The organism is Kribbella sp. NPDC004875 (assembly GCF_042873375.1).
Taxonomy (GTDB): Bacteria; Actinomycetota; Actinomycetes; order Propionibacteriales; family Kribbellaceae; genus Kribbella.
The window spans coordinates 373,543-485,905 of the sequence record NZ_JBIALI010000005.1 but is presented as its reverse complement, the minus strand read 5'-3'; the positions used below and the strand labels follow the sequence as shown (position 1 = coordinate 485,905).

Sequence of the window (112,363 nt, the reverse complement as noted above, 5' to 3'; positions counted from 1 at the left end):
CCGTCGATCTGCCGGATCACGGCGGTGAAGGTCTCGGCGGGCTCCTTCAGCTTGTCGTCGAGGATCTTGACCGACAGGTCGCCGGTGGTCTTCCCGGGCTCCACGTAGCCGTCGATGGTGGGAGCCGCGGGGCCCTCGTTCGCGTCGGTGTAGTCCTTGCCGAAGACCGCCGTACCGTTCTCGAGGACTCCGCTGAACGACACGTACTTGTCGCTCGGCGCCGACAGCTTGACCGGGAAGTTGACCAGGCCGGTCTTCTCCACGATCTTCAGGTTGCCCAGCGTCAGCGTCGGCGTGGGGTCGTCGTCGATGACCAGACCGTGCCCGAAGGACTCGTCCAGCAGCCCGTCGTGCGGCACCGACAGCACCAGGCTGAACGGGATGTCATAGCTGTCCCGCGTGTTCCCCGTGATCGGCACAGTCACCTTCTGCCGCACCTGCCCCGGCTTGAACACCAACTGCCGCGCGACCTCGCCAACCGTCTCCGCGAGCTCGCCGTTCGTCTCGATGTACACGCTGACCGGCCGGATGCTCGGGCGGGACAGGCGGACCCAGAAGTCGACTGTCCGCGTTCCCTTGTCACCCTCCTGCACAGTGACGTTGGACGCCGACAACTTCGGCAGCAGCGCCGCAGGCGCCGAGAACCCGAGTCCGGGCGACGAGAACCCCAGATCGCTCACGTACGCCGACCCGCTGGCCACTCGGTCGGTCCGCAGCTCTACCGCACGCACATCCCGCAGGTCGACGCCCTTCAATGACGAGACCGGGATGCGCACCGTCCGCAGCAGGTTCTTCGGCAGGCCGCTGCCGTCGTTGCTCCCCGGCATCCGCACCAACGCGTCGCTCACCTCAGACACCGGTACGGCGACCGCGCGTCCGTGCCCGTCGACCACGCGGACGGTCAGGTCGGTCTTCGGCGCACCAACCGGGTCCGGCGCGGCACGGAACGTCAGAGCCGCAAAACGCCGTACGTCGCGCTTGCCGGCGGGCACGTCGACTCGCACGACCCCATTGGTACCCGTCCACTTCAGTTTGGTGACCGCAGTGGTCGGCGTCATCGCTGCGAACCACGCCGTACCCCAGTGTGGTGCGCTGGCCCAGTCATCGGTCGCCATACAAGCCGGCGTACCTGCTCGTTGTGCTGTGCTGGCCACTCCGGCGTTGGCCACTCCGGCGCAGACAGTCGCTGAGACCTTCCCGCTGACCGCACCGGTCGGCAGAGCCTTGTCGAAGTGGTTCAGGTCCCGCCGCGAACCAATAGGTGCCTGCGACACCACTCGTACGACGGCCTTCCCTGCCGACGCCGCTCGCGAGTCCGAGCCGTCGAACTGCGCCAGGAATTGCGTCTCGTGTCCCAGTTGCAGGCGGAAGAAGCCCGCGACGTACGCCGTACCAACCGCCTGCTGCTCCTTCGCGGTCAGACGGCCCGCGTACTTCGCCCCGCACGGCGCTGCCTTCTCGTCACCGAACCAGTCGTCGTTCGACGGAGCGACGGACTGCCCCGGCGTCCACTCGGTGTTGAAGAAGTTGTGATTGGCACCCAGCACCGTGACGGTGGACCGCGGCGCGGCGTCACCGTCCACCGAGTAGCGGGTGTCGTCGTAGAACTTCTGGCCCTGCAGATCGGACACATCGCCGTCGCAGTACGGCAGGACGACGCTCATCGCGACACCTGGCACGGTGGCCCGGGCAAAGTCCGTCGGGGCGAGCGGGAGGACCGCGCGGATCCCGTACTGGCCACCGCGGTCCGCGTTCAGTACTGCGGCTCGGGCGACGCCCTCACCGCCACGCGAGTGGCCCATCAGGCCGACGTTCTGCAGATCGATCCGGCCGACGAAGCGAGTGCCGAACGGACCGCCACCAATAGTCGACCACTTCCGCCACAGCGCGAGGTGGTCGAGGATCAGCTCGGCCCGTGCCTGCGCGCCGGCGTCGTACGCATCGCTGTCCCAGGCGTTGATGGCGTTGGCGCTGATCGAGACCACTTGGTAGCCGTTGCTGGCCAGTGCGGCCGCCGGAGCGTCGTACCCGCGGTAGCTCGGGATGGCTTTCATGCCGGGCGGGCACGGCCAGGGCTTGGCGTCGTCGGACGGGTGCGTCGGATCGCCGTAGCAGACCTCGTGGCGGCCGTGCAGGAAGATCACCAGCGGCCGCGGTCCGAGCGCGCCGCGCGGTGAGTACACCTTGCCGCGCAGCTCCGACTTGTGGCCGAGACCCGGCAGGTCGATCGCCTCGTCACCCAGGTTGTACTCCGCGGTGTCGACCTTGTACTTGCCCAGTGCACCGGGGTCGGAGGGCAGCAGCGGACCACGCCGCGCCTTCAGCCAGTCGGCGTCCGTCGGACCGCCGGCAGTGATGCCACGGCTCTTGCCGGACTGCTTCCCCAGGTCCCCGGACCAGACCAGGCTCACGTCGCGTGCCGTCAGCACGGACGGATCGGCACTGACCAGAGTCAGCGTCTTGCGGTCCGGCGACTGCCTTGCGACGCCCAGCGGTTTGCCGTCGACCGCCAGCAGTGGAAGCGATGCACGCATCGCGGCGGGTGCGTCCAGATGCAGCGTCAGTTGATAACCGCCGGCTACCGGACGCACCTCCCATTGGTTGCCTTTAGCAACTGTAGGAGGCGCCGGTGGCGCGGCTGTTGCGGTCAGTGTCCCCACACCGAGTAGTGCGACTATTCCCAACGACAGACTTCGGGCGGCTCTGCCGATACCTCGCACAGTGATCCTCTCGTTCGTCCCAACACGGTCACGTGTAGTACTTGTCAGGCGAGAGGAAAGTTGACCGGACGGCCTGCTCAGTCGTGTCTCAGTCGAGCCTCGGATTCGACTCGATCACGAGACCAGCTGGCGGAAGGCACGAGCCACCTCCTCGGTGTGCTCCATCTGTGCGACATGACCCGACTGCGGCAGGTAAAGCAGCCGAGCGTTCGGGAACGTGCGCTGAGCCTTGGTGCGGATCCGGGCGTCGACCAGCCGGTCCTTGCCGCCGTAGATCAACTGCACCGGGCACTCCACGGTGGCAGCGTCCGCCCACAGCGACCGGCGCGGTCTGGCCAGCGACGACCGCAGGATGCTCCGAGCGCCCTGCACCGTCGCCTGCCGGCCCCAGGGGTCGGTGTCGCGCCGATGCAGTTCCTCCTCGTACGCCGCCCGCACCTCTGGGGACAGCGTCCGCGGGTCCCCGAACACCATCGACAGCGAAGCCTGGAACCGCTGGTCGAACGGCAGCCGCTGCGTCCGCTCCAGGACGGCGAGACCGAGCCGCGGAGTCGCCAGCGCGGTGAACCACAGCGCACTCGCGGACACCCGCGGATGCGGCAATGCGGGCGAGACGAGCGTCAACGACGCCACGAGATCAGGACGCTGCGCGGCCAGCGCGACCGACGTGGCCCCACCCATCGAGTTGCCGAACACGTGCACCGGCCGGTCGAACTCCTTCTCCAGGAGCTCCACGAGTAGCGCTGCCTGTTCCGAGATCCCGATCACGCCGGAGAGCGGCGTACGCCCGAAGCCGGGCAGATCGGGCGCTATGCCCCGGATGGTGTCGTTCAGCATGGCGCCGAGGGCAGTCCAGTTCAGGGACGACCCGCCGAGGCCGTGGACGAACAGCGCAGGCGGCAGGTCCGCCGCAGCGCCTGGAACGTCCCTGACCAGCAGATCCACTCCCGCGACCGGCACCCGCCGCTCCGGCCACTCCTGCAACTCCAGGGGGCCGGCGTCCCCAGTTACTGGCCCGTAACTATCCACGGTTCCCATGGTAGGACGCTCTGCGGATGGAAACATGGCGGATGGAAACATGGAGGTATGGCGGGCACGCAGCAGCAGCTGACTACCGAGGTCGACGGGCAGACGATGAAGCTCACCAACCTCGGGAAGGTGCTGTATCCACGGACCGGGTTCACCAAGGCCGAAGTCATCGACTACTACCACCAGGTCGCCACGTTGCTGCTGCCTCATCTGGCCGACCGGCCGCTGACCCGCAAGCGCTGGCCCGACGGCACCGAAGCGGCGTACTTCTTCGAGAAGAACGCTCCCCGCGGTACGCCGGCCTGGGTACGGACCGTGACGCTGCCTACTCCCGGTAGTTCGACCGGGCGCGACGTAGCGGATTTCGTGGTCGCGGACGACGTACAGACCGTGGTGTGGCTGGCCAACCTCGCGGCGCTCGAGCTGCACATCCCGCAGTGGCGGATCGGGCTGTCCGACGACGGCAAGAACCCACAGGCCGACCTGATCGTGTTCGACCTCGACCCGGGGCCCGGGGCGACCATCGTGGAGTGCTGCGACGTCGCACTCGCGCTGCGGCAGCTGCTCGGCCACTACGGTCTGGAGGGCTGGCCGAAGACGTCTGGGAACAAGGGCATGCACCTGTACGTGCCGATCGAGCCCGCGTCCTCCAAGCTGACCAGTGCGTTCGCCAAGCAGCTCGCAGAGCAGCTGGCGGAGGCTCTTCCGGAGAGCGTGACCGCCAACATGACCAAAGCGCTCCGGCCCGGCAAGGTGTTCATCGACTGGAGCCAGAACGCCAGCGCGAAGACCACGCTGGCGCCGTACTCACTCCGCGGCTCCGACGAGCCGCGCGTGTCCACACCGATCGACTGGGACGAGGTGGCGTCCGCCACGTCACCAGAAGAGCTCAGATTCCTCCCGCACGAGGTCCTGGCCCGCATCGAGGAGTACGGGGACGTCCTGGAGGGCCTGTACGACGATCCGCAGCCGTTACCGTCGGTTGCGTAGCAGGGTGTAGGTGGTAGACACGTAGTTGTCATAGCTGTCGCAGTCCGAGAGGAGAGCGAGTCGCATGACCAGTGGAGCCGATTACGAGGGCGATGGAACGCTGCCTGACGAGACGCTGAGCAACGAGCTCCTGACAGACGAGTCACTGACTGACGAGTCACTGCCCGACGAGGCCTCGGAGGCCGACGTACTGGAGCAGCGTCTGGCCTCGACCGTGGTGGACGACCGGCCCGAGGAGACGGAGCTGCCGGACGAAGCCGATCCCGCCGACGTCGAGGAACAGCGCCGCTCGGTGGGCGAGGCCGGCGAGGACGACTACCGCTGAGTTCGGACCGCTGATCGGGGTTTCGGTGGAACGCTGTTCGGCAGGGAAGCTACTGGCGAGGAGGACTGCTGGGTAGGATTCGTTGAACGTCACACCCGAAGGAGCCACCACCGTGTCGACGACACCTGAGACCGCACCCAAGCGTGGCAGCCGCCTGCCCCGGCTGGCCCGCCGCGCGCAGCTGCTCGAGGCGGCCCAGGAGGTATTCGTCGCGAACGGCTACCACGCGGCCGCGATGGACGACATCGCGGACCGGGCCGGCGTCTCCAAGCCGGTCCTCTACCAGCACTTCCCCGGGAAGCTGGAGCTGTACCTGGCGCTGCTGGACACGTCCTGTGAGGCCATCGTCGCGTCCGTCCAGGACGCCCTGAAGTCGACCGAGGACAACAAGCTCCGGGTCGCTGCGACGATGCACGCCTTCTACGACTACGTGGCGAACGCGCAGGGCGCGTTCCGCCTGGTCTTCGAGTCGGACCTGACCAACGAGCCGGCCGTCCGCGAGCGGGTGGACCGGGTCACGCACGCGTGCGCCGAGGCCGTCTCCGAGGTGATCAGCGCCGACGCCGGCCTCAGCCGCGAGCAGTCGATGGTGCTGGCGGTCAGCTTGGTCGGCATGGCCCAGGTCAGTGCCCGCTACTGGCTCGGCGCCGGTGACCCGTCGATCCCCCAGGAGCACGCCGCCGACCTGGTCGCGTCCCTGGCCTGGCGGGGCATCCGCGGCTTCCCGCGCACCGACGGCTGAGGCCCGCGGCACCGCCCTGAGGTTCTGCTCTGGGCGGACGGGTGAGAGCCGGGGGACGTGAGCGGATAGGCTCGAAGGGTCACCGGCGAGAGCCGCCGGTCGGAGCGTGCCCGGAGGGTTTCGTGGAGGTCAAGATCGGCGTACAGCACGCCAATCGCGAGTTGGTTCTGGAATCCGAGCAGAGCCCGGAAGAGGTCCAGCAGTTGGTGGCGGACGCGCTCAGCGGTAAGACCGGCCTGCTGGAGCTGGCCGACGAGAAGGGCCGCAAGGTGCTGGTCCCGGCCGACCGGCTGGCGTACGTCGAGATCGGCGAGGTGTCCACCCGCAAGGTCGGGTTCGGCGCGATCTGATCGCGGTCCGGACACAGTCGAGCGTGTCCCGGTTCGCTGGGGCCGCTCGGAGGGCACGATGGCGGTAGACCTGCGTCACGATTGGTCTGGTTTGTCACGGGGCACCTGACCGGACGCAGGTCCTCCCCCTCACAAGGAGGCATCGTGGGTTACTGGATCTGGATGATCATCGTCAGTCTCATCGCGGGCATCATCTTCGGGCCGCTGGCCCGGCTGGTGCTCCCCGGCAAGCAGAACATCAGCCTCGGCTGGACCATCCTCGGCGGCGGTATCGGGGCGTTCATCGGTGGCCTGATCGCCAAACTGCTCGGCGTCAAGGACACGCCCGGCCCGGACTGGATCCAGTACCTGATCCAGATCATCTGCGCCGCGATCGTGGTCGCGATCATTTCGTCCCGCAACAGCAAGACCAAAGCCGCCTGAGACGCAGTCACCGCTCAACGGCCGCCGCCCGTCAGGGCAGGCGGCCGTTGCGCTTTCTCAGGCCTGCAGGCCGAGGGCGGTCATCCGGGCCGTGTGAGCCTCGGTCAAGCGAGTGAACATCCGGCCGATCGCGGCCAGGTCGAGACCGGGGCGGTCGACACTGCCGGCCAGCAGGGCGGTCAAGGAGTCGCGGTCGGCGGCGATCCGCTGCGCCTGACTGAGCGCCTCGCCGACCAGGCGGCGGCCCCACAGAGCCAATCGGCCGCCGAGCTTCGGGTCCTCGTCGATGGCCGCCCGGACCCGGTCGACGACGAACTCGGCCTGGCCGGAGTCCGCGAACACCTCGAGCACGAGCGCCCGGGTCTCGGCGTCGACGAACGAGGCGATCTCCCGGTAGAAGTCGTTGGCGAGACCGTCCCCGACGTACGCCTTGACCAGACCCTCCAGCCAGTCAGACGGGGCGGTGTGGTCGTGGAAGGCGTCCAGCGGCGTGACGAACGGGCGCATCGCGTCCATCGGGTCCACCCCGAGCTGGACGAGCCGGTCCCGGAGGCGCTGGAAGTGCCCGAACTCGGTGGTCGCCAGCGCCGCCAGCTCCGCCTTGTCGTCCAGCGTCGGCGCCAGTTTGGCGTCTTCCGCCATCCGCTCGAAGGCGGTCAGCTCGCCGTACGCGAGCACACCCAGCAGATCCACCGCCGCGGCCCGGTAGGCGGGATCATCAAAGGCCGTCTGCTCCATGCCCGGCACCCTATCTGCCCCCGAGCGCGCGTGGCGCGTGCCACACTTCGTCCCGTCGCCGATCCGCGGCACCGGCGCCACGAGTGGCGCACGCCACACGAAGCGGCGTTGACAGCTGCTGCGGTTACACTGGTGAGCGATTCGCCGGTGACGCGCCCAGACGGGCAAGCTGGTGCGGAGTGCTTGCACAGTGTCCCCGCGCCTCACGAACGGGGTCTCGAGACCCCAGGCGCCCGGCCACTGAGCATCTATCCGTACAAGCATGTGAGAGGCGATCAGCCTGACCACCTTCCGAGAGCTCGGGGTGCTTCCCGAGATCTGCGACGCGCTCGACCGCGTCGGTATCGTCGAACCCTTCCCGATCCAGGAGATGACGCTCCCGGTGGCCCTGATGGGCACCGATCTGATCGGCCAGGCCCGCACCGGTACCGGCAAGACCCTCGGCTTCGGTATTCCGCTGCTGCAGCGCACCATCTCCCCCGGCGAGCCCGACTACGACGAACTGGCCGCCCCCGGCAAGCCGCAGGCGCTGGTCGTCACCCCGACCCGTGAGCTGACCATTCAGGTCGCGAAGGATCTGACGACAGCCTCCACGGTGCGCACCGTGCGGGTTCTGACCATCTACGGCGGTGTCGCCTACGAGCCGCAGCTGGACGCCCTGAAGAGCGGCGTCGACGTCGTCGTCGGTACGCCGGGACGCCTGCTGGACCTGGCGAACCGCGGCGTACTCGACCTCGGGCACATCAAGGTGCTCGTCCTGGACGAGGCCGACGAGATGCTCGACCTGGGCTTCCTGCCCGACGTCGAGCGGATCCTCCGCAAGACGCCCGAGCTGCGCCAGACGATGTTGTTCTCGGCAACGATGCCGTCGGCCGTGATCGGCCTGGCGCGCACCCACATGCGGCACCCGCTGAACATCCGCGCGGAGTCGCACGAGGACACTCAGATGGTGCCGACCACGGCACAGTTCGTCTACCGCGCGCACGACCTGGACAAGCCCGAGGTGGTGGCCAGGATCCTGCAGGCCGACGACCGCGGCCGGGTGATGATCTTCTGCCGGACCAAGCGCGAGGCGTCCCGGCTGACCGACGACCTGATCGACCGCGGCTTCAAGGCCGCCGCGATCCACGGTGACCTGAACCAGCAGGCCCGGGAGCGGGCGCTGACCCGGTTCCGCGGCGACAAGATCGACGTACTGGTTTGTACCGATGTCGCCGCGCGGGGTATCGACGTCGGGGGCGTCACGCACGTCATCAACAACACCTGCCCCGAGGACGAGAAGACCTACATCCACCGGATCGGCCGGACCGGGCGCGCGGGAGCGAGCGGCATCGCCGTCACCTTCGTCGACTGGCCGGACCTCACCCGGTGGAAGGTGATCAACAAGGCGCTCGACCTGCCGTACGACGAGCCGCAGGAGATCTACTCCACCTCGCCGGAGCTGTACCACGACCTCGGCATCCCGACCGACGCGAAGGGGCGGATCCGTCCGCCGCGCGCGCCGAAGGAGGTCGCCGAGGCGCGCGACGAGCGTGGTGCTGGTCGTCGTGGTGGACGGCCCGAGCGCGAGAACGACCGGCCGGGACGGAAGCGGAACCGCAGCCGCAAACGGACCCGCGCCGGCCAGCCGGTCGAGGAACTCGCCGACGTCACGACGAAGACCGAGGTCCCAGCCGTCACGGACGGCCCGGGAGCCGAGGAAGCGCCGGCCCGCAAGCCGCGCAAACGCACCCGCAACCGCAGGCCCGCGGACCGCACGCCGGCTGACACGACGGTCGCGACCGAGACCGCCGCCACCGAGACCGTCGCGAGCGGGACTGCCGCACCCGAGGTCGTCGAGGCCCGCAGTGTCGAGGCCGAGAGCGTCGAGGCCCACAGCGTCGAGGCGCCGGCCGAGAAGCCGGCCAAGCGAACCCGGACCCGCAAGTCCGCGGCGAGCACGACGACGGAACCGGCCGCGACGGTCGAGTCCTCGGCGAGCACGACGGCTGCACCCGAGGCAGGTGCCGCCGAGTCGGCCGAGAAGCCGGCCAAGCGCACGCGGACGCGGAAGTCCGCGGCGAGCACGACGGCAGACGCCGCCGCGACGGTCGAGTCCTCGGCGAGCACGACGGCTGCACCCGAGGCAGGTGCCGCCGAGTCGGCCGAGAAGCCGGTCAAGCGCACGCGGACGCGGAAGGCTGCGGCGAGCACCACGGCTGAAGCCGGCGCGACGGCTGCCGAGGCTGCAGCAGACGCTGCCGAGCCGGCGGAGAAGCCTGCTCAGCGGACTCGGGCGCGGAAGACGGCGGCGGCTGAGGCTGCGGCGGCTGAGGCGGCGGCGCCTGCGGCTGAGGCGGCTGGTGACGCGGAGAAGCCGGTGAAGCGGGCGGCCAAGAAGGCGGCTGCGGCGAAGAAGACGGCGAAGAAGACGGCTAAGGCGGCGCCGAAGGCAGCAGTTGAGACTGCGCCTGAGACTGCACCTGAGGCAGCACCCGAGGCAGCGCCGAAGAAGGCGACCAAGAAGGCGACCAAGCAGGCTGCGAAGAAGACCGTGAAGAAGGCCGCGAAGAAGGCGCCGACGGCGCCGATCTTCAGTGCGCCGGAGTGACCGTTTCCCAATGGTGATCTGAGGCTGCAACACCCAGCCCCGCGTGGGCCGTCCTAGGGCGGAAACCACGAGAGAGGGGCTGGGTGATGGGGCGGATCAGAGCCATGACGGCCGTACTGGCTGCGGTGGGAGTCGTGTTACTCACCGGATGCGGAGCCGGTGGCGGCGAGAGCGCGAGCAGCGCACCGGCAGCCAAGCAGGACTCCGGTGAAGCGAGCGGCAAGGCGCAACCCGAGGCCGGGCAACCGCAAGCCGGCCGGCCACAGGCCGCCAAGACCCAGGCCTCGGGCACGTCCGGCAATCAGAACGATCCGGAGATCACCCGCGCGATCATCAAGACCGGTTCGCTGACGGTCGAGGGCGACGACGTCTCCGCGATGCGGCAGAAGGCCGTCACCGCGATCGCCGGTCTCGACGGTCAGGTGGCGTCGGAGGACACCGGCAGCGACCCGGACGGCAAGGTGACCCGGGCGAACCTCGTCCTGAAGGTCCCGACCAAGTCGTTCGAGACCGCGATCCAGCGCCTCTCCGACCTCGGCAAACGCCTGCAGATCCACCAGGAGTCGACCGACGTCACCGAGCAGGTCGTCGATGTCGCGAGCCGGATCGAGTCCCAGCGCGCCAGCCTGGACCGGATGCGTGCCCTGATGGCGAAGGCGAACACGATCGGCGAGATCGTCTCGGTCGAGAGCGAGCTGACCCGACGTGAGTCCGACCTCGAAGCCCTGCTGGCGAAGCAGAAGAACCTCGCCCTGCAGACCGATCTGGCCACGCTCACGCTGACCCTGACCGAGAAGGGCAAGCCGGTGATGGTCGAGAAGGCGCCGGACAAGGGTTTCCTGGCCGGCCTGAAGGGCGGTTGGCACGCCTTCTCCGCCACGTTCTCCGCGCTGGCGACGGCGGTCGGGGCGATGATCCCGTTCCTCGCGCTGATCGCGATCATCGCCGTACCGCTGTGGCGGTTCCGGCATCGGTTGCGGCGGCCGACCACGCCGGAGACCCCGACCAGCAGCCAGTAGCGGGTCAGCCGAGCAGCGCGCCGGCCAGCGCCCGGTAGGCCTCCGCACCGGGCGAGGCCGGCGCGGTGCTCAGGATCGTCTCGCCGATCGCCGGCGCCTCCGCGAACCGGATCGACTTCGGGATCGGCGGCTGCAGGACTTCCAGCGAGTACGTGTCCGCGATCGTCTCCAGGACGGCGCGGGCATGGGTGGTACGCCCGTCGTACAGGGTCGGGAGGACGCCGAGCACCTGCAGACCCGGGTTGGTCAGCCGCTGCACGTCGTAGACCGTGTCAAGTAGTTGCCCTACGCCACGATGTGCCAAGGTCTCGCACTGCAAGGGAATCAGTACGTCGGACGCCGCCGACAACCCGTTCACGGTGAGCAGGCCGAGCGTCGGCGGACAGTCCACGAGAATCCAGTCGTAGGACGACCGCAGCGGCCGCAACACGTTACGCAGTACCTGCTCCGGACCACTCTCGGCGGCGAGCCGTACCTCGGCGGTCGCCAGCGCGATCGTCGACGGCAGCAGATCGGGCGCGTCCTCGAACTCGATCAGCACATCGCGCGTGCGGACACCGCCGAGCAACACCTGGTGGATCGACTTGTCCAGGTCCTCGGGATCGATGCCGACCGAGAACGTCAGACAGGCCTGCGGGTCCAGGTCGACGAGCAGGACCCGTTGGCCGAGCTCGACCAGGGCTGCGCCGAGGGTGGCGACGGTGGTCGTCTTGGCCACGCCGCCTTTCTGGTTGGCGACGGCGAGAGTGCGAGGCACCCGGCCATTGTGCCGCACCGCGGAACGTCGTTGCGCCGAGGCGGCGGTACCCCGCGACCGGTTACCCTTTCTACTTGTGAGTACGCCGCGTACGTTGACGCTGCCCGACGGGGTGCACCCCCAGATCCTCGAGACCGACCGTGGCGCGTTCGCCACGCTCACCGCCGTACCCGACATCGGTACGCCGCTCGGTACGGTCCTGCTCGTCCCGGGGTGGACGGGGAGCAAGGAGGACTTCGCTCCGCTCGTGGACCACCTGTGCCGCTACGGGTGGCGGACCGTGGCAGTCGACCAGCGCGGTCAGTTCGAGACCGCCGGGCCGGCCGACAAGTCGGCGTACTCGCTCGCTGAGCTCGGTGCCGATGTGGTGGCGATGAGCACGGCGCTGGGCGGCTACAGCCAGCTGGTCGGGCATTCGTTCGGCGGGCTGGTCGCGCGCGAGGCTGTGCTGACCGACCCGTCGGTGTTCTCGACGATCAGCCTGCTCTGCTCGGGGCCGGCCGCGTTCACCGACGAGGCGACGCTGCAGAGCCTGCAGATGCTCGCGTACGGGCTGGAGAACCTGCCGATCGAGCAGGTGTACGACATGAAACTCGGCCACGACAGCCAGGCTTCCGGGTACGTCGCTCCGCCGGCCGACATCGCCGCGTTTCTGCGCAAACGTTTCACCAGCAACGCGCCGACCAGCCTGGCCGAGATCACCCGCCGGCTGACGGACGCGGAGGACAAGACCGAGCAGCTCGCCAAGACCGGCGTCCGCGTTCAGGTGCTGCACGGCGCCAAGGACGACGGCTGGCCGATCCCGGTGCAGCAGGCAATGGCCGCCGGGCTCGGGGTGGAGGCCGAGGTCATCCCGGACGCCGGCCACTCACCCGCCATCGACGAGCCCGCGAAGACCGCCCGCATGCTCGTCGACTTCTTCCACGACTACCCGAGTCTCACGACCAGCTGAGCGTTACTTCGCCGGCGTGACGACGGGAACGACCTGCAAGTCGTCAAGGCCGATCGGCGTGAGCGCCGTCTTCACCTGCTGTGTGTAGGCGATCATCGAGACCTTGGCGCGACCACCGTCCGGATCCGAGCCGCCGGTGCCCTGGATGCCGAGGCTCTTGTCCTGCATCAGCGGCGTCACGGCGCCGACGATCCGCTCGTTGTCGGAGCGGCTCAGCAGGACGGGTGCGACGCAGAGGTTCCCGCTGTACACCTTCTCCAAGGCCTGGCGGAGCGTGGTCAGGTCACCGTGCGCGACGCCGACCATGACAACGACCGGTGCGTTGCGGGACCGGCCGTTCGGGTAGTGGATGACCGGACCGAAGATCTGGTCCGCGTGTGCGGCCAGGAATGCGTTCACCGCGGGCGAGCTGACGTTGCTGGGCTTCGAGACCCAGCCGCCGGCCGGCGCGGCGCACGGGAGCGGCGGGAAGGTCCACGCCGCGGGGGTGGCCGGCGCGGCCTGCTGCTGGACGTCGATCGAGCGGTCGCCCCAGATCCCGACGAGCTTCGCCCGGCCGGAGCGTACGCCGTGCGTCGTCCGCTGCTCGGTGAGACGGTCGAGATCCACGCCCTTGAGCGTGACGGCGAACTCCGGCGCACACGAAGGCGCCGGCTCCTTCCCCGGCGGGTACCCGATGTCCGGACCGCCCTCGAACGGGCAGAAGACCGGCGCCTTTCCCGGCGCGGCGATCACCAGACCACTCGCCTGGACTTTGTCGCCCGGCTTCACCAGGAGCTGGTCGTTGCTCTGAGCAACCGCTTGCGGGGAGCTCTGCACGCCCTGCCCGCGGAAGCCTTCCGTCCCGCCCGCGGCCGGGGTGCTCGCGGGCTGGGTCGCGCTGTGTCCCGGCAGCACCGCGACGACGCCGGCCGCGATCACCGCCACGCTGGCCGCGGCCAGCGCCGGCACCCAGCGGCGGCGCTTGCGTCCACCGCTCAGCATGTACTCGAGATCGGGCTCGGGCGGCGGCGCCTGGTCCGCGCGCCAGCGATGACCCGCGCGGGTCAGCAGGTCGTCGACTTCGTCAACCGGGTTCATGCGGTGTCCTCCGGCCCGCCGTACGGGCTCATTCGGTGACCTCCAGCAGCGTGCGCAGGCGGGCGCGGGCGTCGGAGAGAGTGGATTTGACGGTGCCTTCGGAGCAGCCCATGACGGCCGCGGTCTCGGCGATCGACAGGTCGGCGAAGTAGTAGCAGTCCACCGCCAGGCGCTGCCGGGCCGCGAGCGACTGGATCGCCTGGTCGACGTCCATCCGCGCGTCGAGATCCGGGCGGGACACCGGTCCGGCGTCCTCGGACAGCTCGAGGTGCGGCCCGCGCGTACGGCGTACCGCCTTGCGGGCCTGGTCGGCGGTGATCGCGAGCAGCCAGGCCGACGGGGTACCGCGCTCGGCGTCGTACTGCGACCGCTTGGCCCACGCCCGCGCGAGCGCCTCCTGCACGATGTCGTCCCGGTCGGCACCGACCGCGAGCCGCCCCGCCAGCCGGGCCATCGCCGTGAGGTGAGGCCGCACCCAGGCCACGAACCCAGGCCCGTCCGTCGGAGGCCCGACCGCCACCACCGGCTCACCCGTCATCGTCGGCATACCGTCTCTACCCCCGATCCACCCCGTCCGGTTGGGTCCCTACCCGCATTTCAACGACCACCCCACCCCAAGGTCACCCCACCCACCCATTCCGTAACGCAAGTTATCCACAGATCCCCCGAACCACCCCACAGCCCAACGCCAATTCCCTACGGTCGAAAGAAACCGACCACAGGGGGATCAGATGCCATGCGCACCCAACGGCCCGCCCGACCCCACCGCCCTCCACCAAGCCTTCAACACCATCCACCCACTCGACTGGGACATCGGCTCACTCTCCGCATCCGGCCTGACCGACCGCCACGGTGCGCAAGCCGCCGCGAGGAGCCTCGAACTGCTCCAAGACGCAGTTGCTGTGGAGCCGCAGGTCACGGTCGACTTCCTCGCCGCGATTCCCACTGGCTGTTCGCCGTACCAACTGGATCGCCGGGTCAAGTCGCCGGACTCGCTCGCGCGGAAGCTGCGGAGCTGGATGGGTTCGGACAACCGCCGCCCGGTCGACGATCTGCTGCGCTACACCGTCCTGACCGAATCGCCCGACGAACTGGTCGCGGCAGCACATAGCACCGCGGAAGCGCTGACCGGCCATCGTTGGCAGGTCGTCTACGCGATGCACTCATACACCGATGGATCGCGGTACAAAGGCATCCATGCCCATCTCCGCACGCCGCACATCGGCCGAGTCGAGGTTCAGTGGCACTCGGTCGACTCGGCTCGGGTCAAGGAGCTGACGACCCGCTCGTACGAGATCGAGCGCGACGCCACCGTCCCGGACGACGAACGGGCCGCGGCTCGCGAGAGCTGCGTCGAGGCGTCGGCACAACTGCGGGCACCGGGTGGGATCGATGGCTTCGCGGAGTTGTGCGGACGACGTGTGGTCGTGAAGAACTACAGTGACTCCCAACAGCGCCCGTCCGGACAGCGGCCTGACGCGGCTGGGCAAGGCCGAAGGCTGACGACGGCCCGTGACCGGGGCAAGGGAGTCGCACGATGAAGCTTTATCTCGTGAAAGAGGACGAGCGCTTGGTGTGGGTGGCGGCGTTGGCGCACGAGCACATGTACTCGTACGTCGCCAACACCGGGAAGTTCCACGACAACAATGCCCTGCGCAACGACTACTACATGGAGCGCTGGTTCACCTATGAGCCGATCGGGCCGGCTGAGGCACGGCGACTGATCGCTCAAGGCGTCGGCACCCTCGACGAGGAAAGTCACTCCGACGCCCTCGTCGGGTGGCGTGCCGACCCCAACCCCCTGGACCCGGCCGACGTTCTGTCGATGGCTGCCGGGTTCGTCGAGTGAGGTTACGTGGTGGCGGGGGTGTAGAGCTGGGTGATGACGGATTCGATGGTGGGTTCGGTGATGGAGACGTCGGCGAGGGGGTAGTTGGCGGCTAGTTCGGCGAGTAGTGGGGCTGCGCTGGTGGTGGCGGGGAAGGTGAGGTGCTGGCGGGGGCCGTCGACCTTGGTGACGGTGGTGCCGGGGATTTCGATGGGTGGGAGGGACGTGGCCAGGTCGACGATCAGGGTGCGGGGTGCGGACTGGCTGGCTTTCAGCTGGGGCAGGGTGCCGTCGAAGATCTGGCGGCCGTGGTCGATGATCATCACCCGCGTGCAGAGCGCCTCGATGTCGTCGAGGTCGTGGGTGGTGAGGATGACCGTGGTACGGCGTTCCGCGTTGACCTCGGCGAGGAACTCGCGCAGCCGTGCCTTGCTGATCACGTCGAGCCCGATCGTCGGCTCGTCGAGGTAGACGATCTCGGGGTCGTGCAGCAACGCGGCCGCGATGTCGCCACGCATGCGTTGACCGAGCGACAGCTGCCGGACCGGAACGTCCAGCAGGTCGCCGAGGTCGAGGAGTTCGACGAACGTCGCCAGGTTCTCCCGGTGCCTCGCGAGCGGAACGTCGTACATCTTCTGCAGGACGGCGAACGAGTCCTTCAACGGCAGGTCCCACCACAGGGTCGTGCGCTGGCCGAAGACGACACCGATCCGTTTCGCCAGCTTCAACCGGTGCCGGGACGGATCGACGCCCGCCACCCGGATCGACCCGCCCGACGGCACCAGGATGCCCGTCAGCATCTTGATCGTGGTGGACTTCCCGGCACCGTTCGGCCCGATGTAGCCCACCACCTCCCCCGGTTCGACGGTGAACGACAGCCCGTCGACCGCGCGCACCTCCCGCCGAGTACGGCGTAATCCGCTCCGCGACGTCACCGTGAACGCGCGGGACACATCCGACAACTCGATGACTGGCATGACCTCAGCTCCCTGTACTGCGGTAACGACGAAGGCCGGCGCGCCACGCCAGCGACGCCAGCGCGACCATCGCGACGGCGACCAGCGGTGACAGCAGCCCGATCCAGGACGGCAGGCCCAGCGGGGCCGGTTTCCCCAGCACGAACAGCACCGGGTAGTAGTTGACGAAGGCAAGCGGTACGACGAAGGTCACGGCCCGCACGATCTCCTTGCCGAAGATCGTCAGCGGGAACTGCGTCAGCGCCTGCCCGCCGTACGTGACCGAATTGGCCAGCTCGGCGGAGTCGACCGAGACGAACTGGAACGCGGCCCCGAGCACGAACAGTGCCGCGAAGATCACCGAGCCGGCGATCAGCGAGACGCCCAGCATGGTGCCTCGGGCAACGGTCCAGTCGACGTCGAGACGGGTCAGCGCGAGCACCAGCACGGTCGCGGCCTGCAACGGCCGGCCGAGCCGGCGCAGCGCGAACCCGTCGGCCGCGGTCTGCAGGAAGGCGGGCACCGGCCGGATCAGGTACCCGTCGAACGAGCCGGTCCGGATCCGCTCGCCGACCCGCTCGATCGATCCGGTGAACAGATCGGCCACCCCGAGCGCCATCGAGGCCGTCGCGTAGAGCAACGCCATCTCCGGCAGCGAGAACCCGCCGAACGACGTGATGTGACTGAACATGAACAGCACCGCGATGAAGTCCGTCACCGTGACCAGCATCGAGCTCACCAGCATCAGCACGAACGACGCCGGGTACGCGAGCGCGGACCGGATCCACAACACGATCAGCATCCAGTACTGCGCGGGCGCGCGGAGGACACGGTCAGCCACCCTGGATCACTACCTTCCGGGTCGCCAGCGTGGTGGCGAACTGGCCGATCAGCAGCAGCACCAGGAGCCAGCCCACCTGGAACGCCAGCGCCGCCCCGGTGCCACCCGGGTTCCGGCCGAGCCAGATGTCGATCGGCACCTGCATGGTCGCGGCCCAGGGCGTCGCGCGCGCGACCGTACCGATCCAGCCGGGGAACGCGACCAGCGGCAGGATCGTCCCGGCGAAGAACAGCGACAGCACCAGCGCGAGGTGCTCCATGCCGCGCGAATCGGTGATCCAGAAGCCGGACAGCGCGACCAGGTACCGGATCGAGAAGCTGACCAGGATCCCGAGCACCAGCCCGAGCGCGATCACCGGCCACAGGCTCACGCCGGCCGGGAACCTGAGGTCGAACACCAGCGCCCCGACCAGCAACGGGGCACCGCCGCGGACCAGTAGCTGGAACATGGCGCGCCCGAGATCGACGGACATCCACCACAGCAACAGCTGCGTCGGCCGGTACAGGTCGACCGCGATCTCGCCGCTGCGGACCCGCTCCCCCAGCTCGTTCGTGGTGGTCGCGCCGAAGATCCCGACCGGCATCAGCAACCCCTGCTGCAACCACACGAACGTCAGCGCGTCAGGTACGTCGTACCCGCCGAGCCCGGGCCGTTCGCGCCACAGGGTCAGATAGACGCCGCACAGGATGAACCCGAAGATCGTGTTGGTGAAGATGCCGGACACGCTGGCGATCCGGTACGTCGAGAACCGCCGGAAGGACCGGACGGCGATCGCCCAGTAGACACCCACTACTACCTCCTCTCGCACTCCTAGCGGTGTCCGAGAAGCACAGCGGCACGCGGAACTGCCCCGAATCCATCAGGACCCGGGGGTTCGGACACCACTGTGACGGCGTGGTTCGACCACGCCGATTGTCAAGGGCAGAAGAGGGACAGTACGCCGGACCTCGCCGGACCGTCAACACGAATAACCGGGCCGTCGCCCGAATAACCGATCCGGGCGCGGGACCCCTCAGACCCGCGCCCGGACCGGTGCCTAAACGGTGTCGGTCCGGAGTAGATGCGCGAGGTGCGTCGCGAACGCCGCCGGGTGGCTGGAGTATCCGCCGTGCCCGCCGGGGAACATCACCACGGGCCAGCCGAGGTGGTCCGCGACGACCTCGATCGGGCGCCCGGGCAGATGTAGATACGACTCCAGGCCGGCCGCCGGCACCACGCGGTCGGCGACCTGCCGCAGGGCGTCGAGATCCGGCACGTAGCGGGTGAACGGGAGCAGTTTGTGCTCGTAGAAGTTCGCCGCGTTGGCCTGCATCCGTTCGGCGAGCTCGCGGTACTCCGGCAATAGGTCCTCGAGCGGCGGCATCGCGTCGTCGTCCATCCCGGTGCCCATCGTGAACACCACGTCGGCCGCGGTCAGCCCGTCGTCGCGGTAGGTCTGGTACACGTCGTCGAAGAACGCCCGCGCGTCGGCCGCGTCCGGCAGCACCTCGGTGCACGGCGGCTCGTGCGCGACCAGCATCCGGACCCGGTCGGGGTGCCGGGTGATCAGCTCGAGGCCGGTGATCGCACCGGAACCGGTGCCGAACACGTACGCCGGTTCCGCGCCGCCGACCGCGTCGATCAGCGCGAGCGCATCGGCGGCCGACTGCTCGACACTCTCATCGGTCGCGTCACCGTCGTACCTGCTGCGGGAGTTGCCTCGCGGGTCGTAGGTCACGACCGTGTACTCCGCCGCGAGCTGCCCGACGATCCCGGAGAACACCGCGGCATCGGTCCCGCCCCCGGCGATCAGCAGCAGCACCGGCCCCGACCCGGCCACCTCGTAGTGCAGCGCCACCCCCGGCACCACCAGCTTGTTCACAGTCTTCGCACCCATCAGGCGAACCCCTTTCGTTCACCTTCACACTCCCCCGACCCGCTGGCACCGGACGCACACGGCACTGGCACGGCGTCCACTCGACGCCCACGATGACGTCAGCGAGGCTCAGCTCACGTCGGCGGCCGGGACCTGGGCGGGTTCGTCGAGACCGGCCCAGGGGTCGCGGGGTGGGGACTCGCGGCGGCCTTGGGGGCAGATCTTGGCGAAGTCGCACCAGCCGCACAGCGGCGACGGTTCCGGGGGGAACGCCTCGTCGGCCTCCGCCGGGGTCAGGCCTTCGGCCCAGCGGGCCTCGGCGGCCGCGGCGTCGTCGGCCATCGACTCGGCGCGCTTCTGGTGCCGCGCGAGCGAGGCGTCGTCGTGGTCGGCGGCCGCGACGGTGTTCGTCGGGAGGTGATGGAGCTCGACCCGGGTGCACGGCTTGTGCAGCACCCGCCGCGCGCCGAGCACGTACAGTGCCATCGCCAGCGACGACCTCGCGTCCGTCGAGGTCAACGGCCGGCGCCCGGTCTTGTAGTCGACGATCGCCAGCTCGGTCCCGCCGCTGCCGTCGCGGGCCGGCCGTTCGTCGATCCGGTCGATCCGCCCACGCAGTGACGCGCGCTCGGTGGTGAACCCGACCGTGCGCTCCACGCCGCGCGGTTCGTAGTACGGATCGGAGTCGCGCAGGTAGCCGAGCACCATCTCGGTCGAGCGGTCCCGCCAGTCGAGCGACTGCTGGTCGTCGCGGAACCCCTCGCTGCGCCAGCTCGACCGCATCTTGGCGACCACCTCGTCCGGGGTACGCCGGGAGGCGGGCCAGCGGCCGAAGAAGTCGGCGAGCACCTCGTGCACCACCGCACCGACCGTGTTGTGCGCCCACGGCGGACCCTTCGGCGGCCGCGGTGACTCGAGATAGGTGTAGCGGTATTTGCGTTTGCAGTCCGCGAACGTCAGCAACTTCGTCGGCGTCGCGACGAACAACCGCGTCGGCATCCCGGGGAGCATGTCGCCGGTGTCGGTCATGGCGATCAGCCCGCCTTGATGAAGTCGGCGACCGCGTCCGCGACCAGCTGGACCGCGATCGCGCTCAGCAGCAGACCCGCGATCCGGGTGACGAGCAGGACGCCGTTCTCCCCCAGCAGCCGCATGATCAGCCCGGAGAACCGCAGCGTCAGCCACATCACCAGGTGGATCAGGATGATCCCGACCGAGATCGCGACCACGTCCGGGAGCGATCCGTTCGCGCGCTGCACGAACACCATCGTCGCGACGATCGCACCGGGCCCGGCGAGCAGCGGCGTACCGAGCGGGACGAAGGCGATGTTCACGTTCTTGGTCTGGACCGGGTCCTCGGCGGTGTCGGTCAGCAACTGCAGGGCGATCAGCAGGAGCAGCAGGCCGCCGGCGCACTGCAGCGCGGGCAGCGTGATGCCGAGGTGGTGCAGGATCTGCTGGCCGAAGGCCGCGAACACCACGATCACGCCGAACGCGACCAGCACCGCCTGCCACGCGGCCTTCTTCCGCACCGCGCGGGACTGCCCGGCGGTCAGCGAGATGAAGACCGGCACGGTCCCCGGCGGGTCCATGATCACGAAGAGCGTGACGACCACCTCGCTGAGCAGCCCGAAGTTGATGACACTGTTCACGGAAGAAAGGCCTCGGGAACCTGTGCGTCGGAGGCGGCGGCGTTGGTCTTGGCCACCTCGAGCAGTCGCTCGAACTGGTCCGGCTCGGTGCTGTTCACCCCGAGGTCGTGGTCGATCTTGCCGGCGCCGTGGTGGTCGCTGGAGCCGGTGTAGATGATGCCGAGGTTGTTCGCGATCGCGCGCAGCGCTTCCCGGGACTCCGGCGAGTGGTCCTGGTGGTCGACCTCGATCCCGGCCAGGCCGTGGTCCTGGACCAGGCGGGCGATGGTGTCCTCGGTCATCACCTTGTAGCTCGAACGGCCCCACGGGTGCGCGATCACCGGGACGCCACCGGCCTCGCGGACGAGGTCGATCGCGCGCCCCGGCTCGATGGCGTAGTGCGGGACGTGGCCGGCGCGGCCGTCGGCCAGGTACTTGTCGAAGGCCTCGCTGCGGTTGGCGACCGTGCCGTTCGCGACCAGGGCGTCCGCGACGTGCGGCCGGCCGACCGACGGCGTACCGGTCGCCTGGGCGAGCACCTCGTCGACGGTCAGCGGTACGCCGAGGCCGTTCAGGCGCTCGACGATCGTCGGGATCCGGTCGGTGCGGCCGTCACGGACCACCTGCAGGTCGGCGGCCAGCGGCGCGTACGCCGGGTCGGGCAGGTAGCCGAGCAGGTGGACGCTGATCCCGTTCAGCTTGCAGGAGATCTCCAGGCCGGGCACGAACCCGATCCCGAGCTCCTCGGCCGCGCGCCGGGCGTCCACCCAGCCGTCGGCGGTGTCGTGGTCGGTGAGCGCGATCACGTCGAGCCCCGCCTGCTGCGCGTGCGTCATCAGGACGTCCACCGGATCGGTGCCGTCCGAACGGTTCGAATGGGTGTGCAGGTCGATGCGCACGAGCGGTCCGAGTCCCTTCGCCTGGTCAGCTTGCACCGCTGATGCTATCCGCGTTCACCGACGAGCCCTGGCAGTTGTGCACAAGTCACCTATCCTTCGGGGGCATGGAGCGCGTCGACTGTGTGGGAGCCCTCGTGTACGACGAGGAGCGCCGGCTGCTCGTGGTACGGAGAGCCCACGAGCCGGGCCGCGGGCTGTGGTCGATCCCGGGCGGGCGGGTCGAGCCCGGTGAGGACGATCCCACCGCGGTCGCCCGCGAGGTGGCGGAGGAGACCGGATTGACGGTCGCGGTCGGGGAACTGGTCGGCGAGGTCGAGCGACCGGGGCCGCGCGGGCAGCTGTACGTGATCCGTGACTACGAGGCGACGGCCGTGGGCGGCACTCTCACGGCCGGTGACGACGCGTCCGACGCCCGGTTCGTGACGCGGTCGGAGTTCCTGGCGCTGTCGACGACGACGCTGCTCGTTTCCACACTGGACCAGTGGAACGCGCTCCCCGGCTAACACCTACTCAGCGGCACCTCACCTGTCGCAAACGCTGTCGGAGTGACACGCATCAACGCGCGGAAGTCGGCGATCAAGTGCGACTGGTCAGCGTACCCGACGTACGCCGCAGTGTCGGACCAGGAACGGCCGGACTGCTTGATCACGCTGCGTACGCGGCTGATCCGGGCGAAGTGCTTGGGCGACACGCCGACCGCCTGCCGGAAGACGCGGCGCAGGTACCGCTCGCTGACTCCTAACCGGGCAGCGGTCTCGTCCACTCTGCGCGTGCTGCGGCTCAGCTCGGCGACCGCAGGGCGAGCGCGCGGTGGGGGAGAGTGGGCTCGCGTGGACGATCCTGCGACCGGCCGGGTTCGCGTCGAACGCGCTGCGGTGGGCGCCGGAGGTCCGGGCGCGGCAGGCGATCCCCAACCAGACGGGCGACGGTGGGCATGCCTTCGTCGATCCCGTTGACGTCGCGGCGGTTGCTGTTGAGGCATTGACCTCGGGTGCTCACGACGGGCGGATCTACACGTTGACGGGGCCGCAGGTGTTGAGCGTTCCGCAGCAGGTGGACGTCGTGTCCGAGGTGCTTGGGTTGACGTTGCGCGTGGTCGACGTACCGCTGGAGGTGTATGCGGAGCAGTTGCGGGCGGCCGGGTTGGACGAAGCGGTGGTGTCCGTGGCGATGCGTGGTGCGGAGCTGATCCGGAGCGGTGGCGGGGAGATGATGACCGACGACGTCGAGCGGGTACTCGGCCGGCCGGCCGGATCGTTCCGCGGCTGGGTGGAAAGGTGTCGCGCCGGCTTCGCGTGATCGGCAGACTGGGCGGGTGGACGACGCTGAACTGGTACGGGCGATCGAGGACAACGCGGCCGAGTTGCTGATGGCAATGGGCGCCGCGGGTGGTGGCGTGCAGCGGTCGGACGACCGGGCGGAGTGGACGATCGGCGGATCGCCGCTCGACTATCACAACGCTGTCGTGCGGGCCGCCGCCGACGACGTGGTGGCGGAATCCCTGGTGGAGTTGAAGAAGTACGGCGTACCGGGATGCTGGCATGTCGGGCCGTCGATGCGGATCGATCGGTCGGCGCTAACGGCTGCGGGGTTCGTTCACGGGGGTGGCGAGCCTGGGATGGCGGTTCAGATCTCGGCATTGGCGGCGCCGCGCGTCGTACCTGGGCTGGAGCTTCAGCGGGTGACGGACGACGCGGGGCTGGCGGACTGGGAGACCACGCTCGGCCAGGGATTCGGGGAGGGCGAGAAGGAGGCGCGGTGGGTCGCGTCGGTCTACCGGACGCTCGGGTACGGCGATCCGTGGCGCCACTACGTCGGCCGGCTGGACGGCTCGCCGGTCGGGACGGCCACGGTGTTCCTGGGTGCCGGCGTCGCCGGGGTGTACTTCGTGATGACGGTCCCGGAGGCGCGGCGGCGCGGGATCGGGGCCGCCATCACGGACGGTGTACTGCGTGCGGCGGGTGACGTCGCGGAGTACGGCGTACTCGGGTCCTCGGCGGCCGGTCGGTCGGTGTACGAGCGGCTCGGGTTCCGGGAGTACTGCACGATCGACCTCTACGAGTGGGCCGGCTGAAGGGTCTCGTCGAGCGCGGGCGTGACAGCGCGCTCGCGGAGCAGCAGGAACGCGTCGACGAGCATGACCGCCGCGGTCAGGCCGTGGATGCCGAGCGCCGTCGCGGCCGTGCCGCCGTGGCTGAGCACCATGATCATGTCCGTGACCGGGACGATCGCCGAGATCGCCATCAGCACCCCGGTCGCGCGGCGCTGACCCATCGCGAACAGGGCGAGCAGGTTCAGTCCGAGGGCGATGTCGCGGATCCCCTTCACGCCGAAGTACCCGGCGGCGAGACCGGTGGGCCATTCGGCGATCCCGAAGTTCGGGGCGGCGGTGTGCCCGGCCAGCAGGAACTGGGTGCCGAACGTGAGCGGGAAGACGGCGAGCAGGACGGTCAGGACGGTGGTGAAGCGGCGCATCGGAATTCTCCTTGAACTAGCAGCGCTAACTTTCCTAGCGACGCTAACACTGTCGTTGCTAGATTGTCTAGCAGTGCTAAGATCTGGTCCATGCCGATCCCGTCACGCCGGGAGCGGGCCCGCGAGGAGCGCCGCGACCTGATCCTTCGCACCGCCCGCGACCTCGCCGAGTCCGAGGGCTGGGAAGCCGTCACCACCCGCCGCCTCGCCGACGCCGTCGACTACAGCCAGCCGGTGCTCTACGGCCACTTCAAGAACATGGACGCGATCGCGGACGCCATCGCACTCGAGGGCGCGGGCGAACTGGCCGAGGTACTCCGGGACGCGCGCTCATCCGGCGGGCTCAGCGGACTCGCCCACGCGTACCTCGACTACGCCGAGGCTCACCCCGCGGTCTACGAGGCGCTGTTCGTCCGCCCGACCGCACTGCAGTTCGGTGTGCCGGACAGCCCACGATCACTCATCGCCGCCTTCGAAGAGATCCAGGCAGGCGTCGCGCCGTACGCCGGCGACGACCTCGAAACCCTCACCGAGGTCTTCTGGAGCGCCCTGCACGGCCAAGCCACCCTGAACCACCGCTCCCGCCTCCGCCCCACCCACCGCAACGCACGCATCGACCTCCTCGTGGCACACCTTTCCGGAAAGAATTCGCCACCCACTGACGAATAACTTCCGAGAAGCCAGAGTTGTCCACAGGGGCCCTGCGGGGCGGGCGCGTGATCCTTCATTGTGGGCGGGTGGATTGGTGGTGGCGGGGGCAACTGCGCGACGTGGGCATCGACGCGCTGATCCACGCTCAGACACAGGTCGTGTCGCGTGTCCAACTGCTCGCGGCAGGCTGGACGGAGCCTCGCATCAGGCGACCGCTGCGGAGCAGACGCTGGCGTGCTGTTCACCCCGGCGTGTACATCACCCGCACCGGCCCGATCGGGTACGCCGAACGCTTGATCGCGGCACTGCTCTACGCGGGACCAGAAGCGGCATGGAGCCACTACACCGCCGCTGAACAGCTCGGTCTACTCACACCGGACCCGGCCCGTCCCGTGTTCGTGACCATCCCGGAGTACCGGCGGGTCCTGCCACGTCGTGATGTCGTCATTCTCCGGGACGCGCACTGGGCGGATCGGCTGGCCGCGCTCGCGCCACCCCGGCGTACGGCGGCGCACGCCGTACTCGACATCGTGGGCAGCGCGCGATCGCTCGACGAGGCCGCTGCGGTGATCGCGGCGTCGTGTCAGAGCGGACGGGTCGTTCCGGCCGACATCGTGGACGCGTTGCAGGATCGTCCACGGCTGCGTCATCGCCGAGCGTTGCGGCCGATCTTGACGGATGTTGCAGAGGGAGTGCACTCGTTGTTGGAGCTGCGGTATCTGCGGGATGTCGAGCGGCGGCACGGATTGCCGCGGGGCGTCCGGCAGCGGGCAGTCGAGGGTGAGTTCACCGATGTGTACTACGACGGGTTCGGGCTGGTCGTGGAGCTCGACGGCCGGCTGCATCTGGTACCGCGGCAGCGGTGGCGGGATCTCGATCGGGACAATCGCGCGACGCTGCGAGCCGAGGCGACCTTGCGCTACGGGTGGTTCGACGTGACGGAGCGGGCGTGCGCGGCCGCCGTACAGGTGCTCGAGGTGATGCGGCGTACCCACCCGTTCCTCGACGCCGCTCCGTGCTCGCCGAGGTGTCCGGTCGCGGGTTTGCGGAACATTTCTGCTGTCTAGCGCGAATTATGTTCCGCGAAGGTCAGCTGTTCCAGCGGAGGATGGCTGGGGAGCCTCGTTCCCAGCCCAGGACCGAGATGGTGGCGGTGTTCAGGACGAAGTGGCGGCCTTGGGTGACGTCGAGTTCCAGCCAGCGGGCGGTCAGGGCGCGGAGTGCGTGTGAGTGACCGAAGACGAGAACGTCGCCGGGGACCGCGGCCAGGCGGGCGGTGACGCGGTCCAGCCGGGTGGTGATCTCGGCGGGGGTTTCGCCGTGCGGTACCGGGTCGTCCCACACGGTCCAGCCGGGGACGGTCTCGCGGATCTCGGCGGTCGTCACGCCCTCGTAGTCGCCGTAGTTCCACTCGACCAGATCGTCGTCGACCTGCGCGTCGGGGAAGCCCGCGAGTTCCGCCGTACGCCGGGCGCGCCCGCGTGGTGACGTGAGCACCAGGTCGAAGGACTCGGCCGCCAAGCGCTCCCGCAGACTCGCCGCGACCCGCTCACCCTCAGGCGTCAGCGGGAGGTCGGTGACGGACGTGTGCCGGCCCGACCTGCTCCACTCGGTCTCCCCGTGACGGACCAGGAAGACCCGGTCCTCGCGCTCCTGTGTGGTCACGCCGCCATCCTCGCAGACCGGACGCGGATCGGGAGCCGGGGGACTCCGAACCCTTGACCGTTTGAACGATCCAGGGCAGGGTATCCAAAACTGTAAGCGCTTCCACTCGGCTTCCATTCTGCTTTCACTCGCCCCCCACTCGAACCGCGAGGAGTGACCACGTGGCATCCGGACCCACCGGCAGGCCGGCGACGATCTACGACGTCGCCGCCCGCGCGAAGCTGTCGATCGCGACGGTTTCGCGTGTCCTGCAAGGGACCGGGCCGGTGTCGGCGAAGGCGCGGGCGCGGGTCGACCAGGCGGCACAGGAGCTGAACTACGTACCGCTACGGGCCGCGCGGAGTCTCGCCGTACAACGCCACGAGGCGCACGGACTGGTGCTGCCCGATCTCGCCGGTCCCTTCTACGGCGACCTGCTGATGGGGTACGAGCGCTGGGCCGGCGAACACGGTCAGAGCGTCGTCATCACCGTCACGCACGGCAACCCGGACCCGCGCCGCAGCGTGATGGACCTGGCCGGGCGCGTCGACGGGATCGTTGTCCATGGCAACGCTCTGGACCTGCCGACGGTGCAGGGCCTGCGGAAGGCCGGCGTACCCGTGGTGCTGATCGCGCATCCGCCGGCCACCGGGTGCGACTCGGTGCGCAGCGAGAGCGCGGCCAGCGCCGAGCAGCTCACCACGAGACTGCTCGACCACGGCCGGACCAACCTGCATTTCGTCGGCGACCCCGGCAGCTCGTACGACGTCTCCGAGCGGTACGCCGGATTCGCGAAGGCGCACGAGCTTCGCGGGCTCGCGGTGCCGAAGCCGGAGCAAGTGCCGCTGACGGAGGAAGCCGGCCGGCAAGCGGCGGAGAACGTGCTCAAGGCAAGGAAACGCCCCGACGGCCTGGTCTGCGCGAACGACGAACTCGCGCTCGCCGCGTTGACCACGTTCACCGCGAACGGTGTCGGCGTACCGGGCGAGATCGTCGTGACGGGGTGGGACGACGTGATGGCGGCGCGGTACGTGTCGCCGGGGTTGACGACCGTGCGGCAGCCGATGGCCGAGTTGGGCCGGGTGGCCGCGGAACGGCTGCACGAACGCGTGACCGGGGCTCGCACCCGCGCCCGCAACGACGTACTGGCAACACAACTCGTGCTGCGGGACAGCTGCGGCACACGTGCGGGGGATGCACACCAGCAGTAACCGAGTGAGGAGACCATCAATGTTCACCCACAGCATCCGCCGCCGGCTGGTGATCGGCAGCGCTGCACTCACCGCGACAGCGCTCGCGTTGGCCGGGTGTGGACGGTCCGCGGACACGCCGAGCGGCGGGTCCCAGGCCACCACCACCGTCAGCGAAGGACCGGCCACCGGCAACCTGACCGTCTGGGCGATGGGCACCGAAGGCGAGAACCTGCCCAAGCTGATGGAGCAGTTCAAACAGGCCAACCCGGGCGTCAACGTGACCGTCACCCCGATCCCGTGGGACGCGGCGCACAACAAGTTCACCACCGCGATCACCGCCGACACGCTGCCCGACGCGGCGATGGTCGGCACCACCTGGATGGGTGAGTTCGCCGACCTCGGCGCGCTCGACCCGACGCCGCAGGGGTTCGACAACTCCGGCTTCTACGAAGGCGCGCTGGACACCACCAAGGCGGGCGGGACGCAGTACGGGGTGCCCTGGTACGTCGAGACGCGGCTGGTGTTCTACCGCAAGGACCTCGCCGCGAAGGCCGGCTTCAGCACTCCCCCGACCGACTGGGACGGCCTGAAGGCGATGGCCAAGGCGATGAAGGAGAAGGCCGGCGCGAAGTACGGGATCAACCTGCAGCCCGGTGGCGACGGCTCCTGGCAGACGGTGATGCCGTTCGCGTGGTCGGCCGGGGCGAACATCACCGGGGACGACCAGAAGGAGTTCACCTTCGACACCCCGCAGATGCAGGAGGGGCTGAAGTACTACCAGAGCTTCTTCACCGAGAAGCTGGCCGGGACCGACCTGCCGCCGAACCAGACCGAGGCGCAGTTCGTGAACGGGCAGGTGCCGATGTTCATCTCCGGGCCGTGGATGGCCGGGTCCGTCGCCAAGGCCGGCGGGGACGCGATCAAGCCGAACATCGGGGTGTTCCGGATGCCGAAGAACAAGACCTCGACGTCGTTCGTCGGTGGGTCGGACTTCGTGGTGTTCAAGTCGTCGAAGAACAAGGACAGCGCGTGGAAGCTGGTCAAGTTCCTGTCCGACCCGAAGACGCAGGCGTCGTGGTTCAAGCTGTCGTCGGACCTGCCGGCGGTGAAGAGCGCGTGGCAGGACCCGAGCATCGCGTCGGACCCGTTGCTGCCGGTCTTCGGTCAGCAGCTCGAGGACGCCAAGGCGCCGCCGGCGATCGTGAACTGGGAACAGGTCGCGAAGGCGTTCGACACCGAGATCGAGAAGATGGCGAAGTCCGGCCAGTCCCCCGCCGACACCTCCAAAGCCATTCAGACCAAGGCGTCGCAGATCGGTACGGGCGGTAGCTGATCACGATGAGCCAAAAGACTGCGCCCGACGATGCGCTGCGCGCATCGTCGGGCGGGAAGAGACGGGACGGGGGGCGATCGCCCTCGCTAGCGGTGGCCGGCCGAGCGACCGGCGCCGGGCCTCGCCGAGGTCGGCTCAATCGGCAGACCGCGGCGGCTTGGGTGCTTGTGTTGCCGTTTGTGGTTTTGTTCTTGGCGTTCACCGCCGGGCCGGTGCTCGGGTCGTTCGGGATGAGTTTCACCGATATCAAGCAGCGGGATCTGCGGACGCCGTTCGCGGTGAACGGGGTCGGGGTCGACAACTACCTGAAGGCGCTGGGCGACGAGACGTTCCGCAAGGCGGCGTTCAACACGGCCTACTTCGTCGTGATCGGGGTGCCGTTGACGCTGGTCGTGGCACTGGCCGCGGCGCTGCTGCTGGATCGTGGCGTGAAGCGGTTCCAGGCGTTGTTCAAGGTCGGCTACTACCTGCCGGTGGTGACGTCGATCGTGGCCATCGCGGTGATCTGGCGGTTCGTACTCTCGCCCGACAACGGCCTGCTGAACACCGTGCTCGGCTGGATCGGCATCGACGGGCCGAACTGGCTCGCCTCGAAGACCTGGGCGATGCCGTCGCTGATCGCGATGGCGGTCTGGCGGAACTTCGGCTCCGCGATGATCATCTTCCTGGCCGGGCTGCAAGGCATCCCGCAGTCCGTCGAGGAGGCCGGTCAGATCGACGGTGCGGGCTCGTGGCAACGGTTCCGGCACCTGATCCTGCCGCTGCTCCGGCCGACCGTGCTGTTCACCAGCGTGACCACCGGCATCGGGTACCTGCAGTTCTTCGAGGAGCCGTTCGTGATGACCCAGGGCGGTCCGCTGGACAGCACGATCTCGGTGTCGATGTACACCTACGACCAGTTCGGCTTCGGCAACTACGGTCTCGCGACGTCGATGGCGTACATCCTGTTCGTCGTCATCGCGGTGATCACGTTCATCCAGTTCCGGCTGCTGAGGGAGAAGTGATGCGCCGTACCTGGTGGATCTACCTGATCGGGGTGCTCGGTCTGGTCGCGGTCGCGGCGCCGTTCCTGTGGATGGTGCTCGGCAGCTTCAAGACCCAGGGCGAGCTGCTCCGGGTGCCGCCGACCTGGTGGCCGAACGAACCGACCGGCCAGAACTACTCCGACCTGTTCGGCAAGGCGAACTTCCCGCGGTACTTCGTCAACTCGACGCTCGTCGCGCTGGTCGTGACCGCCGGGAACCTGACGTTCTGCTCGATGATCGGCTATGCGCTCGCGAAGCTCCGGTTCAAAGGCCGCAACGCGCTCTTCGTGCTGGTGATGGCGACGCTGATGATCCCGGGGATGGTCACGTTCGTCCCGCTGTTCGTCCTGGTCACCAACGCCGGGCTGGCGAACAGCTACCCGGGCCTGATCCTGCCGTTCCTGGTCTCGCCGTTCGGGGTGTTCCTGATGCGGCAGTTCTTCCTCGGACTGCCCGACGACCTGATCGACGCCGGGCGCGTCGACGGCACCGGCGAGCTGGGCATCTTCGTCCGGATCATGCTGCCGCTGACCCGGCCCGCGCTGGCCACGCTCGGCATCCTGACCTTCCTGGGGTCCTGGAACAACTTCCTCTGGCCGCTGGTGATCGCCCAGACCGAGGACAAGTACACCCTGCCCGTCGCCCTCGCCCTGTACTCGACCGGCCAGAACGCGCAGAACTTCGGCCTGTTGATGGCCGGCGCGGTCGTGGTCGTGATCCCCGTTCTCGTCATGTTCCTCGTGTTCCAGAAACACGTCACCAAAGGCATTGCCATTACCGGCTTGAAGTGAAGGAGCCTTTCTGATGACCGCCAACATCAGTCGCCGTACCCTGCTCGCCGCCACCGGTGCCGCCACCCTGATCGGAACAGCCACTCCGGCCTTCGGTGGAACGCCTTCGCCCGCGGAGCTTCTGAAGGGCGGGTGGATGCCCAGCCGGGAGGACAAGGCGCTCGTCGGTCGATGGGCCCGCGACACCTGGCGCAGTCTGGTGGCGATGACCGACGAGAAGACCGGACTGCCCGCCGACAACATCGGCGAATCCGTGGCGAACCCGGTGCGCAGCAACTACACCTCCCCCACCAACATCGGCGGCTATCTGTGGAGCACGGTGGTCGCCAAGCACCTGGGCATCATCTCGCCACCGGAGTCGCTGCGCCGCGTCACGCAGACGCTGACGACGATGAAGAACGTCGTCCACCACGAGCCGAGCGGCATGTTCTTCAACTGGTACGACGAGGCGACCGGCGAGGTCCGTCGCGTCGACCCCGACGGCACCCGGCCGATCACGCCGTTCGTGTCGAGCGTCGACAACGCCTGGTTCGCCTGCGCGCTGATGGTGGTCCGGAACGCCGAGCCGCGCGCCCGTGCGCTCGCGGACGCCCTGCTGGACAAGATGAACTTCGCGTTCTACTACAACCCGGCGGCCCGTGCCGGTGGGCTGATGCGTGGCGGCTTCTTCGAGACCCCGCCGCCGGACGAGGAGACCGACAAGGGCAACCACGCCGGCGTCGGCCCGGACGTGTACTACCGCAAGTTCCACTACGACACCTGCAACACCGAGGCGCGGATCGCCGGGTACGTCGGTTTCGCGCTCGGTCAGGTCCCGCACACGCAGTACTTCGCGACGTACCGGACCTTCCCGGACAGCTGTGACTGGTCCTGGGTCGAGCAGAGGCCGAAGGGCGTGCACCGGACGTACCTCGGTCTGGACGTCTTCGAGGGCACCTACTCGTACCGCGGGATGCGGTTGGTCCCGTCGTGGGGCGGTGACATGTTCGAGTCGCTGATGCCCGACCTGTTCGTCCCCGAGGCGACCTGGGCGCCACGCAGCTGGGGCCTCAACCACCCGCTCACGGTCCGCGCGCACATCGAGCACGGCCTGGACGACGCCAAGTACGGCTACTGGGGATTCTCCCCCGCCTCGAACCCCAAGGGCGGGTACTCCGTCTACGGTGTCGAGGCGATCGGGATGGATCCGGGTGGCTACCCGTCCGACCTCGAGGGCACGAACTACGACGCCGGCTTCGAGGGTTGCCGCGAGGGCACCAACCCGAACCCGGCGTACGGCGACGGTGTGGTCACCCCGCATGCGGCGTTCCTGGCGATGTCCTACGCGCCGCGGCAGGCGATCGACAACCTGCGCACGATCGAGACCACGCTGCACGCGTACGGCGCCGGCGGTTTCTACGACTCGGTCGCGGTGAAGTCCGGGCTGATCGCCAAACGCTACCTGTCCCTCGACCAGGCCATGGTGATGGGTGCCATCGGCAATGTGTTCGGCAACGACCTGGTCCGGCGCAGCTTCGCGAGCCGCACGGTCGAGGAACGCATCCGGCCGCTGATCGCGATGGAGCAGTTCGGGTCCGGCCTCGAGTAAACGGAGACATCTACATGCGACAGGACGCCAAGACCGACTGGGACGCGCGGATCGCCCGGCGCAGCGACGAGGAGCGCGAGTTCTGCTTCCCCGACCTCGATCCGCCGAAGCAGGTCACGGCGGTGGGCGGCGCCGGTCAGGTCACGATCGACTGGTCACCGGTGGACGGCGCGGCCGGCTACCTGATCCTCCGCGGCGCCGGCGAGCACGGCCCACTGCAACCGGTCGATCATCACAGCGGGGACATCCTCTCGATCCCGGGACCGCCGTACGTCGACACGACATGCACGCCCGGTACGCCGTACCGCTATGCGGTGGTGAGCGTGCCGGAGGTGACGGTGCTGGACGGGCGGCCGAGCAGCACCGTCGGCGCCGTTCCGTTGGTTGCCGACGGCACGGTTCCGCGGGTCGACGTGAGCGTCGATGTGGTCGCCGAGGGTACCGAGCTGGCCACGCCGTGGGTCCCGATGGTGGGGAGCGAGCGGCTCAGCCAGCTGCTCTGTACGGATCGCACCGGCGGTCACGAGATCGGTGCCGAGCTCGAGGACGCCCTGCGTCGGATGCACGACGAGCTCGGCGTCCGGACGGTCCGCGCGCACGCGATCTTCCACGACGACACGCACGTGATCGCGGGTGACTCCTACGACTTCACGGTCGTGGACGCGATCTACGACAAGCTGCTCGGGATCGGGCTGCGTCCGGTCGTCGAGCTCGGCTTCATGCCCCGTGAGCTGGCGAGTGATCCGAGCAGGACGGTCTTCGAGTACGGCGCGATCATCTCACCGCCGGCGTCGTACGACGCCTGGTACGACCTGGTGCACGCCTTGGTCCAGCACCTCGTCGACCGCTACGGGCTCGACGAGGTACTCACCTGGGACTTCGAGGTCTGGAACGAGGCCAACCTCGAGGTCTTCTGGTCCGGCACCAAGGCCGAGTGGCTGCAGCTGTACGACGTCTCCGCGGCCGCCGTGAAGGCCGTCGACCAGCGACTCGCGGTCGGCGGCCCGTCCTCGGCGGCGGCCGGGTGGGTGGACGACCTGCTCACCCACGCCAAGCAGTTCGGCACGCCGGTGGACTTCGTGTCGACGCACACCTACGGCTCCCCGCCGCTGGACGTGCGCGCGTCGCTGGAGCGGCACGGGTACGGCGACGCGCGGATCCTGTGGACCGAATGGGGCGTGACACCGACGCACTTCAACCCGATCAACGACTCGGTGTTCGCCGGAGTGTTCCTGCTCCGCGGGATGCGGTCCGCGGCCGGGCGGATCGACGCACTGTCGTACTGGGTCGCGTCGGACCACTTCGAGGAGCTTGGCCGGCCACCGCGGTTCCTGCACGGTGGGTTCGGGCTGCAGACCGTCGGCGGGCTGCCGAAACCGCGGTATCACGCGCTGACGTTGCTGAGCCGGCTCGGTCCGGTGGAGCTGCCGGTGACGGTCGCCGGCGATGGTGGCGGCAGTTTGGTCGAGGCCTGGGCCTCACGGGACCGCGACCGGGTCGCCGTACTGCTGTGGAATCTGACACTCGATCAGACCAAGGCCGACGGGGCACCGGAGCTGACCAGAACTGTTCAGCTGCAGATTCCCGGGGTGGACCCGTCGTGGCAGGCCACCGCGACCGCCCTCGCCATCGGGGTGGGTGACATCGCGGACGCCGCGGCCGGTCTCGGCGACTGGCCGACCGACGAAGAACTGGCCGAGTTGCGCGAGCGCAGCGGGCTGGTCAGTACCCCACTCGAGTGGAACGGTTCAGCGGTCGAACTGACGCTGCCGATGCCGTCCGCGGTGCTGGTGGAGCTACTTCCCCGTCGAGGTTGACCGCCTCGTTGATCCAGCGTTCGACGCCCGCGATGTGCACGGTCGCCCAGGCCTGGGCGACCTCCGGCTCGCGGGCGGCGATCGCGTCCAGGATGGAGCGGTGCTCCGCCACTGAGCGGTGCACCGCGCCGGTCTGGGTCAGACCGCGCCAGATCCGGGCTCGGTAGGTCGGCTGCCGCAGGCTCTCGATGATCGAGGCCAGCGTCCGGTTACCGCTGCCGATCGCGAGCAACCGGTGGAACTCCACGTCGGTAGCGAGCTGTTCGTCGGCCGACGGATCCGGGCCGAGGTCGTCCAGCAGTGACCGCATCGCGGTGATCTCCGCCTCCGGCATCCGCAGCGCCGCCCGGGCCGCGGCGGCCGGCTCGAGAATCCGGCGTACCTCGAAGAACTCCAGGACCGACGCGTCCTGGTGCAGGTCCAGGACGAAGCCCATCGTCTCCATCAGCAGCGCCGGGTCCAGGCTGGTCACGTACGTACCGTCGCCCTGCCGGACCTCGAGCACCCGGATCAGCGCCAGCGCCTTGACCGCCTCGCGCAACGAGTTGCGGGACAACCCCAGCCGCGCGGCCAGGTCGGCCTCGCGCGGCAGCCGATCGCCGGGCCGCAGTTCCCCCGCCACGATCATCTGTTTGATCCGGTCGATCGCCTCGTCGGTGACCGCCATGCGACCCCTCCCTGCGAAACGCTCCCTGAAACCTCCGATGTCTTTGGACCATACATCGGAGGTCTAGGGGTTGCGCTAGGCTTTAGCGACTGATTTTCCCTCCTGAAATAAGGCCACGAGCTGTTGACTCTCGTCAAGATCCCGGCATATTGATCGGATGAATCACAGCTCTCCTTGGAGGTCAGGATGAGAGGAACACCAGCGCGGGCGCGCCGCTGGATCACCGCAACCTGCGCGGTGCTCGCCCTCACGGCCGTGGCCGCCTGTGGCGGCGGTAACGGTGGCAGCGCCGGCGGCGGGTCCGGTTCGGCCGACAAGGCGGATCTGACCTGGCAGTTCTGGATCGGTGGAACCGAGGACCAGGCGGCCTGGCAGAAGGTCGCCGACCAGGCACACACCGACCACTCCGGGATCACCGTCAAGCTCCAGGGCACCGACTGGAACAACTACTGGTCCAAGATCGGCACCCTGCTGGCCAGCGGCAAGGCCCCCTGCATCATCGGCATGCAGTCGCTGCGTCTCGCGTCGTACGCGAACGCGCTGCTGCCGCTGGACGACCTGATGAAGAAGTACGGGCTGAAGTCGGAGGACTTCGACAAGCCGATCATGGACGGCCTGAAGTCGGACGGGAAACAGATCGCGATCCCGTACGACTCCGGCCCGATGGTGATCTTTTACAACAAGGACATGTTCAAGGCCGCCGGCATCGCCGACCCGAAGCCGGGCTGGACGATGGACGAGTTCAAGGCGGCCGCGAAGAAGCTCACCGCGGCCGGCAAGACCGGGCTGGTGACCTCTCCTGGTGACCTCGGTGTGGCGTCCTGGGTGCGGACCCAGACCGGGGCGGAGCCGCTCGCCGACGGCAAGCTGAACCTGACCGACCCGAAGTTCGAGGAGGGGTTCAAGGGCTACACGGATTTCGTCCGCACCGACAAGATCGCGCCGCAGGTACCGGCCGGCAACGGTGACTTCGAGACCACCCAGTTCGTCTCCGGCAAGTCGGCGATGCAGCTGAACGGTCCGTGGTCGCTGATCGACACCATGGGCAAGGTCAAGTTCAACCTCGGCATCGCAACGATCCCGGCCGGTCCGGACGGCTCCAAGACCTACACCGCCGGTTCGGGCTTCGGGATCGCCCGGTCCTGCAAGACGCCGGACGCCGCGTTCCAGGCGATCCAGTCGATGACGAGCGAGAAGCCGCTGACCACGCTGGCCGCCGCGGGCCGTGCGTACCCCGCCCGGACCGCCGCGCACCCCGCCTGGTTCACCGCCGCGAAGATCCCGGAGGCCAAGGAGGTCATCGACTACGCGTCCCAGAACTCGGTCGCGCTGACCACCTCGAAGAACTGGGTCCAGGTCGCCGATCTGCTGAGCCGGTTCGGCACCCAGGCACTGAACGGTGAGATCCCACCGGATCAGGCCCTGAAGACCATCCAGGACCAGGCGGGCGCTGGCTCCTGATGGCCACCGACACCACCACCGTCGCCCCGTCCGGACCACCGAAACAGGTGGCCCGGGCGGGGCGCCGGCCCGCGCTGCGACGCGACGGCCGGTACGCCGGGATCTTCCTCGCCCCGAGCCTCGGCGGGCTGGCCCTGTTCACGCTGTTCCCGACCGCGATGGCGCTCGCGATCAGCCTGTTCGACTGGCCGGTGTTCGGCGCCCGCACGTTCCTCGGCCTGGACAACTACAGTCACCTGCTGCACGACCCGGTGTTCCGGCGGGTGGTGCTGAACACGGTGCTGTTCGTGGTGCTGTACGTGCCGCTGAACGTGATCGTGTCGCTCGGGCTCGCGACCTGGGTCGGCCCGAAGATCAAGGGCCGGCAGGCGTTCCGGGTGCTGTTCTTCATCCCGGTGATGACGCCGATGGTGGCCAACGTGATGGTCTGGCGGCTGATGTTCCAGCCCGGCGGCCTGATCGACAGCGGGCTGCAGAGCTGGTTCGGGATCAACGCGCCGAACTTCCTCGGCTCGTCCACCTGGGCGATGCCGGCGATCGTCGCGATGTCGGTCTGGCAGGGCTTCGGGTACAACTTCCTGGTCTTCTCGGCCGCCCTCGACCAGGTGCCGCAGTCGCAGCTGGAGTCCGCCCAGATCGACGGCGCGGGCCCGCTGGAGCGGTTCCGGTACGTGATCTGGCCGATGATCACGCCGTCGATCTTCTTCGCCACCACGATGACGCTGATCACCTCGTTCCAGGTGTTCGCGCAACCGTTCCTGCTGACCCAGGGCGGTCCGGGCGTGTCCACCCAGACGATCGTGATGTACGTCTACAACCAGGGCTGGCAGTTCCTCACCATGGGCCTGGCGTCGGCGGCCGGCTGGGTGCTGTTCGTGATCATCATGGCCATCACCGCGATCCAGTTCGTGGGTCAGCGCAAGTGGGTGAACTATGACGTCTGAGACCGTGAACGTCGTCGGCCGCCGGGTCCGCAGCGGCGTGTCCCATACCCTGCTGGTGATCGTCGCGCTGATCTTCCTGGTGCCGCTGGTGTGGGCGGTGTCGACCTCGCTGAAACCCGCGGACGAGGTGTTCACCGCGACGCCGCACCTGTTCGGCTCGAAGATCCAGTGGTCGAACTACAAGGACGCCTTCTCGTACGCGCCGTTCGGCCGGTACTTCCTGAACAGCGCCTTCGTCGCGGTGGCCGGAACCCTGGTGGTGGTCAGTGCCTCGAGTCTGTCGGCGTACGCCTTCGCGCGGCTGAAGTTCCGTGGCCGGGAGTCGCTGTTCGTGCTGTTCCTGGGCACGCTGATGGTGCCGCAGGAAGTGCTGATCGTCCCGATGTACTGGCTGATGCAGTCCCTCGGCTGGGTCGACAGCTACTGGGCGCTGATCCTGCCGTGGGCGTTCACCGCGTTCGGCACCTTCCTGCTCCGGCAGTTCTTCCTGACCGTCCCGAGCGAACTCGAGGAGGCGGCCCGTGTGGACGGCTGCGGACCGTTCGGTTCGTTCTTCCGGATCATGCTGCCGTTGGCCCGGCCGGCGATCGCCGTGCTCACCGTCTTCACCTTCATCAGCTTCTGGGGCAGCTTCCTGTGGCCGTTGATCATCGTGAACAGCGTCGAGTCCAAGGGCACCGTCCCGCTCGGCCTGGCACAGTTCAGTGGGCAGGCCGGCACCCAGTGGAACCTGATGATGGCGGCGTCGGTGCTGGCGATGATCCCGACCGTGCTGCTCGTCGTCCTGTTGCAGAAACATCTCGTCCGCGGCCTGCTCGTCACCGGGCTCGGCGGGCGCTGAAACCGTTCCTTCCGTCAAAGGAGTTTTGATGACTGATACGCCTCCCGCGGCTTCCGTGGAGAAGTTCCGCGACTGGCGGTTCGGCCTGTTCGTCCATTGGGGCCTGTACTCGCTGCCGGCCCGCCACGAGTGGGTGAAGAACCGCGAGCGGCTCACCGACGAGGACTACCAGCCGTACTTCGACCACTTCGAGCCCGACCTGTACGACCCGCGCGAGTGGGCCAAGGCAGCGCGTGGAGCCGGCATGAAGTACGCCGTACTCACGACCAAGCACCACGAAGGCTTCTGCCTGTGGGACTCCGAGGTGTCGGACTACACGGTCGCGCACACCGCGTGGGGCAAGGCCACCGAGGACAACGACCTCGTCAAGCGGTTCGTCGAGGCCTGCCGGGCCGAGGGCCTCGGGGTCGGGTTCTACCACTCGCTGATCGACTGGCACCACCCGGAGTTCCCGATCGACCTGGTGCACCCGCAGCGTGACGACGAGGAGGCGATCGCCAAGGCGGCCGGCCGCGACGTCCAGGTGTACGCCGACTACCTGCACGCGCAGACGCGGGAACTGCTCACCAACTACGGCCCGATCGACATCATGTGGTTCGACTTCTCCTACCCGGGCCGCACGTACGACGACGGTCGCGACGGGCACGGCAAGGGCAAGGACGACTGGCGTTCCGAGGAACTGATGGCGATGGTCCGGGAGCTGCAGCCGGGCATCCTGATCAACGACCGGCTGGACATCCCGGGTGACTTCGTGACGCCGGAGCAGTACCAGCCGGACGGTCCGATGCAGCGTGACGGCGTACCCGTGCTGTGGGAGGCGTGCCAGACGCTGAACGGCAGCTGGGGCTACGACCGGGACAACCTGGACTGGAAGTCACCGGAGACACTGGTCAAGATGCTGGTCGACTCGGTGTCCAAGGACGGCAACCTGCTGCTGAACGTGGGACCGACCGGGCGGGGCGAGTTCGACCCGCGGGCGCTGGCGACGCTGGCCTCGATCGGTGAGTGGATGCGGTTGCACGAGCGCTCGATCCGCGGCGCGCGACCGGCCTCGGCGTACTCCGCTCCCGTCGACTGCCGCTTCACCCAGAAGGGCAACCGGCTGTACCTGCACCTGTTCTCGTGGCCGATGGGTCACATCCACCTGCAGGGGCTGGCCGGCAAGGTCAAGTACGCGCAGCTGCTGAACGACGCGTCCGAGATCAAGCGCATCGTCAACGACCCGCACCAGCAGGCCCAGAACACCACGATGGGCGGGGTCTCGACGGAGACCCTCACCCTGAAGCTCCCGATCCAGCGCCCGAACGTCCTCGTCCCGGTGATCGAGCTCTTCCTGACCTGATCCCTCCCCCCATCACCGTTTGAGGGGCCGGCCCCAGAGCCGGTGGGATGCGGACCCGAAATTTGCCTCCGCACCCCACCGCTCGAGGGGTCGGCCCCTCAAACGTCGGCGGGGGTGGGGCGGCCTGGTTGTTCGCCGCCGCGGCTGTCCAGGTAGTTGTTCTTCGGGACCATCACCTTGCGGCGGAACAGGCAGACGACCGTGCCGTCCTGCTTGTAGCCCTTGGTCTCCACGTAGACGACGCCGCGGTCGTCCTTCGACTTCGACTCCCACTTGTCCAGGACCACGGTCTCCCCGTAGATCGTGTCGCCGTGGAAGGTCGGCGCGACGTGCCGCAGGGACTCGATCTCCAGGTTCGCGATCGCCTTGCCGCTGACGTCCGGCACCGACATCCCGAGCAGGATCGAGTAGATGTAATTGCCCACCACAACGTTCTTTCCGAACTGGGTGGACTCCTCCGCGTAGTGCGTGTCCAGGTGCAGCGGATGGTGGTTCATCGTGAGCAGGCAGAACAGGTGGTCGTCGTACTCCGTCACCGTCTTGCCCGGCCAGTGCTTGTAGACCGCACCGACCTCGAACTCCTCGTAGCTGCGCCCGAACTGCATCGCGGTTCCTCCTCCGGTCCTGGATTCCCCATGCTGCCGGTCCGGGCGCATCCGGACCGTGGTCTGGCTCTCACCGGCAGGAGAGATAGGTCACCTCTCTCGCCGGCCCAGGCCGAACCCTGTGGTCCTGTCTAGTCCTGCGGCCGTTGCAGCGGCGCCTGCCCGGACTGCGGGGCCGGCTGCTCGGGCAGCCGCGGGTGCACCTCGCCCTTCAGGGCCAGCTTGGCCAGATGGTTGCGCGCCTCTTCGGCGAACTTGAAGTCGCACAGGACGTCGTACGTCGTCGCGACCACCGCGGTCCGGGAGGTGAAGTCCCGGCGGCCCGCCGACTGCGCGTAGCTGAGGCCACCGAACACCAGTCCGAAGAACGCGCCGAGCACCACACCGGTCAGCACCGCCGCGATCCAGCTGCCACTGGTGAACCAGCCGAGCAGCAGACCGACGAACAGACCGAACCAGGCACCGCTGGCCAGGCCGGCGGTGAGCGCACGGCCCCACGTCAACCGCCCGGTGATCTTCTCGACCTGGCGGAGGTTGTTGCCGACGATGGTCGTGTGCTCGACCGGGAACTTCTCGTCCGAGAGGTAATCGACGGCGCGCTGTGCCTCCCGGTAGGTGTCGTACGTCCCGATCGTCAGGCCGGTCGGCCGCGGGTCCATCGAGGGCATGCCCTGGGTGGTCATGGTCGTTCCTCTCCACGTGCTTCCACCCCCATCATTGCCGACACCTGGTTACGCGTCTTGATAGCCTCGCCGATGATGGCCGGGCGACGGTGGGACAGACGCTGGGAAGTAGGCGCGACACGCCGGATGGGCAAGGTCTTCGCCCGGCGCGCCGCCGCTGACGGACACCCTCTCGACGAGGCCGTCACCGGAAAGCTCGAGGGCGCCCTGGTCGACTGGGGTCTGTACCGCGACGGTGAGCGCGACCACCGGGTCAGCTCGTACACCGAGGCTCTGGCCCGCGCGCGGCACGGGCAGGGTTTCGTCTGGATCGGTCTGTTCCAGCCGACGGCCCATCAGCTCGCGATCATCGGCGAGGAGTTCGGTCTGCACCCGCTGGCCCTGGAGGACGCCTCCGAGGCCCACCAGCGCCCAAAACTCGAGCGGTACGGCGACACTCTGTTCGCCGTGTTCAAAACGGTCACGTACGTCCCGCACCGGGACCTGACCGCCACCAGCGAGGTCGTGGCGACCGGCGAAGTCATGGTGTTCTGCGGACCGGGGTTCGTCGTCACTGTCCGGCACGGTGAACACAGTGAGTTGACCGGGCTGCGTCAGGATCTCGAGAAGGAGCCACACCGGCTCGCCACCGGCCCGGGCGCCGTACTGCATGCCATCGCGGACCACGTGGTGGACCGGTACCTGGAGGTCGCCGACGCGGTCCAGGCCGACATCGACCTGATCGAGACGGCGATGTTCTCGCCGCGAGGCTGGCGCGGGATCGACCGGGTGTACCAGCTGAAGCGCGAAGTACTGGAGCTGAAGCGGGCCGTGGCGCCGCTGACCGGGCCGATGCGGGCGTTGTCCACGCTACGGAACCCGCTGATCGCCGACGAGACCCGGAACTATTTCCGGGACGTCGACGACCACCTGCAGCGCGTGAAGGAGCAGGTGATCTCGTTCGACGAGCTGCTCAGCTCGATCCTGCAGGCCGGCCTGGCCCAGGTGCAGGTCGCCGAGAACGAGGACATGCGCCGGATCTCCGCATGGGTCGCGATCCTCGCCGTACCGACGATGATCGCCGGGATCTACGGGATGAACTTCGACTACATGCCGGAGCTGCACGAGAAGTACGCGTACTTCGTCGTGCTCGGCGCGATGGCGACCGCGTGCACCGTGCTGTACCGGTTGTTCAAGCGGAACCACTGGCTCTGACCCCGGTGTTCATTACCGTCTTCGGTAGCGACCCCACTACCGAAGACGAGGCGACTTGGCAACCTTTTGCCATGGCCGGGAGTCCTCGCGGATTGGAATGTTCCAACAGTTGTGGAGCATTCCGCGGCCTTGATTGAATTCCGGCATCGCGTTCGGTCAGGTTCCGACCACGTTCTGCGACCGGCGCCGGTGGGGGGACGTCGTGACGACAGCTAACGGGAGGGGTTCGCGGTGCTTCGGATTCATTTCACGCCACGCGACCTGACCCGGGTCACGGTAGCCACGAAGCCGGCCCCGCTCTGGGAGGTGCTGCTGAGTCTGCACATGCTGCAGCACTCGGACGGCCGGCTGATCTTCGAGGACTGGCGCCGCCAGGTGCGCACCAAGGTCGCACCGGACCAGATGCGGCTGCTGCTCGAGCTGATGCCGTCGCGGGGTTACTCCCCCGACTTCCTGACCCCGGCCGAGTCCGCACCGGACTTCGACACCGCGCTGGAGCAGGCGCTCTCGACGCCGCGGCAGCAGATCCGTAGCCAGCTCGACCTGCTCGGCCAGTGGCGGCCGGCGTCACCATGGACGCGGGAGCTGGCGCAGGGTGGCCGCGCGTCGCTGCAGAAGCTCGGCCGGGCCATCCGGACGTACCACGACGCGGCGATCGCGCCGTACTGGAAGTCGATCGGCACGCATGTGTCCGCGGACCACGCCCATCGTGGGGAGGCGCTGGCCCGTCACGGGGTGGACCGGCTGCTGTCGTCGCTGCATCCGCGGGTCCGGTGGGTGGCACCGGTCCTGCAGGTGCTGGACATGAACGACCGAGATCTGTATCTCGATGGCAGGGGAATCGAGTTGCAGCCTTCGGCGTTCTGCTGGCAGGTACCGACCAAGCTGCGGGACCCGGATCTGAAACCGATCCTGGTCTACCCGATTCAGCATGCGCCCGGCATCCTGCGGCAGGCGTCGATGGACGCGACTCCGTCGAGCGACCCGCTGGGGTCGCTGCTCGGCTCCACCCGGGCGGCCGCGCTGGAGGCGACCGTCTCCGGCTGTACGACGACGGAGCTCGCGAAGCGCTGCAGGATCTCCCCGGCCGCCGCCAGCCACCAGGCGACGGTACTGCGCGAGGCCGGCCTGATCACCACCCGCCGGGCCGGCGCGTCAGTGCTCCACGAGATCACCCAACTGGGTATCTGGCTGCTGTCCGGCCATGGCTCGGGGCGCCCGCCTGTGGACGCCTCCGGCCGCTCCCGGCCAACGGACCGGGCGCCCGCCTAGACCCCGCGCCCGCCTGGCCCCTGCCCCGCCACGCGCTGGGCCGACTGGCACCGCCCCGCCCGTCGACCCAGCGCGCCGGCCGGCACCACCGTCCGCGTTCCCGCCTCAGAGCTTGTAGTCCTCGAGGAGGCGGCGGCCGATGATCATGCGCTGGATGTCGGCGGTGCCTTCGCCGATCAGCAGCATCGGCGCCTCGCGGTACAGCCGCTCGATCTCGTACTCCTTCGAGAACCCGTACCCGCCGTGGATCCGGAACGAGTCCTCGACGACCTGGGCGCAGTACTCACTCGCCAGGTACTTCGCGACGCCCGCCTCGAAGTCGTTGCGGGAACCGCTGTCCTTCTTGCGGGCCGCCTTCACCATCAGCTCGTGAGCGGCCTCGACCTTGACCGCCATGTCGGCCAGCCGGAACAGCACGGCCTGGTGGTCGGCGATCTTCTTCCCGAACGTCTCGCGCTGCTGGGCGTAGCTGATCCCGAGCTCGAACGCCCGCCGCGCGACACCGCAGCCGCGCGCGGCGACGTTCACCCGGCCGACCTCGACGCCGTCCATCATCTGATAGAAACCCTTGCCCGGTACGCCGCCGAGGATCTGGCCCGCGTCGATCCGGTAGCCGTCGAACACCAGCTCGGTGGTGTCGACGCCCTTGTAGCCCATCTTCTCGATCTTCCCCGGCACCGTGAGGCCCTTGTCGACCTCACCGAACCCGGGCTCCTTCTCGACCAGGAATGTGGTCATGTTCTTGTAGACCGAGTCCTGCCCCTCGTCGGTCTTCACGAGAACGGCGACCAGCGTCGACGAACCACCGTTGGTCAGCCACATCTTCTGGCCGTTGACGACGTAGCCGGTACCGTCCTTGACGGCCTTGGTCTTGATCGCGGACACGTCGGAACCACAGCCCGGCTCGGACATCGAGAACGCGCCGCGCACCTCGCCGGTCGCCATCCGCGGCAGGTACTTCTGCTTCTGCTCGTCGGTGCCGTGCTGGAGCAGCATGTACGCGACGATGAAGTGCGTGTTGATGATGCCGGAGACGCTCATCCAGCCGCGGGCGATCTCCTCGACGCACAGTGCGTAGGTGAGCAGCGATTCGCCGAGGCCGCCGTACTCCTCGGGGATCATCAGCCCGAACAGGCCGAGCTCCTTGAGACCCTCGACGATCTCGGTCGGGTATTCGTCGCGGTGCTCGAGCTCGGTGGCGACCGGGAGGATCTCCGCCTCGACGAAGGACCGGACCGTCTTCAGGATCTCCTCCTGGATGTCGGTCAGCCCGTCGGTCTGCTGCAACCTGCTCATCGTGCGCCTCCTTCGGCCGGCTTACCCGCGAGTATCGCGGTTCCCAGCATCCCGGGACGAGAGGACACCCGCTGTGACACCGACCACCTGCTGGAGGTCGTGTGGCTCACTCGTTGTTGTGGTCCGGGCGCGGCAGGGACTGCCCGACCGTCTGGAACAGCGCCACGATCTGCGGGGTCGGTTGCCAGCGGTGCCGCTGCTGAGCCTCGAACAGGCGCTGCCGGGCAGCGTAGAAGTGCTGCGCCGCGGACTGCGTGTCCCCGTGGTCCAGCGCCTGGGCGGCCTGGTCCAACTCGTGCGCTGCGTCGCGCGGCGCCTTGCTGCGGCTGCCTTGCTGAGTCGCACGGACCTGCGCGGCCAGAGTGCGCATCTGTTGCACCAAGGCAGCCTGCGGGTTCTGCGGGGTCTCCTTGGGCTTCGGCTTCTTCGTCGGCGTCGTCTTGGTGGGAGTCGGCTTCGGTGTCGGCCGCGGTGTCGGCTGAGCCGTGGTCTTCGGGGCAGCTGTCACCTTCTCCACCGGGGCCGATGGCGTACCGCCTGCCTGGGCCGGCGGATCGTTCGACACTCCGGCCCGCAGCAGCAGCACTGCCACGAGACCCGCGACCACGACAGCAGCAGCCACGCCCACCTTGGCGAACGGGAACGTGCTACCCGTCTGGGCTCGATGCGTATGGTGCGGTGGCTCGTCGGACTCCTCTTCCCACTTACCCACGCCGAGCACCTCGGCGGCCGCAGGCGCGGTGTAGGTCAGCACCTGGGTCTGGTTGGCCGGTGTCAGCAGTGCAGTGACCGCAGCGGCCGACGCCGGCCGGTCTGCCGGGTTCTTCGCCAGCAGGTGCGTGACGAGGTTCGTCAACTCCTCAGGTACGTCGCTGCGCACGATCGGCGGCGGTGGTGTGTCCAGGTGCTGCCGCATCACCACATCCACGGTCGGCCCGGTGAACGGTGGCGTACCGGTGAGCAGCTCGTGGAGGACACAGCCGAACGAGTACCAGTCGCTCGCGGCGGTCGCCGGCTCGCCGCGGACCTGCTCCGGCGACACGTAGGACGCCGTACCGAGGAGGACTCCCAGCCCGGTCGTCTCGGCGCCGACGCTCTTGGCGATACCGAAGTCGGTCATCTTGAGCGTGCCGTCGGGGGCCAGCAGCAGGTTGCCGGGCTTCACGTCGCGGTGCACGATGCCGGCCTCGTGCGCGGCGTCGAGGGCGCGGGCGCCTTGCGCGGCGATGTCCTTGACCAGGCCGGCCGTCGGGAGTCCCGACGTACGCATCAGCTGGGCGAGGTCAGGGCCCGGCACCAGCTCCATCACCAGGAACACGTGGTCCCCGGCGGCGCCGACGTCGTAGGTCGCGACCACGTTCGGGTGCATCAGCCGGGCAGCGGCCTGCGCCTCCGCCTGGAACCGGTTGACCGCGTCCATCGGGTCGCCTTCGAGCCGGCGCAGCAGCTTCACCGCCACCTGGCGGGCGAGGATCGTGTCCTCGGCCTGCCACACCTCGCCCGCACCGCCCCTGCCCAACAGGGTCAGCAACCGGTACCGATCTGCCAGTACCTCGCCGTTCACACACCACACCTTCCACGTCGGACCGCAACACCTTAGGCAAGAAGGGCCGGGGGATCGAGTCCATGGCGAAAAGCTTCAGAAAGCTCTGCGGAGCGCGATCGGCGTACTACGGTGTGTCGCATGAAGCGATCGATTCCCGCCCTGATCGCGGCCGCGCTGGTCGCGACGACGCTGAGTACGACCACGACCACGGCATCCGCCGCGCCGGCGCCCGAGCCGAAGCCGGTGGTCAGCTGTGAGTTCACGCCGACGCCGGAGAACCCGGCCGCGAAGCCGGTCCGGATCCCGTCCGCGCGGGCTCGCGCGAAGGGCACCGTCGACGTGTACTTCGTGACCAACTACGGACCGTTCGTGGTCCGGATGGACCGCGCGAACGCGCCGTGCGGCGTACACAACTTCGTGCACCTGGTGAAGAGCCGGTTCTACGACGCCACCCAGTGCTTCCGGCTGACGAACTCGGCCCGCCTCGGTGTGCTGCAGTGCGGCGACATCTACCGCCAGGAGGAGGGCGGACCGGGGTACAAGTTCCCGGACGAGGTGACCGGCAACGAGACCTACCCCCGCGGCACCGTTGCCTACGGCAACCAGGGTCCGGGGACCAACGGGTCGGAGTTCTTCGTCGTGCACTCGTTCGCGAACATCGACCCGAACTACACCGTCCTCGGCCACGTCGTCGCCGGCATGTCCACCTTCGACCGGATGGTCGCCGCCGGCATCGCCGACCCGGACCAGGACGGTCCGCCGGTGAAGCCGATCCGCATCCTCAAGGTCTGGGCGCGCTGAGGGGAGGGTAATTCCCACCCCTGCGGCCGTACCGTGACGTCGTGGGCACGCGTGGGCGACCGAGACATCCCGACGTACTGACCCCTGCCGAATGGCGCGTGGTGCACCTGGTCCGGCATGGCCTGTCGAACCGGGAGATCGCGCAGCGGCGCGGGGTCAGTGTCGACGCGGTCAAGTTCCACGTCGCCAACGCACTGCTGAAGCTCGGTCTGAATCGCCGGACCGAGCTTCGCAACTGGCGTGGAGTGCCTGCCGACAGCCCGTTACGACAGCAGGGAGGCGAGCAGATGGTGCAACTCGGTGCGATCGGGCAGATCGCCCGTCCGGTCAGCGACATCCAGCAGGCGGTGGAGTTCTATCGCGACGTCCTCGGACTCCCCCACCTCTACACCTTCGGAGACCTGGCCTTCTTCGACTGCGGTGGCACCCGGCTGTTCCTCAGCACGACCGAGGACACCGGCGAGGCATCGACCCTGTACTTCCGCGTCGACGACATCCAGACGGCGTACGACGAACTCCGCGCCCGCGGCGTCGAGTTCGAGAACGCCCCACACCTGATCCACAAACACGACAACGGCGTCGAGGAATGGATGGCCTTCTTCCCCGACCCGGACGGCCAGCTCCTGGCCATCATGTCCCAGGTGGTTTAGTCCGCCGGGGGGTGCCAGATGTCGGTGCGGGTGAGGCCGGCGGCGCGGCCCTTGGCGGAGATGACGAGGGCCATCTTGCGGGACGCCTCGTCGATCATCTCGTCGCCGAGCATCACGGCGCCGCGGGCGCCGCCGGCGGCGGAGGTGTAGTGGTCGTAGGCGTCGAGGATGTTCTCGGCGTGGTCGTAGTCGTCCTGGCGGGGCGAGTAGACCTCGTTGGCGGCGGCGATCTGGTCGGGGTGCAGCACCCACTTGCCGTCGAAGCCGAGTGCGGCCGAGCGGCCCGCGACCCGGCGGAAGCCGTCGACGTCCTTGATCTGCAGGTACGGGCCGTCGATGGCCTGCTTGCCGTGCGCCCGCGCCGCCATCAGGATCTGCATCAGGATGTAGTGGTACGCGTCGCCGACGTCGTACCCGGGCGGCTGCTCGCCGACCACCAGCGACTTCATGTTGATCGACGCCATGAAGTCGGCCGGGCCGAAGATGATCGTCTCCACCCGCGGCGACGCGGTGGCGATCGCGTTCACGTTGGTCAGGCCGAGGGCGTTCTCGATCTGCGCCTCGATGCCGATCCGGCCCGGTTCGTACCCGTGCACCTTCTCCAACTGGGTGAGCAGCAGGTCGAGGGCGACCACCTGCTCGGCTGTCTGCACCTTCGGCAGCATGATGCAGTCGAGGTTGGCGCCGGCGCCGCCGACCACCTCGATGACGTCGGCGTAGGTCCACTCGGTGGTCCAGTCGTTCACCCGGACGACGCGGAGCTTGCTCCCCCAGCCGCCCTCGTTCAGCGCGGCGACGATGTTCTTCCGGGCGTCCGGCTTGGCGAGCGGCGCGACCGAGTCCTCGAGGTCCAGGAACACCTGGTCCGCGTCCAGCCCCTTGGCCTTGGTCAGGAACCGCGGATTCGATCCCGGGGTGGCCAGACACGACCGCCGACTGCGTAGAACCTGTTCCGTCATCGGGGACCTCCACTCGGTTACTCGCCGGTCACCGGCAGCGTACGGCGTCACCCACCACCACACCGGTGACCCGGCTCACTTCCCTCCCGAGTGTGTCCCGATTCACCGCGCAGTACGCACGGCCTGACCCTGTGCCACCCTTGGTTGCGTGGACGCGGATGCCGAGATCGCCGGAGTGATGAAGAAGGCCGGGCTCGTCTGGCTGGCCTGGGACGGCCGCCGGCCGGCACCGGCGTGGTTCGCCACGGTCGACGGCCAGTACGTCGTCCTCGCGGACGCATCCGAAGGCGCCGAGCAGCCGTTGCCCGGTCTGGCCGCGGCGGCGACGGTCGACGTCGTCGTCCCGGCGAAACCGGCCACCAACCGGCTGGCGAGCTGGAAGGCGACGGTCCGGCGGCTGAAGCCCGGGACCGACGAGTGGACGCAAGCCGCTCAGGTACTGCGGACCGACCGCCTGAACGCGGCGGAACTGGACGCGCAGCTCGAGCGCTGGCAGACCGAGGCCGACATCCTGGTCCTGGACCCGACCGGTGAGATCACCGAGGCCGCCGGACGCTACGACGCGACCCCACGGGCCGAGGCCCCGGTTCCGACCAGAGCCACGACCCGCGGGAAGCCACCGACGACGTTGCATCGCGCCATCCGCCGGCGCCCGAAGCTCAGCTAGCGCACTCCGAAAGCTCGCTGAACGGTCTGGGTCACGCTGTTGCCCGCGTCGTCGCGTGCCGTGACCCGCAGGCTCGCGTAGTCGGCTGACGCCGGAGCATCCATCTTGCCCCGCCAACCGGCTCCGGACCGCTGCAGCCGGACCGGTCGCCAGGTCGCGCCATCGTCGTACGAGAGCTCCAGCGTCGCCGTACTGACCTTGCCGGTCCCCACAGCGCCAGGAAGATGCGAGGCGGTCACCGCCAGGTCCGAGTGGCGCTTCGCCCGGCCAGACAGGTCCGTGTCAACCGAGTAGTCGAGCTGGAGCAGCGGGAGCGTCTCCAGGTTCGCGTAGTCGGCCTGACTCGAGGTGAAGCCCCACTCGGTGCGCGTCCGTGGCGAGTACGGCCGGCCCGGCAGATCGCGAGTCGTGTCGACCACCAGCCGGTACGGCGCCGACTCCGAAGGCACGTCGACCGACAGCATGTCGGCGCCCTCACCGAGCAGCGTGTCGCCTTGGTAGAGCGCAGTGGTGACCTGGGCGCCCACGTCGTACACGAAGCCCTGGTGTGGACCAGAGTCGGCAAAACCGGGCAACGTGAAGACGCTCATGATGTCGCCGACGCGTGAGGGCGGCGTCGAGAGCGCACTATCGCTCAGCAGCCGCGGACGCTGGATGCCGCCGAACCAGGTCTCTCTCGTCGTGCTGCCTGCTCGGTAGGACAACGAGGAGCCTTGCTGAGACAGATCCGGTACTGCGGCCATGCTGAGCCACTGCACCTTCGGGCTGGCAGTCACCCACGCGGTGTGGTCGCCCTGCGCGGGGACAGTGGTCGTTGCGGCGCCCACTGCCCAGGTGAGGTCGGCCGACAGGTCGAATCGGATGTCGATCGCGTCGCCCGGCTTGGTGTCCCGGTAGGACTCGTCGATCCGCGCCAGGTCCCGCGCACCAGGCCGGTAGCCAGGGTCACTCGGCACCGCTCCGTCGTGGTGCTGGACCAGGTCGTACAGGTAGTCCGGATACGGATGCGACACCACGCTCAGCAGCTTGGGGTTCCGCGCGAGCAGCTGCCGTCCCTGGTCGGTCGTCAGCGAAGCCACTGGCAGCGCCGGCGCGTCCTCGATCGGCAGATCGGCCCACGCGTCCAGCGGACCGTAGCCGTCGTTCAGGATCAGCAACAGCTTCGCACCGGCGCGCGCCGCAGCGGCTGCCTGCTCCGTCGGCGGTACGGCGTCGTTGCGCTGGGCAACCGCGATCTTGCCGCGCACGTTGTACTTCGCGAAGTCCGCGTCGTCACCGACGTACACCAGCGGAGAGACGCCGCTGCCCTCCGGAAGCTTCGGGGAGAGGCTCTGAACGAGGGCGTCGAACGAACCGATGCTCAGCGCCGGCTGCTCCTGACGCCAGCGCGTGGCGAACGTGTAGGAGCCCTGCGTCACCTTGCGAGTCGGCGTGGCCCAGAGCGAGTCGTAGAGCCACCACTCGAGTTGATACGTGTCGACAAAGCGATGCAGAGTGCCGTAGCTGCGGTACTGGTCGACGCGAACGTAGGTGTTCTCCGTCGGCCGTGGTGTGACCGCAGCGACCTTACGCAGCCCGGCCGCGTCGAACGTCACGGTCCGGTCCTGAGTGATGTCCAGCTCCGGCTGACTGATGACGGCACGCCCCAGCGAATGCGCACCGTCCAGACCGCGAACGTCGGCGTACATCCAGCTGGCATAGGTGCTCGGACGCACGGTGACGTCCAGACTGCCGCTCTCGTCCACCATGAATACCTGCGGTACGACGTCCCGCTTGATGTCCTTCAGTACGACGACACCGGCCAGCGGCGCACCATGCGGGTCCTTCGTGCGGATCGACAGCTTGACTCGCTGACTCTGCTTGCTGACGCCGATGGCGGTGTGCGCGCGGACTGCTCCGCCAGCATCCGTTGCCGTGAGCATCGAGCTGTAGCCGGCGTCGTCGGCGGCCAGGTCGAGGTGGCTGACCACACCGACAGTCGCCGTACCGTGAGCTGGGACGGTCACCTGCGGACTGGTCAGAGTGAACAGACCGGCCGGGATGCCCTGGTTCTTGAGCGACAGGTTCAGCGTGACGGGTTCGGTGCCGTCGTTCGTGTACGTGACGTCCTTCTGCGCCAGTCCACTCGTCGGGTACGGCCACTTGACCGCAGCGAACGCGGAGCCGGATGAGAACAGCGTGCCGCGCACCGCAGCGGCCACGTCGAGCCGACCGGCGCCTGCGGAGAACGGGCTGTACTGCACCGTGGTCTTGGTGGAGCTGACCAACGCATCCTTCAGCTGCTGTCCGGTCCAGTCAGGGTGTGCGTGTGCGAGCAGTGCAGCCGCACCTGCGACGTGCGGAGTGGCCATCGAGGTGCCACTCATCGCGACGTACGACCCCTCACCCTCCGGCGAGTACTGCGACCGGGCCGCGAGTACGTCGACACCGGGAGCGGTCAGGTCGGGCTTGAGCGCACTGTCACCGAGTCGCGGGCCGCGGCTGGAGAAGACGGCGAGCCGATCCGCACCGTCGACCGCGCCGACAGTGAGGGCCGCGTCCGCGGCACCTGGTGCGGAGACGCTGTACGGGTCCGGGCCCGAGTTGCCGGCCGCGATCACGAACAGCGCGCCGGTCTCCGCGCTCAGCGTGTTGACCGCCTGGCTCATCGGGTCCGTGCCGTCCGACGGGCCGGAGCCGAGGCTCATGCTGATCACCTTCGCGTGCTGGTCCCGCGCGGCCCACTCCATGCCGGCGAGGATCCAGGAGTCCTGACCGCTGCCATCGTCACCCAGGACCTTGCCGATGTGCAGGCCGGCGCCCGGCGCGACGCCCTGCTCCTTGCCGTTCGACGCCGCGCCGGTACCGGCGATCGTCGAGGCGACGTGCGTGCCGTGACCGTTGCGATCGGTGACGTCCTGGCCGGGGACGAAGCTGGTCGATGCGACGATGCGGCCGCGGAAGTCCGGGTGCGCGGCGTCGATGCCGGTGTCCAGGACAGCGACGTCCACGCCCTGACCGGTGTCGCCGCCCTGCCAGACCTCCGGGGCGCCGATCTGTGCCGTGGTGTCGGCGAGGCTCGCCTTGGCCTTGCCGTCCAGCCAGATCTTCGCGACACCGCTGGGGACCGCGCGGGCGGACGTGGAGCCGCCGGTGAAGGACGACCAGAACGAGGTGGCCTGATCGTGGTCCGCGGTCACGGCGGCGCCGCGGATGCTGCTGAGGACCAGCGTCTGGCGAGCACCCGCCAGTGGCGCCTGCTTGCGCGCTTGGTTGCCCGCTCGGTTGTACGAGACGATCAGCGGCGTGCCATCGCTGTGCGCGTCGTCGTACCCGTCGGCGAGGAGTTCGGTGACGTTGAAGAGGCGCTGGTCGAGGACGCCGGAGGCGAGGTACGGGAGGGCGGCGTCCGGGTAGACGTACAGGTCGTTGCCTACAGCCATGACGTGCGCGCCGGCCGGAGTGCCGTTCGGCTTGCGCACGGTCGCGGTCGGGCGGCCGGCGACCGTGGTCACGGAGACCTTGTCGCCGGTGATCAGGGTGATGGTCGAACCAACGGAACCAGCACGACCAGCAGGACCAGCAGGACCGGTGGTTCGTGCGGGGGCAGCGCCGGCACTGGGCACCGTGGCGGTCAACGCCAGCACCGCTGCGCCCAGGGCGATCAGCCCGCGACGGGAGAAGGACAGGGACACGACAGCTCCAAGCTGAGGGGAGAACCAGCAATCCCCGCATTACATGTGGCGCGATGCCCCGACTGCTATCGATCCACCTGGCGCAAACTGGTCACGACCAACTGGGTCAGGGTCGGATCACAGCCAGCCGCGATCGCGGGCGTGCCAACCGAGCTGCAGCCGGGACCGCGAGTGCGTCTGCTCCATCAGCTGCTGCACTCTGCGGGCGACAGTGCGCCGGCTGATCCCCAGCCGCGCACCGGCCGCGTCATCGGTCAGACCGGCAACGAGCAAGGACAGCAGGTGCCTGTCCTCGGCGGACATCGCCGCCTCGGCCTGCAGACCGTTCGAGTCGGTCACCGACAACGGACTGGCCCGGTTCCACACGGTCTCGAACAGCGCGACGAGCGCGTCCAGCAGACTGCACGGATGGACCAGCAGCGCCGCGTCCTGCGCCGGCGTGGCCCAGTCCAGCGGCAGCAGAGCCAGCTCCCGGTCCGCGACCGCGAGTTTGGTCGGCAGCACGTCCGCGATCCGGGCCTGCTCCCCCGCACGCACATGGCTGACCGCGCTGGCCGCCAGTACCGGGTCGCCGAGCGCCGAGTTGTCATAGACGACCCGATAGGTGACACCCGCCCCTTGCCGGGCCAGCTGCGTGCTGTTCACCTCCGCGGAGGCGACGTACGGCGGAGCGACCAGCTCACGCATCTCGGTGCGCGCCGTCCGCTGGACGCGATCGAACGCCAGCCCGACCGCGGTCTCCCCGGTGACGATCTCGATGAGCTCCTCCGTCCGCCGCGCACCACCCTGCCGGGTCGCCTCGGCCGCCAGCCGGTACGCCGCCTTGCGGATCCGCTCGAACTCCTCCTCCTGCCGCTGGATGAGCTGCTCGACCGCCAGCTCCGGCGGCACCGGGACGATCAGCTCCCCGGGAGCCGGCGTCCGGTGCACGAACCCTTCGGCCTGGAGGACGTCGACCGCGCGCCGCACCTCGTCCACGGGCCACCCGAGCCGTACCGCCAGGTCGCCCAGTGCCGCGGCACCGCGCCGGATCAGGTCCAGGTACGCCGCCTCGTCGTCGGCTCCGAGCCCGGTGGTACCCAGCATGCCCACCCCCACTTCCCACGTCGCCCGAGGAGCAAAGTCTACGAAGCGTCCTCAGCCGAGACTCACGCTCGGCGGGTTAGCCTTCGGACATGACCGGATCACCGTCGCGGGTTTACGTCGCTCGGCTGGCGGGGCTGCCGGTGTACGACCCCAACGGGGACCAGGTCGGCAAGGTCCGGGACGTGGTCGCCATGATGCGTCAGGGCAACCAGCCGCCCCGGGTGCTCGGCCTGGTCGTCGAGGTGTTCACCCGGCGCCGCATCTTCCTCCCGATGACCCGGGTGACGTCTGTCGACGTCGGTCACGTCATCACCACCGGCCTGCTCAACATGCGGCGCTTCGAGCAGCGAGCGACCGAAGTGCTGGTGCTGGGTGAGCTGCTCGACCGGACCGTCACCATTGCCGACACCGGCGCCACCGCGGTGGTGTTCGACATGGCGATGGAACAGTGGCGGACCCGGGACTGGTTGCTGACCAAGGTGGCGGTCCGCGAGGGCTCCAAACGGTTCCGGCGGCGTGGGCAGACGCATGTACTCGACTGGGCCGACGTCAGTGGGTTCACGCAGGTCGAGGAGGGTCAGGGTGCGACGCACATCCTGGCCGCGTTCGAATCGATGCGTGCGGCCGACCTGGCCGGCGTACTGCACGACCTGTCGGTCAAGCGCCGCAACGAGATCGCGGTCGCACTGGACGACGAGCGGCTGGCCGACGTACTCGAGGAGCTGCCGGAGGACATCCAGGTCGAGATCCTCGCCGGACTGGACACCGAGCGCGCGGCGGACGTGCTGGAGGAGATGTCCCCGGACGACGCGGCCGACCTGATCGCCGAGCTCCCGACCGACACCGCCGAGCGCCTCTTGACACTGATGGAGCCGGAAGAAGCAGAGGACGTACGGCGGCTGCTGACCTACGAGGAACACACCGCGGGCGGTCTGATGACGTCGGAGCCGGTCATCCTGCCGGTGGACGCCACCGTGGCCGATGCGCTGGCACACGTACGCAACGCCGACCTGAGTCCCGCACTGGCCGCCATGATCTACGTCTGCCGGCCCCCACTGGAGACGCCGACCGGACGGTTCATCGGGATCGGCCACATCCAGCGGCTGCTCCGCGAGCCACCGTCCGAGCTGGTGTCCGCCGCACTGGACACCGACCTGGACGGCCTGCGGCCCGACGACAGCCTGCAGACGGTCAGCAAGTACCTGGCGACGTACAACCTGGTCGCCGCGCCGGTGCTGGACGACGAGGGCAGGCTGTTGGGTGCGGTGACCGTCGACGACGTGCTCGACCATCTGCTCCCCGACGACTGGCGGGAGAACGACCACACCGAACCCGCAGAACCGACAGGGCCTTCCATTCCCTCAACGCCTTCAACGCCTTCAACGCCGCAGGAGGTGGACCACGATGCCCCGTGACGACCGCAGCGCCGACGACCGGCGCCCGCGCGGCAGCACGCCGCGCAGCAGTACCACCGAGGAGCGCCGCCGGAGTTCGGACGAGCGGCGGATGTTCCGCGGGAGCACGCGGCTCGACGTACCGCGGGACTGGCGGCGGACGTTCGTCCCGCGGCCGACGTACGACGCGGACGCGTTCGGGCGGCTGTCCGAGCGGATCGCCCGCTTCCTCGGCACCGGGCAGTTCCTGGTCTACATGACCGCGACCATCCTGTTCTGGGTCGGCTGGAACATCTTCGCGCCGTCCAGCCTGCGCTTCGACGAGTATCCGTTCATCTTCCTCACGCTCGCGCTCAGTCTGCAGGCGTCGTACGCCGCTCCGCTGATCCTGCTCGCCCAGAACCGGCAGGAGGCCCGCGACCGGGTCCAGTACGAGCGGGACCGCGACGTCGACGCCCGGACCCGCGCCGACATGGAGTTCCTGGCCCGCGAGATGGCGTCACTGCGGATGGCGGTCGGCGAGGTCGCCACCCGTGACTTCCTGCGGTCCGAGCTCCGTTCGCTGCTCGCCGACCTGGATCTGCGCAGCCGCGAGGACGACCGGGTTTGACCCCGAGCTACTCTCACTATCAGGTGAGGAAGGACGTGGGATGAAGACTCGATTCGCGCCTGACCGGGGGCTCTCCAGCCGGATGGTGATCACGAGCTTCCTGCTCGGTCTGCTGTACGTCGGTTTCGTGGCCCTGCTGATCGCGCTGACCAAGAGCGCGGTGCTCGCCGTGGTAATCGCGGGCGGCGCGCTGTTCGCGCAGTACTGGTTCTCCGACCGGATCGCGCTGTACGCGATGGGCGGCCGGATCGTCACGCCCGAGGAGGCGCCGCAGCTGCACGGCGCGATCGACCGGCTGTGCGCGCTGGCCGACATGCCGAAGCCGCGGGTCGCCGTCGCCGACGTCGACATGCCAAACGCGTTCGCCACCGGCCGGAACCCGAAGAACGCGGTCGTCTGCGTGACGACCGGCATCATGCGGCGGCTGGACAACGACGAGCTCGAGGGCGTGCTGTCGCACGAGCTCTCGCACGTCGCGCACCGCGATGTCGCGGTGATGACGATCGCGTCGTTCCTCGGTGTCCTGGCCGGCCTGATCACCCGCTTCGGACTGTACGGCGGCCTCGGCCGCGGCAACCGCGACCAGAACGCGGCGCTCGTCGTGCTGACGATCATCGCGGTCTCGATCCTGGTCTACGCGATCTCGTTCCTGCTGACCCGCGCCCTCTCGCGGTACCGCGAACTGGCCGCCGACCGCGCCGGCGCGATGCTGACCGGCAGACCATCGGCGCTGGCGTCGGCCTTGACGAAGATCAGCGGGGACATCGCCCGGATCCCGTCCCGCGACCTGCGTCAGGCGCAGGCGTTCAACGCGTTCTTCTTCGCTCCGGCGATCTCCGGCAAGGCCGGCGCGAGCCTGTCGTCGCTGTTCTCGACGCACCCCTCCCTGGAAGTCCGCCTCGACCGCCTCGGCACGCTGTCCCGCCAACTGGGCGAGCAGGCCTGAGAATCGACACATGGGTCTTCTAGACATCCTTCTCGGCCGGAGCAAGGCGGTCCCGCCGAATCTCGATCAGCTGTTCTCCGTACCGTCGGCCGCGATCACGCTGGAGACCGCGGCCGGCTACCGTCCGACCGGCAGCGGATCGGTCTGCTTCAAGGCGGCCGAGGGCGGCGGCTTCAGCACGCTCCGCGACGAGGTCGACAAGCTGCTCGCCCTCGACAACGGCAAGTTCACCAGTACGACGGACTCCTACGGGTTCACGTGGCTGGTCCGGCAGACGGCCCCCGACGACCTGGAGACCCTGGTCACTGACCTGCACGCGGTCAACAGCTCGCTGGTCGACGCCGGCTTCGGCAACGCCCTGCTCTGCACCCTGGTCGCCTTCACCAACGGCACCCAGTCGCTCGGCCTCGTCTACCTCTACAAACGCGGCTCCTGGTACCCCTTCGTCCCGGTCGGCGCCGACCGCCGCGACAACGCCACCGAACTCCAGATCAAGTCCGTAGTAGGCGCCGACCTCAACTTCGAACAAGACCTCTCCCGCTGGTTCCCCATCTACGGCGCCCCCGGCCTCTAACCCCCGCCGCCCCCTGGGTTCGTTTCAGTGGTTCACCACTCGCATTGCCCGTTCACCCGTCGCATGCGGGGCAGTAAGGGGCACTCCGGGTGGTTCACCACTCAAATGGCGACGGCGGGCAGGGTTGGCGACGGCGGGCAGGGTTGGGGAGGGTGCGGAGGGTGGGTAAGGGTTGCCTTCCTGGATGTAGCTCACACGGACCGTGGTCAGGCTTTCGCGGGCGAGCACGTAGCCTTGGGGTATGGCTCCCACTGCTGATCAGGTGACCACGGCGCTCGGTGGCGTGCTGGACCCGGAGATCCGCAAACCGATCACGGATCTCGGCATGGTCGAGTCCGTCGTCGTCCGGGAGGACGGCGTGGTCGCGGTCCGGATCCTGCTGACTGTCGCCGGCTGTCCGATGAAGGACACGCTACGTCGCGACGTGACCGCCGCGGTCAACAAGCTGGACGGGGTCAGCGGCGTCGAGATCGACCTCGGCGTGATGTCCGCCGAGCAGCGTTCGGCGCTGCAGACGCAGCTGCGCGGCGGCGTGGCCGAGAAGGAGATCCCGTTCTCCCGGCCGGACTCGCTGACCAAGGTGTTCGCGATCGCGTCCGGCAAGGGCGGCGTGGGCAAGTCCTCGGTGACGGTGAACCTGGCGGTCGCGATGGCGCGGCAGGGTCTGTCGGTCGGCGTCCTGGACGCGGACATCTACGGGCACTCGGTGCCGGCCATGTTCGGCGTCGCGGACGAGCGGCCGACCGCGGTGGACGACATGATCATGCCGGTGCCCGCGCACGGCGTGAAGGTGATCTCGATCGGCATGCTGAAGCCGAAGCGGGACCAGGTGGTCGCCTGGCGCGGCCCGATCCTGGACCGTGCGCTGGTGCAGATGCTCGCCGACGTGTACTGGGGCGACCTCGACGTACTGCTCCTCGACCTGCCGCCGGGCACCGGCGACATCGCGATCTCGGTCGGCCAGCGGCTGACCAGCGCCGAGGTGATCGTCGTGACGACCCCGCAGGAAGCGGCCGCCGAGGTGGCCGAGCGGGCCGGAACGATGGCGCAGATGGTGCACCAGCGGGTGGCCGGCGTGGTCGAGAACATGTCGTACCTGCCGTGCCCGCACTGCGGTCCCGAGCACCGGATCGAGATCTTCGGCTCCGGCGGCGGCACCCGGGTCGCCGAGACCCTGTCCGCACGCCTCGGGTACCAGATCCCGCTGCTCGGTGAGATCCCGCTCGACGAGCGGCTCCGCTCCGGTGGCGACCTCGGCCAGCCGCTCGCGCTGGCCGACCCGGACACCCCGGCGGCCCAGATGCTCGACAAGATCGCGGCCACCCTCGGCGGTAAGCCCCGCGGCCTCCTCGGCCGTCAGCTCGGCCTGTCCCCCGCCGGTCGCTGACCCGCGGGTGGCCGGGTTCGAGCATCCGGTCCTGGAGACGTCACGGCTGCGGTTGCGGCGGTGGCGCCAGGACGAGCTCGACCGGATCTGTACGGCGCGCACCAACCAGGCGACCGCGCACTTCCTGCCGTTCATCCCGCAGCCGTTCACCGCTGAGGACGCCCGTTTCTGGCTGAAGGACATGGCCGAACAGGCTGCTGCCGGGAGGCGCTTCAACTGGTGCGTGGCGGACCACGAGACCGATCAGGGGCTGGGCAACGTCACCCTGTTCAACCTCGACACCGATGTCGAGGTTGGCTACTGGCTGCACCCCGACGCGCAAGGCCGTGGCGTGATGGCCGAGGCGATCCGGCAAGTCGCCGAGTGGTACTTCGCGCGCTTCGCCGGCCCGCGCATCGTCATCCGAACGGCGGCCACGAACCGCGCGGCCCGGCGTACCGCGGAGAAGGCCGGCTTCCGCCTCGTCGGGATCGAGCCGGCCGCGTTCCCGATCGCCACGCACGTCGACGACCGCGCGGTGTACGACCTACTCGCCCCCAACGGCCCAGACCGGGCGTAGCGGGGCGAGGCCTTCCTCGACGTACTCCGCGACGGGACGGACCCCGCCGTCGACGTACCACTGCTCCAGGGCGGCGAAGTAGCCGAAGACGAGAGCGTTCGCCGCGACCCGGGCCTGGGTCGCGGTGAACTGCTCACCCGCCATCAGCGGGGCGATCCGCTGGGCGGCGCGGTCGAGTGACGCGCAGAACGCCGTACGGACCGACGGTTCTTTGAAGAAGTATCGGATCCGGCGCCACGGGACGGGCTCGGCGACGCCTTCCACCGGCGCCTCGTAGGCACGCACGACGCGGGTCATGGTGCCGACCGGGTCGCTCGGGTCGAACAGCTCCTGCAAGGCTTCCTGGCTCATCGTGTCGAACTCGTCGGCGACGAGCAGGCCTTCCTTGGTGCCGAAGTACCGGTAGACCGACGACGGCGAGACCTCGGCCGCGGCGGCGATCTCCTCGATCGTCACCGCGTCGAACCCGCGCTCGTCGAACAGGTCGAGCGCGCGCTCCTGAATCGTCCGCCGCGCCTTCACACGCCAGCGTTCCCGCAGACCGGTTGCCATCCCCCGACCATAGGAGACAGTCACACGCTTCAGCAAGTCACTGTCTAAAACTCTTGACCCTGCGCGAGCGCCGTTCGTACAGTCACTCGCATGAGACAGTCACTTTCTGAAAAAGGCACAGCGCTGCTCGCGGTCGGGCTCTCGGTCCTGCTCGCCGCGATCGCGATCATCGACCAGACCGGCAGCAGGAGCCTCGGTGAGCACGCCACGTCCGCCTATGCGGCGTACGGCAAGCACGCGTCCGAGGGCGCGCTCTACGGCCTGCTGTACGGCGTTGCCGTCCTCGACGCACTGCTGTGGCTGGCGGTCGCCGGACTGGCCCGCTCACACCGCCTGATCGCGGGCGTGCTGGGCGTACTCGTCGTACTCCTCACGGCTTCGCTGGGCGTGACCCTGCTGGTCGTGTCCGAGTACGGCGTCCGTCCCTATCCGCCGCTGTGGGGCCTGCTCGCGCTGCTGCCCGCGGGCGCGGGTGCGATCGCTACCGTGTTGCTGTTCCGCCGGGGTCAGGTCGCTTCGGGGTCGTAGGGCGGCTTCTGGCCGGCCGGCAGCCGCTCCGGCGGGGTGTCCTTGAACTCGGAGACGAGCTTGTCCGCCTCGTCTTCCATCGGGTCCAGGAGGTGCTTGCGGACGAAGTTCTTCGGGTTCAGGTCCTGGAGCTCGAGGTCGGCGTACTCCGGACCGAGCTCGGCGCGCAGGTCGTTCTGCGCGTTGTTGACCATCTGGCGGACCTGCCGCAGCAGGCGCCCGGCAGTCCGGGCGAACTCCGGCAGCCGATCCGGGCCGAAGACCAGTACGGCGACGATCGCGATCACGACCAGTTCGAGTGGTCCGATGCCGAACATGGCCTCACCTCCTGTTCATCGCCACGGACGCCGCCAAGCGTATCTCGACTCCGGGCACGATGGTTCAGCCGATCTGCTGGCCGAGAGTGAGCGTAACCGTCCGGGCCCGTCCGCCGCGCTCGTAGGTGAGTCGCACGGCCTCGCCCGGCTGGTAGGTGCGGATCGCGACGATCAGTACCTCGGCGCTGTCGACCGGCTGGTTGTTGACCGCGGTGATCACGTCGCCGACCCGCAGTCCGGCCCGCGCGGAGGGCGAGTTCGCGGTCACCGAGCTGACCCGGCCACCGCCCTCGAACGTCATGTCCACACTCGCCCCGATCACGGGGTACGACGCCTTGCCGGTGGCGATCAGCTGCTGCGCGGTCCGCCGGGCCTGGTCGATCGGGATCGCGAACCCGAGCCCGATGCTCCCGCTCTGCCCGTCCTCGGAACCGCGGACGGTCGCGATCGCGGAGTTCACGCCGATCACCCGCGCGTTCATGTCGACCAGCGGACCGCCCGAGTTGCCCGGGTTGATCGCCGCGTCGGTCTGCAGCGCGCTGATGAACGACGACGTCTGGCCGGTGTCGTCGCCGGTGGTCACCGGGCGGTTCTTCGCCGAGATGATGCCCGAGGTGACGGTGCCGGCGAGCCCGAGCGGCGAGCCGATCGCGACCACGTCCTGCCCGACCACAGCGGCGTCCGAGCGGCCGAACTGCACCGACGGCGCGTCCAGCCCGACGACCTGGACGACCGCGAGGTCGTACGCCGGTGAGCGGCCGACCAACCGGGCGGTCGCGGTCTTGTTGTTGTTCGTCACGACCTGGATCGAGCCACCCTTGGCGGCGGCCGCGACCACGTGGTTGTTGGTCAGGATGTGGCCGACGTTGTCGATCACGAAGCCGGAGCCGGTCGCGTCGGAGTTGTCCGATCCCTGGACCTTGAGCTGCACCACACTCGGCAGCAGCGTCGCGGCGACCGCGGACACCGAGCCGGTACGGATCTTCGGGTCCGCGCCGGTGCCGACCGGCGGATCGGGCTGCTGGGTGATCGGGGTGTTGTCAGAGGCGCCGCCGCCGAGCGCGACGACGGCCGTGGCCGCGCCGGCGCCGGCGATCACACCGATGACGAGGGCGACCAGCGCCGCGATCATCACGACGCGGTTCAGCTTCGCCGGCTCGTTCTGGTACGAGCGGGCCTGCTGCTGGTGCCAGTCCGCCGGCGGTGGCGGGATGTAGGCCGGCCGGTACTGCGGCTGCTCGGTCGGCCACGCCTGTCCCTGGTACACCGGCCGGAACCGGGGCTCCGGCGGCTCGGGCTGGCCGAAGCTGCGCTGCGTGGTCGAGCGGCCACCGTTCGTCTGCCGGTACGCCGCGTCGGAGCCGGGCGTGCGCAGCGGCATCGTCCCCGCTCCCGGAGCGGGCGGCGTCAACGCGGACAAGGGCGGGCGTGCACTGGGCGCAACAGTGGGCTCAGCAGTGGGCTCAGCAGTGGGCTCAACTGTGGCCTCGACAGTGGGATCCGTAGCCGCCGCGTTCGGAACTGTCGGCTCGGCGTCGTCGCTCGTCACGGTCCCCGCCTCACGTCGTCGTCGTGGTCGTCGGAAGCCCTGGCCGGGGATAACCGGAGGCACTTCCAGATTCGATTATCCCAGCTTCGGCGAGAGTGCACCCATCGGAGTGAGCCAGGTCGCGATTTTCGCCAGTCCGGTCCCCAGCCGCTGGATCGCGGTCAGCCTGGCCGGCGCCTCGTGCGGGAACGCCTTGACCACCTGTCCGAGCTGGTCGGGCGGCAGGTCGCCGATCAGCGTGTAGACGATCCCTCCGGACGACCAGACGACGTACGACGGCATGCCGTAGCGCAGGTAGACGCCGGGGCTGTCGGTGCTGGTGAAGCCGGCCACGGCGGCCGGGTCGAGCGCGCCGCGCTGCTCGAACAACGAGACGTTGAACAGGCCGTCGGAGTACGAGAACTGCAGTGAGCCGTTGCTGGTGTCCTGGTGGACGTCGTACAGCGTGAGCGACGCGGGCAGCTGCGGGGCGCAGACCCAGCCCTCGGAGCGCAGGTTGTCGACCTTGCCCATGCCGACCGCTTCGACGCCGCTGGGGACCATCGGCGGCAGGTGACTGAGGAACTCGGAGCTCTCGATCTCCAGCTCGGTGAACACGGTGGCCCGCACCATCGTCTTGCCGTCCTGGCTGAACAGCTGGCGCTGCAGGAGCAGTCCGGTGGTCTTGTCGATCCAGAACCGGGCAGCCAGCGTCTGATCACCCCGCAGCGCCTCCACGAGCACCGCGGTCCGGCCGATCAGGTCCGTGCAGCACTTGTCGACCAGCTGGTACGTCGCCTGCAGCAACGCCAGCGGTCCGCCGTCGATGGCAGCGTCGGTGCTCGTGGCGCGCTGGACGAACGCCTTGGCGCCCGGAGCGGACGACGAACCGAGCACACTGACCTCGGAGCCCTGCGACGCGGCGTGCACGATGTCGAACATCGCCGAGCTCGCGCCCTGCGGTCCCCAGGCGGTGAAGATCTGCGTGCCGTGGTATGAGACCTGGTTCGGCGCGGCGGCGGCGCGTTGCAGCCAGCGGACGGCGGTCACCGAGTCCGGCTTCGCGGCCGCGGGTGCGGCGCCGGGGATCGGTGCGCCCAACGCCGGGATCGGGGCGGCGGAGGCGGGCAGACCGAAACCGATCAGGGCGGTGCTGACCAGCACGGCGAGCCGGGTGAGGCTCACCGGTCAGCGCCCTGTCAGGGCCACCGGGCGCAGCGACGAGCTCAGCCCGGCGTACCCCGAACCGTTGTACGAGTTCAGCACTGCGACCGGGTCGGCGAACGGTGTCCCGCCGGTCGTGGTCGCGTGGTCGGACGAGAAGCTGGCGACAGGCGGTTGCAGCGCAGGCGGCTGCTCCGTGCGGGCCGGGTCGCCGACGACGAACGCAGTACCGAGCAGGGAGGCTACTGCGGCGGCCGAACCGGCTGCACCGACGACGCGGCGCCGGGAGCGCGACGCACGGGCCGTCCCCGGCCGGGTGCCACCTGTACGCCCGGCCGGAAACGCGGACCGCTGCGGGAACAGGCTGACCGCCGGTGTGAGGACCGGGCGGACCTCCTCCCGCGGCTCGGTCGAGAACGATGAGACGCCCATCAGGCGCTGCATCAGGTCGGTGGACGGGTCCGGCGACTCGAGCGCCGCCATTCGGGCCTTGAGCCGGCGCTGCGCGTCCACCTCGGCGCGACAGCTGTCGCAGCCGACCAGGTGGCTCAGCACCTTGTCCCGGGAGTCGTGGTCGAGCGCGCCGTCGACCACGGCGCTCAGCTTGTCCAGCGGGTGCGTCATCCGAGGTCACCCCCGTCACCGAACAGGCCGCCGTCGGCCGGCGGGCCGCCGACGCGGGTCTGGCCGGACCGCGGGGCCCGGTGCTCCAGGTGCTTGCGCAGCATCGACCGGCCGCGGTGGATGCGGCTGCGGACGGTGCCGAGCTTCACGTCCAGGACGTCGGCGATCTCGTCGTACGTCATGCCCTCGATGTCGCACAGCACGACCGCGGCGCGGAAGTCCTCGGGCAGCGCGTCGAGCGCGTCCTGCACGTCGTGGTCGAAGAGATCGGAGTCCAGCTTCTCGGCCGGGCCCTCGCCCTTGGCCGGCAGCCGGTCGTGGGCGTCCTCGGGCAGGCCGTCGAAACGGATCCGCTGCTTGCGGCGCGCGCCGTCCAGGAACAGGTTCGTGGTGATCCGGTACAGCCAGCCCTCGAAGGTGCCCGGTGTGTACGACGACAGCGACCGGAAGACCCGGACGAAGACCTCCTGGGTCAGGTCCTCGGCGTCGTGCTTGTTGCCGGTCAGGCGGTAGGCGAGCCGGTAGACGCGGGCCGAGTGCGTGCGGACGATCTCGTCCCACGACGGCAGCGCGTCGGCGACCGGCTGTGGCGCGGGCACCGTCGGCGTGTGCAGCGGCTTCACCGCGACGCCTCCCTGAGTCCTCTCGGCAATGAGCGTGAAGGCCATGGTGCCGCGGTCACCGTCCTCTGCGCACGTCGGGAGAACCCGGGTAGGACCATGAAATCCTGGGGTTCGCTGTACGACGGCTCAACGCGGTGCCCCGGCCGGAAGTTCCCGGCCGGTGCCTTCACTGGTACAGACGCCTCGACGGCCATTTCGGTTGAATCACCTCTCGTCGATGACGGCGATCGGGTCTCCGTCCCGGACCACTTCGCCTTCGACGACCTTCAGCTCGGCAATGGTGCCGGCCACCTCGGCCAGCACCGGGATCTCCATCTTCATCGACTCCAGGATGACCAGTGTGTCGTCCGGGCCCACCGTGTCACCGGCCTTCGCAGTGACCTTCAGCACGTTGGCCACCAGTTCGGCCAGCACGGTGTGACTCATAGCTCGATCCTAGGCGGGCGGTAGAGGGTTCGGCGTAGGTGCCCCTCGGGCAGCGTTCCAGGGCACCTACGCCGAGTCGGTGGGCGGCTACCGGGCCGTCGCCGGGTCCAGCCGGATCGCGTTGAACAGGGCCGGGTTCTTGGTCTCCGCGACCCCCTTGCCCCAGGTCAGCCAGCCGCGCCGTCCGGTGCCGTCGTTCTCGTTCACCACCACGGTCGCCGAAAGCAACCGGTCCTTCGCCGCGAACCCGAGCGTGCTCCACGGCACCGCGATCTCGTACGTCGTGGTGTGCGCGGCCTCGTCCCGGACGACCTTGGCCTGGACGCCGGGCGGCGTACCGGTCTGTGTCGTCGGAGTCCAGCGCCACGTGTCCACCGGGCCGGCATCGGTCAGGGCGACACCGATCTCCTGGGTAGCAGTCGCCTCACCGGGTGCACCGGCTGTCATCCCGAGCTGGATCCCATCGCCGCCCCAGATGTTGCCGTTGCGGTTGGGCTGCGAGAACACGTCGTCCGTGAGCTTGGCGGACAGATACAGGTTCTGGTCGTCGTGAGTGAGCCAGAGCGAACCGGACAGGTCGCTCGGGCCGCCCCAGCCGGTGACAGGCGGCGTACCGGTGCCTTCCAGTGCGATGGCGGGCTGTTTGGCGACGACCGGGTCGATGACGCCGTCCAGCGTGACCGTGTGGCGTTTCGCAACGGTCGCGGCGGTCACCGGCGCCAGCTTGCCCGATGCCTTGATATCAGCGGCTCCGGTACGACGCAGCGTCGCCGACCACGTGGAAGGCGCCGTGAGAGTCAGTGGGACGTCAGCCTCCGCCGTGGAGTGCGGAGCGATGGTGCAGCCGGCGAGTAGCGTTCCAGACGCGTTTCCAGAGGCCCAGTCGAGTCCAGCGAGCTGCAGTGGATGCGACGACGCGTTGGTGACCCTGTAGCGAAGCAGGTCCTTTCCGCTGCCACTGAGCACATGCGATGCCGTGACCGACAGCGGTGGCGTTGCTGAGCCCGTAGTCGACACCAGTGCGACCGCCTGACCGTCGACGGTCACCTTGGCGGAGTACGTCCGGGCTCCGGTGGAGTCCTGGGCCGGATAGGTAACGGCAGCCGTCGCAGTCGCACCCGGTGCCGCGGATCCGGTCGTCTCAGTGCCACCCGCGGCGACAGTGAAGTCGTGAGCGACCGCGTCCGGGTTGGTGAACGTGAGAGTGCCCGTAGCCGGGTCGCCGGCGATCTCCGAGGCCACCGACAACGCGAACCGGCTCGACGGAAGCATCGGTCCGGTGACCGCACCCTGCAGGTACACCGGGTCCGGTCCGGCCGTCACCCAGACGTGTCCACCGGCGTCCGCGGTCAGCGTGGTCTCGACGCCGTACAGGTTCGTCACCTTCACGGTCGAGCCTGCTGGTGCGGTAGCCGCCACCACTCCCGGCGTGGCAGCCCAGACCGCGTGGACGCTCTGACCACCACCGGCGTCGAACGAGACGTCGTACCCGTTGGTGCCGAAGCGGGTCTGGCCGATCAGCGGGCGCTCGTCGATCTGGCGGGCCAGGACGGCGGTCGCGACGTACGACGGCTTGGGAGCGAGCGCACCGCGTGAGTCGAGCCGGTTGCGCACCAGGCCGAACCGGTGCTCGACGTTCGACGGGTCCGTCCCGGAATCCATGAAGTTGTACGAGCTGTAGCGCGCGACACCGTTGCCGTAGGACAGCAGTTGGCCGCGGATCAGATCACGCGCCTGGGCCGGCTCCGACACCGCGCTGGGGTTCGTACCGGTCGCCCAGCCCTGCTCGGTGATGTAGATCGGTTTGGTCGAACCGTGTGCCGCCATGATGCTGCGGATGGTGTTGACGTAGGCGACCGAGGCCTCCGGGTCCAGCGGCTGCACGTACGGGTGGATGGTCACCGCGTCGACGTAGTCCAGCCCACCGAGGTCCGCGAACTTTGTGAACCACCCCTGCCAGTCGTTGATGACCGCCAGCGACGGACCAGTCAGCTTCACGTCCGGATGCTTGGCCCGCACCGCGTCGCTGACCATCTTCAGCAGCGCGACGTAGTTCTCCGGGCTGGCCTTCGCCGCGCCGTTCGGGTCGCGCAGGTTCCATTCGTTCCACAGCTCGTACGTCGTGTGCTCGGTGCCCCACTGGTCGACCGCGGCAACGGCGTACCGGGTGAAAGCAGCACGCTGCTCGTCAGTCGCCGGGGCCTCGTCCGGGTAGTACAGCGAGTTGCCGTAGTCGAGGATGTTCAGGAAGTCGACGTTGTTCGCGTCCAGCGCGGCCTTGTAGTCCTTGTACCGCTGCGGGAACTCGATGACGCCCTTGGTGGTCTCTGCGGCCGACCAGAACGCCTCGTCCCGGTCGGTCGAGATACCGCCCATCGCCATCAGCGGCACTGATTCGAGACCAGGATTCGATGCGCTGCTGAACGCGAGCGCACCGGCGACACCGATCCGGGTGTCCGTCGAGGTCGAGAAGTCGTGCGGAGTCAGTACGGCGAAGTCGGTGCCGCCCAACGTGGTGGAACCGTCGGTTCCGACTGCTGTGAGGTCGGTCTGGTACCAACCCGGCGTACTGATCGACAGCGGGAGCTGTCCGTTGAGTGAAGCGGCCGATGCGGAGCCTTTGGCGACTTCGGTGCCGCCGGCGTCGCGGACCGTCCAGTTGACGGTCGTCGCGTCGGTGGTGAAGCCCAGCTTCACCTGCTGCCCGACGGTGAACGTGTTGCCGACGGCCGTCGGCGTGATGGTCAGTGAGGGCGCGGCGGTGACGGCCGCGCGGGCGGGTGACTGGAGTACTGCGGCCAGCATCAGACCGGCCGCGAGAAGACTGACTGCGCCGGAACTGACTGCGCCGGAGCGGCGACGTGCCATGGGGCGTGCTCCTCCCAGGGGAAGCGAAAGCGGTTTCGCAGATCACACCTTGATACGCCCCGTGCTCGCTGTCAACGGCTCGCGACTCATTACGATGTGTGTATGGCCGACCAGGTGATCACGCTGTCCGATGTGGCTGCCGCGGCCGGGGTGTCGCTGTCGACGGCCTCCAAGGCCCTCAACGGCACGGACCGGATCTCGGAAGCCACCCGGGAGCACGTGCGGGTGACGGCGGACCGGCTCGGCTTCCGTCACAACGCCCTGGCCCGGTCGTTCGCCCGCGGCCGCAGCCAGACGATCGGCGTCCTCACGCACCGCGCGTCGAACCCGTTCACCCGTGTGGTGCTCGCCACCGCGGCCACCGAGCTGGGCGCGAAGGAGCAGGCCGTCCTGCTGTACGACGCGCGGATGGACGAGCAGCACGACGTGACCGAGAGCATCCTGCAGCTCCGTGCCCGCCGGATCGACGGCGTGATCGTGATCGGCACCAGTACGTCGTTCCGGACGCCGTCGCTGACCAGCCGGTTCGACGTCCCGGTGATCAACGCGTTCACGGTGCCGGCGGATCCGCAGGACACCACGATCACCGCCGACGACTACGCGATCGGGCGGCTCGCGATCAGCCACCTGCTGACCAACGGCCGGCGCAAGATCGCGCACCTGACCGCGGAGCGGCACGACATGGCCGCGCAACGCCGGGCCGAGGGCGCCGCCGAGCTGCTCCTCGAGGCCGGGCTCACGTGGGCGGCACCGGTCCGGTTCGGGCGCTGGCGCGAGGAGTGGGGCGAGCAGGCCGCGACCGAGCTGTTGGCCGAGGTGCCCGACCTGGACGCGATCTTCTGCGGCAGCGACGCGATCGGCCGTGGTGTGGAGCGAGCCGTCCGCGCCGCCGGCCGGCAGGTGCCCGGCGACATCGCGCTGATCGGCGTCGACAACTGGGAGAGCCTGATGCACGACCAGCGCGGGACGCGGCACCTGACCACGATCGACGTCGGCCTGGAGGAGATCGGCCGCCGGGTCGCGAACCGGCTGCTCGAGGGCGACCTCGAGCCCGGCGTCGAGTACGTCGAACCTCAGGTCGTCATCGCCGACACCGCCTGATCGTGGATCGAGTACCGCGGCCGGAAGCCCAGCAGCTGCTGTGCCCGCGTGGTGTCGACCAGGGAGGCGCGTCCCTCGACCGGTCGCCGCAGCGGCACATCCGGCGCGTACTCGCGCAGTAGCTCGTCCGTCTTCCGGTCGATCAGGATGTCGTCGGCCGCGAGCCCGACGACATGTGCCCCTGGCGCCGTCGACTCCAGCGCCGCGATGATCGCCCGTACGCCGTCCCGGAGGTCCAGGTAAGCCCAGCCCTCGCGAGCCATCGTCTTCGGGTCGCTCTCGGCCCGGGCAGCGAACCTGAGCAGGTCCGCACGGTCCTTCACCAGCGGAAAGCGCAATGCGATCACGTCGGTCCCCCACCGGCGCCACGCCATCCGCGCACTCTGTTCGTCCACGCTCTTGGACAAGGAGTACGCATCGGCGATGTCCGCCTCCACCTCCTCGTCCAGCGGGTAGTACGCCGGCTCGACCTCGTTCACGTTCATCGGCACGCCGAACGCGTTGATACTGCTCGCGATCACGACACGACCGATCCCCCGCTGCCCGGCCTGCGCCAGCACGTTGAACGTCGCCGCGACGTTGTTCTCGAACACCTCCTCCGGCGTCCCCAGACTGGGGTGCGGAATCGCCGCCAGGTGCAGTACGGCGTCCACGTCGGCGAGGGCGGTCGACACATCGTCCGCCGACCGCGCATCGCCGACCAGTGAGCGGTCCGCCGTACTGGCGTGGTCGTAGCGAAGGGACAGACCGGTGACGACGTACCCGGCGGCTTGCAGACCGTCGACGGCGGCCCGGCCGATGGAACCGTCCGCACCGGTGACCAGAACCCGTCTCACGCCTTGATGCCCCCAGACAGGCCCACTCCACGCAGAAATGCTCGCTGGAAGACCAGGAACAGCAGCACCGGGATCAGCAGGGCCAGGAACAGACCCGCCAACTGGATGTTGAGCTCCGTCACCTTGGCGATCTTGGGCAACGCCACCGAGACCGGCTGGAGATCCGGATTCGTCAGCACCAGCAGGGGCCACAGGTAGTCCTTCCACGAAGAGATGATGCTGAGCAGCACGACCACACCGAGGATCGGCCGCGACAGTGGGAGCACGAGCGACGTGAACACCCGGATCGAGCCGGCGCCGTCGATGCGGGCCGCTTCGAAGTACTCACGAGGGATGCTGTCGAAGAACCGCTTCACGATCAGCACGTTGAACGCACTGGCCGCCGGCGGCAGCCAGACCGCCCAGAACGTGTTGGTCAGGTTGGCGTGCACCACCGGCACCTTGAGCACGGTCAGGTACAGCGGGACGAGCGAGACGATGTGCGGGACGAACAGCGTGGCCAGGATCGCCGCGGACAGCAGTGCGCCCCACCGCGGGCGGAGCACACTCAGTACGTAGCCGGCCGTCGTACAGACGATCAACGACGCGAGCGCCGTACCCGCGGCGATCATGGCGGTGTTGCCCAGGTAGTAGCCGATGTGGCCCTGCTGCCAGGCGGTGGCGAGGTTCTGCCACTGCACCTCGCCGGAGGGGAACCAGCCGAGTGGCGAGCGGATGCTGTCCTGTGTCGGCGAGATCGCTGCCTTGAGCAACCAAAGCAACGGACCGAGGCCCGCGACGAGCAGTCCGATCAGTACGACGACCTGTCCGATCACGAACGGTACTTTGACGTGGGTGAGCCGCCGGTCCGCATCGGACAGCGCACTCCGCTCCCCGCTCACTCGGTGCTCCAACCACGCGTCGCGAGCTGGAACACGGCCGACAGTACGGCGAGAGCCAGCGCCAGCAGGACGCTCAGCGCAGTGGCGGCACCGTAGTCGCCATTGACGAAGGCGTAGTTGTAGATCAGCAACAGAATCGTCATCGTCGACCCCTGTGGTCCACCGCCCGTGAAGAGCAGTGGCTCGGTGAACAGCTGCATCGTCCCGATCACCTGCAGGAGCAGCATCAGCAGGAGCACACCACGCAGGTGCGGCAACATGACGTGCCAAACCCGCCGTACGACGCCTGCGCCGTCCAGCTCGGCCGCTTCGTAGAGGTCCGCTCGGACGGACGTCAGTGCAGCGAGGTAGATGATCACCGCGTTACCGGCACCCGCCCACGTCGCCTCCAGCACGATCGACGGCATCGCCGACGACGGACTGTCCAGCCACGGGAACGGACCGAGCCCCACGGCGCCGAGGATCGTGTTGAACATCCCGCTCGCCGACGGGTCGTAGAAGAACCGCCAGAGCAGGATGGCCACCACTGGCGGCGTGATCACGGGCAGGTACGCCAGCGTGGTGTACAGCCACGACCTGCCGCGCAACTCGGACAGGAACATCGCGAGCAGCACCGGGAGCGGGAAGCCGAACAGCAAGGCCAGCAAGGTGAACCAGACCGTGTTCAGCGCCGCCTGGCCGACGCCGGGGTCGGTCAGCACGTACCGGAAGTTCTCCAGCCCGACCCACTTGACCGGATCGACCAGATTGGTCTGCTGCACGCTCATCACGAGGCCCTTGACGATCGGGCCCCAGGAGAACACCAGGAAGATCAGGAGCACCGGCAGCGCGAACAGCACTGCCGGTACCCCGTTGCGCAGGCGGCGGAGCAACTCAGCGCCCGAGCTTGGCATTCACGGTGCCGGCGGCCTTGGTCAGCAGCGCCGGGATGTCGGCTTTCTCGTTGCCCAGTACGGACTGCACCACCGGGTCGAGCGCGGCGTACACCTCCTGAGCCTTCACCGGCGGCTCAGGGATGATCTTCTGGTCCGCGACCACCTTCGTGTACGGCGTGAAGTTCTCCAGCGGCACGTTGACGTACGGCTTGATCCAGCCCTGGTACGTCGACCACTGGTCCGCCGAGATCACCGGCAGGCCCGGGGTCCCGACCGGCAGTTTCGCCGCCACACCGGCCTTCGCGCTCGTCACCGCGGCGTCCTGGTCGACGTACTTGTTCAGGTAGTTGAACTTGATCCACTTGACCGCTGCCGCCTTCTCGGCGTCGGTCGCGTTCGGGCTGACGATCTGGACGCTGCCACCGCTCAGGGTGCCGTGGTCACCGCCCTGCTGCGGCATCGGGCCGATCCCGAAGGCCGACGACGGCAGGCCGTTCTGCTGCACCAACGTGCGGTAGGCGTCCGGCGCGGCCATGTACATACCGATCTTCCCGGCCGCGAACGCCTTGGAGATCCCGGGGATGTCGTACAGCACCGCCTGGCCCATCGACTTGTCGATCCACTTCATGTCGTGCAGCGACTGCAGCGCGGCCTTCGACGGCGCGTCGTCGAACGTCGCCTTGCTGCCGTCCTCGTTCTCGATCGAACCGCCGAACGCGTAGGTCTGGGTGGTGAACATCCAGCCACCGGTGTTGTTCGTGGTCAGCTGCGCGTAGCCGGCCTGACCGGTCTTCTGGGCGATCTGCTTCGCGTCCGTACGGAGCTCGTCCCAGGTCGCCGGCGGCTTGTCCGGATCCAGACCTGCCTTCTTGAACAGGTCCCGGTTGTAGACCAGACCGACCGAGTACGCCGCCGTCGGCACCGCGAACACGTTGCCGGACTTGTCCTGGGCGATCTTCAGCACGTTCGGGTTGAACTTGTCCATCAGGCCGCTGTCCTTGAGCACCTGCGTCAGGTCGGCGACCTGTTTGCGGGCGATCATGCCCTGCGGCTCGGTGAACGGCACGTTGAGTACGTCGGGCAGCTGCCCGCCGGCCGCCTGGGCCTGGAACGTGGTCGCGTCCCAGATCGTCTCGACCGGATTCAGCTTGATGTCCGGGTTGGCCTTCTGGAAGTCGGCCACGCGCTTGTCGAAGGTGGCCCGGTTGGCCGGGTCGGAACTGCTCGGACGGTCACCGACCGTGATCGTGACCTGCCCTCCGGAACTTGCCCCGGCGCCGGCCTCGCCGCCCGAGGACGGCGCACTGGAGCAGGCGGCCAGCAGAAGCGGCGCGGAAAGCCCTGCAGCACAACGGATTGCAAACCTGTTCATCGGAACTCCTCTGCGGGGATGGCGATCGGCAAGCCGACCGTTCCGCAGAGTAGCGCAAGCGCTTTCGCAAAGACCAGACCTCAAGCGAAACTGGTTTCGCTAATTCCTTCGGGCCCGGTACGACGCGACGCGGGTGCGGCTCGAGCAGCGCGGCGTACAGAACTTCCGCGGCCGGTTCTCCGCCGCGTTGGCGAACACCCGCTCACAGTCCGCGGCGGCACAGACCGCCAGCGCGGCGAACCCGTGGCCGGCCGCGAAACTCGCCAGCCCGAGCGCCGTCGTGGCGGCCAGCCACTCGCCCCACGAAGCCCCCGGCCTCGCCACGTGCAGGTGCCACGGCGTCCCGTCGTGATCCGACAGATACGGCCGTACGGCGTGCCGCTCGAGTACTGCGTTCAGCACGCGTGCCGCCTGACTTGGATCGCCGTGAAACACAGGCCGGAGCCACTCGCGAACCATCCGCACCGCCGCCAGATCGGCCCCGTCGACGTCGACCGGCTCGGGCTCGCCGTGGTCGAGCAGGAACGCGCGCAGGTCGGCCGGGGTATTGAGCTGCTCCGGCTCGAAGGTTCGCGTGTTGACCAGGTCGACGGCCAGCCGGATCTGCCGGTCCGGGGACTGAATTTCCACTGGACTCCTCCCGTAACGCCTTTGTTAGCGTAACGCGTAACAGTGCAGTTGGCGTTACAGGAGGCTTGGCGTGCCCAGTTATTACCTCGCGGCGACGCTGGCCCGGTTCGCCGACGAGATGGTGGCGTTCACGCTCGTTCTGCTGGTCCTCGACCGCACCGGCAGCGCGGCGCTCGCGGGTATCACCGGCGCGGCGTACGCGTTCCCCGCGATCATCACCGGCCCGCTCCTCGGCGCCTGGCTCGATCGGACGCCCCGCCGCCGCAGTGCCCTCGCCCTCAACCAGGCGACGCTCGGTGTGGTCATGCTGAGCCTGCTGGCCCTCGTCGGTCACAGCGCGCACTGGGTGACGCCGGCGCTCGCAGCGGTCGCCGGCGCGACGTTGCCGATGGTGAGTGGCGGGTTCACCAGCATGCTGCCGAGTCTGTTCCGCCCGGAGCGACTGGCCCGGGCGAACGCCTTCGAGTCCGTCAGCTTCAGCGCCGCGGCGATCGCCGGTCCTGCCACGGCAGCCACTGTCGCCGCGGCCTTCTCGGTCGATGCGGCCGTCATGGTGATCGTGGTCGCGGCAACGCTCAGCATCCTCGCGATCAGCCGGCTCCCCGCGCTGCCACCCGTCGGCGCCTCCGGCGAACCGTTCCTGGCGTCCGTGATCGGCGGTCTCCGCCACCTCGCCCGCACGCCGCGACTGCGCGCCTCGACTGTCACGACCACGCTGCTGATGGGCTTCACCGGCATCCTGCTGATCGCCCTGCCACTGCACATGGCGTCACTCGGTATGCCGAAGTCCGCCGCCGGCTACCTCTGGACAGCTGTCGAACTCGGCAGCGTCACGACGGCGTTGGTGATCCGGCCCCGTTGGCGCCCCGAGCACGTGGCGATGCTGTCGGTCGCGGCCTACGGTCTCGTCCTGACCACGTGGCCGCTCGCGCCGTCGTTCGCCGTAATGCTGGTACTCGCGGTGGTCGCCGGGTGCGCGGAAGGACCGACGCTCCCGGCGATGTTCGCGGCACGCCAGCAGTACAGCCCCGGATCCCTCCAAGGCCGAGTCAGCACCACTGCCGCCAGCCTCCGCGTCGGCACCTCAGCCCTAGGCCAAGCCACCGCCGGCGTCCTGGTCCCGGCGGTGGGCACTCGCACCACCCTCGTCATCGTCGGCCTCGGTCTGCTCGCCTCCGCCGCCTCCGCCGCCTCCGCCGCCATCGGCCGCTGCACCACCCTGACGCCCCATTTGAGGCGTTAACCACCGTCGTTGCCCCTTCACCCCCGGGATGCGCGGGGCGAAGGGGCACGCACAAGGGTGAACCTCTTAAATGCCAGGCGGTCAGGCGGACAGGCGGTCAGGCCTTCAGGCGGCCAGGCGGACAGGCGGACAGGCGGTCAGGCCTTCAGTCGTCGAGGATGACCGAGCGGGACAGGCTGCGCGGCTGGTCCGGATTGAGGCCGAGCGCGAGGGACTTCGCGACGGCCACGCGCTGGGCGACGACCAGGGACGCCATCGGGTCGAGATCGTGGTGGACGATCGTCGCGCCGGTGGCGGTGACGTCGTCGACCAGGCCCGCCGGCGGCTGACCGAAGATCCACACGCCGCGACCCGGCTGCGCGATCGCGATCGGGCCATGCCGGTAGTCCATCGCCGGGTACGCCTCGGTCCACGCGGACGCCGCCTCGCGCTGCTTGAGCGCGGCCTCGTGCGCCAGACCGACGGTCCACCGCGTGCCGACGTACGTGACCTGCTCGAGCTTGGCGAGTTCGTCGACGTCGATGGTCAGTGCGGTCTGAGCGTCCGCAGCGGCCTGCGTCAGGTCCTCACCGAGCGACGCCCGCAGCAGCGCCAGCGTGGTGGTCGCGAACCGGGTCTGCACCACGGACTGCTCGTCGGCGAACTCCAGCAGGATGGTCTGGTCGGCCAGTTCGACGATCGGCGAGTCCGCGGTGGCGGTGATCGCGATCGTCGGCAGGTCGGTCGCCCGGATCAGGTCCAGTACCTCGGTCGTCGTACCGGAGCGGCTGATCACGAGCACCGCGTCGTACGAGCGGCCGGCCGGGAACTCCGAGCCGGCGAACGCGTCGGTCTCGCCCTGGCCGAGGTCCTCGCGCAGCGCGGCGTACGCCATCGCCATGAACCAGGAGGTACCGCAACCGACCACGGCGACCCGCTGACCGGCCTTCGGAAGTGCACCACTGTATTGCGCGAAACCGTCCGAGACCTGGCGCCAGAGCGCTGGCTGAGTGGCGATCTCACTGCTCACGAATGGCGTCTGGGTCATGTCGTCTCCGCACTTGTCATGGTCGAAACTGCTCGAACGTGATCGAATGGTGCCAACCAGCCGCCACCCGGCTGACCGATTGTGTGAAGGAGGAGCCCCGGGTGAAGCGTTATGAACGCCTCAACACCTTGCTCGAGTCGCTCGCCGAGAAGGGCGCCATCGACGTCGACGAGCTCGCCGAGCAGTTGCATGTGTCCGCGGCCACGATCAGGCGCGACCTGGACCATCTCGGCAAGCAGCAGCTCCTCACCAGGACCCGCGGCGGCGCGGTCGCCAACGCGGTGTCGTACGACCTGCCGCTGCGCTACAAGACTGCGCGTTTCGCGTCCGAGAAGCAGCGGATCGCGCAGGCGGCGGCCACGCTGGTACGCCGCGGCATGGTGATCGGGATGAACGGCGGTACGACGATCTCCGAGGTGGCGCGCACGCTCGCGACCCGGCCGGAGCTGTCCGCGGAGCATGGCGAGCCGGCCTTCACGCTCGTCACCAACGCGCTGAACATCGCCAACGAGCTGATCGTCCGGCCGCACGTGAAGATGGTGCTGACCGGCGGTGTGGCGCGGCCGCAGTCCTACGAGATGATCGGCCCGCTGTCGCACCGGATCCTGTCCGACCTGTCGCTCGACATCGCGTTCATCGGTGTCGACGGGATCGACGACACCGGAGCCACCGCCCACCACGAGGGCGAGGCGAACATCAACCAGCTGATCGTCAGCCGGGCCGCGAAGGTGGTCGTGGTGGCGGACTCCTCCAAGCTCGGGCAGCGCGCCTTCGCCCGGATCTGCGAGCTCAGCGAGATCGACACGCTCGTCACCGACGCCCAGGCCGACGAGTCCCAGCTGACGGTCTTCCGCGAAGCCGGTATCGACGTCATCCGCGCCTGACCCCCCAACTTCCCCAAAAGGCACCGCACACCTCCCTCACCGGGTGAGTCATGTCTTATGAAGACGATCATATCTGATTGCGTCAAGGTCGTTATGAGCAAGAGTGCGCAGTCTCCGCGCGTGCAGCACGGAAAGCGGACTTCCAACCGCTAGGCTTCGGTTCAGCATGGGTACCGCAGCCGCAGAACACTCCGCCGACCACTGGGAGGACGCCATCGCCACCGGCATCGACCCGACGTCCTGGGCGTACGCCGAGGACTACACCGGCGAGGACGAAGTCGTCACCGGTGCGCGGGCGAGCGCCGCGGACAGCGGTGTCGCCCCGATCGGCCCCGGCACGGCCGCTGCGCTGAGCCTGCTGGCCGCCGGCGCCGGCGCCAAGGCGGTCGTCGAGATCGGCACCGGGACCGGCGTCTCCGGCCTCGCGCTGCTGCGCGGCATGCGCGCCGACGGCACGCTCACCACCGTCGACATCGACGCGGAGAACCAGCGCCTGGCCCGCAAGACGTTCCTCGACGCGGGCGTCGCGTCGAACCGGTTCCGCCTGATCGCGGGTGCCGGGCTGGACGTGGTCACCCGGCTCACCGACGGTCACTACGACCTGGTGTTCTGCGACGCCGACCGGCGCGAGAACACGGCGTACCTGCATGAGGCGCTGCGGCTACTGCGCCCCGGCGGCGTCGTCGCCTTCGCCGGCATCCTCACCGGCGGCCGCGTCGCCGACCCGGCCCGCCGCGACGCCGACACGATGGCCCTGCGCGACCTGGTCCGCGCCGTCCGCGAGGACGACGACCTGGTCTCCGCCCTCCTCCCCACCTCCGAAGGCCTCCTCACCGCCGCCAAGCGCCTCAACTAACGGCGACGGACAGCGGCGCGCGCCGCAGGAATCCCCGCGGCGCGCGTACGACACGTTCGCTCAGTCGTAAGTGACGTACAGGTCGAAGCCGCCGAGGTCGAACGGCCTGCACTCGAAGGTCTGCGCCTTGGGGCTGGTCTGCAGGATCAGATTGCCCTGCCTGACACAGTCACCACCGACGGTGAAGTGCCCCCGCCATTGCACCGACTCCGTCGTCGCCGCTTGCGCACCGGCCACCGGCACCGCCGCGACGGCGAGGCCGAGCGTGACCGCGGTCAGGAACTTTCGCATGCCTTATCTCCCCAGATAGTGGACTAGACCCTACAGAGCGTAATGGGAAACAAGGTCAAACGATTGTCTTAGCTGGTGAGGCGGGTCAGTTCGGTGGTTACTACGTGCCAGGGGTCGGTCAGCGGGTCGATCAGTTCGTAGTGGCCGCAGTGGTCGACGCGGTGGAAGTGCGCTGTGGGGTGGGCGCTGAAGTACGACTCGGTGACGCTGATCGGGACGACGGTGTCGTTGACGCCGTGAATGAGCGTTACCGGGGCGATGGAGGCCGGCAGGTGCGCCGGGTCGAGGTCGTTGCGTACGCCGCCGCCGATGAAGGCCTGCACGGCGCCGTCGCCCAGACGCCGCTGGTCAGCCATCAAAAGGTCGGCTACCGGAGCCAACGCGACCACACCGCGCAGCCGGACTGGGTTGAGCGTGGACGCGGCCCACAACGCGAGCTGACCGCCGGCGGAGTGGCCCATCAGCACATAGCCCGCGTGGACGTCCACGAGATCCGGTAGCGCGTCGAGCGCCGTACGGATGTCAGTCGTGGTCGCATCGGGGTCGCCGGGCTCGCGGCGGTACTCCAGCGACAGCACGGGCCACCCCAGGTCCGACAGGGCCGCACCGAGTGAGCGGGCGTGCATCCGATCGGTCTTCGGTCGCCAGAAGCCGCCGTGGATGAACACGATCGCCGGCCGGTACTCCCTGGCGTGCCAATGGTCGATCACCTGGTCCGCGTGGTCGCCGTACCGCAGCTCCTGATCAGGTTCCGGCGCCTTGCGCGACAGTACCGACCGGTCCTCACTCATCCAGACCTCCCGAGATAGCGCAGGGCGTTCGCCGTCAGCAGCTTGTGCTGCTGCTCCGCGGTCAGGAAGCCGGCCTTCCGTACCACCTCCCCGACCGGCCGCTCGCCCAGTGGATAGGGATAGTCACTGCCGACCAGAACACGGTCTGTTCCCAAGGTATCGACAAGTAGCCGCAAAGGCGCTGATTCGAACACCACCGTGTCGACCAGGATCCGGTCCAGGTACGTCGTGGGTGGATGCCGCGAGCAACCGCGGACGATGTCGCCGCGCCGGTGCCAGGCGTTCTCCAGCCGTCCCAGCCAGAACGCGAAACTCCCGCCTCCGTGAGCGAAACAGATCCGCAGGTACGGCGGCAACTGGTCGAACGCCCCGCCGAGAATCATCGCCAGCAGCGACAAATGCGTCTCGGCCGGCATCCCGGTCAGCCAGCGCGCCATCCACCGGTCCAGCCGCGGACCGCCCGGCATGTCCCACGGATGCACCAGCACCGGCGTACCGGTCTCCGCGCAATGCTTGAGGAAGGCAACGATCCCGGCGTCGTCCAGGTCCTTGTCGCCGACGTGGTTCCCGATCTCGACCCCGGCGTGGCCGGCCGCGCGGCACCGGTCCAGCTCGGCGCACGCGAGGTCCGGATCCTGCAACGGCACCTGGCAGAACGGGACGAACCGGTCGTCACCGGCCAGCGTCTCGAGGGTCAGGTCGTTGAAGATCCGCGCGAGTTTGACGGCTTGGCCGGCGGGCCGCTCGTACCCGAAGAACACCGGCGTCGGCGACACCACCTGCAGATCGATGCCGTCGGCATCCATATCGGCACGCCGAACGGCCGGATCCCAAGCCTGCGGTCCGATCGGGCGGAATTCCGTCGCGCCGATCATGATCATCGCGGCCCGCTCGGAGTCGATCCGCAGCCACGGCCAGCCGTCGCCGCCACAGGCCGCCGCGAGATCCGGCCAGCCCTTCGGGACCAGGTGGGTGTGTACGTCGACCGTCATTTACCCGGGTGCACCGTGCCGCAGTTCGGGCAGGTGCGCGCGTCCTCGCTCTCGTAGAACGCGGTGAACACCGGCGGCAGGTCCGCGACGATGTCGGTGACCTGCAGTTCGACCTCGTGGACGATCCCGTTGCAGTTGGCGCAGTACCAGCGGAACTTCTCCAGGACGCCGGGTTCCCGGACGCGCTCGATCACCAGGCCGATCGACTCCGGTCCACGTTGCGGGGAGTGCGGCATGTTGCGCGGCAGCACCCACATCTCGCCGCCGTTCACGGTGACGGTCGCGGGACCGTCGTCCGTCATGACGTTGACCCGCAGTTCGCCCGAGATCTGGTAGAAGAACTCCTCGTACGGGTCGACGTGGAAGTCGGTGCGCTGGTTCGGCCCGCCGACCACCATCGTGATGAAGTCGTCCCCGGTCGGGAACATCTGCTTGTTGCCGACCGGCGGCTTCAGCAGGTGCTTGTTCTCCTCGATCCACTGCGGGAAGTTCGTCGACTCGAGATTGACCATCACTGTCTCCTTACGGGATCGCCGCGATACCGGATATTTCGATCAGCAGCTGGGGGTGTGGCAGCTGATGTACTGCGACAGTCGTCCGGGCCGGCCCGTTCTCGCCGAAGAACTCGCCGTACACCTCGTTGTACCCGCCGAAGTCGTTCATCGACACCAGGTACGTCGTGACGCTGACCAGATCGTCGAGCCCGGCCCCGACCGCGGCGAGCACGTCCCGGAGGTTCTCCAGCACCGCCCGCGTCTGCACCCGGATGTCCAGCTCCACCGTCCCGAGCGAATCCACCGAAGCTCCCGCGATCGAGTTGTCCGCCCGCCGGCTCGACGTCCCCGACACGAACGCGAACCCACCGGACACCTTCACATGCGGATACCGCCCCCGCGGCGCCGCCTTCCCGGGCACGACGGTCATGACAGCTCCACGCAGACGTTGGTCGGGTCGGTGTAGAAGTCGAGGGAGTGGCGGCCGCCTTCGCGGCCTATTCCGGAGAGTTTGGTGCCGCCGAACGGGGTGCGGAGGTCGCGGAGGAACCAGGTGTTGACCCAGCAGAGGCCGACGTCGAGGGCGGCGCCGGCTCGGTGGGCGCGGCCGACGTCGCGGGTCCACACGGTCGCCGCCAGGCCGTAGTCGCTGTCGTTGGCAAGCGCGTAGGCCTCGTCCTCGGTGTCGAACGGGGCGATGTGGCAGATCGGGCCGAAGATCTCCTCGCGGTTCGTGCGGGCGTCGGCGGGGAGTCCGGTGACGACTGTTGGTTGCACATAGCAACCGCCGTCGCGGGCGTCGCCGAAGGACGGTACGCCGCCCCCGGTCAGTACCTCGGCGCCTTCGGTTCGCGCGAGGTCGTAGTACGACAGGACCTTGTCGCGGTGCTGTGTCGAGATCAGTGGCATGTTCATCGTCGACTCGTCGGCGGGCCAGCCGTAGATGAGCTCGGAGGCACGCTGTGCCAGCCGAGAGCAGAACTCGTCGAACACAGGCCGCTGCACGTAGAGGCGTTCGGTGCACAGGCAGACCTGGCCGCCGTTGGTGAAGACGGAGCGCACCGAGCCCTCGACCGCGTCGTCCAGCGCGGCGTCGGCGAAGATCAGGCCCGCGTTCTTACCACCGAGCTCGAAGGACACCGCCTTCACCCGGTCGGCGGCCACCTTCGCGATCGCCGTACCGGTCGCCGACTCGCCGGTGAAGGTGATCGCGTCCACGCCGGGATGCCGGGTCAGGTACTCCCCCGCCGACGACGGCCCGAAACCGTGTACCAGGTTGAAGACACCGTCCGGTACGCCGGCCTCGGCCATCACCTCGGCGAGGACGGTCGCCGACGACGGTGTCTCCTCGGACGGTTTCACCACCACCGCGTTGCCACAGGCAAGCGCCGGCGCGACCTTCCAGGTGAGCAGCAGCAGCGGCAGGTTCCACGGTACGACGATCGCGACGACCCCGACGGGTTTCCGTACGGCGTAGTTCAGCGCCCGGCGCCCATCGGGCAGCACGGTCGTGTACGACTCGGTCGGCACCGTGGTGGCGAAGTCCGCGAACGCGCGGAAGTTCGCCGCGCCGCGCGGGATGTCCAGCGTGCGCGCCTGACTGATCGACTTCCCGGTGTCACCGACCTCGGCCGCCACCAGGTCCTCGAACCGCCGCTCGAGCCCGTCCGCGACCCGGCGCAGTACGACGGCCCGCTCCTGCTCGCTCATCCGCCCCCAGGGTCCGCGCAACGCCGACCGGGCAGCCGCCACCGCCGCGTCCACGGTCGCCTCGTCGGCCTCACAGACGTCGAAGATCTGCTCGCCGGTCACCGGCGACACCTTCGCGAACCGCGCGGCGCTGTCGACAAACGCCCCGTCGACGAAGTGCCGCAGCAACCCGACGGAGGCAGGTTGCCCCGTCAGCAGCTCAGGCACCCACAAACTCACCCGCCCCACCTTCCCCGGCTCAGCACCACACGCGCGGTTATCCCCTGCTGTTGGGGGTTCTCTGCTGGTATACGCGTGCAGAACCCCCAACACGAAGGGTTATCCCCTCGCGTGGCGACGGGCTGACGCGCGGGGTTATCCCCTCGCGCGACGGCGGGCTGACGCGCGGGGTTGTCCCCTCGCGCGACGGCGGGCAGGCGCGCGGGGGTAGCCGCTCGCGTGGTGGGGCGTGGGCTGGTCATCCGCGGATCCGTCGACGGGCGATGCCGAGCAGGCTCACCGCCACAGCAACCACGCCCGCGCCGAGCAGCTGGTGCTGGCGGCGGACGCGGCGTTGGACCTCGGCGTACGGTGTGGTGGAGAACGACACCAGTTCGTAGCGGGACACGTAGCGGCCGGGCAGCGCTCGCTCGAGTGCGTGCTCCACCTGTTTCTGCAGCCGGAAGACGGGGGACGCGACCTTGTCCCGCATCTCGACGAAGTTGGCCAGCGCCATCTCGGCGATCGCCTCCGTGTTCTCCCGGCGGCGTGTCTCGAACAGCGGCAGCGCTCGCGCCCACGATCCGCCGGTGTCGTCCAGGCAGCGGTCCAGCTCGACGACGTCCTCGAAGGCACAGTTCGCGCCCTGGCCGTAGAACGGCACGATCGCGTGCGCGGCATCGCCGAGCAGTGCCGTCCGCCCGTGGGCCTGCCAGGGCAAGGTGTGCACCGTCCCGAGCACGCCGACCGGATTGTTCAGGTAGTCGTCGACGAGATTAGGTGCCAGCGGCAACAGATCGGGGTAGTTCTCCCGGAAGTGGTCCTCGATCCCGGCGGCCGTGGTGAGCGCGTCGAACGAGCCGGCCGGCCAGAACAGTGTGCAGGTGAACGAGTGGTCCGGATTCGGGAGGGCGATCATCATCGACGTACCGCGGGGCCAGATGTGCAACGCACCGGGGTCGAGCGCGAAGTCACCGTCGGCGGCGGCCGGGATCGACAGTTCCTTGTAGCCGTAGTCGAGGAAGTCCACGTGTTCCGCGACGATGCCCTCGGCAAGCAATTGCTCGCGGACCGCGGACCCGGCGCCATCGGCCCCGAGGACGATGTCCGCGGTGACCGACACCTTGCCGGACGGCGTCGCGAACACCATCCGACCGGCCTGCGAGTCGAGTTCCACCAGGCGGTGCTCGAACTCCACGGCAACGCCTGGAGCGGCCGACGCCGCGGACAGCAGCGCGTTGTTCAAGGCGCCGCGGCTGATCGAGTTGATGGCGCGCTCACCCGAGGCGGAGTACGCCTGGAAGTCCAGTGGCCCCGCCACCGGGTGGATCATCCGGCCCTTCATCGGCAGCGCGTCCGCCATCACCTCGTCGACCAGATCGATCCGCCGGAGCGCGTCCAGGCCGCGTTCGGAGATCGCGAGGTTGATCGACCGGCCACGCTCGGCCTGTCCGAGCCGCGGGTCGGGCCGGCGCTCGTACAACGTCACCGACAACCCACGTCGCGCCAGGAAACAGGCGAGCAGCGAACCGGTCAGCCCCGCACCGACAATCGCGACCTTCATGCCATCACCTCGGCCAACGCCGTCGCGGCCCGCCAGCAGTCGTGGTACTTCGAGTACAACGGCGCCGGCGCCAGACGCAGTACGTCGGGCTCCCGCGCGTCCGCGATCACGCCGTACCCGAAGCGCAGTCGCCGCGACAACTCACCCGCACGCAGGCCGCGCACCCGCAGCGACAACTGGGCGCCACGCCGCGTGGGATCGGTCGGCGTGATCACCGGGAAGGGCCCGGACGCCAGCAGTCTCTCCAGGTACGCCGTCAACCGCACGCTCCGCTCCCGCAGTACCTCGATGCCGATCTTGTCGAAGATGTCCAGCGACGTGCGGACCGGGCTCATCGCGAAGATCGGCGGGTTCGACACCTGCCACGCGTCCGCGGTCGCCGGCGGTCGCACCTCAGGCCGCATCTCGAACCGCGTCGCGGCGTCCGTGCTCCACCAGCCCTCGAACCGCGGCAGGTCGCCGCCGAGATGCCGCTCGTGGACGAAGGCGCCGGCGATCGCTCCCGGGCCGGAGTTCAGGTACTTGTACGAGCACCACGCGGCGAAGTCCACGTCCCAGTCGTGCAACGCCAACGGCACGTTCCCGGCCGCGTGCGCGAGGTCCCACCCGACCGTCGCACCAGCCGCGTGACCGGCCTTGGTGATCGTGGGGATGTCCATCAACTCACCGGTCAGGTAGTTCACCCCACCGAGCAGGACGAGCGCGACATCGCCACCGAGCTGCTCCACGACATCCGCCGTCCGCAGGCTGTCCTCCCCCGGCCGCGGACGCAACCGGATCACCGCGTCCTCCGCGTCGTACCCGTGGAACCGGACCTGCGACCGCACGGCGTAACTGTCCGAAGGGAATGCCGAGTCCTCGATGACGATCCGGTGCCGGGACCGCGTCGGGCGGTAGAACGACACCATCAGCAGATGCAGGTTGACCGTCAGGGTGTTCATCACGACGGTCTCGCTCGGCAGCGCCCCGACCAGGCGGGCCGCCGGTCCGGTCAGCGACTCGTGGTACGGCAGCCACGGCCGCTCCGCGTCGAGATGGCCCTCGACCCCGAGTGCCGCCCACGCGTCCAGGTCCGCGAGCAGTTCGTCCCGGGTCGCCTTCGGGCGCAGGCCGAGCGAGTTGCCGGCGAAGTACGCCACCTCGGGATAGCTGCCGCCCTGCGCCGGCGGTACGTCGAACAGGTCGCGGTGCCCCGGGTCGGCTTTGTCGAGTTCCAGGGCTCCTTGCTCGGACAGAGCCTCGGTCGTCACGCCCCGTTGACCTCGTCGGAGACAGAGCCGGAAACTGGGCCGGAAACTGGGCCGGAGTCCTTCACCGGGTCGATCGGCTGGCCCTTGCCGAGCACGGTCACGCCGCCCTTGGACACGGTGAAGCCGCGCTCCCGGTCGTGGTCGGCGTCGACACCGATCTCGACGCCGTCCGGGACCACCACGTTCTTGTCCAGGATGACGTTCTTCAGGACGGCGTTCTTGCCGATCTTGCAGTTGTCCATGATCACCGCGCGCTCGATCCGGGCGCCGGCGCTGACGATCACGTTCGACCCGATCACCGAGTGGTCCACGGTCGCACCGGACACGATCGAGCCCTGGCAGACGATCGACTCGCCGACGGTCGCGTTGTCGGTGAACTTCGCGCCCGGCAGCTGCGGGTGCGAGGTGAAGATCGGCCAGTCCGAGTTGTACAGGTTGAACACCGGCTGGATCGACACCAGGTCCATGTGCGCCTCGTGGTACGAGTCCAGCGACCCGACGTCGCGCCAGTACGAGCGGTCGCGGTCCAGCGCGCCGGGCAGGTCGTTGTCCTTGAAGTCGTAGACGCCGGCCTTGCCGTCGGCAACGAGCATCGGGACGATGTCGCCGCCCATGTCGTGCCGGGAGGCCGGGTTCGCGGCGTCCCGGCGGAGCGCGTCGACCAGGACGTCGCGGGTGAACACGTAGTTGCCCATCGACGCGAACGTCTCGTCCGGGGAGTCCGGCAGCCCCGGCGGGTCGGCCGGCTTCTCCAGGAACTCCTCGATGGTGTGCCCGTCGGCGGCGGTCTTGATCACGCCGAACTCGGTCGCCTCCACCCGCGGTACCCGGATGCCGGCCACGGTCACGCCACTGCCGCGCTCGATATGCGCGGCGACCATCTGCGACGCGTCCATCCGGTACACGTGATCGGCGCCGAAGACCACGATGTACTCCGGGTCGGCGTCGTTGATCAGGTTCATCGACTGGTAGATCGCGTCCGCGCTGCCCTGGTACCACTGCGGACCGAGCCGCTGCTGGGCCGGCACGCAGGTCACGTAGTTGCCGAGGAACGTCGACATCCGCCAGGTCAGCGTGACGTGCCGGTCGAGCGAGTGCGACTTGTACTGCGTGAGCACGCAGAGGTTCCGGTAACCGGCATTGACCAGGTTGGACAGCACGAAGTCGATCAGGCGATAACTGCCGCCGAACGGCACGGCCGGTTTGGCCCGGTCGGCCGTCAGCGGCATCAACCGCTTGCCCTCGCCACCGGCCAGCACGATTCCGAGAACTCTGGGCGCCTTTGCCATGTCCGCACCTTAGGCCATGTGCACCCCTCATGTGCAGTGCGAGCGTGTGCCGCGAGGTGCCCACCGAGTGCACGATCGCGCTGTGCAGGAGGGGTGCACATGGCCTTGGCTCTGACGACCCCAGGACATAAGCGCTTGCGAGTGTCGCGACACTGGGAAGATGCCGATGCTCGTCGTTCCGACCACTGCCGTTCACCGGTCGTTCCTCGCCGCCTGGGACGAGCTGGGACCGAATTTCGAGCGCTGGATGGGAGCCCGCACGATCACCGGCGACGAGGAGGAGTGGTCCCGTCGGCAGGCCGCGGACCCGGCCGAGTTCGCGCGGCTGGTGGCGGCGATCCGGACCGAGGCGGACCCGGAGACCGAGTTGCTGCCCGGCCTCGTGCACCAGACCGTGCTGTGGTTCGTGGACGGCGTCGAGTTCCTCGGCCGGCTCTCGATCCGCCACGACCTGAATCCGGCGCTCCTCGAGGTCGGCGGACACATCGGGTACTGCGTCCGTCCGTCGGCGCGCCGCCGCGGTCACGCGACCCAGATGCTGGTCCAGTCGCTTCCGATCGCGGGCAGTCTCGGAATCGACCCCGCACTCGTCACCTGCGACGTGGTCAACGTCGGATCCCGCAAGGTGATCGAGGCGGCCGGCGGCGAATTGGAAGACGAACGCCACGGAAAGCTCCGCTTCTGGGTACCGACAGCTGTGGATTGATGGCTTATCGTCGGGCGGTATGAAGGTCGCGATTCTCACGCGTGAGTTCCCTCCGGACGTGTACGGCGGCGCGGGGGTGCACGTGGACTTCCTGGTCCGCGAGCTGCGCCGGCTGATCGACGTGGACGTGCACTGCATGGGCGAGCCCCGGCAGGGCGCGACCGCGCACTCCGAGGACGACCCACGGATGCCGGCCGCGAACGCGGCGCTGCGCATCCTGTCCACCGACCTGACCATGACCGCCGCGGTCGGCGACTCCCAGCTCGTGCACTCGCACACCTGGTACGCGAACATGGCCGGCCACTGGGCCAAGCTGCTGTACGACGTCCCGCACGTGGTCACCGCCCACTCGCTGGAGCCGCGCCGCCCGTGGAAGGCCGAGCAGCTCGGCGGCGGCTACCGGCTGTCGAGCTGGGCCGAGCGGACGGCGTACGAGGCGGCGGACGCGGTGGTCGCGGTGAGTCGCGGGATGCGTACCGACGTCCTCGAGTGCTACCCGTCGATCGACCCGGCCAAGGTGCACGTGATCTCGAACGGGATCGACGCGGACTTCTACCGCCCGGATCCGTCGACACACGTGCTCGAGCGGCTCGGGGTGGACCTCAGTCGCCCGTACGTGACGTTCGTCGGCCGGATCACCCGGCAGAAGGGTGTCCCGCACCTGCTGCGCGCCGGGCTGCTGCTCGATCCTTCGGTGCAGCTCGTGCTGCTCGCGGGGGCCGCCGACACGGTCGACCTGAAGGCCGAGACGGACGCGCTCATCGACGACCTCCGGCAGGCCCGGGACGGCGTGTTCGTGGTCTCCGAGATGCTGCCGCGCGAGGAGGTCCGGCAGGTCCTGACACACGCGCTGGCGTTCTGCTGCCCGTCGGTGTACGAGCCGCTCGGCATCGTGAACCTGGAGGCGATGGCCTGCGAGACCGCCGTCGTGGCGAGCGCGGTCGGCGGCATCCCCGAGGTCGTCGACGACGGGGTGACCGGCACGCTGGTCGCCTACGACGAGAACGACACCGAGACCTTCGAACGCGGCCTCGCCGATGGCATCAACGCGCTGGTCGACGACCCTGCGAAGGCGGCGGCGATGGGCAAGGCGGGCCGCGAGCGCGCCGTCTCCGAGTTCGGCTGGGACGCCGTCGCGAACCGCACCGTCGAGCTGTACAACAGCCTGCTGGGGTAGGAGAAACCCCACCTGGGTGCGGGGCTTCGCACCATTCTGCGCGGCGGCCGGCGGCGGTTGGGTTGAGGTATGACTTCTCGCCTGACGAAAACCGTTGCCGCCGCTCTCGCGACCGCTGCGTTGCTGACGTTCCCGGTGTCCGCGTTCGCGGCCGTGCATCATCCGGCCCATCAGCCGGCACTGTCCGAAGCCGCCGTGTCGAGTGTGCATGCCCCGCGTGGCGCGCTGGTCTCAGCGGTGCCGGTCGCTCACCTGACCGCCGCCCAGCTGGACGCGGCAGCCGCGGACTTCCCTGGTGCGCCGCAGTCGTCGTACGGCGTCACGGCGTACCGCTTGATCTATCGGACGGTGGATCACGACGGGCGGCCGACGACGGCCAGCGGGATCGTGGCGCTGCCGGACGGGCGGCGTGGCGCGCTCACCGTCGCGGAATACCTGCACGGGACGAGTGCGACCAAGGCGGACGCCGCGACCGTCGACGACACGTCGACGGACCGGCTGGTCACCGCACTGTTCGCCGGGCAGGGTCTGGCCGGCGTCGCGCCGGACTACCTGGGGCTGGGATTCGGGCCGGGGCTGCATCCGTACATCGACACGAGGACCGAGACCACGGCCTCGGCCGACCTGCTGCTCGCGGCGCGAACGTTCGCGGCCGAGCACGGCGTCGCGCTCAAGCGGGACGTACTGGTCACCGGGTTCTCCCAGGGTGGGCGCGCGTCGATCGCGTTCGGCCGGGCACTCAGCCGTGGCGAGGCCGGGCCGTTCCGGCTCGGTGAGATCCGCGCCGTCGCGGGACCGTACGACCTGCTCGGCGAGGAGTTCCCGGCGGCGTTCGACGGCCGGGTCCTCCCCCCGACCGCGACGTTCTACCTCGGGTACTTCGTGACCGCGTGGGACCGCACCGTCGGGTTGTACGGCGATCCGCGCGAGGCGTTCCAGGCGCCGTACGCGACGATCGTGGAGGGGCTGTACGACGGCTCGCACTCCTACGAGGAGATCGTCACCGCGCTGCCGGACTCGCCGGAGAAGCTCTTCACGCCGGACTTCCTCGCGAAGCTGCAGCACCCGACCGGGCGGCTGCTGCGCGCGATGCGGGCCGCCGACCAGGTCTGCCGCGACTGGACCCCGCGCGTCCCGGTGCACCTGTACAGCGGGACGAAGGACACCGACGTGGTCGCCGCCAACGCCGACTCGTGCGCGGCCGACCTGCGAGCCCGCGGGGCGGAGGTCAGCGTCCACTCGATGGGAGCTGTCGATCACACCGGGACGGCGTTCGCGGCGTACCCGCAGATCATTCGGGCTTTCGCTCGCTGGGCCTGATGCTGGGCCTGACACTGGGCCTGACACTGGGCTCGGACGCCTCGTCGGGCGCCGCGACGAGGCTGCCGAGCAGGGCCAGCGACTCGGCGGCACGGGTACCCGGGACGGCGTGGAAGACGACCAGGGTCATGTTGTCGGTGCCACCAATCGTCAGCTTGTCCGACCGGAGATCGAGCTCACCGACCTCCGGGTGGGTCAACTGGCTCAGCCGGCCCCGCCGCGGGCGAACCTCGTGCCGCGCCCACAACTGGCGGAAGCGCTCGCTGCGGACCGAGAGATCACCGACCAGCTCCTTCAGCCGTGGGTCGTCGACGTTCGGGCCGAGCTCGGTGCGCAGGATCGCGACACCTTCCTCGGTGAGCTCGTCCCAGTCCCGGCGCAGGTCGCGCTCGCGAGGGTCGAGCAGCAGGGCGGTCAGCATGTTCACCCCGACCGCGTAGTTCGGCGACAGCGCGGAGCAGAGTGGATTGACCGCGAGGATGTCGGTGTACTTGTTCTGCACGTACGCCGGGTTGCTCGGCCAGCCACTGATCAGTTCGACGATGCTCTCCGGCGGCCGTTCGGTACGCGCCCGCGGCCGCACGGTCACGTGTGCGCGTTCCTGCGCCAGCGTGAGGAGGTACTCGGTGGCGTCCGCGTCCAAACGCAGTACCTCGGCGAGCGCTTCGAGGACCTGCACCGACGGGTTCCGGTCGCGTCCCTGCTCGAGGCGGAGGTAGTAGTCCGAGCTGATGCCGGCCAGCATCGCCACCTCTTCGCGGCGCAGCCCGGGCACCCGGCGCAGGCCGATGCTCCGAATCCCGGCCTCCTCCGGCCGCACCTGCTCCCGCCGGGCCCGGAGGTAGTCGCCGAGCGCGTTCGTACTCTCCATACCTCCCACGGTAGACCGCGCCGGGCCTGCGTTCAGCTCGGGTAAGGCCCGTGGGGCTAGTTGCCGTAGGCCCGGGTCAGCCGATACCGGAGGTCGGGGTGTCGGAGGTCAGCCAGGTGGTGAGCAGGCGGGCGCCGGCGCCGGTCGCGCCGACGGAGTACTCGAAGCGGTCGGCGGGTGATTCCGCGATCGACGACAGGTCGAGGTGTGCCCACGGGATGTCGCCGGCGAACGCCTTCAGGAACAGCGCGGCGGTGATCGACCCCGGACCCTTCGAGCTGTTCACCGAGTCGGCGACCGGCGTCGCGATCAGGTCCTCGTACTCGGCCGGCAGCGGCATCCGCCACAGTTCCTCACCCGAGACCCGGCCGGCGTCGGCGAGGTTGTCCGCGAGCGCGTCGTCGGTCGCGAACATCCCGCCGTACAGCATCGCGCCCAGCGAGACCTTGATCGCGCCGGTCAGCGTGGCGATGTCGACCAGGACGTCCGGCTTCAGTTCCCGCACGGCGTACGCGAGGCCGTCGGCCATCACCAGCCGGCCCTCGGCGTCGGTGTTCTTGACCTCGGTGGTCCGGCCGCCGTAGTGCCGGATCACGTCGTCCGGGCGGTACGCCGAACCGGACGGCATGTTCTCCGCCGAGCAGATCAGCCCGGTGACCCGCACCGGCGCGCCGAGCTCACGCAGCGCCGACATGGTGGCGATCACCGAACCGCCGCCGGTCATGTCGCGCTTCATCGACACCATGCCCTCGCGCGGCTTCAGCGACAGGCCGCCGGTGTCGTAGGTGATGCCCTTACCGACCAGGACGACGTACGGCGTCTTCTTCGTCGCACCGTCCGGGACGTAGTCCAGCCGGATGAACCGCGGCGGCTTGGCGGAGCCCTGACCGACCGCGAGGATGCCGCCGAAGCCCTCGGCGGCGAGCTTCTTCTCGTCCCAGACCGTCACCTCGAGCCCGGTCGCGGCGGCCACCTCGGTCGCCCGCGCGGCCATCCAGGACGGGTCCTTCTCGTTCGACGGCGTGATCGCGAGCTGCCGGGCCAGCCACCCGGTCCGCCCGATCACCACGCCGCGGTCGACCACCGGTTGCCGGTCCGCGTCCGACCCGTCGGTCAGCGTCACCCGGCCGACTGCCGGCTTGCCGGCGTCGACCGTCTTCAGCGTGTACGAGAACGAGCCGAGCACGACGCCCTCGGCGAACGCCTGCAGCGCCGCGTCGTCGATGCCCTCGGCAACGACGGTGGTCAGCTCGTCCTTGCCGCGACCGAAGCGCGCGATCGCCGCCCCGGCGTGTCGCAGGTCCTTGGCGCTGCCGTCCCCGGCGCCGACGAGCAGGATCTCGGCGACCTCACCGGACAGCAACGGGTACGCCGCGGTGGCACCGGCGGACGGGCTGAAACCGGCCGTCCGCTGCACCTCGAGCAGCCGGTCGAGGTCGACACCGAGCCGCTCACCGGCCTCCTTCGCGGCAGCCGGCAGACCACTGTCGTCGCCGACGACGAGCACCCAGGCCGGTGCCCCGTGCACCGGCAGACCCGGCTGCCAGGAGACGGCCGGAAGACTGGGAAAGGGAGACGACGAACCGCTGCGGCGTGCCACCTGACGACCTCACTGTTTGATCAAAGAAGAGTTGGACAACCGTAACGACCCCGGCCGGTGCCGGAAAGAGCACCCACCGGGGTCGAGGTGATGAGCAGGGGGCACAAGACACCCCTGGAGGATGTGATCAGCCGACGACGGCCTTCAACGCGTTGCCGAGTTCGGTCGCTTCGTCGGCGTTCAGCTCGACGACGAGCCGGCCGCCGCCCTCGAGCGGGACCCGCATCACGATCCCCCGACCCTCCTTGGTGACCTCGAGCGGACCATCGCCCGTCCGCGGCTTCATCGCCGCCATGCGCGCACCCCTTCCCAGTGTCGGTGTTGAGCGACGACACCGCGCGGTGGACCGTCGCCGGCGCCGTTGCGGTGATGCGCCGTCGGCGCGTATCGCAGTGTGTATCAGACCCCATTATTCCCGATCGCAGGCCAGAGCCGCGCACCATACGGCAGACTCAAGTCTTGTGCACGCCCGTTCAGCCCTCTTCGACCTCTACGGCGACCACCTGCGCGCGCGTGGCGCGCGGGCTCCGGTCGCGGCCCTGGTCCAGCTGCTGGCGCCGCTCGGCGTCCATCCGCCGGCGGTCCGGACCGCCGTGTCCCGGATGGTCCGGCAGGGCTGGCTGGAGCCTGTCCGGATCGAGGGGCAGCCCGGTTACGCGCTGACCTCCCGGGCGCGTCGCCGGCTCGACGACGCGGCCGCGCGGATCTACCGGACCGCCCCCGACGGGACCCCGATCGTGACCGGTTCCGAGGGACCCGGCGACTGGGACCGGCACTGGCACCTGGGCATTCTCCGCGAGGTCCCGAACGCCCGCCGCCGCGAACAACTGGCGAGTCAACTCTCCTTCCTGGGTTGGGCTCCGCTGTCCGACGGCGCCTGGGTGGGACTGCGCAACGACCTCGAGGTGGACCAGATTCTCGGCGTCGAGGGCATTGCCGCGGACCGGTTCCGCGCACCGATCGACGAGGGCGCTGTCGAGTTCGCCCGGCGGGTCTGGAAACTGGACGAACTGGGCGCGTCGTACGACGCCTGGCTGGTCGAGGCGAAGGCCCTGGTGGACGGCCCCGGCGGGGACGCCGGACCGGTCGGCAGCGACGAGCAAGCGTTCGCCGTACGGTCCGAGCTGGTGCACGAATGGCGCAAGTTCCTGTTCCGGGATCCGGGGTTGCCGCCCGAGCTGCTGCCCACCGATTGGGCCGGTGCGCGGGCCGCCGAATTCTTCGATTTCCACGCCGAACGATTGAGCCCCGCGGCCGGGCGTTTCGTCGACAACTGCCTGACACTGCACTGAAAATCTCACCGAACGTCAAGGAGCTGACCACGATGAGTGACTCCGTCACGTACGCCGTCGCCGACGGCGTCGCCACCATCACGCTGAACCGGCCGGACGCGATGAACGCACTCGACACGCCGACCAAGGTCCTGCTCCGCGACACCGTCCAGGCCGCCGCGGACGATCCGGCCGTCCGGGTCGTCGTCCTGACCGGGACCGGGCGGGCGTTCTGCGTCGGGCAGGACCTGAAGGAGCACATCGGGTTGCTCGAGGCCAACGACCAGGCCGCGCTCTGGAGCACCGTGCCGGACCACTACGCCCCGATCGCGCTGGCGCTCGCCGAGATGCCGAAGCCGGTGATCGCGGCGGTCAACGGCGTGGCGGCCGGCGCCGGCGCGTCGATGGCGTTCGCCTGCGACTTCCGGGTCGTCGCCGACACGGCCGGCTTCAACCTCGCCTTCACCGGCATCGCGCTGTCCTGCGACACCGGCATCTCCTGGACGCTGCCCCGGCTGATCGGTCACGCCAAGGCGCTCGAGTTGCTGTACTTCCCGCGCACGGTCCCCGCCGCCGAGGCGCTCGACCTCGGCCTCGCGAGTTCCGTCGTACCGGCTGCTGAGCTGAGCGGCACTGTCGCCGAGTTGGCCGGGAAGCTGGCGGCGGGGCCGACGGTCGCGTACGGCGCGGTGCGGCAGTCGCTCGCGTATTCGGCGAGCCATCCGCTGGCCGACGCGCTCGCGTTCGAGGCCGGGAAGATGCAGCTGACCGGCGGGACCGAGGACCACCGGAACGCGGTCGCGTCGTTCGTCGCGAAGCAGAAGCCCACGTTCACCGGGCGCTGACGCGCACCTTCGCCGTACCTCGGAACTCCTCGCGCGCAGGCTCTTGTAATCGTTTACGTAAGCGATTACAAACTGCCGTGTGAGGAAACTTCTGCTGCCTGTCCTGACCGCTGCCACGCTGGTCGGGAGTCTCGCCGTGCCCGGATCCAGTGCCGCACCGGCCGCCCCACCCGGGGTGATCAAGACCGCCGCCGCGCGGTCCGCGACCCTCGGCGAGGACATCAACTACAACGTCTACCTGCCGGCCGGGTACGACACGTCGGACCGGCGCTACCCGGTCCTCTACCTGCTGCACGGGCGCGGGGACTCGATGAGTGCCTGGACGCAGGTGAAGAGCCGCCTGGACGAGCTGATCGGGACCGGTGAGATCCCGCCGGCGATCGCGATCATGCCGGACGCGCCGTGGAGCAGCCGGGCGAGCTGGTACGTCGACTCGGCGTACCGGGGAGCCGTCCCGGGGCGGCCGGTGGAGACCGCGTTCTTCAAGGACCTCGTGCCGCAGGTCGACGCGACGTACCGGACGATCGCGGATCGCAGCGGGCGGGCGATCGCCGGGTACTCGATGGGTGGTGCGGGGGCGTTGCGGTACTCGCTCGCGCATCCGGATGTCTTCGGTGCGGCGATCGCGCTCAGCCCGGCGGTGTACTTCCCGTTGCCGCCGAGTGACTCGAGCACCCGGGAGTTCGGTGCCTTCGGCAAGGGAAACGATCCGTTCTCCGAGGCGGCGTACCTGAGGCTGAACTGGCCGGCGGCGCTGAAGTCGTTCGCCGCGACCGGGCTGCCGTCGCACCTGTACATCGCGGTCGGCGACGACGAGTACAAGAACCCGAAAGCGATCGACGCCACGCACGACCTCGACTTCGAGGCGCACGTGGTGTTCAACCAGGCGGCCCGGGTACCGACGCTGACGTCGGAGTTCCGGGTCGTCGACGGTGGGCACGACTGGGACGTCTGGGGGCCGACGTTCAGCGAGGGCGCGAAGTACGTCTTCCGGTACCTCGGGAAGCCGCCGGCGACGCCGATGCGGGCCGCGATCACCGGGACGGCCGGCGACGACCGGGCCGGCGGGACCGCTACCGATGCCTCAGGCAACGTTTATCAGGCGGTCGCGGCGGCCGGGGCCGTGGACGGGCAGCCGTACGCCGGGGCGACGGACGTCGCGCTGACCAAGTACGCGGCGGACGGCACACGGGAGTGGACGCGGTCGTTGGGAACGGGCGGGACCGAGCGCGCGTACGGCGTCGGCGTCGATGCCGACGGGCGCGTCGTGGTGACGGGTTATACGAACGGCGATCTGGACGGGTCGCATCCGGGGAACGCGACGGACGACGCGTTCGTCGCGCAGTACGACTCGGCCGGAAATCGACGGTGGGTGACGCAGTTCGGCGTACCAGGGGTGGCGGATCGGAGCTACTCGGTGGCTGTCGACGGGACGGACGTGTACGTCGGCGGCTATACGAAGGGCGCGTTGGGTGGTGCGAACCAGGGCGACAAGGACGTGTTCGTCGCGCGGCTCGACGCGGACGGGAAGCAGGTATGGCTGCGGCAGACCGGGAGCGCGGGCGAGGACAAGGGCATGGCGGTCGCGGTGTCCGGCGGTGCGGTGTACGTCGGCGGCATGACGGCCGGCGAACTCGGTACGTCGTCCGGCGGGATCGACGGATTCCTCGGGCGGTACACGTCCAGTGGTGATGCGGCGTGGACGAAGCAGTTCGGGACCGCAGCGTCCGACGAGGTCTGGGGTCTCGCGGCCGATCCGGCGGGCGGCGTCTATCTGACGGGCTACACCGCCGGCGACTTCGCGGGAACTCTCGCGGGTGACAAGGACTTCGTGGTCGCGAGGGCCGACGGGGACGGCGTACTGACGTGGCGGGACCAGTTCGGTACGACGGCCAACGACAAGGGTGCCGCGATCGCGGTGGACGCGTCCGGCACCGTTTACGTCGGTGGGTTCACGGACGGGTCGCTGGAGACACCCCTCGGCAGGTTCGACGGCGTACTGGCGAAGTACTCCCCCGATCACGTCCGCAGTTGGACGCGTCAGTTCGGTACGGCGGACGACGACGCGGCAGACGCTTACGCCGAAGCGAATCTGTATCTCACGGCCACCGCGTCGGGTGTCCAACTGAGTGGCCTGACCGGAACCGACGTCTTCCGGACGGCCTTCACCTCAGACGGCGTGAACGAGCTGCCGTAGTGTCCTGAGTCGGAGGTGCGCCGAAAGCGCCGTCGAACCTCCGACTCAGGCCACCAAAACGTTTTGGTGGGCTCCGCGGCTACGTTCCGGCCGGGCGAGTCACGGCCGGACAACCACCTGACAGCCGGGGAGCCCGCAAACACCTCATCACGTTCCGTGCCCGAAGCACAACTCGTTCAGCCGTTTGTGTTTTGTTGTCGCCGAAATACTTTTTGCATATGCACAAAGCGCCTGCACGTGCACGAGATTTACCGGGCTATACAGGTCTTCAAGTGGTCGTTCACGATGCCGGTGGCCTGCATCAACGCGTACGCCGTGGTGGGCCCGACGAACACGAAACCCTTCTTCTTCAACGCCTTGGACATCGCCACCGACTCCGGTGTCGTGGCCGGTACGTCGGCCGGCGTCCGCGGCGCCGCGTGCTTCGCCGGGCGGAACGACCACAGCAGCTCGGTGAACTCACCCTCGGCCAGCTCGAGCAGCGCGCGGGCGTTGGAGATCGTCGCGTTGATCTTCAGCCGGTTACGGACGATGCCCGGATCAGCCATCAAACGCTCGAAATCGCCCGTGCCGTACTTCGCGATCGTCTCCGGGTCGAACTGCGCGAAGGCGGCGCGGAAGTTCTCCCGTTTGCGCAGGATCGTGATCCAGGACAGACCGGACTGAAATCCCTCGAGCGTCATCCGCTCGAACAGCCCGAGGTCGTCACGGATCTCCTTGCCCCACTCGGTGTCGTGATACTCGACGTACTCCGGGGCCGAGGTCGCCCACCCGCACCGGGGCTGCCCGTCCGGACCGATCACCGTCATGCGCGAAGGTCCCAGTGTGTGATGCCCATGACGCCAGTCAACCGGACGCCACCGACAGAACCCGCGCGGGGGGATCAGCTGGGTCGCTGATAAGCCCCTGAGCCCTCTTGATCTGCCGGCGGCCAGAACTGCCACCCTTCGCCGTCCCCCGCAACCTCCCCATTCCGCTCCCGAGGCTGCGGTTGCGCCTGCTGTTGAGGTTGTGGCTGCGGCTCGGGTTCGGCCTGAGCTTGCTGTTGGTCGGCCTGCGACTGCTGTTCCGCGGCCGGCTGCTGCTGGGCCGGTTGCTGCTGCGGGGCCGGTTGCTGCTGCGGGGCCGGTTGTTGTTGCTCGGTCGGCTGCTGCTGTGCGGCGGGCTGCTCGTTGACTGGTGTCTGAGCTGTCCAGTGCTGAGCGGGCGCCTGGTCGGTCGCTTGATGGGGTGCCTGCTGCGGCGTTTGCTCGGTGGCCGGCTGCGGCGCTTGGTGGGGTGCTGGCTGCTGGGTTGGCTGGGGTGCTTGTTGGGGACGGGCGGGGGTACGGCGAGGCGCGACGGGCTGGGACTGGGCTTCCAGCACGGCTCGGGCCTCGGCCTGCAGCCGTTCGTACTCGTCCGCGGCGGCCTCCCGTGGCAGCTCGGCCGTACCCGGTTCGTCGTCGTCCACCCCATCGGCCTGCGCACCCTCGGCAGCCTGCGCACCTTCGGCAGTCTGTGAACCTTCGGCAGTCGGCGCCGGCTCTGGCGACTGAGCGGGGGCGTCCGAGGACTGTTCCTCGGACTGCTTCGGCTCGGGGTTCGCCTCGGTGGCGGCTGTAGGCTCCGCGGAGTCCTCGGGCGGCGTCGCGTCCGTGGACAGTTCAGGCTGGGTGACCGGGAAATCGCCGCCCACGAGGATCGGCTTCTGCGTCCCCGTGTCCTCGAAGTCGGCGGGGTCGTGGGTCGCCAGCGAGCTGAAGCCGGCGCCGTCGGGGGTGTCGACGATCGGGGCGACGGCGCGTTCGAGGTCGGCGATCCGGCGGTCGCGCTCGGCGACCTCCTTCGCGACCCGTTCGAGCAGCGTGTCGACCTCGTCCATCCGGTAGCCGCGGACCGCGACCCCGAACCGCGCCGACTCGATATCGGTCGACGTGAGCGCCTGCCGCGCCGGCACGGTCATGTCGGGCCGGTCGTCGTACGCCGTGTTCATGGCACCCCAACGACCCGAGGCCACCACTGCGACAGCCCCGATCAACAGCACCACGATCAGCCCGAAGAACCACATCACGGGACCGATCGTGCCATGCCGGGCGAGTCAACCGCACAAACACCCAGGATTTTCAGCTTCCGTCCGAGCCCAGGCGGTGTTCGCGGGCGGCGGGGTCGTTCTGTTCGTCGACCTCGCGGGCGGCGGCCTCAGCGGCTTCCTCGGCGGCGGCGTCCGCCAGTTCGCCGGCCTTCACGATGTAGCTGATCGCCTCGTCGACGTCGTCGGTGACCACGAACATGTCCAGGTCAGCGGCGGAGATCTTCCCGTCCTCGAGCATCGTCGAGCGCAGCCAGTCGACCAGCCCGCCCCAGTACGACGTACCGAACAGCACGACCGGGAACGAGGTGACCTTCCGGGTCTGCGCCAGCGTGAGCGCCTCGAACAGCTCGTCCAGCGTGCCGAACCCGCCCGGCATCACCACGAACCCCTGGGCGTACTTCACGAACATCGTCTTCCGGGTGAAGAAGTACCGGAAGTTCATCCCGATGTCGACCCACTCGTTCAGGCCGTTCTCGAAGGGCAGCTCGATGCCGAGCCCGACCGAGACCCCGCCGGCCTCGGACGCGCCCTTGTTCGCCGCCTCCATCACACCGGGTCCGCCGCCGGTGATCACGGCGTATCCGGCGTCGACCAGCTTCCGCCCGAACTCCTCGGCGGCCGCGTACATCGGGTCGTCCTGCTTGGTCCGCGCCGAGCCGAACACGCTGATCGCGGCGCCGAGCTCGGCCAGCATGCCGAACCCCTCGATGAACTCCGACTGGATCCGCAGCACCCGCCAGGGGTCGGTGTGCACCCAGTCCGACGGCCCGCGGCTGTCCAGCAGCCGCTGCTCGGAGGTGGAGTGCTGCACCTGCTTGCGGCGCATCACGATGGGCCCGCGCTGCTGCTGGCCCACCGGACGGTCGGGGTGGATCGATGGTTCTGACATGCCTCCAGGTTATGGCCTCGGCGGTAACCAGGCCCGGCTAGGCGCGGCTCGTCAACCAAGTCCTCAACCGCTGTTCACACAGCTCGATCTCGGCCTCCGGCACGAACTCGTCCTGTTTGTGGGCGTACAGCGGGTCTCCGGGCCCGTAGTTCACCGCCGGTACGCCGAGCAGCGTGAACCGTGCCACGTCCGTCCACCCGAACTTCGGCTGCGGCTCCCCACCCACCACCTGCAGGAACGCCGCCGCGGCCGGCCGCTCCAGCCCCGGCAGTCCCCCGGGGGCGGAGTCGGTGACAACGACGTCGTACCCCTCGAACACCTCGCGCAGGTGCGCCTCGGCCTCGGCCTCCGACCGGCTCGGTGCGAACCGGTAGTTGATCGTCACCGTGCACAGATCCGGTACGACGTTGCCCGCGACACCGCCCGTGATCGCGACCGCGTTCAGCCCCTCGCGGTACTCGAGCCCGTCGATCGGCACCCGGCGCGGCTCGTACGCCGCCAGCCGCGCGAGCACCTCGCCCGCGGCGTGGATCGCGTTCGACCCCATCCACGAGCGCGCGGAGTGCGCGCGCTCGCCGCGGGTGCTGACCTCGATCCGCATCGTGCCCTGGCAACCGGCCTCGACGACCGCGTTCGACGGCTCCATCACGACCGCGAACACGCCCTCGAGCAGCTCCGGGTTGGACCGGGTCAGCTTGAACAGCCCGTTCCGTTCGGCCTCGATCTCCTCGCAGTCGTAGAAGACGTAGGTGATGTCCCGGTTCGGCTCGTCGAGGGTCGCTGCGAGCCGGAGCGCGACCGCGACACCGCCCTTCATGTCGCAGGCGCCGAGCCCGTGGATCAGGCCGTCGGCGCGACGCGCCGGGAGGTTGCCGTTCAGCGGGACGGTGTCGAGGTGACCGGCGAGGACGACCCGCTCCGGGCGCCCGAGGTCGGTACGCGCGACCACCGTGTTGCCGTGCCGGAACACCTTGAGATGTGAGTACGCCGAAAGCGCCTTCTCCACCTTGTCGGCGAGCTTCTCCTCGGTACCGCTCACCGAGGACACGTTCACCAGCGCCTCGGTCAGGTCGGGTGCGGAGACGGTCAGGTCCAGCTTCATCAGGCTTCCTTCGCAGGTGGCAGGAACACGCAGAACTCGTTGCCTTCCGGATCGGCGCAGACGTGCCAGCCGATCTCGTCGTCCTTGGGCCGCAGCAGGGTCGCGCCAGCGTCGAGGACGGACTGCAGGTCGGTCGCGGTGACGTCCCAGTGCACCCGGTTCTTCACCGTCTTCGGCTCCGGCACCGGGACGAACACCCAGTACTTGAAGGGCAGACCGGGCACGTTCTCGATCCAGTAATACGGTCGGCCGGGGCGACTCGAGAAGTCGCCGCCGAGCACGCCCGCCCACCAGCGCGCCTGCGCCTCCGGATCGGCCGAGTCGACCACCAGCTCCATCAGCCGGTACGCCGGGACCGTCTCGCGTACGAATCCACAGAACTCGCCGCCCTCGGGCGACTCCAGCACGGTCCACCGCTGCTCGTCGGTCTCCGGGGACACGACCTTGGCGCCGGCCCGTTCGAGGTCCTGGACGGATCCGGTGACGAGGTCGAGATGCACGCGGTTCTTCACCGTCTTCGGCTCCGGGACCTTGCACATCCAGACGGTCTTCTCGGGTACGTCGCCGACCAGCACGTTCGGGTTGTCGGCGGGCGCGGTCAGCCCGATCGTCCGCCCCCAGAACGCAGCCATCTCACTGGGACAGCTCACGTCCACGCACAGATCCTTGAACCGCACGATGCTCATGGCCCACAGGCTATCCGGCGGTCCGTTTCCGGTAGTGCCGGTTCACGCGCTCGCGGTTCCCGCAGGACGGCGAACACCACTGCTGCCGCGGGTCCTCCTGCAGGAAGTACTTGACACATCGCGCCGCCGGGCAGGCCCGCAGCCGCCGGCGGTCCGGCCCGGTCAGGAAGTCGATCGCGGACCGCCCGACGGCGCCGGCCAGCAGCGCGATCGGATCCTCCGCCGGGGACGACCAGCGCGTGTACGGCTCGTCCGCCCAGTCGAGGTACGTCGTACCCAACTGATCCGCAGCCTGGTTCACCGCACGGAGCGCGTCCTGCAGGTCCATCAACCGGTCGGCATCCGCCTTGCTGGGCGCGCCGGGCGCCACGGCCCGCGCGAACAGCGCCCGTACAGCCCCGCGCATCCGCACCAGCTCCCGCCACGCCTCGTCCGCTGTGGGGAGGATCTCTTCCCGGAACGGGCGCAAGAACCTCCCCAGTTCGATCGGCAGCGGCGCGCCCAGGACATCGGCGAGCTGGGGCTCGTGCTCGCGGAGCCAGCCGTGTGCCTCGTCCGGCGTGCAGAGCAGGTCCGCGATTCCGCCGCGGCCGTCGTGCTTGATGGTCGCGGCCACGGCGAAGGCCAGCGTGGTCATCTGGCGATACTAATGGGATATCGGCTTGCTGGCATGTGAATGTATTGCCTAGGGTCTCGTACCGTGACCGACCTCCGCACGCGGCTGCGCGCCGCCACTCCCGATCTGGTCGCGCCGAACTGGACGCTGTACACGCTGCGCGCCGAGGAGGTCGAGTTCTGGCAGGCCGACCCGGACCGGCGGCACATGCGACTCCGCTACCGCTTGGAAGACGACTGGACGAAGGAGCTCCTGTGGCCCTGACCGGCGTACGTGCCGCCGCCGACCAACTGCTCGCGCTGACGGCAGACCTCGACGAACCCACCGCCCGCGGCGCGTCCGCCCTCCCCGGGTGGTCCCGCGGTCACGTGATCACGCACATCGCGTACTTCTCCGAGGCCATGACCCGTCAGGTCGAGGAAGCGCTCTAGGGCCGCCTGATCGAGGTGTACGACGGCGGCCGTCCCGCCCGGGACGCAGCGATCGAGGCCGGCTCCGACCGCCCCGCCGCGGAACTCAAAGCTCACCTCACCCAAGCCGTCACCACCTTGATGGCCTCGTGGGACAGGGTCAGCCCTACGGACTGGCCGCTCCCGATCCTGCACCGCAACAGCAACCTGGCCGCCGGCCTCAACGCCACCTGGCGAGAGCTCACCATCCACACCTCCGACCTGGACCTGGGCGTCACCCCAGCCACCTGGTCCACGTCGTTCTGCGAACACCTCCTGGAGTTCCTCCGCCCGCGCACCCCCGACGGCATCCACCTGGTACTCGACTCCCCCGACCTCACCTGGGACAACGGCACCGGCGACACCATCCGCCTCACCGGCGCCCTCCCCGACCTCACCGCCTGGTACGCCGGCCGCACACCCCCCGGTCCGATCACTGGCGACCAGCCCGAGCTACTCCCCTGGCCGTAACCCGGACTGCCACCACCCACCAACCTCGTCCCCCGGCGCCGAGTCACGCCTGACCCGCCCGCGAGATCCGGCGAATCGGACAGTTGGTGAGTGGTGGCGGTCCGCCAGGCCATCACCATCGCCTGTCCGGCCCCGGGTTGAGCGTGGGGCGCCGGGGCGGCGAGCAATGGTGATGGCCTGCAGATCCGCGTCCTCAGCCTCCGCTGACCGTGAAGTCGTCGACCTGGATCCAGGTGTCCTTGTTCGGGCCGGTGAAGCCCGCGTAGACGGTTAGTTCGTGGGTGTCGGCCGGGACCTTGACCGTGACCTCGTGGTGGACGTAGCCGGTGCCGGCGCCGAACGTGGTGCTGCCGAGGTCCTTCGTGCCGGCGCGGACACCGAAGCGGCCCTGGCCGGCCGGGAGGTTCGCCGACGCGTTGATCCACGAACCGAACGTGTACGTAGCGCCCGGCGTGACCGGCACGGTCTGGTACAGGTCGCTGAATCCCGTGCAGGTGCAGCGGATCCACCCGTTGTTGGCCCCGGAGTGCGCGAACCCGAGACCGCGGTCCACCCCGTTGGCCGCCGTACCTTCGAACTGCCACGCCGGCTTCCCGCCGCCAGTACCTTCGAAGCCACCATCGGCCAACTGCGACACGAAGCGCACACCCACTTCGGAAACAGTCGTGTACGAACGCGTCCCACCCGGCAGCCCGATCACCCGCACGCCGTCGGTCTCCTGCGTCGGGAAGGTGATCGTGTACGTCGTGTTCGCCCCGGCCGACGCATCACCCGGGTACGCCGGCGAAACCGTCTGCGACCCAACCTCGACCCACGAACCGTTCTGCTTCACCTGCACCCGCGGCCGCCCGGTGAAGTACCCGCCCTCGGCCGACACCGCGCCGGACGTGAACTCCACGTTGTTGACCTTGTGCTGAGCCGGCCACTCGTACCCCCACCACGACGTACCCTTCACCTCGTCGTCGAAGTCCGACTCACTGCCGGTGCGAGCCCCGTCGTTCATCAGCGCGAGACTGCCCGAGTTCGTCGACTTGGAGATCGCGACCGCGCCGGTCGCCGGCGCCGCGAGGTTCTCCGGCCCCGGCAGGTTCGCGGCCGGCGCCTCGGACGACGGTGTGATGACGAGCTTGCGGAGGTTGAAGTTGTAGACCGACGTACCGATCCCGCCACCGCCACACGGGCAGACGTTGGCCTGGATGTACATCGTCTTCCCGTCCGGCTGCACGAACTTGGACGGGATCGTCACGCCGTACCCGCCGTACTTCGACGTGGACCACGGGTACCCACCGAAGTCCTTGCTCAGGAAGTGTTTCCACGGACCCCACGGCGTCGGCGACTCGTAGAACTCGAAGGTGTACTCCGTCCACGACGTGTACACGTACCGCTTCTGCTGGGCCAAGTACGTCACGCCACCCTGACTGATCACACTCAGGTTGGAAGCGTTCGTCCCGTACGTCTGGGCGTAGAGCCGCCGCGTGTCAGTCAGCACCGGCTTCTTGTCCGAGACCTTCGCCGACCACCCCGATCCGGTGTAGAACTTCCACGCGCCACGGTCCTGCACCTTGTCCTTCGGTACCCGCGCCAGGAACACGCTCTGCGGATCGGCGACCGTGTCGTCGAACGAGTCCCGCCAGTTCCCGTCCAGCCCGTACGCGTACACGTACCCGTCCGGCGCCAGCGCCCCGCCCTTGCCGAAGTCCGCGAACCAGATCGTGGTGAACGTGTGATCCGAGAACATCGGCTTCTTCTTGTCCCACGTCCACGTCTTCCCGTGGTCCGCCGACTTCAGGATCGTCGCCGCCGGTACGTCGTTGAAGTCCAGCGCGAGGTCCTGCACAGCCAGGTACAACGTGTCGCCGACGCACACCATCCCGGTCGGCTTCCGGTTGTACCCGGCACCGCTCCAGACCGACCCGACCTGGTCGCCCTTCGAGATCGTTGCCCCGGACAAGTTTCCGGGCGTGCCGTTGATCTCGCTGACCGCGATGTCGGCGAAGTCGCCGGACGTGGAGAATCCCTTGCCGTCGCCGTTCGCGGCGTACAGCTTGTCGTTGCCGGCCCAGCAGGACGGCCACAGGTCGCCGTCGCTCGGGCTGGGGGTGCCCTTCGACTCCACCTGGGCGGTCCCGACCGGTGCCGACGCGACCGCAGGTGGCGGGGATACGTGCGGTTGGGTGAGGAGCGCCGCCGATCCGAAGACCAGCGGGAGGACGGCAAGTAAGGCCCCACGCTTCATGAGCGCTGTCCCTTCAAGGTCTGGTACCAGTACGCGACCGACGACCAGTCGTCGCTGCGCTTGTTGGCGTGTCCGTGCTCGATGGTCACGCGGATGGAGCGGAAGAACGTGATCGGGTCCTCGATGTGGAAGCGGTACAGCGAGATCTCGCCGCTCCAGTTCTCCCCGCCGGGCAAGGTGATCCCGTGGTACGGCGCGGAGTACGCCTCGCTCGGGCACCACGCGGTGTTGAAGTAGTCCTCGGTCCCGGTGCCGTGCAGCGACGGCGGGAACGGTTCGCCGTCGATGAAGATCATGTCGTCGCCCTCGCCGTACCAGTTCCACTCCGCCGAGTCGCGCAGGTTCCGGATGCTCACCACGCAGCCGACATAGTGCCCCTTGCCCTCGGTGTCGAGGACGACGTAGTTCCCGTCGCCGGTGAGGTTCGTGCCTTCCACCTGGTACTGCCGCAGCGTCTCGTTCCCCTGCGGTACGCCGTCCGTCGGGTGCTGCCGGTGGTACGACGCATGGAAGTACCCGAGCCCGTCCTGCGCACCGTCGAACAGCTCGTAGTCGACGTAGTAGTAGAAGAACACCGGAGCGCTCGACAGCTCCGAGATGATCTCAACTCGAGCGCGGGACGCGAACGGCATGTGGAACCAGCAGTTGAAGCCCTTCCCGTCCTGGGGGCTCATCTGCAGTGGTGCGCTGACGAAGTTCACGGTCTTCCCGTGTCCGACGCCGAAGAAGTCTCCGAGCGGCACGAGCACGCTGGGCTGCGCGGAGTCCTCCCACGTGATGCGGAGGATCAGCTTGCGCAGGTAGTCACCGTCGACCTCGTCCGGCCCCCACGCGCTGTCGCGCGCGACGGTGCACCAGATGTGGTTGATCGACCCCGGTCCCTCGATGTCCGCCAGTACGGCGGTCTCACCCGGGCGGATCGTCAGTCGGTCGTCGTTGCCACCGCTGCGGTCCCAGCTGGACGCCCGGCGGCGTTTCGAGTCCCGGAGCCTGGGCAGATCGCGCAGGCTGCTGCCATAGTCGCCGTACATAGAAGCCTTTCGACTACTTGAGTCCGGTCGTCTTCATCGCGTCGACCAGGCGCTTCTGGCCCGCGACGAACACGACGACCGTGGGGATGGCCGCGATCACGGCGGCCGCGAGAATGAGGTTCCACGCGGAGGCGTACTGCCCCTGCATCCCGGAGACGCCGAGCTGGATCACTCGTAGGTCGGGGTTCCGGGTGATGGTCAACGGCCAGAGGAACGCGTTCCAGTTGGCCAGGAAGAACAGCACCGACAGCGAGGCGAGCACCGGACGGCTGAGCGGCAGGATGACACTCCAGTACCGCCGCCAGTAACCGCACCCGTCGAGGTCGGCCGCCTCTTCCAGCTCGCGCGGGATGTTCAGGTAGTACTGCCGGAGCAGGAAGATCCCGAACGCATGAAAGATGCTGGGCACGATCAGTCCGGCGTAACTGTCCAGCAGACCTAGTTGCTTTGCCACGAGAAACAGTGGAACCAGTATCACCGGCAGCGACACGAGCAGCGTCGACATGATGCCGGAGAAGATGATGCCGCGGCCCGGGAACCGCAACCGGGCCAGTGCATACGCCGCCATCGAGTGGAAGAACAGTGCGATCACAGTGACCGTCACGGACACGATCGCCGAGTTCAGCATGAACCGCGGCATCGGGATCTTCAGCAACACGTACTGCAGGTTGTCCAGCGTCCACGTGCTCGGCCAGCCGAAGTTGAACACGTCCTCAGCCGGCTTCAGCGCACTGATCAGGATCCACAGCAACGGCGCGACCGCGATGATCGCGAGTACATGGGCGAGAATCGGCAGAACTCTAATCCTCGTCAAAGCGACCTCCTCGGGTGAAGCCGAACATCAGGCCGGTGCAGATGACGAGGATCGCCACCACCACGGTGGTCAGCGCGGCGGCATACCCCATGTTGTTGAAGGTGAAGGCCTGTTCGTAGATGTAGAGGACGACCGTGCTGGTCGCGCGGGCCGGGCCGCCCTTGGTGAGGACGAAGACCAGGTCGAACGCCTGCAGACCGGTGACCGCGCCGATCGTCGAGTTCACCACGACGAAGAAGCTGGTCGGCCGGAGCAGCGGCCAGATCACGTACCGGAACCGTTGCCAAGGGCCCGCACCGTCGATGGCGGCGGCGTCCTCGAGTTCCTTCGGCACGTCTTTCAGGCCGGCCAGGAACACCAGCATCTGATAGCCCATCAGGAACCAGACGCTGATCACCACGTACGTGCCGAGCGCGAGGGACGGCGTACCGAGGAAGGAGACATCGCCGAGGCCGAACGGGGCGAGCAGTTTGGACAACGCGCCGCGCTTGTCGACCAGCAGGAACTGCCAGATCAGGCCGACCACGACCAGGCTGACCACGTTCGGCAGGAAGAACGCCGAACGGACCCAGCCGATGCCCTTGAAGTGGTTGCGGACCAGCATCGCCAGCGCGAAGCTCACCACGAACGCGATCGGCACGAACGTGACGACGTACGTCGCGGTGACCTTCAGCGAGGCCCAGAGCTGGTCGTCGCCGGCCATCAGTTTGTAGTTGGCCAGGCCGACGTACTGGTAGTTGCCGAAGCCGTCGACCTTGAAGAACGCGACACCGAAGGCGAGCACCATCGGGATCGCGACGAAGATCAGCAGGCCGAGGGTGTCCGGAGCGAGAAAGGCGTACGCCGCCAGCGCCTCGCGCCGTTTCCTCGTCATCCCCGCCTTCGGCTTCGCCGCGGGCCTGGCCCGCCGGGTGGACGGAGGGGCTGTCGTGGTCACCATCAGCTGATCGGCGCGCCCTGGTAGGTCTTCAGGAACGTGTCGATCTTCTGCGCGGCGTCGGCAGCCGCCTTGGCCGGGTCGGCCGCGTTCAGCTGGCAGGCCTGGATCGCGTCCGCGATCGGCTGGTAGACCTCCGGTGGGAACCGCGGCTCGGGCTTGCCGGTCGGGGCGATCTCGCTGACGAACTTCTTCAGCGCACCCTCGCTGAACGCACCCTTCGCGTCCGCGGCCGTCTGTACCGACTTACGCGGCGGCACGTTGGTCTTCACCACGGTGTTCCACTGCCGCTGCCGCTCGACACCGGCCTCGTCGGTCGAACCGAGCGCCCAGGCGATGAACTTCGCCGCGGCCTCCGGGTTCGCGCCCTTCGAGTTCGCGACGAACGCCCAGCCGCCGAGGTCCGTGGCCGCCTTACCGCCGTCCGGGGTGGGTAGCGGGATGATGCCGTACTTGAAGTTCTTCGCCTTGGCGCGCAGGTCGGCGACGGCCCAGATACCGCTCTGCTGCATCGCGGCCGCACCGGACCCCAGGTTCGACACCACGTCGCCGCCGCCGTCGCCGAGGGCCTTGCGCGGCGCGACCTTGGTCTTGATCGTGTCGCCCCAGAACTTCAGCGCCTGAACGGCGGCCGGTGAGTCGAACGCGGACTTGCCGTCCTTGATCGCATTACCGTCGCCCTGCCAGAGGAACGGGTACCAGGTGAAGTTCTGGTAGTAGCCCGGGGTGGTCTCGAACATCACGCCGTACCGATCCTTGCCGGTCAGCTTCTGCGCGACCGCGAGGGTCTGGTCCCAGGTCTTGGGCAGGTCGGCCTCGGACAGGCCGGCCTTCTCGAACGCGGCCTCGCTGTAGTACATCGCGAGCGGCTCGATCTCCATCGGCAGGCCGTAGACCTTGCCGTCGACGCTGCGGGCCTCGAGCAGGCCGGGCAGGTAGTCCTTCTTGGACTCGTCGGACAACGCCGACCCGAGGTCCTGCAGGACGCCGCCGTTGTAGTACCGGAGGAAGTCACCGGGGCTGATCAGGAAGATGTCCGGTCCCTGCCCCGACTGGAACGCGGTCTGCAGAGTGGTCCCGTTCAGGTAGTCCTTGCCGGGGATGTAGCGCAGCTTGACCTTGACGTCGTTGAACTTGTTCCACTCCGCGACGGTGTCGACGAACCACTTGCTTTGCGGTCCTTGGTCGTCGGACGGTCCGTAGAAGTTCCAGAACGACATCTCCTTGGCGTTGCCGCCGGAGGAGTTGCCGCCACAGGCGGACAGCAGCGGCACGCCCGCGGCGGACGCCGCCAGCGCGCCGATCCCGCCCCGCAGGACGGAGCGGCGGCTGAGCTGCCTGGCAGGGGAAGGTGTTGCGGCCATCAGGTGCTCCAGGGGTCTCTCGAACGGCCGAGCCGTGGGCTTCGAGGGGCAATCGATTTCTCGCAATCTACGAGCGACGGCCTGGCCGGTCAAGGGCCGAGTTGCCGCCGATCTGGTCAATTCCGGAGATTCACCCGGCAGGCAAGGGTTTCGACCTGGATGCAGGCGTTGACACCACCCGACCCCGCTGCCTAATCTGCGGAAATCGATTTCTGAGATGAGAGGCGCTGGGATGCCAGTTGTGCCGAACCGTGCGTCCGCCCACCGCACGGCCGACGAGCTGTCCAGAGACCTGGTGGCACGGGGACTGCAGGCGGCGCGGGACGCCATCGAGACCGAGGCCGCGGCCGTGTCGGCGCTCGCCGACCGACTCGACGGGGTATTCCTGGAGGTACTGACCGCGGTCGCCCGGTGCGAAGGTCACCTCGTGGTGACCGGCCTCGGGAAGTCCGGTCTGGTCGGCCGGAAGATCGCCGCCACGCTGGCGAGCACCGGTACGCCGGCCACGTTCATCCACTCCGGTGACGCGTTGCACGGCGACTCCGGTGCGGTGACGTCACGCGACATCGTGCTCGCCTTGTCTGCCTCGGGCGAGACGGCCGAGGTCTGCGCGTTCGCACAGATGCTGCGCGACCGCGAGATCCCCCTGATCGCGATGACCGGTCGCGAGGAGTCGACGCTGGCGCGACTGGCGACGTACACGCTGGACACGATGGTGCTGCGCGAGGCGGATCCGTTGAATCTGGCCCCCACCGCGTCGACGACCGCTTCGCTGGCGATGGGGGACGCGCTCGCGTGCGCACTCGTCGTACTGCGGGAGTTCAGTCATCACGACTTCGCGCGCTTCCACCCATCCGGTGCCTTGGGCAAGCGTCTCGCGGAGGAGCAGTCATGAGCGAACGGAGTGAGCTCATCATCCAATACAGCGCGCTTGGTGCCTCATCGGCGCCCGGAGCGAAACGAGGACGTCGATGAGCGGGTACGACGTGTGCGTGCTCGGCTCGTTCATGAAGGATCTCGTCGCGTCAGCGGAGCGGCGGCCGTTGCCGGGTGAGACGCTGCACGGCACCGGGTTCGCGGAGTTCCTCGGTGGCAAGGGTGTGAACCAGGCGATCGCGGCGTCCCGGATGGGTGCGCGGACCGCGATCGTCGGGACCATCGGCGAGGACCGGTACGGCGAGGAGTTCCTCGAACTGTTGTCGTCGAACGGCGTCGACACCTCGTGGGTCGTTCGGCACCCCTCGCTGGGAACCGGCGTCGGGCTGCCGCTGGTCCTGCCCGACGGCGGCAACTCGATCATCATCGTGTCCCGCGCGAACGCCGCGATCACGACCGCGGACATCGAGGCCGCGAGTGAGGTGCTGGCCGCGAGCAAGGTGCTGAGCGTCCAGCTCGAACTCCCGGTCGAGGCGAGCCAGACCGCGCTGCGGCTCGCCGCCGCCGCGGGCGTCACAACGATCCTCACCCCGGCCCCGGTCGGACCGGTCGATCCCGCGCTGGCGGCGTACGTCGACATCCTGGTACCGAACGAGGTCGAGGCCGCGGCGCTCACCGGCCTGAACTGCGACGACGAGACGCAGGTGCCGATGATCGCGCGGAAGCTCGCCGAGGACTGGGACCTCCGGGCCTGCGTCGTGACGCTCGGGGCCCGCGGCGCGTTCGTCCTGGACCGCGTCGGCGGCTTCGAGGAACGCGTCGCGCCACACCAGGTCGGCACCGTCGACACCGTCGGCGCCGGCGACGCGTTCTGCGGTTCACTGGCCGCTTCGCTCGCCGACGGGGCCGGCCTGGTGGACGCCGTACGACTGGCGAACGCCGCCGGCGCCCTGTCCACCACCGTCAACGGCGCCGCGGACTCCGCCCCGGACCGCGCCGCCGCGATCGCACTCCTGGAGGACGTACCGCTCGGTTCGCGACCGACATGAGATCCTTTGGCTCGGATCGGAGTTAGAGTGCGATCCAGACGACCATCGGATCTCCAGCGGGGAGCGGGTATGACGACGATCTACGACGTCGCGCGTAGGTCGGGGGTGTCGCCGGCCACGGTGTCACGGGTGCTGAGCGGACGGCGGAACGTCGACCCGGAGCTGTCCGAGAAGGTCCGCGCCGCGGTCGCCGAGCTCGGGTACCGGCCGAACGGAGTCGCCCGGAACCTGCGGAAGTCATCGACGAACCTGTGGGCGGTCGTCATCTCGGACATCGAGAACCCGTTCTTCACCTCACTGGTCCGCGGTCTCGAGGACGTCGCCCAGACCGAGGGGTACCACGTCGTCCTCTGCAACTCCGACGAGGACTCCGCGAAGGAAGCGGCGTACGCGTCGGCCGTACTGACCGACCAGATGGCCGGCGTCGTGATCTCGCCGACGTCGACCGCCGAGGGCGTGCACCTGCTCGCGGACGCGAAGATCCCGATGGTGATGATCGACCGCCGCGTCGAGGGCGTCGAGGCGGACACCGTGCTCGTCGACAACGAGCACGGGGCTTTCGAAGGCGTGAAACACCTGATCGACGGCGGGTACCGACGGATCGCGTGCATCACCGGCCCGCGCAAGGTGTCGACCGCGATGGACCGACTTGGTGGCTACCGTTCCGCGCTGCGCGCCGGTGGGATCCGGTACGACAAGGACCTGGTCCGGCACGCCGACTTCCGCGAAGCCGGCGGGTACGCCGCGATGGAGAGCCTCCTGGAACTCGCGGACCCGCCCGAGGCGCTGTTCGCCACCAACAACCTGATGACCGTCGGTGCCTTGGAGTGCCTGGCGAAGAAGGGTCTCCGCGCGCCGGACGACATCGCGATCGTCGGCTTCGACGACATCCCGTGGGCGGATCTGGTGATCCCGAGCCTGACCACGGTCGCGCAGCCGACGTACGAACTGGGCCGCACCGCCGGCCTCCTCCTGAAAGACCGCACCGCCTCCCCCGGCCGCCCCCCATCCACCGTCACCCTCCGCACCGAGCTACACATCCGAGCAACCTCAGCCCCGAAAAAGTAAACCGCACACCGCTCCGCGGCGACTCAGCTCTTCTCACCTCCAGCAGGCCCGGATCGTGCATCCGAGGACCCCACCCGGCGACTCAGCTCTTCTCACCTCCAGCGGGCGCCGATCGTGCATCCGAGAACCCCGCCCCGCGTCGACGACCTGCCCGGAACGCCGCACCACCCACGGACCACCCGCCGGCCACCTCGCGACGCAGGTGAAACGAACACCGCTGCGCGGCGACTCAGCTCTTCTCACCTCCAGCGGGCGCGGATCGTGCATCCGAGGACCCCACCCGGCGTCGACGACCTGCCCGGACCGCCGCACCACCCACGGACCACCCGCCGGCCACCTCGCGACGCAGGTGAAACGAACACCGCTGCGCGGCGACTCAGCTCTTCTCACCTCCAGCGGT

111 protein-coding genes and 2 pseudogenes (1 of these 113 cut by a window edge) are annotated in these 112,363 nt (G+C 68.8%); 52 read left to right on the top strand and 61 right to left on the bottom strand.

Translation table 11 applies throughout. The features are described 5' to 3' along the window. A protein-coding gene (locus ACFYRH_RS28850; RefSeq protein ID WP_387781920.1) for a Calx-beta domain-containing protein crosses the window boundary here: on the bottom strand, positions 1-2,591 show its 5' portion. The gene continues 55 nt to the left of window position 1, outside the view; the window shows 2,591 of its 2,646 coding nt (coding positions 1-2,591); its start codon is at positions 2,589-2,591; its stop codon lies off the left edge, out of view. A 243-nt stretch (positions 2,592-2,834) separates the two neighbouring features. Then, a complete protein-coding gene (locus ACFYRH_RS28845) occupies positions 2,835-3,749 on the bottom strand; it encodes an alpha/beta fold hydrolase (protein WP_387781918.1) in 915 nt (304 codons plus the stop codon). 57 nt (positions 3,750-3,806) lie between these two features. Between ACFYRH_RS28845 and ligD the strand changes: the two genes are divergently transcribed. The 5 genes from ligD to ACFYRH_RS28820 all read left to right on the top strand — a co-directional run bounded on the left by ligD (position 3,807) and on the right by ACFYRH_RS28820 (position 6,579). Next, a complete protein-coding gene (gene ligD / locus ACFYRH_RS28840) occupies positions 3,807-4,739 on the top strand; it encodes a non-homologous end-joining DNA ligase (protein WP_387781916.1) in 933 nt (310 codons plus the stop codon). A 64-nt stretch (positions 4,740-4,803) separates the two neighbouring features. After that, positions 4,804-5,064, top strand: a complete 261-nt coding sequence (locus tag ACFYRH_RS28835; RefSeq protein ID WP_387781914.1) for a hypothetical protein — start codon at positions 4,804-4,806, stop codon at positions 5,062-5,064. Positions 5,065-5,176: 112 nt separating this feature from the next. Continuing rightward, a complete protein-coding gene (locus ACFYRH_RS28830; RefSeq protein WP_387781912.1) occupies positions 5,177-5,806 on the top strand; it encodes a TetR/AcrR family transcriptional regulator in 630 nt (209 codons plus the stop codon). Positions 5,807-5,928: 122 nt separating this feature from the next. Beyond that, positions 5,929-6,156 (top strand): DUF3107 domain-containing protein, encoded by a 228-nt coding sequence (locus ACFYRH_RS28825; RefSeq protein WP_387781910.1) that lies wholly within the window; start codon positions 5,929-5,931, stop codon positions 6,154-6,156. Between the two features lie 144 nt (positions 6,157-6,300). Further along, the gene (locus ACFYRH_RS28820) at positions 6,301-6,579 is read left to right on the top strand and encodes a GlsB/YeaQ/YmgE family stress response membrane protein (protein ID WP_387781908.1); all 279 of its coding nucleotides are present in this window, start codon (positions 6,301-6,303) and stop codon (positions 6,577-6,579) included. Between the two features lie 57 nt (positions 6,580-6,636). Here the strand turns inward: ACFYRH_RS28820 and ACFYRH_RS28815 are convergent, their stop codons facing one another. Then, complete coding sequence (locus ACFYRH_RS28815) at positions 6,637-7,317, bottom strand: ferritin-like fold-containing protein (RefSeq protein WP_387781906.1); 681 nt, start codon at positions 7,315-7,317, stop codon at positions 6,637-6,639. A 304-nt stretch (positions 7,318-7,621) separates the two neighbouring features. Here ACFYRH_RS28815 and ACFYRH_RS28810 point away from each other — a divergent pair, with 304 nt between their 5' ends. Further along, positions 7,622-9,907 (top strand): DEAD/DEAH box helicase, encoded by a 2,286-nt coding sequence (locus tag ACFYRH_RS28810; RefSeq protein ID WP_387781904.1) that lies wholly within the window; start codon positions 7,622-7,624, stop codon positions 9,905-9,907. A 104-nt stretch (positions 9,908-10,011) separates the two neighbouring features. Next, positions 10,012-10,926, top strand: coding sequence for a DUF4349 domain-containing protein (locus ACFYRH_RS28805; protein ID WP_387781902.1), 915 nt, complete (start codon positions 10,012-10,014; stop codon positions 10,924-10,926). A gap of 4 nt (positions 10,927-10,930) precedes the next feature. Here ACFYRH_RS28805 and ACFYRH_RS28800 read toward each other — a convergent pair whose 3' ends face one another. Further along, a complete protein-coding gene (locus ACFYRH_RS28800; protein WP_387781900.1) occupies positions 10,931-11,683 on the bottom strand; it encodes a ParA family protein in 753 nt (250 codons plus the stop codon). 76 nt (positions 11,684-11,759) lie between these two features. Between ACFYRH_RS28800 and ACFYRH_RS28795 the strand changes: the two genes are divergently transcribed. After that, positions 11,760-12,635 (top strand): alpha/beta fold hydrolase, encoded by an 876-nt coding sequence (locus tag ACFYRH_RS28795; RefSeq protein WP_387781898.1) that lies wholly within the window; start codon positions 11,760-11,762, stop codon positions 12,633-12,635. Between the two features lie 3 nt (positions 12,636-12,638). On the opposite strand, the gene ACFYRH_RS28790 is transcribed toward ACFYRH_RS28795, so the two are convergent. Together ACFYRH_RS28790 and ACFYRH_RS28785 are read right to left on the bottom strand one after the other, a co-directional pair. Further along, positions 12,639-13,715 (bottom strand): hypothetical protein, encoded by a 1,077-nt coding sequence (locus tag ACFYRH_RS28790; RefSeq protein ID WP_387781896.1) that lies wholly within the window; start codon positions 13,713-13,715, stop codon positions 12,639-12,641. A 28-nt stretch (positions 13,716-13,743) separates the two neighbouring features. Beyond that, entirely contained in the window at positions 13,744-14,262 is a 519-nt protein-coding gene (locus tag ACFYRH_RS28785; RefSeq protein ID WP_387781894.1) for an RNA polymerase sigma factor, read from the bottom strand. Positions 14,263-14,446: 184 nt separating this feature from the next. Between ACFYRH_RS28785 and ACFYRH_RS28780 the strand changes: the two genes are divergently transcribed. Together ACFYRH_RS28780 and ACFYRH_RS28775 are read left to right on the top strand one after the other, a co-directional pair. Then, the gene (locus ACFYRH_RS28780; protein ID WP_387781892.1) at positions 14,447-15,256 is read left to right on the top strand and encodes a hypothetical protein; all 810 of its coding nucleotides are present in this window, start codon (positions 14,447-14,449) and stop codon (positions 15,254-15,256) included. Beyond that, positions 15,253-15,564, top strand: a complete 312-nt coding sequence (locus ACFYRH_RS28775; RefSeq protein WP_387781890.1) for a hypothetical protein — start codon at positions 15,253-15,255, stop codon at positions 15,562-15,564. The genes ACFYRH_RS28780 and ACFYRH_RS28775 overlap by 4 nt, the downstream gene beginning before the upstream one ends. A gap of 2 nt (positions 15,565-15,566) precedes the next feature. On the opposite strand, the gene ACFYRH_RS28770 is transcribed toward ACFYRH_RS28775, so the two are convergent. The 7 genes from ACFYRH_RS28770 to ACFYRH_RS28740 all read right to left on the bottom strand — a co-directional run bounded on the left by ACFYRH_RS28770 (position 15,567) and on the right by ACFYRH_RS28740 (position 21,725). Next, entirely contained in the window at positions 15,567-16,520 is a 954-nt protein-coding gene (locus ACFYRH_RS28770) for an ATP-binding cassette domain-containing protein (protein WP_387781888.1), read from the bottom strand. A 4-nt stretch (positions 16,521-16,524) separates the two neighbouring features. Next, positions 16,525-17,340: an ABC transporter permease gene (locus tag ACFYRH_RS28765; RefSeq protein ID WP_387781886.1), complete on the bottom strand. Its 816-nt coding sequence runs from the start codon at positions 17,338-17,340 to the stop codon at positions 16,525-16,527. Beyond that, on the bottom strand, positions 17,333-18,130 hold the full coding sequence (locus ACFYRH_RS28760) for an ABC transporter permease (protein ID WP_387781884.1): 798 nt from the start codon (positions 18,128-18,130) through the stop codon (positions 17,333-17,335). The genes ACFYRH_RS28765 and ACFYRH_RS28760 overlap by 8 nt, the downstream gene beginning before the upstream one ends. A gap of 246 nt (positions 18,131-18,376) precedes the next feature. After that, entirely contained in the window at positions 18,377-19,216 is an 840-nt protein-coding gene (locus ACFYRH_RS28755; RefSeq protein WP_387781882.1) for an alpha/beta fold hydrolase, read from the bottom strand. A gap of 108 nt (positions 19,217-19,324) precedes the next feature. Beyond that, positions 19,325-20,224 (bottom strand): RecB family exonuclease, encoded by a 900-nt coding sequence (locus ACFYRH_RS28750; RefSeq protein WP_387781880.1) that lies wholly within the window; start codon positions 20,222-20,224, stop codon positions 19,325-19,327. 5 nt (positions 20,225-20,229) lie between these two features. Continuing rightward, complete coding sequence (locus ACFYRH_RS28745; protein WP_387781878.1) at positions 20,230-20,847, bottom strand: MarC family protein; 618 nt, start codon at positions 20,845-20,847, stop codon at positions 20,230-20,232. Further along, positions 20,844-21,725, bottom strand: a complete 882-nt coding sequence (locus ACFYRH_RS28740; RefSeq protein ID WP_387782548.1) for a PHP domain-containing protein — start codon at positions 21,723-21,725, stop codon at positions 20,844-20,846. The genes ACFYRH_RS28745 and ACFYRH_RS28740 overlap by 4 nt, the downstream gene beginning before the upstream one ends. 104 nt (positions 21,726-21,829) lie before the next feature. Here ACFYRH_RS28740 and ACFYRH_RS28735 point away from each other — a divergent pair, with 104 nt between their 5' ends. Beyond that, the gene (locus ACFYRH_RS28735; protein ID WP_387781876.1) at positions 21,830-22,228 is read left to right on the top strand and encodes an NUDIX hydrolase; all 399 of its coding nucleotides are present in this window, start codon (positions 21,830-21,832) and stop codon (positions 22,226-22,228) included. On the opposite strand, the gene ACFYRH_RS28730 is transcribed toward ACFYRH_RS28735, so the two are convergent. Next, on the bottom strand, positions 22,225-22,488 hold the full coding sequence (locus ACFYRH_RS28730) for a helix-turn-helix transcriptional regulator (protein ID WP_387781874.1): 264 nt from the start codon (positions 22,486-22,488) through the stop codon (positions 22,225-22,227). The two genes, ACFYRH_RS28735 and ACFYRH_RS28730, sit on opposite strands and share 4 nt — an antisense overlap. A 47-nt stretch (positions 22,489-22,535) precedes the next feature. On the opposite strand from ACFYRH_RS28730, the gene ACFYRH_RS28725 reads away from it, so the two are divergent. Together ACFYRH_RS28725 and ACFYRH_RS28720 are read left to right on the top strand one after the other, a co-directional pair. After that, positions 22,536-23,024 carry a hypothetical protein gene (locus tag ACFYRH_RS28725; RefSeq protein WP_387781872.1) on the top strand — a complete coding sequence of 163 codons (489 nt, stop codon included), beginning with the start codon at positions 22,536-22,538 and terminating at the stop codon, positions 23,022-23,024. A 16-nt stretch (positions 23,025-23,040) separates the two neighbouring features. After that, positions 23,041-23,799, top strand: a complete 759-nt coding sequence (locus ACFYRH_RS28720) for a GNAT family N-acetyltransferase (protein ID WP_387781870.1) — start codon at positions 23,041-23,043, stop codon at positions 23,797-23,799. On the opposite strand, the gene ACFYRH_RS28715 is transcribed toward ACFYRH_RS28720, so the two are convergent. Beyond that, on the bottom strand, positions 23,781-24,200 hold the full coding sequence (locus tag ACFYRH_RS28715; protein WP_387781868.1) for a DUF4267 domain-containing protein: 420 nt from the start codon (positions 24,198-24,200) through the stop codon (positions 23,781-23,783). The two genes, ACFYRH_RS28720 and ACFYRH_RS28715, sit on opposite strands and share 19 nt — an antisense overlap. A gap of 90 nt (positions 24,201-24,290) precedes the next feature. Here ACFYRH_RS28715 and ACFYRH_RS28710 point away from each other — a divergent pair, with 90 nt between their 5' ends. Together ACFYRH_RS28710 and ACFYRH_RS28705 are read left to right on the top strand one after the other, a co-directional pair. Beyond that, complete coding sequence (locus ACFYRH_RS28710) at positions 24,291-24,869, top strand: TetR/AcrR family transcriptional regulator (protein WP_387781866.1); 579 nt, start codon at positions 24,291-24,293, stop codon at positions 24,867-24,869. A 68-nt stretch (positions 24,870-24,937) separates the two neighbouring features. Next, a complete protein-coding gene (locus ACFYRH_RS28705; RefSeq protein ID WP_387781864.1) occupies positions 24,938-25,918 on the top strand; it encodes a hypothetical protein in 981 nt (326 codons plus the stop codon). Between the two features lie 22 nt (positions 25,919-25,940). On the opposite strand, the gene ACFYRH_RS28700 is transcribed toward ACFYRH_RS28705, so the two are convergent. Further along, positions 25,941-26,516, bottom strand: a complete 576-nt coding sequence (locus ACFYRH_RS28700; protein ID WP_387781862.1) for a histidine phosphatase family protein — start codon at positions 26,514-26,516, stop codon at positions 25,941-25,943. 161 nt (positions 26,517-26,677) lie between these two features. Here ACFYRH_RS28700 and ACFYRH_RS28695 point away from each other — a divergent pair, with 161 nt between their 5' ends. From ACFYRH_RS28695 to ACFYRH_RS28670, 6 genes are all read left to right on the top strand, one after another. Continuing rightward, positions 26,678-27,706, top strand: coding sequence for a LacI family DNA-binding transcriptional regulator (locus ACFYRH_RS28695; protein ID WP_387781860.1), 1,029 nt, complete (start codon positions 26,678-26,680; stop codon positions 27,704-27,706). A 19-nt stretch (positions 27,707-27,725) separates the two neighbouring features. Continuing rightward, positions 27,726-29,021 carry a sugar ABC transporter substrate-binding protein gene (locus ACFYRH_RS28690; protein WP_387781858.1) on the top strand — a complete coding sequence of 432 codons (1,296 nt, stop codon included), beginning with the start codon at positions 27,726-27,728 and terminating at the stop codon, positions 29,019-29,021. A 179-nt stretch (positions 29,022-29,200) separates the two neighbouring features. Next, positions 29,201-30,025, top strand: a complete 825-nt coding sequence (locus ACFYRH_RS28685) for a carbohydrate ABC transporter permease (RefSeq protein ID WP_387781856.1) — start codon at positions 29,201-29,203, stop codon at positions 30,023-30,025. Next, complete coding sequence (locus ACFYRH_RS28680; RefSeq protein WP_387781854.1) at positions 30,025-30,837, top strand: carbohydrate ABC transporter permease; 813 nt, start codon at positions 30,025-30,027, stop codon at positions 30,835-30,837. Before ACFYRH_RS28685 ends, ACFYRH_RS28680 begins: the two co-directional genes overlap by 1 nt. A 13-nt stretch (positions 30,838-30,850) precedes the next feature. Next, the gene (locus ACFYRH_RS28675; RefSeq protein ID WP_387781852.1) at positions 30,851-32,425 is read left to right on the top strand and encodes a glucoamylase family protein; all 1,575 of its coding nucleotides are present in this window, start codon (positions 30,851-30,853) and stop codon (positions 32,423-32,425) included. Positions 32,426-32,439: 14 nt separating this feature from the next. Further along, the gene (locus tag ACFYRH_RS28670) at positions 32,440-34,242 is read left to right on the top strand and encodes a xylan 1,4-beta-xylosidase (RefSeq protein WP_387781850.1); all 1,803 of its coding nucleotides are present in this window, start codon (positions 32,440-32,442) and stop codon (positions 34,240-34,242) included. On the opposite strand, the gene ACFYRH_RS28665 is transcribed toward ACFYRH_RS28670, so the two are convergent. Beyond that, positions 34,148-34,909 (bottom strand): FadR/GntR family transcriptional regulator, encoded by a 762-nt coding sequence (locus ACFYRH_RS28665; RefSeq protein ID WP_387781848.1) that lies wholly within the window; start codon positions 34,907-34,909, stop codon positions 34,148-34,150. The two genes, ACFYRH_RS28670 and ACFYRH_RS28665, sit on opposite strands and share 95 nt — an antisense overlap. Positions 34,910-35,095: 186 nt before the next feature. On the opposite strand from ACFYRH_RS28665, the gene ACFYRH_RS28660 reads away from it, so the two are divergent. From ACFYRH_RS28660 to ACFYRH_RS28645, 4 genes are read left to right on the top strand one after another with little or no spacing between them, the layout of a single operon-like run. Continuing rightward, positions 35,096-36,370, top strand: coding sequence for an ABC transporter substrate-binding protein (locus ACFYRH_RS28660; protein ID WP_387781846.1), 1,275 nt, complete (start codon positions 35,096-35,098; stop codon positions 36,368-36,370). Continuing rightward, positions 36,370-37,314 carry a carbohydrate ABC transporter permease gene (locus tag ACFYRH_RS28655; RefSeq protein ID WP_387781844.1) on the top strand — a complete coding sequence of 315 codons (945 nt, stop codon included), beginning with the start codon at positions 36,370-36,372 and terminating at the stop codon, positions 37,312-37,314. Before ACFYRH_RS28660 ends, ACFYRH_RS28655 begins: the two co-directional genes overlap by 1 nt. Then, entirely contained in the window at positions 37,304-38,155 is an 852-nt protein-coding gene (locus ACFYRH_RS28650) for a carbohydrate ABC transporter permease (RefSeq protein WP_387781842.1), read from the top strand. Before ACFYRH_RS28655 ends, ACFYRH_RS28650 begins: the two co-directional genes overlap by 11 nt. 28 nt (positions 38,156-38,183) lie before the next feature. After that, entirely contained in the window at positions 38,184-39,497 is a 1,314-nt protein-coding gene (locus tag ACFYRH_RS28645; RefSeq protein ID WP_387781840.1) for an alpha-L-fucosidase, read from the top strand. A 98-nt stretch (positions 39,498-39,595) separates the two neighbouring features. Here the strand turns inward: ACFYRH_RS28645 and ACFYRH_RS28640 are convergent, their stop codons facing one another. Continuing rightward, on the bottom strand, positions 39,596-40,102 hold the full coding sequence (locus ACFYRH_RS28640) for a MaoC family dehydratase (RefSeq protein ID WP_387781838.1): 507 nt from the start codon (positions 40,100-40,102) through the stop codon (positions 39,596-39,598). Between the two features lie 131 nt (positions 40,103-40,233). Then, positions 40,234-40,785, bottom strand: a complete 552-nt coding sequence (locus tag ACFYRH_RS28635) for a general stress protein (RefSeq protein WP_387781836.1) — start codon at positions 40,783-40,785, stop codon at positions 40,234-40,236. A 75-nt stretch (positions 40,786-40,860) separates the two neighbouring features. Here ACFYRH_RS28635 and ACFYRH_RS28630 point away from each other — a divergent pair, with 75 nt between their 5' ends. Both ACFYRH_RS28630 and ACFYRH_RS28625 read left to right on the top strand, forming a co-directional pair. Further along, the gene (locus ACFYRH_RS28630; RefSeq protein ID WP_387781834.1) at positions 40,861-41,979 is read left to right on the top strand and encodes a magnesium and cobalt transport protein CorA; all 1,119 of its coding nucleotides are present in this window, start codon (positions 40,861-40,863) and stop codon (positions 41,977-41,979) included. Between the two features lie 231 nt (positions 41,980-42,210). Continuing rightward, the gene (locus ACFYRH_RS28625; RefSeq protein WP_387781832.1) at positions 42,211-43,251 is read left to right on the top strand and encodes an ArsR/SmtB family transcription factor; all 1,041 of its coding nucleotides are present in this window, start codon (positions 42,211-42,213) and stop codon (positions 43,249-43,251) included. 105 nt (positions 43,252-43,356) lie between these two features. On the opposite strand, the gene ACFYRH_RS28620 is transcribed toward ACFYRH_RS28625, so the two are convergent. Then, positions 43,357-44,547: an acyl-CoA dehydrogenase family protein gene (locus tag ACFYRH_RS28620; protein WP_387781830.1), complete on the bottom strand. Its 1,191-nt coding sequence runs from the start codon at positions 44,545-44,547 to the stop codon at positions 43,357-43,359. A 106-nt stretch (positions 44,548-44,653) separates the two neighbouring features. Continuing rightward, positions 44,654-46,111 (bottom strand): serine/threonine-protein kinase, encoded by a 1,458-nt coding sequence (locus tag ACFYRH_RS28615; RefSeq protein WP_387781828.1) that lies wholly within the window; start codon positions 46,109-46,111, stop codon positions 44,654-44,656. A gap of 120 nt (positions 46,112-46,231) precedes the next feature. Between ACFYRH_RS28615 and ACFYRH_RS28610 the strand changes: the two genes are divergently transcribed. Both ACFYRH_RS28610 and ACFYRH_RS28605 read left to right on the top strand, forming a co-directional pair. Then, positions 46,232-46,894, top strand: coding sequence for a peptidylprolyl isomerase (locus ACFYRH_RS28610; RefSeq protein WP_387781826.1), 663 nt, complete (start codon positions 46,232-46,234; stop codon positions 46,892-46,894). A gap of 41 nt (positions 46,895-46,935) precedes the next feature. After that, complete coding sequence (locus ACFYRH_RS28605) at positions 46,936-47,544, top strand: VOC family protein (RefSeq protein ID WP_387781824.1); 609 nt, start codon at positions 46,936-46,938, stop codon at positions 47,542-47,544. Here ACFYRH_RS28605 and ACFYRH_RS28600 read toward each other — a convergent pair. Next, positions 47,541-48,503, bottom strand: a complete 963-nt coding sequence (locus ACFYRH_RS28600) for an HpcH/HpaI aldolase/citrate lyase family protein (protein WP_387781822.1) — start codon at positions 48,501-48,503, stop codon at positions 47,541-47,543. The two genes, ACFYRH_RS28605 and ACFYRH_RS28600, sit on opposite strands and share 4 nt — an antisense overlap. Positions 48,504-48,651: 148 nt before the next feature. Here ACFYRH_RS28600 and ACFYRH_RS28595 point away from each other — a divergent pair, with 148 nt between their 5' ends. Further along, entirely contained in the window at positions 48,652-49,170 is a 519-nt protein-coding gene (locus ACFYRH_RS28595) for a hypothetical protein (protein WP_387781820.1), read from the top strand. Here the strand turns inward: ACFYRH_RS28595 and ACFYRH_RS28590 are convergent. Beyond that, positions 49,167-52,844, bottom strand: a complete 3,678-nt coding sequence (locus ACFYRH_RS28590) for a S8 family serine peptidase (RefSeq protein ID WP_387781818.1) — start codon at positions 52,842-52,844, stop codon at positions 49,167-49,169. The two genes, ACFYRH_RS28595 and ACFYRH_RS28590, sit on opposite strands and share 4 nt — an antisense overlap. Positions 52,845-52,961: 117 nt before the next feature. After that, entirely contained in the window at positions 52,962-53,930 is a 969-nt protein-coding gene (locus tag ACFYRH_RS28585) for a transcriptional regulator TrmB (protein WP_387781817.1), read from the bottom strand. 89 nt (positions 53,931-54,019) lie between these two features. Between ACFYRH_RS28585 and ACFYRH_RS28580 the strand changes: the two genes are divergently transcribed. The 6 genes from ACFYRH_RS28580 to ACFYRH_RS28555 all read left to right on the top strand — a co-directional run bounded on the left by ACFYRH_RS28580 (position 54,020) and on the right by ACFYRH_RS28555 (position 59,400). Then, positions 54,020-55,345, top strand: coding sequence for a magnesium transporter MgtE N-terminal domain-containing protein (locus ACFYRH_RS28580; RefSeq protein WP_387781815.1), 1,326 nt, complete (start codon positions 54,020-54,022; stop codon positions 55,343-55,345). Between the two features lie 91 nt (positions 55,346-55,436). After that, complete coding sequence (locus tag ACFYRH_RS28575; protein ID WP_387782546.1) at positions 55,437-55,934, top strand: DUF1003 domain-containing protein; 498 nt, start codon at positions 55,437-55,439, stop codon at positions 55,932-55,934. 40 nt (positions 55,935-55,974) lie between these two features. After that, complete coding sequence (gene htpX, locus ACFYRH_RS28570) at positions 55,975-56,880, top strand: zinc metalloprotease HtpX (protein WP_387781813.1); 906 nt, start codon at positions 55,975-55,977, stop codon at positions 56,878-56,880. Between the two features lie 10 nt (positions 56,881-56,890). After that, positions 56,891-57,454 (top strand): hypothetical protein, encoded by a 564-nt coding sequence (locus ACFYRH_RS28565; RefSeq protein ID WP_387781811.1) that lies wholly within the window; start codon positions 56,891-56,893, stop codon positions 57,452-57,454. Positions 57,455-57,695: 241 nt separating this feature from the next. Next, positions 57,696-58,841, top strand: coding sequence for an Mrp/NBP35 family ATP-binding protein (locus ACFYRH_RS28560; protein ID WP_387781809.1), 1,146 nt, complete (start codon positions 57,696-57,698; stop codon positions 58,839-58,841). 7 nt (positions 58,842-58,848) lie between these two features. Then, positions 58,849-59,400, top strand: coding sequence for a GNAT family N-acetyltransferase (locus tag ACFYRH_RS28555; RefSeq protein ID WP_387781807.1), 552 nt, complete (start codon positions 58,849-58,851; stop codon positions 59,398-59,400). Here ACFYRH_RS28555 and ACFYRH_RS28550 read toward each other — a convergent pair. Further along, a complete protein-coding gene (locus ACFYRH_RS28550; protein ID WP_387781805.1) occupies positions 59,368-59,952 on the bottom strand; it encodes a TetR/AcrR family transcriptional regulator in 585 nt (194 codons plus the stop codon). The two genes, ACFYRH_RS28555 and ACFYRH_RS28550, sit on opposite strands and share 33 nt — an antisense overlap. A gap of 90 nt (positions 59,953-60,042) precedes the next feature. Between ACFYRH_RS28550 and ACFYRH_RS28545 the strand changes: the two genes are divergently transcribed. Next, positions 60,043-60,480, top strand: coding sequence for a hypothetical protein (locus tag ACFYRH_RS28545; RefSeq protein WP_387781803.1), 438 nt, complete (start codon positions 60,043-60,045; stop codon positions 60,478-60,480). On the opposite strand, the gene ACFYRH_RS28540 is transcribed toward ACFYRH_RS28545, so the two are convergent. The 7 genes from ACFYRH_RS28540 to ACFYRH_RS28510 form a co-directional block, all read right to left on the bottom strand. Then, a complete protein-coding gene (locus ACFYRH_RS28540; RefSeq protein ID WP_387781801.1) occupies positions 60,459-60,797 on the bottom strand; it encodes a sec-independent translocase in 339 nt (112 codons plus the stop codon). The genes ACFYRH_RS28545 and ACFYRH_RS28540 overlap by 22 nt on opposite strands. Positions 60,798-60,861: 64 nt before the next feature. Then, positions 60,862-62,178, bottom strand: coding sequence for a S1C family serine protease (locus tag ACFYRH_RS28535; RefSeq protein ID WP_387781799.1), 1,317 nt, complete (start codon positions 62,176-62,178; stop codon positions 60,862-60,864). A gap of 243 nt (positions 62,179-62,421) precedes the next feature. After that, entirely contained in the window at positions 62,422-63,510 is a 1,089-nt protein-coding gene (locus ACFYRH_RS28530) for a sigma-E factor regulatory protein RseB domain-containing protein (protein WP_387781797.1), read from the bottom strand. A gap of 3 nt (positions 63,511-63,513) precedes the next feature. Continuing rightward, positions 63,514-64,113 carry an anti-sigma factor family protein gene (locus ACFYRH_RS28525; RefSeq protein WP_387781795.1) on the bottom strand — a complete coding sequence of 200 codons (600 nt, stop codon included), beginning with the start codon at positions 64,111-64,113 and terminating at the stop codon, positions 63,514-63,516. After that, complete coding sequence (gene sigE / locus ACFYRH_RS28520) at positions 64,110-64,781, bottom strand: RNA polymerase sigma factor SigE (RefSeq protein ID WP_387781793.1); 672 nt, start codon at positions 64,779-64,781, stop codon at positions 64,110-64,112. The genes ACFYRH_RS28525 and sigE overlap by 4 nt, the downstream gene beginning before the upstream one ends. Positions 64,782-64,940: 159 nt before the next feature. Further along, entirely contained in the window at positions 64,941-65,162 is a 222-nt protein-coding gene (locus ACFYRH_RS28515) for a biotin/lipoyl-binding carrier protein (protein ID WP_387781791.1), read from the bottom strand. 87 nt (positions 65,163-65,249) lie between these two features. Then, a complete protein-coding gene (locus tag ACFYRH_RS28510) occupies positions 65,250-68,030 on the bottom strand; it encodes a sugar-binding protein (protein WP_387781789.1) in 2,781 nt (926 codons plus the stop codon). 102 nt (positions 68,031-68,132) lie between these two features. Between ACFYRH_RS28510 and ACFYRH_RS28505 the strand changes: the two genes are divergently transcribed. Continuing rightward, on the top strand, positions 68,133-69,131 hold the full coding sequence (locus tag ACFYRH_RS28505; RefSeq protein ID WP_387781787.1) for a LacI family DNA-binding transcriptional regulator: 999 nt from the start codon (positions 68,133-68,135) through the stop codon (positions 69,129-69,131). Here ACFYRH_RS28505 and ACFYRH_RS28500 read toward each other — a convergent pair. The 5 genes from ACFYRH_RS28500 to ACFYRH_RS28480 all read right to left on the bottom strand — a co-directional run bounded on the left by ACFYRH_RS28500 (position 69,104) and on the right by ACFYRH_RS28480 (position 73,725). Next, positions 69,104-69,967, bottom strand: coding sequence for an NAD-dependent epimerase/dehydratase family protein (locus tag ACFYRH_RS28500; protein ID WP_387781785.1), 864 nt, complete (start codon positions 69,965-69,967; stop codon positions 69,104-69,106). The genes ACFYRH_RS28505 and ACFYRH_RS28500 overlap by 28 nt on opposite strands. Beyond that, positions 69,964-70,848: a carbohydrate ABC transporter permease gene (locus tag ACFYRH_RS28495; RefSeq protein WP_387781783.1), complete on the bottom strand. Its 885-nt coding sequence runs from the start codon at positions 70,846-70,848 to the stop codon at positions 69,964-69,966. The genes ACFYRH_RS28500 and ACFYRH_RS28495 overlap by 4 nt, the downstream gene beginning before the upstream one ends. Continuing rightward, positions 70,845-71,741: a carbohydrate ABC transporter permease gene (locus tag ACFYRH_RS28490; RefSeq protein WP_387781781.1), complete on the bottom strand. Its 897-nt coding sequence runs from the start codon at positions 71,739-71,741 to the stop codon at positions 70,845-70,847. Before ACFYRH_RS28490 ends, ACFYRH_RS28495 begins: the two co-directional genes overlap by 4 nt. Next, positions 71,722-73,095 (bottom strand): extracellular solute-binding protein, encoded by a 1,374-nt coding sequence (locus ACFYRH_RS28485; RefSeq protein ID WP_387781779.1) that lies wholly within the window; start codon positions 73,093-73,095, stop codon positions 71,722-71,724. The genes ACFYRH_RS28490 and ACFYRH_RS28485 overlap by 20 nt, the downstream gene beginning before the upstream one ends. Before the next feature lie 99 nt (positions 73,096-73,194). After that, positions 73,195-73,725, bottom strand: a complete 531-nt coding sequence (locus ACFYRH_RS28480; RefSeq protein WP_387781777.1) for an ABATE domain-containing protein — start codon at positions 73,723-73,725, stop codon at positions 73,195-73,197. Positions 73,726-73,795: 70 nt separating this feature from the next. Between ACFYRH_RS28480 and ACFYRH_RS28475 the strand changes: the two genes are divergently transcribed. After that, the gene (locus ACFYRH_RS28475) at positions 73,796-74,968 is read left to right on the top strand and encodes an MFS transporter (protein WP_387781775.1); all 1,173 of its coding nucleotides are present in this window, start codon (positions 73,796-73,798) and stop codon (positions 74,966-74,968) included. A gap of 145 nt (positions 74,969-75,113) precedes the next feature. On the opposite strand, the gene ACFYRH_RS28470 is transcribed toward ACFYRH_RS28475, so the two are convergent. Continuing rightward, positions 75,114-75,995 carry an SIS domain-containing protein gene (locus ACFYRH_RS28470; RefSeq protein WP_387781773.1) on the bottom strand — a complete coding sequence of 294 codons (882 nt, stop codon included), beginning with the start codon at positions 75,993-75,995 and terminating at the stop codon, positions 75,114-75,116. A gap of 101 nt (positions 75,996-76,096) precedes the next feature. On the opposite strand from ACFYRH_RS28470, the gene ACFYRH_RS28465 reads away from it, so the two are divergent. After that, positions 76,097-76,879 (top strand): DeoR/GlpR family DNA-binding transcription regulator, encoded by a 783-nt coding sequence (locus ACFYRH_RS28465; protein WP_387781771.1) that lies wholly within the window; start codon positions 76,097-76,099, stop codon positions 76,877-76,879. 166 nt (positions 76,880-77,045) lie between these two features. After that, a complete protein-coding gene (locus ACFYRH_RS28460) occupies positions 77,046-77,735 on the top strand; it encodes an O-methyltransferase (RefSeq protein ID WP_387781769.1) in 690 nt (229 codons plus the stop codon). Between the two features lie 60 nt (positions 77,736-77,795). Here the strand turns inward: ACFYRH_RS28460 and ACFYRH_RS28455 are convergent, their stop codons facing one another. The 9 genes and pseudogenes from ACFYRH_RS28455 to glgC all read right to left on the bottom strand — a co-directional run. Beyond that, entirely contained in the window at positions 77,796-78,026 is a 231-nt protein-coding gene (locus tag ACFYRH_RS28455) for a hypothetical protein (RefSeq protein ID WP_387781767.1), read from the bottom strand. A 68-nt stretch (positions 78,027-78,094) separates the two neighbouring features. Continuing rightward, the gene (locus ACFYRH_RS28450) at positions 78,095-78,817 is read right to left on the bottom strand and encodes an alpha/beta hydrolase family protein (protein WP_387781766.1); all 723 of its coding nucleotides are present in this window, start codon (positions 78,815-78,817) and stop codon (positions 78,095-78,097) included. Beyond that, on the bottom strand, positions 78,814-79,809 hold the full coding sequence (locus ACFYRH_RS28445) for an amidohydrolase family protein (RefSeq protein WP_387781764.1): 996 nt from the start codon (positions 79,807-79,809) through the stop codon (positions 78,814-78,816). The genes ACFYRH_RS28450 and ACFYRH_RS28445 overlap by 4 nt, the downstream gene beginning before the upstream one ends. Beyond that, on the bottom strand, positions 79,806-80,321 hold the full coding sequence (locus ACFYRH_RS28440; RefSeq protein ID WP_387781762.1) for a 3-hydroxyanthranilate 3,4-dioxygenase: 516 nt from the start codon (positions 80,319-80,321) through the stop codon (positions 79,806-79,808). The genes ACFYRH_RS28445 and ACFYRH_RS28440 overlap by 4 nt, the downstream gene beginning before the upstream one ends. A 10-nt stretch (positions 80,322-80,331) precedes the next feature. After that, on the bottom strand, positions 80,332-80,733 hold the full coding sequence (locus ACFYRH_RS28435; RefSeq protein ID WP_387781760.1) for a RidA family protein: 402 nt from the start codon (positions 80,731-80,733) through the stop codon (positions 80,332-80,334). Beyond that, positions 80,730-82,232 carry a 2-hydroxymuconic semialdehyde dehydrogenase gene (locus ACFYRH_RS28430; protein ID WP_387781758.1) on the bottom strand — a complete coding sequence of 501 codons (1,503 nt, stop codon included), beginning with the start codon at positions 82,230-82,232 and terminating at the stop codon, positions 80,730-80,732. Before ACFYRH_RS28430 ends, ACFYRH_RS28435 begins: the two co-directional genes overlap by 4 nt. Positions 82,233-82,470: 238 nt before the next feature. After that, positions 82,471-83,775 (bottom strand): FAD-dependent oxidoreductase, encoded by a 1,305-nt coding sequence (locus tag ACFYRH_RS28425; protein ID WP_387781756.1) that lies wholly within the window; start codon positions 83,773-83,775, stop codon positions 82,471-82,473. Then, positions 83,772-85,025, bottom strand: a complete 1,254-nt coding sequence (kynU, locus tag ACFYRH_RS28420; RefSeq protein ID WP_387781754.1) for a kynureninase — start codon at positions 85,023-85,025, stop codon at positions 83,772-83,774. Before kynU ends, ACFYRH_RS28425 begins: the two co-directional genes overlap by 4 nt. Positions 85,026-85,105: 80 nt before the next feature. Then, a pseudogene (gene glgC / locus ACFYRH_RS28415) lies at positions 85,106-86,314 on the bottom strand (glucose-1-phosphate adenylyltransferase); the annotation flags it as partial. A gap of 160 nt (positions 86,315-86,474) precedes the next feature. Between glgC and ACFYRH_RS28410 the strand changes: the two are divergent. From ACFYRH_RS28410 to ACFYRH_RS28400, 3 genes are all read left to right on the top strand, one after another. Next, on the top strand, positions 86,475-87,020 hold the full coding sequence (locus ACFYRH_RS28410) for a GNAT family N-acetyltransferase (RefSeq protein WP_387781752.1): 546 nt from the start codon (positions 86,475-86,477) through the stop codon (positions 87,018-87,020). Positions 87,021-87,039: 19 nt separating this feature from the next. After that, positions 87,040-88,197: a glycogen synthase gene (glgA, locus tag ACFYRH_RS28405; protein ID WP_387781750.1), complete on the top strand. Its 1,158-nt coding sequence runs from the start codon at positions 87,040-87,042 to the stop codon at positions 88,195-88,197. Between the two features lie 69 nt (positions 88,198-88,266). Continuing rightward, positions 88,267-89,517, top strand: coding sequence for a hypothetical protein (locus ACFYRH_RS28400; RefSeq protein WP_387781748.1), 1,251 nt, complete (start codon positions 88,267-88,269; stop codon positions 89,515-89,517). Here the strand turns inward: ACFYRH_RS28400 and ACFYRH_RS28395 are convergent. From ACFYRH_RS28395 to ACFYRH_RS28385, 3 genes are all read right to left on the bottom strand, one after another. Continuing rightward, positions 89,489-90,388 (bottom strand): helix-turn-helix domain-containing protein, encoded by a 900-nt coding sequence (locus ACFYRH_RS28395; protein WP_387781746.1) that lies wholly within the window; start codon positions 90,386-90,388, stop codon positions 89,489-89,491. The genes ACFYRH_RS28400 and ACFYRH_RS28395 overlap by 29 nt on opposite strands. A 76-nt stretch (positions 90,389-90,464) precedes the next feature. After that, positions 90,465-91,988, bottom strand: a complete 1,524-nt coding sequence (locus ACFYRH_RS28390; RefSeq protein ID WP_387781744.1) for a leucyl aminopeptidase family protein — start codon at positions 91,986-91,988, stop codon at positions 90,465-90,467. Positions 91,989-92,115: 127 nt separating this feature from the next. After that, positions 92,116-92,283 carry a DUF3117 domain-containing protein gene (locus ACFYRH_RS28385; protein WP_012923066.1) on the bottom strand — a complete coding sequence of 56 codons (168 nt, stop codon included), beginning with the start codon at positions 92,281-92,283 and terminating at the stop codon, positions 92,116-92,118. A gap of 166 nt (positions 92,284-92,449) precedes the next feature. Between ACFYRH_RS28385 and ACFYRH_RS28380 the strand changes: the two genes are divergently transcribed. From ACFYRH_RS28380 to ACFYRH_RS28370, 3 genes are all read left to right on the top strand, one after another. Beyond that, a complete protein-coding gene (locus ACFYRH_RS28380) occupies positions 92,450-93,280 on the top strand; it encodes a PaaX family transcriptional regulator C-terminal domain-containing protein (protein ID WP_387781741.1) in 831 nt (276 codons plus the stop codon). A gap of 32 nt (positions 93,281-93,312) precedes the next feature. Further along, a complete protein-coding gene (locus tag ACFYRH_RS28375) occupies positions 93,313-94,104 on the top strand; it encodes an enoyl-CoA hydratase/isomerase family protein (RefSeq protein ID WP_387781739.1) in 792 nt (263 codons plus the stop codon). A 79-nt stretch (positions 94,105-94,183) separates the two neighbouring features. Further along, complete coding sequence (locus ACFYRH_RS28370; RefSeq protein WP_387781737.1) at positions 94,184-96,301, top strand: alpha/beta hydrolase-fold protein; 2,118 nt, start codon at positions 94,184-94,186, stop codon at positions 96,299-96,301. A 248-nt stretch (positions 96,302-96,549) separates the two neighbouring features. Here the strand turns inward: ACFYRH_RS28370 and ACFYRH_RS28365 are convergent, their stop codons facing one another. From ACFYRH_RS28365 to ACFYRH_RS28340, 6 genes are all read right to left on the bottom strand, one after another. Beyond that, on the bottom strand, positions 96,550-97,110 hold the full coding sequence (locus tag ACFYRH_RS28365) for a DNA-3-methyladenine glycosylase I (RefSeq protein ID WP_387781735.1): 561 nt from the start codon (positions 97,108-97,110) through the stop codon (positions 96,550-96,552). Positions 97,111-97,184: 74 nt separating this feature from the next. Continuing rightward, a complete protein-coding gene (locus ACFYRH_RS28360; protein ID WP_387782544.1) occupies positions 97,185-98,351 on the bottom strand; it encodes a DivIVA domain-containing protein in 1,167 nt (388 codons plus the stop codon). Between the two features lie 55 nt (positions 98,352-98,406). Beyond that, entirely contained in the window at positions 98,407-99,264 is an 858-nt protein-coding gene (locus tag ACFYRH_RS28355; RefSeq protein WP_387781733.1) for a TIGR00730 family Rossman fold protein, read from the bottom strand. A 37-nt stretch (positions 99,265-99,301) separates the two neighbouring features. Continuing rightward, positions 99,302-100,369, bottom strand: a complete 1,068-nt coding sequence (gene dapE, locus ACFYRH_RS28350; protein ID WP_387782542.1) for a succinyl-diaminopimelate desuccinylase — start codon at positions 100,367-100,369, stop codon at positions 99,302-99,304. Next, entirely contained in the window at positions 100,366-101,052 is a 687-nt protein-coding gene (locus ACFYRH_RS28345) for a VOC family protein (protein ID WP_387781731.1), read from the bottom strand. The genes dapE and ACFYRH_RS28345 overlap by 4 nt, the downstream gene beginning before the upstream one ends. Before the next feature lie 10 nt (positions 101,053-101,062). Next, positions 101,063-101,689 carry a CGNR zinc finger domain-containing protein gene (locus ACFYRH_RS28340; RefSeq protein WP_387781729.1) on the bottom strand — a complete coding sequence of 209 codons (627 nt, stop codon included), beginning with the start codon at positions 101,687-101,689 and terminating at the stop codon, positions 101,063-101,065. 63 nt (positions 101,690-101,752) lie between these two features. On the opposite strand from ACFYRH_RS28340, the gene ACFYRH_RS28335 reads away from it, so the two are divergent. Then, positions 101,753-101,932 (top strand): pyridoxine 5'-phosphate oxidase C-terminal domain-containing protein, encoded by a 180-nt coding sequence (locus ACFYRH_RS28335; protein ID WP_387781727.1) that lies wholly within the window; start codon positions 101,753-101,755, stop codon positions 101,930-101,932. After that, positions 101,923-102,588: pseudogene (locus tag ACFYRH_RS28330) on the top strand (maleylpyruvate isomerase family mycothiol-dependent enzyme). Before ACFYRH_RS28335 ends, ACFYRH_RS28330 begins: the two are co-directional and overlap by 10 nt. 193 nt (positions 102,589-102,781) lie before the next feature. Here ACFYRH_RS28330 and ACFYRH_RS28325 read toward each other — a convergent pair. The 5 genes from ACFYRH_RS28325 to ACFYRH_RS28305 all read right to left on the bottom strand — a co-directional run bounded on the left by ACFYRH_RS28325 (position 102,782) and on the right by ACFYRH_RS28305 (position 108,970). Then, positions 102,782-104,824 (bottom strand): DUF4185 domain-containing protein, encoded by a 2,043-nt coding sequence (locus ACFYRH_RS28325; RefSeq protein ID WP_387781725.1) that lies wholly within the window; start codon positions 104,822-104,824, stop codon positions 102,782-102,784. Then, positions 104,821-105,855 carry a glycoside hydrolase family 172 protein gene (locus ACFYRH_RS28320; RefSeq protein ID WP_387781723.1) on the bottom strand — a complete coding sequence of 345 codons (1,035 nt, stop codon included), beginning with the start codon at positions 105,853-105,855 and terminating at the stop codon, positions 104,821-104,823. The genes ACFYRH_RS28325 and ACFYRH_RS28320 overlap by 4 nt, the downstream gene beginning before the upstream one ends. A 13-nt stretch (positions 105,856-105,868) precedes the next feature. Next, positions 105,869-106,669 (bottom strand): carbohydrate ABC transporter permease, encoded by an 801-nt coding sequence (locus ACFYRH_RS28315; RefSeq protein ID WP_387781721.1) that lies wholly within the window; start codon positions 106,667-106,669, stop codon positions 105,869-105,871. Beyond that, positions 106,656-107,543, bottom strand: coding sequence for a carbohydrate ABC transporter permease (locus ACFYRH_RS28310; RefSeq protein WP_387781719.1), 888 nt, complete (start codon positions 107,541-107,543; stop codon positions 106,656-106,658). Before ACFYRH_RS28310 ends, ACFYRH_RS28315 begins: the two co-directional genes overlap by 14 nt. A gap of 65 nt (positions 107,544-107,608) precedes the next feature. Next, entirely contained in the window at positions 107,609-108,970 is a 1,362-nt protein-coding gene (locus ACFYRH_RS28305) for an ABC transporter substrate-binding protein (protein WP_387781717.1), read from the bottom strand. A 241-nt stretch (positions 108,971-109,211) separates the two neighbouring features. On the opposite strand from ACFYRH_RS28305, the gene ACFYRH_RS28300 reads away from it, so the two are divergent. The 3 genes from ACFYRH_RS28300 (at position 109,212) to ACFYRH_RS28290 (ending at position 111,963) form a co-directional block, all read left to right on the top strand. Continuing rightward, positions 109,212-109,865 carry an SIS domain-containing protein gene (locus ACFYRH_RS28300; RefSeq protein WP_387781715.1) on the top strand — a complete coding sequence of 218 codons (654 nt, stop codon included), beginning with the start codon at positions 109,212-109,214 and terminating at the stop codon, positions 109,863-109,865. A 76-nt stretch (positions 109,866-109,941) separates the two neighbouring features. Further along, positions 109,942-110,895: a ribokinase gene (locus ACFYRH_RS28295; RefSeq protein ID WP_387781713.1), complete on the top strand. Its 954-nt coding sequence runs from the start codon at positions 109,942-109,944 to the stop codon at positions 110,893-110,895. A 69-nt stretch (positions 110,896-110,964) separates the two neighbouring features. Next, on the top strand, positions 110,965-111,963 hold the full coding sequence (locus ACFYRH_RS28290) for a LacI family DNA-binding transcriptional regulator (RefSeq protein WP_387781711.1): 999 nt from the start codon (positions 110,965-110,967) through the stop codon (positions 111,961-111,963). The last annotated feature ends 400 nt before the right edge of the window (positions 111,964-112,363 follow it).

Bases quoted from the DNA above. Each gene is read 5' to 3' on its own strand.
- ligD (WP_387781916.1), top strand. From the start codon at position 3,807: ATGGCGGGCACGCAGCAGCAGCTGACTACCGAGGTCGACGGGCAGACG.
- ACFYRH_RS28835 (WP_387781914.1), top strand. From the start codon at position 4,804: ATGACCAGTGGAGCCGATTACGAGGGCGATGGAACGCTGCCTGACGAG.
- ACFYRH_RS28815 (WP_387781906.1), bottom strand. From the start codon at position 7,317: ATGGAGCAGACGGCCTTTGATGATCCCGCCTACCGGGCCGCGGCGGTG.
- ACFYRH_RS28805 (WP_387781902.1), top strand. From the start codon at position 10,012: ATGACGGCCGTACTGGCTGCGGTGGGAGTCGTGTTACTCACCGGATGC.
- ACFYRH_RS28790 (WP_387781896.1), bottom strand. From the start codon at position 13,715: ATGAACCCGGTTGACGAAGTCGACGACCTGCTGACCCGCGCGGGTCAT.
- ACFYRH_RS28785 (WP_387781894.1), bottom strand. From the start codon at position 14,262: ATGCCGACGATGACGGGTGAGCCGGTGGTGGCGGTCGGGCCTCCGACG.
- ACFYRH_RS28780 (WP_387781892.1), top strand. From the start codon at position 14,447: ATGCCATGCGCACCCAACGGCCCGCCCGACCCCACCGCCCTCCACCAA.
- ACFYRH_RS28775 (WP_387781890.1), top strand. From the start codon at position 15,253: ATGAAGCTTTATCTCGTGAAAGAGGACGAGCGCTTGGTGTGGGTGGCG.
- ACFYRH_RS28770 (WP_387781888.1), bottom strand. From the start codon at position 16,520: ATGCCAGTCATCGAGTTGTCGGATGTGTCCCGCGCGTTCACGGTGACG.
- ACFYRH_RS28755 (WP_387781882.1), bottom strand. From the start codon at position 19,216: ATGGGTGCGAAGACTGTGAACAAGCTGGTGGTGCCGGGGGTGGCGCTG.
- ACFYRH_RS28750 (WP_387781880.1), bottom strand. From the start codon at position 20,224: ATGACCGACACCGGCGACATGCTCCCCGGGATGCCGACGCGGTTGTTC.
- ACFYRH_RS28735 (WP_387781876.1), top strand. From the start codon at position 21,830: ATGGAGCGCGTCGACTGTGTGGGAGCCCTCGTGTACGACGAGGAGCGC.
- ACFYRH_RS28715 (WP_387781868.1), bottom strand. From the start codon at position 24,200: ATGCGCCGCTTCACCACCGTCCTGACCGTCCTGCTCGCCGTCTTCCCG.
- ACFYRH_RS28710 (WP_387781866.1), top strand. From the start codon at position 24,291: ATGCCGATCCCGTCACGCCGGGAGCGGGCCCGCGAGGAGCGCCGCGAC.
- ACFYRH_RS28690 (WP_387781858.1), top strand. From the start codon at position 27,726: ATGTTCACCCACAGCATCCGCCGCCGGCTGGTGATCGGCAGCGCTGCA.
- ACFYRH_RS28680 (WP_387781854.1), top strand. From the start codon at position 30,025: ATGCGCCGTACCTGGTGGATCTACCTGATCGGGGTGCTCGGTCTGGTC.
- ACFYRH_RS28675 (WP_387781852.1), top strand. From the start codon at position 30,851: ATGACCGCCAACATCAGTCGCCGTACCCTGCTCGCCGCCACCGGTGCC.
- ACFYRH_RS28670 (WP_387781850.1), top strand. From the start codon at position 32,440: ATGCGACAGGACGCCAAGACCGACTGGGACGCGCGGATCGCCCGGCGC.
- ACFYRH_RS28665 (WP_387781848.1), bottom strand. From the start codon at position 34,909: ATGGCGGTCACCGACGAGGCGATCGACCGGATCAAACAGATGATCGTG.
- ACFYRH_RS28660 (WP_387781846.1), top strand. From the start codon at position 35,096: ATGAGAGGAACACCAGCGCGGGCGCGCCGCTGGATCACCGCAACCTGC.
- ACFYRH_RS28655 (WP_387781844.1), top strand. From the start codon at position 36,370: ATGGCCACCGACACCACCACCGTCGCCCCGTCCGGACCACCGAAACAG.
- ACFYRH_RS28650 (WP_387781842.1), top strand. From the start codon at position 37,304: ATGACGTCTGAGACCGTGAACGTCGTCGGCCGCCGGGTCCGCAGCGGC.
- ACFYRH_RS28645 (WP_387781840.1), top strand. From the start codon at position 38,184: ATGACTGATACGCCTCCCGCGGCTTCCGTGGAGAAGTTCCGCGACTGG.
- ACFYRH_RS28640 (WP_387781838.1), bottom strand. From the start codon at position 40,102: ATGCAGTTCGGGCGCAGCTACGAGGAGTTCGAGGTCGGTGCGGTCTAC.
- ACFYRH_RS28635 (WP_387781836.1), bottom strand. From the start codon at position 40,785: ATGACCACCCAGGGCATGCCCTCGATGGACCCGCGGCCGACCGGCCTG.
- ACFYRH_RS28630 (WP_387781834.1), top strand. From the start codon at position 40,861: ATGGCCGGGCGACGGTGGGACAGACGCTGGGAAGTAGGCGCGACACGC.
- ACFYRH_RS28620 (WP_387781830.1), bottom strand. From the start codon at position 44,547: ATGAGCAGGTTGCAGCAGACCGACGGGCTGACCGACATCCAGGAGGAG.
- ACFYRH_RS28610 (WP_387781826.1), top strand. From the start codon at position 46,232: ATGAAGCGATCGATTCCCGCCCTGATCGCGGCCGCGCTGGTCGCGACG.
- ACFYRH_RS28600 (WP_387781822.1), bottom strand. From the start codon at position 48,503: ATGACGGAACAGGTTCTACGCAGTCGGCGGTCGTGTCTGGCCACCCCG.
- ACFYRH_RS28585 (WP_387781817.1), bottom strand. From the start codon at position 53,930: ATGCTGGGTACCACCGGGCTCGGAGCCGACGACGAGGCGGCGTACCTG.
- ACFYRH_RS28580 (WP_387781815.1), top strand. From the start codon at position 54,020: ATGACCGGATCACCGTCGCGGGTTTACGTCGCTCGGCTGGCGGGGCTG.
- ACFYRH_RS28575 (WP_387782546.1), top strand. From the start codon at position 55,437: ATGTTCCGCGGGAGCACGCGGCTCGACGTACCGCGGGACTGGCGGCGG.
- htpX (WP_387781813.1), top strand. From the start codon at position 55,975: ATGAAGACTCGATTCGCGCCTGACCGGGGGCTCTCCAGCCGGATGGTG.
- ACFYRH_RS28565 (WP_387781811.1), top strand. From the start codon at position 56,891: ATGGGTCTTCTAGACATCCTTCTCGGCCGGAGCAAGGCGGTCCCGCCG.
- ACFYRH_RS28560 (WP_387781809.1), top strand. From the start codon at position 57,696: ATGGCTCCCACTGCTGATCAGGTGACCACGGCGCTCGGTGGCGTGCTG.
- ACFYRH_RS28550 (WP_387781805.1), bottom strand. From the start codon at position 59,952: ATGGCAACCGGTCTGCGGGAACGCTGGCGTGTGAAGGCGCGGCGGACG.
- ACFYRH_RS28545 (WP_387781803.1), top strand. From the start codon at position 60,043: ATGAGACAGTCACTTTCTGAAAAAGGCACAGCGCTGCTCGCGGTCGGG.
- ACFYRH_RS28540 (WP_387781801.1), bottom strand. From the start codon at position 60,797: ATGTTCGGCATCGGACCACTCGAACTGGTCGTGATCGCGATCGTCGCC.
- ACFYRH_RS28535 (WP_387781799.1), bottom strand. From the start codon at position 62,178: ATGCCGCTGCGCACGCCCGGCTCCGACGCGGCGTACCGGCAGACGAAC.
- ACFYRH_RS28525 (WP_387781795.1), bottom strand. From the start codon at position 64,113: ATGACGCACCCGCTGGACAAGCTGAGCGCCGTGGTCGACGGCGCGCTC.
- sigE (WP_387781793.1), bottom strand. From the start codon at position 64,781: ATGGCCTTCACGCTCATTGCCGAGAGGACTCAGGGAGGCGTCGCGGTG.
- ACFYRH_RS28515 (WP_387781791.1), bottom strand. From the start codon at position 65,162: ATGAGTCACACCGTGCTGGCCGAACTGGTGGCCAACGTGCTGAAGGTC.
- ACFYRH_RS28510 (WP_387781789.1), bottom strand. From the start codon at position 68,030: ATGGCACGTCGCCGCTCCGGCGCAGTCAGTTCCGGCGCAGTCAGTCTT.
- ACFYRH_RS28505 (WP_387781787.1), top strand. From the start codon at position 68,133: ATGGCCGACCAGGTGATCACGCTGTCCGATGTGGCTGCCGCGGCCGGG.
- ACFYRH_RS28490 (WP_387781781.1), bottom strand. From the start codon at position 71,741: ATGCCAAGCTCGGGCGCTGAGTTGCTCCGCCGCCTGCGCAACGGGGTA.
- ACFYRH_RS28485 (WP_387781779.1), bottom strand. From the start codon at position 73,095: ATGAACAGGTTTGCAATCCGTTGTGCTGCAGGGCTTTCCGCGCCGCTT.
- ACFYRH_RS28470 (WP_387781773.1), bottom strand. From the start codon at position 75,995: ATGACCCAGACGCCATTCGTGAGCAGTGAGATCGCCACTCAGCCAGCG.
- ACFYRH_RS28460 (WP_387781769.1), top strand. From the start codon at position 77,046: ATGGGTACCGCAGCCGCAGAACACTCCGCCGACCACTGGGAGGACGCC.
- ACFYRH_RS28455 (WP_387781767.1), bottom strand. From the start codon at position 78,026: ATGCGAAAGTTCCTGACCGCGGTCACGCTCGGCCTCGCCGTCGCGGCG.
- ACFYRH_RS28450 (WP_387781766.1), bottom strand. From the start codon at position 78,817: ATGAGTGAGGACCGGTCGGTACTGTCGCGCAAGGCGCCGGAACCTGAT.
- ACFYRH_RS28445 (WP_387781764.1), bottom strand. From the start codon at position 79,809: ATGACGGTCGACGTACACACCCACCTGGTCCCGAAGGGCTGGCCGGAT.
- ACFYRH_RS28440 (WP_387781762.1), bottom strand. From the start codon at position 80,321: ATGGTCAATCTCGAGTCGACGAACTTCCCGCAGTGGATCGAGGAGAAC.
- ACFYRH_RS28435 (WP_387781760.1), bottom strand. From the start codon at position 80,733: ATGACCGTCGTGCCCGGGAAGGCGGCGCCGCGGGGGCGGTATCCGCAT.
- ACFYRH_RS28425 (WP_387781756.1), bottom strand. From the start codon at position 83,775: ATGAAGGTCGCGATTGTCGGTGCGGGGCTGACCGGTTCGCTGCTCGCC.
- ACFYRH_RS28410 (WP_387781752.1), top strand. From the start codon at position 86,475: ATGCCGATGCTCGTCGTTCCGACCACTGCCGTTCACCGGTCGTTCCTC.
- glgA (WP_387781750.1), top strand. From the start codon at position 87,040: ATGAAGGTCGCGATTCTCACGCGTGAGTTCCCTCCGGACGTGTACGGC.
- ACFYRH_RS28400 (WP_387781748.1), top strand. From the start codon at position 88,267: ATGACTTCTCGCCTGACGAAAACCGTTGCCGCCGCTCTCGCGACCGCT.
- ACFYRH_RS28395 (WP_387781746.1), bottom strand. From the start codon at position 90,388: ATGGAGAGTACGAACGCGCTCGGCGACTACCTCCGGGCCCGGCGGGAG.
- ACFYRH_RS28385 (WP_012923066.1), bottom strand. From the start codon at position 92,283: ATGGCGGCGATGAAGCCGCGGACGGGCGATGGTCCGCTCGAGGTCACC.
- ACFYRH_RS28375 (WP_387781739.1), top strand. From the start codon at position 93,313: ATGAGTGACTCCGTCACGTACGCCGTCGCCGACGGCGTCGCCACCATC.
- ACFYRH_RS28365 (WP_387781735.1), bottom strand. From the start codon at position 97,110: ATGACGGTGATCGGTCCGGACGGGCAGCCCCGGTGCGGGTGGGCGACC.
- ACFYRH_RS28360 (WP_387782544.1), bottom strand. From the start codon at position 98,351: ATGTGGTTCTTCGGGCTGATCGTGGTGCTGTTGATCGGGGCTGTCGCA.
- ACFYRH_RS28355 (WP_387781733.1), bottom strand. From the start codon at position 99,264: ATGTCAGAACCATCGATCCACCCCGACCGTCCGGTGGGCCAGCAGCAG.
- ACFYRH_RS28345 (WP_387781731.1), bottom strand. From the start codon at position 101,052: ATGAGCATCGTGCGGTTCAAGGATCTGTGCGTGGACGTGAGCTGTCCC.
- ACFYRH_RS28340 (WP_387781729.1), bottom strand. From the start codon at position 101,689: ATGACCACGCTGGCCTTCGCCGTGGCCGCGACCATCAAGCACGACGGC.
- ACFYRH_RS28325 (WP_387781725.1), bottom strand. From the start codon at position 104,824: ATGAAGCGTGGGGCCTTACTTGCCGTCCTCCCGCTGGTCTTCGGATCG.
- ACFYRH_RS28320 (WP_387781723.1), bottom strand. From the start codon at position 105,855: ATGTACGGCGACTATGGCAGCAGCCTGCGCGATCTGCCCAGGCTCCGG.
- ACFYRH_RS28310 (WP_387781719.1), bottom strand. From the start codon at position 107,543: ATGACGAGGAAACGGCGCGAGGCGCTGGCGGCGTACGCCTTTCTCGCT.
- ACFYRH_RS28305 (WP_387781717.1), bottom strand. From the start codon at position 108,970: ATGGCCGCAACACCTTCCCCTGCCAGGCAGCTCAGCCGCCGCTCCGTC.
- ACFYRH_RS28295 (WP_387781713.1), top strand. From the start codon at position 109,942: ATGAGCGGGTACGACGTGTGCGTGCTCGGCTCGTTCATGAAGGATCTC.
- ACFYRH_RS28290 (WP_387781711.1), top strand. From the start codon at position 110,965: ATGACGACGATCTACGACGTCGCGCGTAGGTCGGGGGTGTCGCCGGCC.